Origin of the sequence: Oleiagrimonas sp. C23AA (assembly GCF_011759385.1) — a bacterium.
GTDB lineage: Bacteria > Pseudomonadota > Gammaproteobacteria > Xanthomonadales > Rhodanobacteraceae > Oleiagrimonas.
Window position 1 is genome coordinate 171,145 of sequence record NZ_JAARLY010000001.1, and the last position, 115,343, is coordinate 286,487.

The window sequence follows — 115,343 nt, forward strand, 5'->3', positions numbered from 1 at the left end:
CCTGCGACAGGGCCTTGCGGAAATCGATGTCGCGAGCCTCGTAGCCCGGGGTGTCGGCATTGGCCAGGTTGTCGGCAATGGCTTCCGCACGCCGCTGCCAAAGCTGCAGCGCCTGGGTATGAATGCCGAACAGGCCGTCGGCTGTGCCACTCATGGCGAAACTCCGCTGGTTGCGTTCGCCAAGGAGCGCAGCAAGAGCCGTGCCAGCGCGGAAATGCCGGTCAGGAAAGGAAAGTCAGGCCCGTCAAAGGGCGCAGCGGCAAGGCTTTGCCACCTTTTGCAGGGGGCTTGCCGGCCGCTTGACGGAAAACCGTCACTTGGGTCGGCATGGTGCCGGATTTACGACGTCGGTGGCAGCAGCTCGAGCACGGCGGCGGCCAGGATGTCCGGCTGGAACTTGGCGACAAAGCGGTTGGCGCCGACATTGGCCACCATCGATTCGTTGAAAACGCCGCTCAGCGAGCTGTGCAGCAGCACCTTGGTGCCCTTGAGCTTGGCATCCTCGCGGATGGCGCGAGTCAGCGCGTAGCCATCCATGCGCGGCATCTCGATGTCGGAGATCACCAGCGCCACGCCTTCGTCGCTGTCGTCATCGATCATCTGGTGCAGCTTGTTCAGGCCATCGGCGCCGTCGTTGGCCAGCACCACCTCGAACTGCATCTGCTTGAGCAGGCCTTCGATCTGCTTGCGCGCCACCACCGAGTCGTCCACCACCAGCACGCGGCGCGGTGAGATCGGGCGCGCCTCGGCCTGGTGCTGCAACTTCGGCGAAACCTCGATCGGGCGGTTGTCGACCTCGGCCAGAATCTGCTCGACGTCGACCACGGCCAGCAGCTTGCCTTCGAGCCGGGTGACGGCGTTGACGCGCGTGCCGTAGCCCAGGCCGCTGGACGGTGCGCTCATGTTGGCGCCTTCCACGTGAACGATGCGGTCGACATCGCTGACCAGGAAGGCCTGCGTGGAACGGCTGAATTCGGTGACGATGATGTGCGCGGTTTCGACCTCGGCCAGCGGCTCGTAGCCCATCGCCAGCGCCATGTCGATGACCGGGATGGTCTGTCCGCGGTAGTCGAAGCTGCCGCATACCAGCCGATGCATGCTGGGCATGTGCTCCATCGGTGGACGGCGCAGCACCTCACGCACCTTGAACACATTGATGCCGAACACCTGCGGACCGCTCAGGCGGAAAGTGAGCATGGCCAGCCGGTTGTGGCCGGCCAGCTGGGTGAACTGTTCGACATTGGTAAGGAGTGCGCTGGCCATAAGTGTGCTGCAGATGAGGGAAAGGCTGCCTTAAGGGTTGTCGGCGGCGCCGGCATATTCTTTAAGGATGAGCACTTGTGCTCGTCACGCCAGGCATGCCGGGGTATGGCATATGTCTTGCTTCCTCAAGTTTCGCGTTGAATGGCCGATGTTTCAGGCGTTCAGATCGTGCGGGCCGAAGCGGCCTGGCGCGTTCACCGTACAGGGTAGGGCGTCGCGATATTTCGCGATGCATCACGAATCATCAGGAGTGACTTAGCAGCCATGGCCTTCTTGCGAAGTGGACAAGTGGAACAACTGGCCCAGGCCATCGCGGCCGGTGACGAGTCGCGAGTGCGGGAGTTGTCCCGGCAGTATCCGGCCGCCGCGCGGGTGCTTTCGCCGCTGCTGCAAAAGCGCACGCGGGCACCGCGCACCGAGGTGCGTCAGGCGCTGGAGCAGCAGAGCCTGGTGCTGGATAACTCCCACGCGCTCGGCCATAGCCTGAGTGAACTGTCCTCGCAGGCTGAAAGCACCCGCCAGGCGGTGAGCCAGCTCACCGATGCCGGTGCCGGCATCGCCAGCTCGGTGCAACAGGCACTGGCTACTTTGTCCAGCGCCATCGATATGCATGGCAATGGCGGCGAGCGCGTGCGCGATGTTGATGGACAGCTGCGGCTGCTGCGCAGTGCGCTGGCCGGTATGACACGCACGCACGCACAGTTCTCCAGCTTCTTCAGTGAAATCGGCCGGCTCACCGCCGCGGTGCAGGAAATTGCCCATCAGACCAATCTGGTGGCGCTGAATGCGGCCATCGAGGCAGCGCGTGCCGGTGAAGCCGGTCGCGGCTTTGCCGTGGTCGCGGACGAAGTCAAGCAACTGGCCGAGAAGACCACCCAGACCACCTCGGAAATCGAAACCGTGACCCAGGCGGTGGGCGAATTCTCCGCGCACCTCGAGGAAGCGGTGAACAGTTCCATCAAGCGCCTGGATCAGGCCAGCAACAGCATGCAGTCGTGCCAGTCGGTGCTGGACCAGGCCGGCGGCGCACTACAGCAGGCATCAGGTCAGGTCGGTTCGGTGGGTCAGGTCGGTCAGGAGTTGGGCGGACGTATCGCCTCGGCGCAGTCGGGGCTGGGCACGCTCAGCCGGCTGGCCGGTGACAGCCTGCGACAGGTCGATGCATTGGCCCGAGCCGCGGTGATGTCGCACCAGCTCAGCCTGCAGGGCTTCCACGATGAAAAGGATGCCGATATGGGTACGCTAAGCCAGGCGCTGCGTGAGGCCAATGCCGGTCTGCGTCATGCCGTGGAGCTGGCCATGCGCGCGCCGGGAGGCGTGGATCGGCGCTGGTTCGATACCGCGCCACTGATGCGCTGGGTCGATCAGATCCGTCGCCGCGGCGGCGCTTCCGAGCCGGTGCAGGCACTGCATGAGTCGGTACAGCAGTTCGGTAGCTCCAGTTCGCAGTTCATTGGTCTGGTCAATGACGGCAAGTCCAGCGAGGCCGGTCAGCTGGTGCCGGCGCTCAACAGTGAGCTGGATCGTATGAACAGGAATCTGGCAGAGATCGTCGGCGAGGCGGCCTGATGCATCATCGGCTCCGCTCGCTGCCGGTCATCGGTGCGCTGGTGCTTTGCGCGCCAGCCTTCGGTGCCCAGGTGCAGTCGCTTGAGGCGATCACCCAGGCCGCCGTGGCCAAGGTGCGATCGGCGGCGCCGAAAGATGCCCGGGTACAGTTGAGCGTCAATCCGTTGGATTCACGCTTGCGTCTGGCGGCCTGCGCCTCGCCTTTGAAGACCTCGCTCCCGGGGCGGGGGCGCATTGGCAGCTACACCAGCGTGCAGGTGACCTGTGCCGGGCCGCGGCCATGGTCGATTCGCGTCACGGTGGCGGTAAAAATGTTTCGCAAGGTGCTGGTCACCACGCATCCTTTGGCGCGCGATGATCGCATCGGCGAGGGTGACGTGTCGTTGGCCGAAAAAGACGTGGCGCGCCTGGCGTATGGCTACGTCGGATCGCTGGATGACGTGAAAGGGCGCGCGCTGGTGCGCCCGCTGAGCGCCGGCACGGTACTGACGCCGAACATGCTGGCCCATCGCGAGTTGGTCAAGCGTGGAGACACTGTCATGCTGACCGTGCAGGCGGGCCCTGTGCAGGTGCGCGCCTCGGGTGTGGCCCTGGCCGGCGGTGACCGCGGTGACCGTGTGACCGTGCGCAATACCAGCTCCGGCAAGGCCATCCAGGCCATGGTGACCGGTGTGGGCACCGCGCAGGCCCTGCCGTGACAAATGAACCTATTCGAACTACGTCACTTTTTGCCCTAAAGTTTCCTCTGCCAGCGTCGATAAGCTAGACATCAGCCGCCCAACCAAGGCGAGGTCCATGTGTCATGAACAACACGATCAATTCAAATACGTATACGCCGTCTAGCCTGGTGCAGGGTCAGAAGAATCCTGCCGACAGCAGCGATGCGGCCGCCGGTGCGCAGGCGGCCGGCGCGGCGCAAAGTGCCGACAGCGTCAACCTTACCGCGTCCGCCAAGGCGCTGGGCGAAGCCTCCCGTGTAAGTGAAGCTTCGTCGGGTGTGGACAGCCAGCGCGTTGAGCATGTGCGCCAGGCACTGGCCAATGGCAGCTACAAGGTCGATGCCGGTCGGATTGCCGACAAGATGGTTTCCATCGAAGGCCAGATCGACGGTACCCGCTGACAGCACGGTGGTGAGTAGCATCATGGGGTCGCAGCACGAATGGCATGACAGCCTGCGCGGCGTGGTCGCCGAGATGCAGGCGGCGGTGGAGCTCCTGCGTGAGGCGCTGGATACCGAGCGCGCGGCGCTGGATGCCGCCGATCCGCAGGCTCTGGATAGTGCAAGTGCAGCCAAGGCCGAGCGTCTACAGGCCCTGGAGGCACTTGACGCTGAGCGTCGCACACTGGTTCGTTCGGCTGCCGCCGGCTGCAGTGATGTCGACATCATGGCCAACGTCGCCAGCTGGTCCCAGGTGCTGTCCGGTCTGGATGCATGCCGTCACAAGAACCAGGTGAACGGTGGTATCGTTTCACGACGTCTCGCGCAGGTGCGGGGGGCGCTGGCGGTGCTGACTGGCGCGGGGGAAGCCGCTCCGCTCTATGGTGCTTCGGGCGGTTCCGTGGTGCCACTCCACTCGTCGGTGTACTCGCGTGCCTGAGCGGTCTGACGACCGTCCTGTGCCGCTACCCGACAAAGACATGTCCACCAACGCAACCGAAGTCGTCGAATCCGCCGCCGATGGGGCCATCCCCGGCTTTGTGCGTGTGCCCATCCTCGATCGGCGTCGCACCCTGTTTGCCTATGAGCTGCAATCCCGCGATATCCATGGCGGAGAGGCCAGCCTGACTGCGCCGACTGCGGCGATTCTGGAAGTTTTCAGCAACGAGCAGTTCCTGCGGCTGGCCAACCATGCGCGCACGCTGGTGCGTTGCAATCGCGAAGTGCTGCTCGAGCATGCCGACAAACTGCCCGATGGCGGCGAGATGGGCATCATCGTTGGCCAGGACATCGGCTTCGATGAGGACACCCTGACGGCGCTTGAGGGGCTGGCCAACCGCGGTGTGTTGATCATGATGGATGGCCTGACGCGCCGCGCCGGCGTGTCGCCCGAGGTGGCCACGCGCATCGCGGCGCTGCTGCGCCATGTGCGCTATGTGGCGCTGGATTCGCGCAAGATCGACCGCGGCACAGTGTCTGATGCCCTCCATCGCCTGCACGCCCTGGGCATCCAGGTCATCGCTACCCATGTCGACGACCACCCGGTTTTTGGGGCCTGCGAACAGCTGGGCTTCGATGGCTATCAGGGCAATTATCTGTACAAGCCCGAAGGGCTGGACGTGGAGCAGCTCAAGGCCAACAAGCTCAATGTATTGCGCCTGCTGGCCGCCATCCAGGATCCGGCCAATGGTCCGGTCGAGCTGGAGACACTGATCCGCAACGATGCGGTGCTCAGCTACAAGCTGCTCAACTGCGTCAATTCGGCTTACTTCAACCTGCCGCGCAAGCTCAAGTCGCTGCAGCATGCGGCGATCTTCTTTGGTGTAGCGCGCATTCGCAACTGGGTCTACGCCATGAGCCTGGGCGGCCTGGACGACAGTCCTCCCGAGTTGCTGAAGTTGGCTTTGGTGCGGGCACGTATGTGCGAGTTGCTGGCCCAGGGGAGGCCGAACTCCGTGCAGGAGCAGGCTTTCATCACGGGCCTGTTCTCCCTGCTCGACACGCTGATGAATGCGCCGATGCACTATGTGTTGGAGCAGGTGCCCGTCGCCGACGAGATCCGCCAGGCATTGGTCGATGATGCCGGCCCGCTGGCTCCTTTGCTGGGGCAGGTGCGAGCCTGGGAAACCGGGTATGTGGTCAGCGTGAAGACCGATGCTGGCCGCACCATGGATCTGGCCGAGTTGTACCTGCAGGCGGCCGAGTGGGCCGACGAGGTCTACAGCTTCGCTGGCGGCCAGGCCGACTAAGCTTGCAACACGACTTTAACAATACTCGCTAAAGTGTGATGAGCATCACGTTTTAGCGAGTATTTGGACTGAACGTCGCCTAAAGCTGAGCTCCTTCATGCCGATATCTCGGGGGTACGCGCTTGTTGCGTCCACCCCCCAGAAGAGTCTCCAAAGGGATGTTGTCATGAAGAAACTGCTCGTCGTCGCCGCCTTGTTTGTTGCTGCCCCGGTGGCGGCTCATGCCGAGTGCACGGCCAAGGACTTCTCCGTCGTTGAGTTCAAGGTCATGGCCGGTCGTCCGCATCAGCCGATGCATATGCCGGGCAAGCTGCAGAACAATTGCGCTTCGGCATCGGCCGCGCAGGTGCAGATCCAGGCGCTGGCCGCTGATGGCTCTGTGATCGAAAGCAAGAAGGGCTGGCCGGCCGGTACGGCCAATATCGGCCCGGGTAAGTCGGTGAGCTTCGATCTGGGCCGCATGTTCCGTTTCGACCCGTCGATGGCCAACTACAAGCTCTCCATCGTCAACGTGCGCACCTGGTAAATCGGTGCGCCGCGAGGGTCGCGGCTCAGCTCTCGCAAACAGAGTCAGGCGCACGAAGGCCGGCCATCCTTGGATGGCCGGCCTTCGTGCGTGTGCGCTAAGTAACCTGAGTGCTTCGCTCAAGGGCCATGCGGGTGGCGTCGCTTCAGTTATCGGCCGCTTCGTAGATCAGGCCCAGTACGGCGGCAGCCGCGGCATACAGCGGTGTCGGGATGTCCTGGTTGAGGCGCACAGCCGTTAGCAGTGCTGCCAATTGCGGATCGGGATGAGGCGGCAGCCCCTGGCGGGCGGCAGCATCATGCATGGCCTGCAGCTGGGCGGCATCGGCGTCTGGTGTCAGCGCATGGTTGCCGTCCGCGTTGACATAGCGCAGCACCACACGTTTGTGCGGGGGGTGGCCTGAGGCAGGCGGTGACGCCGTCGCCGGAAGCTTATCGTTCATGCGCTGGCATCCAGGAGCGGAGGGCTCACGTTGTTGCTGCTGACGGGCATGCCGCGCTGGCATTGCATCTGTTGAAGGCTTAGGCCACTTTCAGCGAGCACTGCCGCCAGATGGCTCATGCCGGCGTCCAGTTGCTGTACGGTGCGCGCCTGTTCGGCCCAGAGGCGCACGTGCACCTGGGTACCATGCAGTCTGATCTCTGACTGCACCGGGCCCAGGGCTGGAAGGTCCAGCGAAAATCCTAGCGTCCAACGGCCTTCGGCGGCGGCGGATTCCTCGGCACCTTGCTGTGCGTCGTCGGTTTCACGTTCGACCCGTACCTGCATGATGTCGTAGCCATCGCGGCCGCGCAGGGGAATCTCCACCATCCATGCCGCGGGTGAGTGCGACGGGTGTGATGCCATCTGCGCAATTTCCAGGCGGGCCAGTGCCGAGTGTGCGTGATCACGCATGTTCGAAAGCAGGCGCAACGCATCTGTTTGCGGAGCCAGGGTGGCGCGGGCCTGGGCCTGAAGTGGACGCGACATCAGCGGCGGCGGCACGTCGGGCGCGGCATCCGTCTCGGCCCGAAGCTGGGCGGCCAGCTTGGCCGCGTCGGCCTGGATGAGTGCCGGAAGCTCGTCGGGCAGCTTGGAAAATACCTGGGCCACACGCATCAGTGCGCCCTTGAAGTCACCTTGAAGTGCCGGATTTGACGTATTCGAGCGGGCCGCCTGCAACAGGTGGTTTTCATAAAACAGTCCCGAGCGGGATACGGCCTGCTTGAAGCCTTCGGCGGTACGCAGCTCGGCAGGCTGGGGAACACTGTCTTCCAACTGGGCCAGGGCCATGCGCGCCGGCGCCGGCAGGGTGCGAGCCATGGGGCGCTTGGCCAGCGCGCTGAAATTGGCCAGCAGCGGAGCATAGCCGTTCTGACGCGGCAGCGTGGCGCGCAATGCCATGCCCAGCGGCGCCGCCTGCTTGGCGCTGATCACTTCCAGTACCGGCACCTGGCCGTTGCTAAGCACGCGGGCTTGAAACTGTTGAGGTACCGATTGTGCGTCCACGGCATCGGCTTCGACCGTGGTGCCGCCAATGCGCAAAACGGCCATGCCATCGCTCAGCTGCTGCAGCAGGCGGCCCTGGAGTACGCTGCCCACCCGCCAACTGTCCGAGAGCGTGCCAGCGGCAGCCCCCGCCCATGTAAGCGCAGCGAAATTGGTCGGTTGTACGATCACGGCGGACTCCGGTTGTCGATTACCTATCGGCGCCGTCACGCATAACTTTACGATTGGCTTACGCCAGGTTTGGAAACGGTTCATGCAGAGGGTTAAAGTTTCCGCGAAGTCGGCCGAATACAGTCAGCGAGAGTCATTCAAGCCGCCTGTGCGCGGCCCTGTCATCGGAATTTTGCTAACACCATGGCGACGTCGAAAAACGACAAGGCGGCAGCTCCGGCCCATCTGGCGCTGGGTGCCGAGGTACGCATGAGCGGCGTAGGGCCTCTGCAGGAGGCGCTCAAGAACGCGCGTGACAGCGCCGGTCCGGTCACCCTGGATGCGTCCGAGGTGGGGAGCGTGGATGCCGCTGCGTTACAGTTGATCTACGTGTTCGTCGAAGACTGCCGGCAGCGTGAGATCGCCTGTCAGTGGCAGGGCGTCTCGGACGCCTTTCGGCAAGGCGCAACTCTTCTTGGCCTGACCGACAAGCTGGATCTTCCGGCTGCTGCGGCCAGCGCCTGAACTTCATTGAGCAATTAGAGGTTTTACGATGGCTAAGATTCTCGCGGTGGACGATTCGGCATCAATGCGCAGCATGGTGGCCTTCACCCTGCGTGGTGCCGGGCATGACGTCGCCGAAGCCGAAAACGGGCAGCACGCGCTGGACACCGCCAAGGCCGGTGCGTTCCAGCTGGTGCTGGCCGACGTCAACATGCCGGTGATGGATGGCATCACCCTGGTGCGCGAACTGCGCGCGCTGCCGGCCTATGCCGGTGTGCCCATCCTGATCCTGACCACCGAATCGCATGCGGACAAGAAGATGGAAGGCAAGCAGGCCGGTGCCACCGGATGGCTGGTCAAGCCGTTCGACCCGGATCAGCTGCTGGCCACCGTCAATCGCGTGCTGGGCTGAGAAACGTTATGAGCGCGGTCGATCTTGCACAGTTCCATCAGGTCTTCTTCGAGGAGAGCCTGGAAGGTCTGCAGGCCATGGAGTCGGCATTGCTCGAGCTGGACTCGGGCTCGGACGACCCTGAGCTGGTCCATACGATCTTCCGCGCTGCCCATTCCATCAAGGGTGGCTCTTCGACGTTCGGGTTTTCCGACGTGGCCGCGTTCACGCATGTGGCCGAGTCGCTGCTGGAAGAAGTACGCAGCGGCCGCCGTGCGGTCGATGCGCAGATTACCGATCTGCTGTTGCGTTCGGTCGACTGTTTGCGACTGATGCTGGCCCGTTCGCGTGATGGCGAACCGGCGGCCGATGCCGAAAGCGAGGAAATCCGCCAGGCACTGGCCGTGCTGGTAGGCCAGGATACCGGTGGTGCCGCCAAGCCGGCCAAGGCCGCGGCGCCGGCGGTGCCAGCCATTGCCGGTTGGCATATCGATTTCAAGCCGTTGCCGCATCTGTTCAAGACCGGCAACGACCCGGTGCGCCTGTTCCGCGAGCTGGCCTCGTTGGGCGAGGCCTTCAAGGTTGAGCAGGTATTTCCCCTGGATGATGCGCTGCCCTCGCTGGACGCATGCGATCCGACCCAGTGCCATCTGGGCTGGAAGCTGCGTCTTGACGGCGATGTTGCGCGCAAGCAGATCGATGCCGTGTTCGACTGGCTCGATGGTGACGCGGAGATCACGCTGACCGAAATCAAGGCCGAGACGACGCCCGAATCGGCGTCTTCAGAGCCGGCCAAGCCGTCGGCCGACACGGCCCCGACTGCCAAGGATGCTGCTGGCGAGCAAGGTAGTGGTGCCGCTGCGCCACGCAGTGCCGGCGCTTCCAGTGGCGATGGTGGTTCGATCCGCGTATCGATCCCGAAGATCGACGCACTGATCAACATGGTGGGCGAGCTGGTCATCACCCAGTCGATGCTCAGCGAAATGGGCGAGCGCTTCGAGGATGCCGCATTCGAGAAGTTGCGTGATGGTCTTTCCCAGCTTGAGCGCAACACGCGCGAGCTGCAGGAAAGCGTGATGAGCATCCGCATGTTGCCCATCGGTGCCGCTTTCAACCGTTTTCCGCGTCTGGTGCGCGATCTGGAGCGCAAGCTCGGCAAGCGCGTGAATCTGGAGATGCACGGCGAGCACACCGAGCTGGACAAGACGGTCATGGAGAAGATTGGCGATCCGCTGGTGCACCTGGTGCGCAATGCGATCGACCATGGCCTGGAGTCGCCGGAGGAGCGCAAGGCGGCCGGCAAGCATGAAGTCGGCACCATCAGCCTGAATGCCTACCACGAAGGCGGCAACATCGTGGTCGAGGTGAAAGACGATGGCAAGGGCCTGAACCGTGATGCCATTGCATCCAAGGCGGTCGAGCGTGGCCTGATCCGTTCGGCCCAGGGACTGTCTGATGACGAAGTCGCCGAACTGATCTTCCAGCCGGGGTTCTCCACCGCCGCACAGACCACCGACCTCTCCGGTCGCGGTGTCGGCATGGACGTGGTACGCCGCAACGTCAACGACCTGGGAGGCAGTGTGAGGGTACGCAGCGTGCACGGTGAGGGTTCCACGTTCACCATCGTGCTGCCGTTGACGCTGGCCATCATCGATGGCCTGGCGACCGCAGTGGGTGGCGAGCGCTACATTGTGCCGTTGACCTCGATAGTCGAATCCATGCAGCTCAAGGCCACTGATGTGCGTCAGCTGGCCGGTGGCGGCGAGCTGTTCCGTTTCCGCGACAACTACATGCCGCTGGTGCGCCTGCACAAAGTCTTCGAATGCGAGCACGCGGTGACCGAGGTGGAAAAGGGCATCGTGGTCGTGGTGGAAGGCGAAGGCCGCCAAGTGGGTCTGTTCGCCGACGAATTGCTGGGTCAGCAACAGGCCGTGGTGAAGTCGCTCGAAGCGCACTATCGCCGTATCGAGGGTATTTCCGGCGCCACCATTCTGGGTGACGGTTCGGTAGCGTTGATTGTCGACATCACTGGGGTGGTGCGCGTCAGCCAGCAGGCACACAAGGCGGCCTGACAGGGCGGTATCACCGTCCGGTTTTCCCTTTGGAAACATAACCAGCGCCAGGCGAAGTGCCTGTCGCTCATTCTGTGACATCGATAACAATTTTTACTTCGACCTTCGTCGCACAGCCCTCTTGAGCGCTCAAGAACGGGTGGGGCGTGCCGATGATCCGTCCATGCACGTGCGGGTTTTCGCGTCGTGCAGGTTTCGGTAACGCGAGCCTCTCACAGGCCAGTTCAGAGCGTTCCCGACCGCTGGTTCCGCAAGGATACGGAGAGCGTGGTCATGTTCTATCCCCGCATGAAGGTCAAGTACAAGATCGGTCTGGCGATGGCGCTGTGTGCGGGCATCCTGATGATGGTGGGTGGTATCGGCTTGCGTGCGCTGCACCAGACCGATGCCGAAGTCGGCAGGATCTACCAGCGCAATGTCCTTTCCATGCAGCAGCTTGGCGAGGTGCGCCTGCACATGGCCGAGGCCCGGGATGCCTTGCTGCTGGCCGAAATCGACCACAAGACAGCCAATGTGCCGGCGCTGATGGCCGATGTCCGCAAGGCAGCGGCTCTCGCCGACAAGTCCTGGGCGGCTTACTACCCGGCCAACGTCAGTAGCCCGAATGAGCGTGAGGCAGCCGAAGCCTTTGTGAAGGCGCACGATGCCTACATCGCCTCGCGCGTCAAAGTGTTGAAAGCCTTTGATGCCGGCGACCAGGATACCGCGCTGGCATTGACGCGCACCGAGCTCAACCGGCTGTATCCGCGTGCGGTCAACCGCATCACGCAGCTGATCAGGATCAACACCGACCAGGCCGCGCACGAAAAGCAGCTGGCCGACGCCCTGTATAAGCGCACCTTCAATCTGCAGGTGGGGCTGCTGGCGCTGGCGTTGGTGCTGTTCGCCGCCACCGCGACCGGCCTGGTGCGCATCATCAACCGACCGTTGCAGCTGGCCTCGCAGCTGGCCAGCGCCATTACGCAGGGGCGCCTGAATAACCGCGTGGCCGATGTCAGCCGCGATGAATTTGGCGACCTGCTGCAGAACCTGCGCACCATGGATGCCAAGCTCACCTCCATTGTGCGAGACGTGCGTGAAAGCTCGTCCTCGGTGCACGAGGCGGCCACACAGATCGCCATCGGCAACGATGACCTGAGCAATCGCACGCAGGAGCAGGCGGCGAATCTGGAAGAAACCGCCTCCTCGATGGAAGAGATGACCGCCACGGTCAAGCTCAACTCGGAAAATGTGGGCATGGCAAGCCAGTTGGCCAGGGGCGCCCGCGAGCAGGCTCAGCACGGCGGTGAGGTGGTGTCGCGCGCCGTGCAGGCGATGGACGACATCGGTCGCTCCAGCACGCGCATCACCGACATCGTCGGCCTGATCGACGAAATTGCGTTCCAGACCAATCTGCTGGCGCTCAATGCGGCGGTCGAGGCAGCCCGTGCTGGTGAGCACGGGCGAGGATTCGCCGTGGTGGCCAGCGAAGTGAGGACTCTGGCCGGACGTGCCGGTAACGCGGCCAAGGAGATCAGGGGTCTTGTTGCCGATTCCATCGAATGCGTGCAACGGGGCACCGAGCTGGTGGGGCAGTCCGGACAGACCCTGGTGCAGATTGTGGATGGCGTGACGAAGGTGACTGACCTTGTCGCCGAAATCGCTGCCGCGAGCGCTGAGCAGTCGGTGGGGATCGACCAGGTCAATGGCGCGGTGATGCGCATGGACAACGTGACGCAGCAGAACGCCGCCCTGGTTGAGGAAGCGGCGGCCGCCAGCCAGGCCATGCGGGAACAGGCCGGTCGGCTGATGGAGCAGGTCGCGTTCTTCCGCGTGCAGTCACAGGCGCAGGACGAGAGCGCGGCGAGCATGGCGACCCAGGGCGAAGACGGTCGGGGTGGGGTCAATATGACGGTGGCGCCCGTGAACTCAGCTGCCTCGACGGCGCGCGGCAAGACGCGCGGCGAACCTGCAGGGGCGACGATAAAGCCCATGAAAAAAATGAAGCTGGCGGTGGCAGCGGGTGATTCGCGAGCCATTGACGCCAGTGCCTGGAAGGACTTCTAGCCGAGGCGCAGATCCCGTGCTCACGGGAAGCCAGGAAGGAGTGGATACGCAGACGGCCCGGCCGTCTGCGATGGATAAGGGGGGATGCACATGGTGGTGTGGACAGGGGCGTACCTCCTGCTGGCCTATGTATTCGGCGTGCTCGCCTCGCTGCATGTGTGGACGTTGCCGTTATCGCGCACGATTCACCCCGGGGCGCACAGATCACAGGTGCGTCGCGTACTGGGCACGCTGGCGATTGCCAATGCCATCTGGGGCGCGCATTTCTGTCTGGCGTTGAAGTTCTGGCCGGCCCACGGCATCTCGCAAGACTTCACGTTGCTGGCTCAGGCGTGGCTTGGTGCATTCTGCATGGCGTTGACGCTGGTTTGGGTGAGCGTGCAAGCGACTTGGGATGCCAAGCGCACGCTGATCGCCGTTCCCGTGCTGACCCTGGCGGCGCTGTGGACTCACCTGGGCACGGTGCGCGCTGCCGACGACGGCCGCTGGCCCGATCTGCATCAGACTGAGTCCTTGCTGCCCATGCTGGCCTGCTCCCTGCTGGTGGCCCTGTTCGGCATATGGTCGGCTCGCACCGAACGGGGGCCGCGACGCAGCCGCCATCTGTTCTCGACAATGCGGGTACTGGTGCTGATGGTACTGGGGCCGGTGTTGTTGGCTATTGGCGAGCTGTTCGTCATCCTGCCGCTGTCGGTGTCAGCACCGGTGGTACAGGGCGATGTCTGGTCGCCTTTTGAGCTGGGGGTGGTCATGGTCGAGGTGGTGGTCGCGACCAGTGCCACGGCCCTGGTCGCCACATGGTTCTCGTACGGCGTGGAGCAGCGGCTGCAGGGCTTTCATGAGCGGTTGGCCGGATCCTCTGCCGCATTGCGTCGGGCCGAGCGTCACGATGCGTTGACCGGGCTGCCGACCCGGGTGTCCTACTACAGCGCGGTATCGTCATTGATCGAGTCGGCACAGCAGCGCAAGCAGGGATTGGCGGTCTATGCGCTGGATGTCGACAGCTTCGGACTGCTCAACGAAGCGCATGGCTCGGCCGGAGGCGATGAGGTTTTGCGCGTGCTGGGCCAGCGGCTGCGCATGATCGTGCCCGGTGGCGCTGCCATGGCTCGCATTGGTGCCGACGCTTTCGGCGTGGCCGTGCCCGGCATTCGTGATGCGCAGGCGGCACGTGCCTGGGCCGATGCGCTGGTCGACTTCATCAGCTATCCGGTGACCTTCGGCGGTCATGAGCTGCCGGTTTCATTTGCTGTGGGCGCCTGCCTGTATCCTCAGGGAGGCGATCAGCCGGCCTACATGGCCGAGCGTGCGCTGGGTGCGGCGCGGCGTCGGCAGGCGGATCGATATGTCCTATATGAGATGCCGCGCGCACCCGCAGATATGCCGCGCCAGTTGCTCACCTTGCGCGAACAACTGGAAGCGGCCATGCGTGATGGGACGCTCGAGTTGTATCTGCAGCCCATCTGCGGCGCCATCAGTCGCGAAGTGATGGGTGCCGAGGCCTTGATGCGTTTCCATCAGCCCGACGGACGCATGCTGTCGCCGGATCACGTGCTGGATGTCGCCGCTCGCTTCGGTCTGCTGGGACGCCTGGGCTGGTACGTCATCGAACTGGCCTGCCAGCACCTGCACACGCTCAACGATCAGGGCATCGATTTGCCGCTGAGCGTGAACGTGGATCCGCGGCTATTCGTCGAGGACGGCTTTGTCGAGCGCCTGCTCGACACCATGCGGCGTTTTCGCATCGGTGAGGGGTGCCTGGTCATCGAGTTGACCGAGAATGCATTGCTGGATGACACGCCGCGAGTACGCGAGCTGTTCTCGCAGCTGCGCGAGGCGGGAATGTTACTGGCCATCGACGACTTCGGATCGGGATATTCCAACCTTCGCACGCTTACCGTGCTGCAGGTCGACGTGATCAAGGTGGATCGTTTCTTCGTCAGCCGGCTGCCTGAAGATGTGCGTTGCCGCGCCATGCTGTCGGCAGTGGTCGGGTTCTCCCGACTGACCGGAACGAAGGTCGTGGCCGAGGGTGTGGAAACCGAAGAGCAGGCCACCTGGGTGGCCTCCCTGGGCCTGCATCGTCTACAGGGATTCCTGGCACACGCGCCGATGCCAGTCGCCGACTTCATGCGCCTGCTCAGCTTGGACCATGGCTCTCAACGGGGGCTATCCACACCGCGCTGGGAGCCGTCTTCCGGATCGGGTCACGCGGCCTAAAGTTTGAGGCGGCCTCGCCGATATGAGGGCTGAACTGGGGGCAAACACGCCTCCGTAACCTGAGGAACTGGAGATGTCCGAGATCAACCACGGAACCGATCTGGGGTCGCAGCACCTGACCTTTTCCCTGGCTGGGGAAGAGTACGGCGTGGATATTCTTGCCGTGCGCGAGATCCGCGGCTGGTCGAAGGTGACGCGCATCCCGCAGACGCCTGCCTATGTACTGGGCGTGCTGAACCTGCGCGGCGCAATCGTCCCGGTGATGGACCTGCGCCTGCGTTTTGGCCTGGAGCGCGAGGAATACACCGACACCACCGTCACGATCGTGGTTGCCGTGGGCGAGCGCCTGTTCGGCATGGTGGTCGACGCCGTTTCCGATGTGCTGGACACCACCGCCGATGACATCAAGCCGGTGCCCGAGATGGGCAAGGCGGTGGACACCAAGTATCTGAAGGGGCTGGCCACGCGCGACGAGCGCATGGTGATGTTGCTGGACGTGGAAAAAATGATGCGCCCCGAAGATTTGGCGGCGGTGGAAGCAGCCCTGCCGGCTGCAGACAAGGTGGAAGTGGCCGCCTGAACGGAGTGAGCATGAAGATCAAGAAACCCAACCTTGCCCAACTGAAATGGCCGGCGCTGACGGTGCGCTCGCGTGTGTTGGGCGTGGTCGCGATGTTGTGCGTGATGCTGATCATCGGTGCCTGGATCGGCCTGAGCGGGATGCAGCATGCCAATGACGCAACTCGTCGCCTTTATGAGCAGAGACTCGTTCCTATGTCGATGACCGGCGAAGTGGCGCGTGATTCGCTGCGTGACTTCATTGCTTTGGATGAAGCTTCCGTTCATGTCAAGCAGCCATCCATCGTGCAGCAGAAACTCAGCCAGGTCGGCTCGCTACAGGCTGACAGCGACAAGTTGTTGGTCAAGCTCAAGGCGACGATTGTCGACGACAAGCTGACCAAGCAGTTCAATAACTTCAAGAGCGCCCGTGACGATGTCAACAGCTCCATGGCCGATGTCATCAGTGCACTGAAGCAGGGTCAGGCCGGGGTACGGGAGTCTTTGTACTCAGATGTGCTTCCGAACCTGATGATCATGCAGAGCGAGCTGAAGAAGCTGATCAGCATGCAGCTCAAGGACAGCGCCGATGCTTATGCCGCGGAGACCAAGCGCTTCGAAGTGGTACGCACCGTCACCGTGATTTCCCTGATCGTGGGCATGATCATCGCGCTGCTGGTGGCGGTATTGCTGGTGCGCTCGATCGGCAAGGCACTGGACAAGGCTGTCGAGATGGCCAACGCCATTTCCGAGGGCAAGCTGGGCCACAAGATCGAATCCGGTCGCAAGGATGAGCTGGGCAAGCTGCTGGATGCCTTCCGCGTGATGGATGGCCGTCTTAGCCACATTGTCACCGAGGTGCGTCAGGGTGCCGAGGCGGTCAGTTCGGCGGCGCAGCAGATCTCACGCGGCAACGATGATCTCTCGCAGCGTACGCAGGAACAGGCCTCAAGCCTGGAGGAAACCGCTTCGTCGATGGAGGAGATGACCTCCACCGTCAAGCAGAATGCCGAAAATGCCAGCCATGCGAACCAGCTGGCTCGGGGCGCGCGTGAGCAGGCCGAGCGCGGTGGCGAGGTTGCGGCGCAGTCGATTGCGGCAATGGGTGAAATCCATGATGCCAGCAAGAAGATCGTCGACATCGTCGGCCTGATCGACGAAATCGCCTTCCAGACCAATCTGCTGTCGCTGAATGCGGCGGTGGAAGCGGCGCGGGCCGGCGAGCAGGGTCGTGGCTTTGCCGTGGTCGCCTCGGAGGTGCGCAACCTGGCGCAGCGTAGCGCCGCCGCCGCCAAGGAAATCAAGGGCCTGATCAACGACAGCGTCGAGAAGGTCAAGGTCGGCAACGAACTGGCCGAGCAGTCCGGCAAGACGCTGGCCGAGATCGTCGACAGCGTGAAGAAGGTAACCGACATCGTCGCCGAGATCGCCGCCGCCAGCGCCGAGCAGTCTTCGGGCATCGACCAGGTCAACAATGCCGTCATGCAGATGGACGACATGACCCAGCAGAACGCCGCCTTGGTCGAGGAGGCCGCGGCCGCAGCCCGCGCCATGCAGGAGCAGGCCGGCGAGTTGACGCGTCAGATGGTGTTCTTCCGCATGACTGGGGAAGCTCGCGCCGCCAGTGCCGATGTCGTCGAGCATGTGCGTGCCCAGGTACAGAATATGGAGCCGGTGACGCCGCCAGGTCCGTCGGTGCCGGCGACGCGCCCGGCTGATCGGCCCAGTCCGGCGCCGCAGCGTCAGCAGGCCTCGCGTCCATCTGAAACCGCCACCGCCGATAGCGGAGTGTGGGAGGAGTTCTAAGTCATGAGCGCGGTTCGAGGTGACTTGTCCCAGTCGTCGGCTTCGGCCGCGCCAATACTGACCGATGCCGATTTCAAATTCATTCGTGAGTTTGTCTACGAATATTGCGGCATCGCTCTGTCCGAGCAGAAGCGCCAGCTGGTCCAGGGCCGGCTGGCGCGCCGCCTGCGCGAGCTTGGTCTTGCCGATTTCGCCGCTTACTGCAAGCTGCTACGCGAATCGCCCGCCAATGAGCTGGATGCGCTTTCCAGCGCCATCAGCACCAATGTCACGGCCTTCTTCCGGGAGTCGCACCACTTCGATTTCCTGGCCGAGGAGTATCTGCCGCCATTGCTGAAGGCCAATCAGCGTATTCGGATCTGGTCGGCGGGCTGTTCTTCCGGCGAAGAGCCCTACACCATCGCCATGGTGCTGGCCGAGGCCATGGAAAAGCACAACAAGCACGCCGATGCGCTGATTCTGGCGACAGACCTTTCGCCCAATGCGTTGTCGGCGGCGCGATCGGGGACCTATCGCCTGGATCGCATCGAGGGCATCAGCGAGGAACGCCGCCGGCGCTGGCTGTTGCGTGGTTCGGGGCAGAACGATGGCATGGTCAGCGTGCATCCTCGTTTGCGTGAGCTGGTACGCATCCAGCCGCTCAACTTGCTGCACGAGTGGCCGATGAAGGGGCCGTTCGACTGCATTTTCTGTCGCAACGTAGTGATCTATTTCGACAAGCCGACCAAGGAAAGACTGTTCTCGCGCTATGCAGGCATGTTGCGCGATGGCGGCTATCTGTTCCTGGGTCACTCCGAATCCATGTTCGGTCTGAGCAACGACTTCAAGCTCGTCGGCCGCACCATTTACAGGAAGGGCTCATGATGAGTGTGCTGCGAGCCAGCCATGGTGCCTCACCCCCGCTCCATACCGCCCCGACATATTCCGATGCCAAGGTGCTGCGTGGTTTTGAGCATGTCCGCCGTTATTGGGAGCCCTCACTTGGCTGCATGGCGGTCAAGCTGCTGCCGGGCGAGTACTACGCCACGGTGCAGGAGGAAATGGTCTCCACCGTGCTCGGTTCCTGTGTGGCAGCCTGCGTGCGCGACCGCAACAACGGTATCGGTGGCATGAACCACTTTCTGTTGCCCGAGCCGCTGGGTGAGCGTGGCAGTTGGGGGTCCGATGCCACGTCACGCGCCGCGCGCTATGGCGTTGATGCCATGGAGCAGCTGATCAACGCGGTGCTCAAGGCCGGTGCCGATCGCAGCTCGCTGGAGGTAAAGATCTTCGGTGGCGGTCAGGTGCTGGCCCAGGTCACCGATGTCGGCAAGCGTAATGTCGAGTTCGTTCGTCGCTACCTGCAGACCGAGGGCCTGAAGGTGATTGGCGAGGACGTACTGGATATCTATCCCCGTCATGTGCGCTATTTCCCCTGGACCGGCAAGGCTCAGGTCAAGCGCCTGCGTCCGCAGCAGGATCAGTCCCTGGCCGATCGTGAGCGCAGCTACCTCAAGCGATTGGTGAACGAGCCGATAACCGGTGAAGTCGAGTTGTTCTAAAAGGGCATAAAGGACATGAGCAAAACGCGCGTCCTCATCGTCGATGATTCCGCCCTGGTGCGGAAGATGTTGACGGCCATGCTCGAAGCCGATCCCGGCATCGAGGTGGTGGGCACAGCGGCCGATCCATATATCGCCCGCGACAAGATCAAAGAGCTGAACCCGGACGTGCTGACCCTGGACGTGGAAATGCCGCGCATGGATGGCCTCACGTTTCTGGAAAACCTGATGCGGCTGCGGCCGATGCCCGTGGTCATGGTGTCTTCGTTGACCGCTCGCGGCGCCGAGGTCACGCTACGCGCGCTGGAACTGGGCGCGGTCGATTTCGTAGCCAAACCCGGCAGCGATCTCACCGGTACGTTCGGCGATAGCTCGCAGGACATCTGTGCCAAGGTACGTGCGGCAGCGGGCATGCAGCCCAAGGGCCGCACCGAGGACGTCAAACGACTGCCGGACGTGGTGCCAAAGTACTCGGCCGACGCGGTGCTGCCGCGCGCGCAGCTGCAGACGCCCGGCTCCACCCGCATCATTGCCATCGGCGCCTCCACCGGCGGTACCGAGGCCATCCGCGTGGTGCTCGAGTCGATGCCGCCGGACGCGCCGGCCATTGTCATCACCCAGCACATCCCGGCGCAGTTCAGCGGTCCATTCGCACAGCGCATGGACCAGTGCTCGGCGATGCGCGTGTTCGAGGCCCGTGATGGCCAGCCCATCCAGGCCGGCCACGCGTATATCGCGCCCGGTGATCAGCACCTTCTGGTGATGCGTGATGGCGCGCGTTTTGTTTGCCGGCTGCACGATGGCCCGCAGGTGAACCGCCACAAGCCCAGCGTCGATGTGTTGTTCCGTTCCATGGCTGCCAGTGTGGGTGCGGCTGGCGTCGGTGCGCTGCTGACGGGCATGGGCGATGACGGCGCGCGTGGCCTGCTGGAAATGCGTGAATCGGGCGCGCCGACGCTGGTTCAGGACGAGGCCAGCTCGGTAGTCTGGGGTATGCCCGGTGCCGGCTGGAAGATGGGGGCAGCGCAGGAAATGCTTCCCCTGGACAAGATTGCAGCACGCCTGTTGGACATGGCCGCCCATGTCACCAAGCGTGCTACGGGTACTTAGAGATAGTTATGGAAACCATCATGCAAACATGGCGAAAGAGCGAACAGATCGCGGGCTTTGTCGGCAGTGCCCTGGCGCTGGTCGTCGTGCTGATCTGGGATAACGCCTGGGTGGCCCCGGTCGTGGTGGCCCTGCTGGCCGCGTTGTGGATCGTGCTGGCCCAGCGCCTGTTGCGCAGTCAGGTGGTGGAAGTGAGCGCGCCGGCGACCACGGCCGATGGCAACCTGGATCCGGCACGCAACGCGCTGGAGGAGATGCGTGGCGCCATCGTCGACGAGTTGGGCAGTTCCGCGCGCGAGTTGCATCAGGCCCTTGATGTGCTGCGTGATGCCGTCGCCGAGCTGGGCACGGGTTTCGACGGTCTGTCTCGCAAGACCGGGACCCAGCAGACGCTGCTCAAGCAGATCCTGGATTCGTCACGGACTGGCGACGGCATCTCGGTGCAGGACTTCACCGCCAAAACCGGTGATCTGCTGGAGCATTTCGTCAGCCTCATCGTGCATCTGTCGCGCGACAGCTTGCGCATCGTCTATCGCATCGACGAAATGTCGCGCGAGATGGATGCCGTGTTCGCGCTGCTCAAGAACGTCAACACCATTGCCGAAGAAACCAACCTGCTGGCGCTGAATGCGGCCATCGAGGCGGCGCGCGCGGGCGAGTCCGGTCGCGGTTTTGCGGTGGTTGCCGGTGAAATTCGCAACCTCGCCAGTCACTCCAACCAGTTCAACGAAAAGATTGGCACCCACGTCGAGCGCTCGCGCAAGGCGATGGAGCAGTTGCGTGATCTGGTTGGCGCCATGGCCGCGCAGGACATGAGCGTGGCGCTGGGCACCAAGGGTGACATCGACGCCATGATGAGCCATGTCAGCGAGTCTGATGCGCGCGTCAGCCGCGCGGCCGACGAGGTGGCGGTGATTGCGCAGGGTCTGGGCAAGGACGTGTCGACCACCGTGCGTTCGCTGCAGTTCGAGGACATTCTGCGTCAGCTGATCGAAACCACCCGTGCGCGTCTGGTCGAGTTGCAGGAAGTGACAGCCGACTGCAGCACCGATGTGGAGGCGATCATCCAGGCGCACAGTGTGGTCGACGAGGCGCGTGCCCGTGCCGACCAGATGCGCGACCGTCTGAACATGCAGCGCGAGCGCTCGCGCCTGCGTGACAAGGGCCCGGCCTTGCAGACCTCGATGAGCGCCGGCGAGATCGATCTGTTCTGATCGGTCGCCGGCACGCCAAGGACCCTCACCGTTTTTCAGGAAGCCGTACCATGAGCCTGACCGTAGAACACGACACCGAGCGCGATTGCCTGACCCTGCATCTGCAGGAGCGTTTCGATTTTTCCGTGCATCGCGCCTTTCACGATGCCTGCCTGGGGAGCAAGCAGGCGCGCAGCTACGTGATCGACCTGGAGGGTGTCACCGCCATGGACAGCGCGGCGCTGGGTATGCTGCTGCTGCTGCGCGAGAACGCCGGCGGTGACAACGCCGACATACGCATCGTCAACGCTGGCCCCGAGCTGCGCAACACCTTGCGCGTGGCCGGTTTCGAAAAGCTGTTCACGGTGCACTGAAGGGCATTTTCGCGCGCTACTCGGCGCGCGATGGATGGACAAAGAAAAGCCACGCTACCGAAAGGGCGCGTGGCTTTTTTGTGGCCGTTGCTTGTCGCCCGAAGGCAGCGCCCAGGCGGCGACCGCTCAGCCCTTCAGGGCGGCGATGCACTTGAATTCAATGGCGATCGGTGTGGGCAGGGCGCTGACGCCTACGGTGGTGCGGCAGGCGTCGATGCCCGCAAAAGCCTCCGCGTAGAGCCGGTTGAAAGTGGCGAAGTCGCCGGCCATGTCGGTCAGGAACACGGTGACGTCGACCAGTTGCTTCAGGCTGGCGCCGGATGCCTCCAGCACGGCACGCACGTTGGCAAATACCTGCTGGCACTGGGCCTCAAAATCGTAACCGACCACGGCGCCGTGGTCATCGAGGATATTGCCCGGTACCTGGCCATCGCCCGGGCGCCGAGGGCCGACACCGGACAGAAACAGCAGGGAGCCGACCCGCCGTGCATGCGGATAGGCTCCCACGGGCGCCGGCGCGGAGCTGGCGCGGATGCCGCTCACGCTTCGGGACGCTCGCCGGTCAAGCGTTCGATGGCGCCGACGTAGGCGTCGACCAGGGCGTCATTGCCCGGCACATCGATGCCCAGATCGGTGATGTGGCCGTCCTTGAGGCCGTAGATCCAGCCGTGCACGGTCAGTTTCTGGCCGCGTTCCCAGGCATCGCGGACGATGGTGGTCTGGCTGACGTGGCGCACCTGCTCGATGACATTTAGCTCGCAAAGGCGGTCATGCTTGGCCGGGAAGTCGGCCAACTTCGCCAGTGCGCTGCGGTGCTTTTGCTTGACGTCGCCGACATGGCGCAGCCAGTTGTCGATCAGCCCCAGGCGATCTTCGTTGAGGGCGGCGCCGACGCCACCGCAGCCGTAGTGGCCGACCACCAGAATATGCTCGACCTTCAGCACGTCGACCGAGAACTGGATGGTCGACAGCGCATTGAGATCGGTGTGCACAACCACGTTGGCGACGTTGCGGTGCACGAAGATTTCGCCCGGTGGCAGATCGACAATCTGCGTGGCCGGCACGCGCGAATCGGAGCAGCCGATCCACAGGTAACGCGGTGCCTGCTGCATGGAAAGCTGGCGGAAGAAATCCGGATCCTCCGCGGTGACCTGTTCGGCCCAGCGGCGGTTGTTGGCAATGAGATCTTTGAGACTGTTCAAGAGGCAGTGTCCTTCATCGGTTCGAGGCACGGGAACGGCGGCCCGCGGAGCGATGGCGCCGTGCATCGAGCGTGAAGATTAGCGCATCGTGTGTGAAAGGCTTAAATACGCCGGCGCATGGTGCGCCGCTTCAGGTGGCCACGCAGACGTTGCGCGAGCGCGTGAAGAAGTTGAGTGCATCCAGCCCGCCTTCGCGGCCCATGCCCGAGAGCCGGTTGCCGCCGAACGGCACGCGCAGGTCGCGGCGCATCCAGGTGTTGATCCAGACCATGCCCACATCCAGTGCGGCGGCCATGCGGTGCGCGCGGTCGATGTCCTGGGTAAACACCGACGCAGCCAGGCCGTATTCGCTGTCGTTGGCCAGTGCCAGCGCGTGGGCTTCATCATCAAAGCCCTGCAGGGTGACCACCGGGCCAAAGATCTCCTCGTGCAGAGTGCGCGCTTGGGCAGGCAGGCCCTCGATGACGGTAGGGGCGACGAACAGGCCATTGGCGCAGCGATCCGTCAGGGTGATGGCGTGGCCACCGCAGAGCAACTGTCCACCCTCGGCGCGTGCAAGGTCGATGGCGCCGGTGACCTTGTCCAAGTGTGCTCGCGAGACCAGCGCGCCCAGGTCGCTTTCGTCATGCATGGGGTCGCCCACACGCAGGGCCTTTACCGCCGACAGATAACGGTCGCGAAAGCGTGTGTAGATCCCCGACTGCACCAGCAGTCGCGAGCCGCACAGGCAGATCTCGCCCTGGTTGGCGAAGCCTGATTGCACCAGCGTCGGCAGATGGCGCTCGATATCCGCATCATCGAAGACCAGCACCGGATTCTTGCCGCCCAGTTCCAGCGATACCGGCTTCCAGCACCGGGCGCCAATCTCGGCCAGCTGACGGCCAACGCGGGACGAACCGGTAAATGACAACGCCCGCACGCCGGGATGTTCGGCCAGGGCTTGACCTGCCTTGGCGCCGCGGCCGTGCACGATGTTGAGTACGCCGCCGGGCAGCCCGGCCTCGGCCACCAGCTCACCCAGCATATGGGCGGTGAGCGGGGTGATCTCGGACGGCTTGGCGACCACTGCGTTGCCGCAAGCGAGCGCCGGCGCGATCTTCCAGGTCAGCAGATACAGCGGCAGGTTCCACGGGCTGATGCAGCCGACCACGCCGTGGGGCTGGCGCAGCGTGTAGTTGAGCATGCCGGCATCCATGTGCGCCTGGCTGCCGTGTGCGGTCACCGCCGCGGCGAAGAAGCGCAGGTTGGCGATGGCGCGCGGAATGTCGACCCGTCGCGCCAGGCTCAACGGTTTGCCGGTGTCGCGCGACTCGGCCTCGGCAAACGCTTCCAGTCGATCCTCGATGGCCTGCGCCAAGGCCTGCAGAGCGCTGGCGCGGGCGGCGATGGGCCGGGCGGCCCAGGCCGGTTGCGCCGCCTCGGCTGCGGCCACCGCCTGGGCGATGTCCTCGGCCTCGCTGTCGGGCACCTGAGCCAGAAGTGTGCCGGTAGCCGGCTCGATCACGTCCAGCCATGCAGGGTTGCGCGCTGCACGTGACTGTCCGGCGATCAGGTTGGGGAGTGGCTGCGCCATGGCCGCCAGCTTACTGCGCCGGTTACGGCCAGAACAGCGCCTTAGGAAAGGCTGCGCGTGCGTCCGCCATCCACGGCCAGACTGGTGCCGTTGACGTAACCGGCGGCCGGCGTGCATAGAAACGCCGCCACCGAGGCCACTTCCTCGGGCTCGGCAAAACGCGCGGCGGGAACTTGCGCCAGCATGCCGGCCTCGACCTGCTCGCGGCTTTTGCCGCCAGATTCGCTACGTGCCTTGATCAAGCCTTCCAGGCGAGCGGTGCGAGTGTAGCCGGGCAGCACGTTGTTGACGGTGATGCCGTCGGCGGCCAGTTCGCCGGCCAGGGTCTTGGCCCAGCTGGCCACGGCGGCGCGCACGGTATTGGACACGCCCAGCCCGGCGATGGGTTCTTTCACCGAGGTCGAGATGATGTTGACGATGCGCCCGTAGCGGGCCGCGCGCATGCCTGGAACCAGCGCCTGCTGCATCACCTGGGCGGCGATCAGGTGCTGGCGAAAGGCGGCCTCGAAGGCCTCCGGGTCGGCGCTGTGCACGGCACCCGCCGGCGGGCCGCCGGAGTTGCCGACGAGAATCTGCACCGGGTGGTGCCCGGCCAGGTCGTCGACGCGCTCGGCCAGCACATCGGTATCGAGCATGTCCGCCACCAGGGCGCGATGGGTTTGTGTCTGGTGCGTGCGTGGCAACACCTGTACCAGCGCGTTCAGGGCATCATGCGAGCGTGCCAGCACGGTGACATCGGCCCCCAGCGCAGCCAGTTCCATGGCGGTGGCGCGGCCAATACCCTGCGAAGCACCGCAGACCAGTGCGTGTTTATGGCTCAGGTCCAGTTGCATGCGGTACTCCTTGGTTCGGGGTTTCGAAAGGGACAGGTCAGCGATGCATCGCGACCTGCAGCGCCAGCGCGCCAATCCAGCATGGCCAGGCCAGTAGCGGCGCGAAGCGCCACATGCGATGCCAGCGGGTGAGCTCGGCATCTTCGAACATCATCGGTGCCTCCGAGCGCAATACGTGCTGCAGGCGCGCCCAGGTGCGCATGCCACTGGGCTTGCCGCGTTCGGGTTTGGCCACGATGTTCCATTGCTTGGGATAACGCGTGCGCATCAGCCGGGCAAAGCGGTACTGGGCGTACAGGTGCAGGCCGAAACCGATGGCGCCGGCCAGCAGCAGCACGATGTAGAGCACGTTCAGCACGTTCTGTCTTCCACTAGCGATCTAGCCGTCCAGTGTATCCGATGGCAGGCCATGCTCACGAGCCATGGCGGCTGCGTGGCATCACCACCGAACGTAACGTGGAGAACACGCCCTTGCCGGTCGGCTTGGGCTTACCGCAGATGGCGTTCTCCAGCACGCTGCGATAGCGGTCGGTCAGCTGGCCTATGTAAATGACGCCATTGGGGCCATGCGGGATCTGGAAGCTGCCCTTGGCCGTCATCTGTACCGAATTTTCGGCTGAATACGAGGTTGGCGACTGTTCCCAGTACGTACTGCCGTTCTGCTGCTGGCCAGAGCTGTAGACCACCAGGTAGCGAGCCATCGGGTCCTGCACGGTAAAGCTGCCGAAAGCGCCGGAGGTAGCGTCGGTCCAGCCCATGTACTCGCACAGCTGCACATCCTCGGTGCGGATCGGACGGAAGCGCGCATCAAGCGTGACCACGGTGGGTGCAAACAGATAGCTGGCCTGCAACCAGCGTCCACCTGTCAGCTTGGACTTGAAAACCACCTTGTAGGGCGTCTTCTTGTCGGTCGGCAGTTTCAAGGGCAGGAAATAGCTGCGGCTGCCGTTGAAGTCGGCCACCGGGTCACCCGGACCGATGCGAAAGCGCTTGAGCTTGGGTGGCAGCGCCTTCTGGAAATCGAAATCGGCGAAGCTGCCGCAACAGGTGGGTGTCTTGGCCAGCTTCTTCAACACCGCCTGGCGACTCATGTTCGAGTTGCCGTCTTGCTTGGGCGGGGCGAGAGGACTGCTGGCGCATGCACTCAAGGCTAGCGCCAGCGCCACGGTGATCAGGCGTTTGGATCGATGCAAAGGCATGGTGGCCGGAACGTGGGGATTTAGAACTCGGCGCTGCCCGCGGCTCGGGGATACGGGATAGCGTCACGGATATTGGCAAGCCCGCACACATAGCACAGTAGGCGCTCAAAGCCCAGACCAAAGCCGGCGTGCGGCACGCTGCCGTAGCGGCGCAGGTCGCGATACCAGCCATAGGTGGCCGGATCCAGGCCAAACTGGCGCATGCGCCGGTCCAGCACGTCCAGTCGGTCCTCGCGTTGGGCGCCGCCGATGATTTCACCGATGCCCGGCGCCAGCACGTCCATCGCGGCCACGGTGCGGCCATCGTCGTTCAGGCGCATGTAGAAGGCCTTGATCGCCTCGGGGTAGTTCATGACCACCACCGGTCGGCCGAAATGCTGCTCAACCAGATAACGCTCGTGCTCGGTCTGCAGGTCCACGCCCCAATCGACGGCGTATTCGAACTTCTTGTCGGCGTTCTTGAGGATCTCGATGGCGTCGGTGTATTCCACGCGCTCAAACGGCGCGTCGACGAATGCCTCCAGACGGGTGATGGCGTCCGGTTGCACGCGCTGGGCGAAAAACGCCATATCGTCGGCACGCTCTTCCAGCACGGTCCTGAAGATGTGTTTCAGGAAACGCTCGGCCAGGTCGGCGTTGTCATTGAGGTCGGCGAAGGCGATTTCCGGCTCCACCATCCAGAACTCGGCCAGGTGACGAGGAGTGTTGGAGTTTTCCGCGCGGAAGGTCGGGCCGAAGGTGTAGACCTTGCTCATGGCCAGGCAGTAGGCTTCGACATTGAGCTGGCCGGACACGGTAAGAAACGCCTCGCGGCCGAAGAAGTCCTTGCTGAAGTCGACGGCGCCCTTGTCATCACGCGGCAGGTTGGCCAGGTCCAGCGTGGACAGGCGGAACATGTCGCCGGCGCCTTCGGCGTCGGAGGTAGTGATGATCGGCGTGTTGATCCAGCTGAAGCCTTCGGCGGTAAGAAAACCATGAATGGCCATCATGATGGTATGGCGCATGCGCGTGACCGCACCGAACAGGTTGGTGCGCGGGCGCAGATGGGCCACTTCGCGCAGAAACTCCATCGAGTGCGCCTTGGGCTGGATGGGGTAGGTTTCCGGGTCGTCGACCAGGCCCACCACCTCGATGTCCGTGGCCTGGATCTCGAATCCCTGGCCCTTGCCCTGCGAGGGCACCAGCGTGCCGGTGGCGATCAGCGAGGCGCCGGCGGTGAGTTTTTTCACCCCATCCTCGTAGTTGGACAGCGTATTGGCTGCCACCACCTGAATCGGGTCGAAGCAGGAGCCATCGCTCAGATTGACGAACGAGAGGCCGGCCTTGGAATCGCGCCGCGTACGCACCCAGCCGCGTACCGTGACTTCACTTCCCTCGGGCAAGGAACCACCCAGTGCCTGCTTGACGCTGACCACCGCCATGAATTGAAACTCCGTAAGAGGCGCCGCATATCGACGCGTAGAACCAAACGCTCATGATAATGTACGAGCGCATCTTCCCGCACCCGAGCATGCCGAAAGATTATGTCGATCCAGATCACTGAAACCGCCCGCCAGCGTATGCGCGACTTCCTGACCCGGGATGCCGGGGCTGCCGGGGTGCGTTTTGGCGTCAGGCCGACCGGCTGTTCAGGCTTCGAGTACGTCGTTGAGCTGGCTCGAAGCGTGGACGAGGCCGATCAGGTCATGGAAGTGGACGGTGTACGCCTGATTGTCGACGCCAAGAGCCTGCCGCTGGTCGACGGCACTGTCATCGATTTCCAGCGCAAGGGGCTCAACACCACCTTCGTGTTCGAAAACCCCAATGCCACCGGCGAGTGTGGCTGCGGCGAGAGCTTCACCACGCACTAGATAACGGCGCTGGACCGACCTCAGTTGGCCTTGAACAACGGCCGGCCGGCGGCATAGCTTGCCTTTAGCAGCGGCCCGCCGATCCAGTAGCACAGCTCAGCCGGCGCGCTCGCCTGCCAGATCGCAAGGTCGGCGCGCTGGCCCACGGCGAGTGTGCCGCGGTCCTTGAGACCCAGTGCCCTGGCGCCGTGCACGGTAACGCCGCGCAGCGCTTCTTCCGGTGTCAGTCGAAACAGCGTGCAGGCCATATTGGCGCTCAGGCGCAGCGACAGCAGCGGCGAGGTGCCGGGGTTGAGATCGGTCGCCACCGCCATCGCCACGCCGTGCTCGCGCAGCGCCTGGATGGGTGGCAATTTGGTGTCGCGCAGTGCATAAAAGGCGCCAGGCAGCAGCACGGCGACGGTGCCGGCCTCGGCCATGGCGCGGATGCCCGAGGCCGACAGATGTTCGAGGTGATCGGCGGACAAGCCGCCAAACTCGGCCACCAGCGCCGCGCCGTCCAGATCGGACAGCTGCTCGGCGTGCAGCTTTACCGGCAACTCCAGGCGGTGGGCCACCTCGAATACGTGCCGGGTTTCCTCGCGCGTGAAGCCGATGCCTTCGCAGAACGCATCCACGGCGTCGATCAGGCCTTCCTCGGCCAGTGTCGGCAGCATTTGCCCGCAGACGGCGTCGACGTAACCGGTGCGGTCGTCGGAAAATTCCGGGGGCAGTGCGTGCAGCCCCAGGAAACTGGTGCGCACATCAATGCCCAGTATCTGCCCGATACGGCGCGCCGTGCGCAGCATGCGGCGCTCGCTGGCAAGATCAAGCCCGTAACCGGACTTGATTTCCAGCGTGGTCACGCCATCGGCGACAAGCGCGCGGGCGCGCGGCAGCGACTGCGCCAGCAGGGCGTCTTCGTCGGCGGCGCGGGTGTCGCGGACGGTGGAAACAATGCCGCCACCGGCGCGGGCAATGTCCTGATAGCTGACCCCTTCCAGCCGCATTTCGAATTCGCGGTCACGCCGGCCGCCGAACACCAGATGCGTATGGCAGTCGACCAGGCCGGGGGTGACCAGCGCGCCATCGAGCGCGCGCACGTTTTCGGCTAGCGCCTCGGCCGGGCCGGGCAGGTCGGTCATGGCGCCGACCCAGGCAATCGCGCCATCCTTGCAGGCCAGCGCCGCGTGCTCGCGCAGGCCGTAGCCGTGGCTTGTGTCAAAGCAGGCCAGCGTGGCGTCGGTCAGCAGCAGATCCCATTGCGGTGCAGTCATGGTGTCCCCGGGCGGCAGGTGGTGGCCGGCCATGGTAGGCGCCTGCGTGCCCCGGGCGCCAGTTGGCGGCAGTCCAAAAAAGCGAACGCCCCGGCGGGCGGGGCGTTCGCGATGGATCGGAATTAGTGCTCGCGCGGCGGTGGTGCCGGCGGTTGCTCATCGCCCGGAGTGGGTGGCTCGGGCGTCGGCGGCGCCGGTTCGGCCGACGGATTTTCACCTTCCGCCTGCTGCTTGCGCACACCATCTTCAGCGGCATCGTCGGCGGCCTCCTGTTCGCTGGGCGCGGACGGCTCGTCGAAGGCGCTGGTATCGCGGGCATTCTTCAGTGCCTCGGCCTCGGCCTTGGCCTTTTCGGCGGCTTCGGCTTGCGCGGCCTGCTGGCGTTCGAAGTCCTGCACCATGCGCTCGGCAAAGTCCTTGTATACCGGCGTCGGGCTGAACAGCGAGGCGGCGGCGCGGGCAATCAGGCAGGCGGCCATGATCGGGATCACCATGTCCTGATTGTCGGTCAGCTCCATGGCAATCACCGCCGAAGTCAGCGGCGCGCCGGTCACGCCGGAAAGGTACGCGCTCATGCCCAGCAGCACGATGGCCGCTTCTGGGGTGCCCGGCAGGAAGTGGGCGATGTTGTGGCCCAGGCCGGCGCCCACGGCCAGTGCCGGAGAGAAGATGCCGCCCGGAATGCCGGCCCAGTACGAGACCACGTTGGCGAACAGCTTGATGATGCCAAAGCTTTGTCCCGGAGTGACAGCCGCCTCCTGTACGAAGGCGCGGGCCTGATCGTAACCGGTGCCGTAGATGCTGTTGTGCGAGATCACGCCCAGCACGGCCAGGGTCAGGCCGCAGAAGGCCGCAAAAAGTACCGGTGCACGGGCACGGATACGGCCGATATAAGCCAGTGGACCGCGTCGGCTGAGCAAAATGAGGCGCGCGAAGATGCCGCCCAGCAGGCCGCCAACGAGACCGGTGGCCAGCACCGCGACCCATGCCTGCTGCAGAGGCAGGCTGGCCTGCACTTCGCCGAAGTAGGAGTAGTTGCCCATGATGCCCAGCGACACCACACCGCCGACGATCACGGCGGTCAGCAGCAGACCGGAGAAGCGGTGTTCGAAGGCGCCGGCCAGCTCCTCAATGGCGAACACCACGCCGGCCAGCGGGGTGTTGAAGGCGGCGGCGATGCCGGCCGCGCCTCCGGCCAGAATGAAGCGCGAGGCGGCCTTGGGATCGGTAAAGCCAAAACGCCGGCCCAGGCTGTAGAACAGGCCCGCGCCCACGTGCACGGTCGGGCCTTCGCGGCCGATCGAAGCACCCACCGCCAGCGCGATCAGCGTCAGCAGCATCTTGCAGGCGGCAATCGGCAGCGCCAGCATGCGCTGACGGAAACCTTCATTGGCGATGTGCAGGGTGCCGATGACCTGCGGAATACCTGAACCACGCGTGGCGCGCAGGCGGCCCTCGGTGACCCATGCCAGCAGACCGAAAACCACCGGGGTGAGGATCAACGGAATCCAGATGCCATAGCCCAGAATGATCTGGAACAGGTGAAACGACCAGTCACTGGCCTTGGCAAAAACGATGGCCGCCAGCGCCACCAGCACCGCGCCTGTCCATAGTGCAATCCGTCGTCGCCAGTGATGCGGGGCGAAGAACTCATGGCCCAGCAGTGCCTGCAGACGTGGATTGGTGGACTTTTGCGATGAAGGTGAAGAGGGCTCTGACATCCCCCCATTATGGCAGATTCAGCTGAATGATGCCGGGCTGAACGCTCAGCCCGGCCGGCGACGCCAGCGCATCTCGTACAGATCGAAGCGTCGGTCCTTGAGGTTCTGCACGGTGCCGTTGTTGCGCGAACGGGCCAGGCTTTCCAGACTGAGATCGGCAAACAGCACCGTTTCGATGTTCGGCGTGGAATCGGCGGCGATGCCGTCACGCGCGAACGGGAAGTCGCACGGTGTCAGGATGCAGCTCTGACCGTACTGGATGTCGAAATTGTTTACCCCGGGGAGGTTGCCGACGTTGCCCGACATGACCACGTAGCACTGGTTTTCGATGGCCCGTGCCTGACAGCTGTAGCGCACGCGCAGATAACCTTCGCGCACGTCGGTACAGAATGGCGTGAACAGGATCAGCGCGCCCTGGTCGGTGAGGTGGCGGGCTACTTCGGGAAATTCCGAGTCGTAGCAGATCATCACGCCGATGGGGCCGCAATCGGTCTGGATCATGGTGGCGCTGTCGCCGCCAGTAATGTTCCAGACATTGCGTTCGCTGGGCGTGGGGTGCAGCTTTTCCTGCTCGTGGATGGCGCCATCTCGCAGACAGACGTAGCACACATTGTGAATGTCGCCATCGTCCATCAGCGTCGGGTGCGAGCCGCCGATGATGTTGATGTTGTAGCGCACGGCCAGACGGCTGAACAGCTCCTTGACCTGCGGCGTCCATTCGCTGAGCTTGCGGATGGTCTGCACCGGTGGCAGTTCCTCGTTCTCGATCGACAGCAGCTGCAGCGTGATCAGTTCGGGGAAGGTGACAAAGTCCGCGTTGTAGTCGGCGGCAATGTCGGTGAAGTATTCCACCTGACGGGCAAACTCATCGAACGAGGTGATACGTCGTTGCTGATATTGCACCGAGGCCAGGCGCACGTTGTTCGGCAGCGGCGGGCCACCGGAGACGTGCGGCACGTCCGGATGGTCGTGCAGTGAGGGATTGCGCCATACCAGGTGCGTGGCAAAGCCCAGCGACTCATGGTCGGAGGGGACGTATTCGGGCAGCAGGCCGATCACCTCAAAGCCATTGCGCAGCTGGAAGCTCAGGGTCTGATCGCGCAGTTTGCCTTCGACCACGGCCTGCACGTAATCCTGCGCGTTCTTGTACTTGGCGCGGCGCTTGGCCAGGCCCGGCAGACGTCCGCCGAACACGATGCCGCGCAGCTTCAGCTCCGTGCACAGGCGCTTGCGCGCCGAATACAGCCGCTGGCCGATGCGCATGCCGCGGTAGGCCGGATCGACCACCACTTCCATGCCGTACAGCCAGTCGCCCTGTGGGTCATGACGCGAGCCAAAGCCGCCGCCGGTGATCTGCGTCCAGGTGTGCGGCGACAGTGCGGCCGATTCGTCGATGCGGAAGGTGGCGCAGTAGCCGACGATCCTGCCTTCGTACTCGGCGACGAACTGGCCCTGCGCGAAGTGCGCCTGCTGGCCGCGCAGCATTTCGGCCGAGTGGCCCCATTCCTTGCTGTAGACGCCGGCGGTCAGCTCGACCAGTTGCGGGACATCGGTGAGTTGCGCCTGGCGCACCACCAGCTTTGCGGGATGACTGCTTTTGCTATTGGCCATGCACCCAAGTATGCCCGGCCCGCGTGGATTTCCGGTGCACTGTGCGGGCGCTTGTTCAGCTTCCGGTTGCCCAGTGCCGGGGCCGTGGGCATGCTTGGCGGTCATGACTACGCGCAATCAAACCCGTCATTTAAATCCGACGCTGTGCATGGCCGGCGGCTTGCTGCATGCGGCCGACCAGGCGCCCGCGGATGCCGTCGCTTGGCCACCGCCGGGGCGACACATCCTGCCGGGCATGGCGAACCTGCACTCGCATGCCTTTCAGCGTGCCATGGCCGGCCTGGCTGAGCGTCGGGGCGAGGGCGATGACAGCTTCTGGACCTGGCGCCAGACCATGTACGGCTTTGCCGCACGGCTGTCGCCGGACGACCTGAAGGCCATTGCCGCGCAGCTGTATGTGGAAATGCTGCGCGCCGGCTACACGCAGGTCTGTGAATTTCATTACCTGCATCATCAACCCGACGGCTCGGCTTACGCCACGCCCGAGGCGATGTCGCTGGCGCTGGTCGAGGCGGCCGAGGAAGCCGGCATCGGCCTGACGCTGTTGCCGGTGCTGTACATGACCGGTGGCTTTGACGAGCGTCCGCTGGCCGAACACCAGCGCCGCTTCGGGCACAGCGTGGAGGCTTACGCGCGTCTGCATCAGCGTCTGCGCGCCCTGAATGCCTCGCAGCTTACCGTCGGCATGGCGATCCATTCCCTGCGCGCCGTGCCGCAGGCGCCGCTGGCCGAGGTGCTGGCCGATGCCGAGCTCTCGTCCGGGCCCATCCATATCCACATTGCCGAACAGGCCGCCGAGGTGGATGACTGCATCGCACAGCGCGGCGCGCGGCCGGTGCGCTGGTTGCTGGACCACGCGCCGGTGGATGCGCGCTGGTGTCTGGTGCATGCCACGCACATGGATGCAGGCGAGACGCGCGATCTGGCGCACAGCGGCGCCGTCGCGGGCCTTTGTCCGAGCACCGAGGCCAATCTGGGCGATGGCTTGTTCCCGCTGGCCGATTATCTGGATGCCGGCGGTCGCTTCGGTATCGGCTCCGATTCCAACAGCTCTATTTCGCTGGTCGAGGAACTGCGCTGGCTGGAATACGGGCAGCGGCTACGGGCGCGTCAGCGCAACGTGGCCGCGCGCAAGGCCTACGCGCATGTGGGGGCGGAGTTGTTCGCGCATGCCTTGCAGGGTGGGGCGCAGGCGGCCGGTATCGATATGGGGCGCCTGGCTCCGGGCGCGCGCGCCGACGCGCTGGTGCTGGACGAAGATTCGCCCTGGCTGGCCGCGCGCGAGGGGCGTGTGTTGCTGGACAGCCTGGTGTTTGCCGGCAACGATCCGCTGGTGCGCGATGTGATGGTGGCCGGGCGCTGGCAGGTGCGCGATTTCCAGCACCGCGACCAGGCCCGGATTGCCGCGCGCTACCGCCAGACCGTGCAGCGTCTGGCGCGCAGCTAGACGCGCCTCAGTCGGCCGATGGCTTCAGGTGCAGGCCGTGCAGCGCCTGCTCCAACTTGGCGAACGCCTGCTCGTGCGAGAACGGCGGCTTGGCCGGCGGGTTGTAGACCTTCGGGTTGGTGCCGCTGACGATCAAGTCCACCGCGTAGCATCGCCCGTTCTGTACCACGCGATAGCTGCGCGTGGTCACGTAGTGGCTCATGCCGGCATCGCCAGCGCGAAAGCTGTAGAACGGCGTGCCGTTGATGTTGACGTAGCCCTGAGGGTCCTTGCTGGCCGCCGACGGTGGCGTCAGACACTGCTTGAGTGCGGTGGCATCGGTGCTGGTGCCGATGCGCAGCTGCGCGGCGGTGATCTTGTTGGAGCCATCGAGCACCAGCGCCAGTTGTGGCGTGCCGTGGCTTTGCTTGTCGGCGTAGACCTTCCAGTCGGTACCCAGCAGGTACTGGTGAGAGAAGCCGTGTTTCAGGGTAAATCCGGCCGGGTAGTCCAGGCTGAGCGCCAGCTTGGCATCTTCAAAATGCTGTAGGTGCGATGACGGGCCGGACGTATCCTCGCCGGCGTCACCGTTACTTGATGGGTTGGTATTGGAGCTGGCCTTGCAGCCCTTGCGGCTATACAGGCCGCGGGCCAGCAGCTGTGTGCCCTGGCCCTTGGCGTCGGGGCCGAGTAGGGTCAGCTCGGCGTCGCAGCCATTGGGCTTGGGCTGCAGGCGGATCACGTTGAAGCGGCTTTGGTTCTGATCGCCCAGCGAACACATGCCGGCCAGGCGCAGCGTGGCGCCCTGCGAGGAACTGGCCGCGACCTTGAACGTGCGCGTGCCACAGGGCTTCCATTGCAATGTGCCGGCGCCAATGCGCAGTTCCCCCGCGCTCATGTAGGCGTGGCTGACCGGCTGCCAGGTGCCGGCAAGATTCAGTGACAACGAGCGCGATGCGGTGGCCTGCGCGCCGTCCGCTGCGGTGTGCTGGCTGGGCGCATCGGTGGTCGTGCTCGACGCGGCGCCTGGCGTGGTGGAGTTCGCGTCAGCGCCGTGCCGGGAGCACGCGCTCAGCGCCAGCATCAGCGCGGCGCCGGTCAGCAAGGGTCGGGTCAGGGTCATCGTGGGCTCCTTGCGGGGATGGGTGGATGTGCTCGCTGAGATAGTCACGCACAAAATCGATGAACACGCGCAATTTCGGTGGCACATGAAAGCGCGAGGGGTAGTACAGATACAGCCCATCGTACGGCGGCAGCCAGTCATCGAGCACGCTGACCAGATGCCCGGCGTTCAGGTCGTCCAGCAAGATGGGCTCGGGCAGGTGCACCAGGCCCAGTCCGGCACGCGCCGCGGCGATGCTGAGCTGGCTTTCGTTGGCGATCAGGTTGCCCTCGGTGTCGATTTCGAACCAGCGTCCGCGTTCGGCAAACTCCCAGCGGTAGGTGGCGCCGTTGCTGGCAAAGCGCTGGCGGATGCAGTTGTGCTGCTGCAGATCGTGCGGGTGTTGCGGCGTGCCGTGACGGGCCAGATAGGAAGGGCTGGCGGCCACGCGCGAGCGCATCGGCCCGGTCAACGGCATGGCCACCATGTCGCGCTCCAGCCGCTCGCCAATGCGAATGCCGGCATCAAAGCCGCCGGCGATCAGGTCGGTCAGGGCGTTGTCCACGTGCACATCGAGGGTGATCTCGGGATAGACCTCGAGAAAGGCCGGAATCACCGCTTCGATCATGGCCGCCTTGGCCGTGGTCAGGCGCAAGGTGCCGGACGGTCGGGCCGCGTATTGCTGGGCGCTTTCCATGGCGTCGTCAATTGCCGTCAGCGCCGGATTGATGCGCGCCAGAAAGTCGCGCCCGGCCTCGGTCAGTCCGACCCGGCGCGTGGTGCGATGGAGCAGGCGCACGCCCAGGCGCGCTTCCAGTTGACGCAGCGTCTGGCTGAGCGCCGAGGCGGTGACTTCCAGTTCGTGCGCGGCCCGCGTGAAGCTGCCGCATTCGGCAATGCGCTGGAATGCACGCAGTACCGCAGTGGGATGATCACGCATTGATTAGTTTGTCTTCATGGCCAATCAAGATTTTTGGTCTTTCTGCGTGCAATGGCAAGGCGCACACTGCACATCCCCCGCAAGCCGCTGCGCTGAGGGTGGTGCCCGGCGCAGCGGTCCTTCTTAAACAGGAGTGATGCATGAAGATGCGACGCCTGGGCCCGAATGGCCCCGAAGTTTCCGCGCTTGGCCTAGGTTGTATGGGCATGAGCGAGTTCTATGGCCAGGGCGATGACGCCGAGTCGATCCGGGTGATTCATCATGCGCTCGATGCCGGCCTCAATTTTCTGGATACCGCCGATATCTACGGCCCGCATACCAATGAGCGGCTGGTCGGCAAGGCCATCGCCGATCGTCGCGATGCGGTGTTTCTGGCCACCAAGTTTGGCATTGTGCGCGATCCGGCAGATCCCACACGCCGCGGCATCAATGGCCGTCCCGAGTACGTGCGCGCCTGCTGCGATGCCAGCCTGGAGCGCCTGGGCGTGGAGCATATCGATCTTTACTACCAGCACCGCATCGATCCGGACACGCCGATCGAAGACACCATGGGCGCGCTGGCCGATTTGGTGAAGGCCGGCAAGATTGGGCACATCGGCTTGTCCGAAGCCTCGCCGGCGACCATTGAACGCGCTCATGCGGTGCATCCGGTAACGGCGATCCAGACCGAGTACTCGCTGTGGACGCGCGACCCCGAGCGCGAGGTGCTCGATACCTGTCAGCGCCTGGGCATCGGCTTTGTCGCCTACAGTCCGCTGGGGCGTGGCTTTCTCACCGGCGCCATCAAGAGCCCGGATGATTTTGCCGACGATGATTTCCGGCGCATCAACCCGCGTTTCCAGGGCGAGAACTTCCAGCGCAACCTCAAGCTGGCCGATACCGTGCGCGAGATGGCGCAGGCCAGGGGCTGCACGCCGGCACAGCTGGCGCTGGCCTGGGTGCTGGCGCGCGACACGCATGTGGTACCCATTCCCGGTACCAAGCGCATGGCGTATCTGGATGACAACCTGGGCGCGCTTGAGGTATCGCTCAGCGCCGATGAGCGTCAGGCGCTGGATCGTGCCTTTCCGCTGGACGCGGCCGTTGGCGACCGCTATCAGTCGGTGATGATGAAAACGCTCAACGTGTAGTGCAACGCGTCGGGCGGCTTTGTCACAACGTGCCGCCCGACCGTCATTGATCGGCAAACATGAGGCGCTGAAATGGTGGGGCCGTCCCCATGGTAGATGCTTCATGTTTGCAAATTTTCTGCAGCGTGCGCGGGCACGCCTACGCCGTCCCGGCCTTCGTGACAGCTACCTGCTGCGCATCGCCGTGATCCTGGTCGCCGGAGTGGTGGCCGCCACGCTGGGCTTTGCCGCCATGGTCAAGGCGCGCGGGGCGTTGCATGACATGTACAGCCGCGAGTTGGCCACCGCCAGCGTGGTCGGACGCCTGGCCAGCAATTACCAGAGCGCCATCGCCGATGTCGACAAGGCCTTGCAGCTCAAGCTCGACTCGCAGCGCGATACCGCCGTCAGCAACCTGGCCACCGACCGCGAGCTGATGGCGCGCATGTGGTCCAACTACGAGAAAGTGGCACCGGAAGCGGCCAAGTCCAAGAACATGGCTCAGTTGGTGCACCTGAAACAGGCGCTGGACAAGGCGCTGGCCGACACCGCCAAGGCGCTCAAGGCCAACGACTACAACCAGGTGCAGCAGAACGACGATTACCTGCTGCAACCGACGTTTGCTTCGCTGCAGACCGAAATCAGCAACGTGCTGGCGCAGGCCTCGGCCAGTGGCCAGGCCCGTTATGTCAGTGAGGACCGGCTGCTGGATCGTGCCGGCCTGCTGATGGTCGGTGTGTTCGTGGTGGGTCTGGCCATAGCGCTGGTGATGGACCTTTGGATGCTGCGCCGCCTGCTGCGCGGCCTGGGTTCGGCCCGTTCACTGGCACGCGGTATTGCCGGTGGACAGCTGGGGCACCAGGTGGATCGTCGCGGCAACGACGAGCTTTCTCAGGTGATGATGGCGCTGGGCGACATGGACCGCGCACTGGCCGGCATGGTCACCGACGTGCGCGACAGCGCCGGCTCGGTGCACAGCGCGTCCATGCATGTGGAGCGCGGCAGTGGCGAACTGGCCTCGCGCACACAGCGTCAGGCCGCGGCGCTGGAGCAGGCCACCGCGCAGCTGCGTCAGCTGGCCGAGTCGTCGACCGATACCGCCTCGCGTGCCGCCAGCGCCGAGCGCATGGCGCTGGATGTACGCGAGCATGCGCAGGCCGGTAGCGAAGTGGTGGCCCGCGCGATGCAGGCGATGGGTGCGATCGATGCCAGCAACCAGCGCATCGCCGCCGTGACTGGCCTGATCGACGAAATTGCTTTCCAGACCAACCTGCTGGCCCTGAACGCGGCGGTGGAAGCGGCGCGCGCCGGCGAGCACGGGCGCGGCTTTGCCGTGGTCGCCTCCGAGGTGCGCAATCTGGCCCAGCGCTGTGCCAGCTCGGCCAAGGAGATCAAGGGACTGGTCGAGGAGGCCGTGGACAACGCCCGTCGCGGCAGTGAACTGGCCGGACAGTCCGATCAGCGCCTGAAGGACATTGTGGAAGGCGTGCGTCGGGTCTGCGAGGACACCCAGGCGATGAGCGAAGCCAGCCGCGAGCAGTCGGCCTCGGTGGCGCAGATCGATGCCGCCGTGCAGGACATCAGCGATGTGGTGCAGTCCGATGCCGGTCTGGTCGACGACATGGCTGGCGCCAACCGCACCCTGCGTGAACAAGCCGATGCCATGGCCGAGCGCATGCGTATTTTCCAGCTGGGGGATGCTGCGCCTGACGCCGTGCCCACGGTGCGTGCCCAGCCACGGGAGCCGACGCGCGGGCATCTGGTGCCTAGTGCGGCCTGACGCAAATTCATTTGTTTTAGATATCAAAGATGACGAATGAGGTTATGGATCGTCTTGGTGTGGGCTTCTAAAGTAATCGGGCGTCGATATCAGTCGGCGCCTTTTTCTTTGGCAGCGAGCACCTTCAAACGATGGACGGCAGCAGCGCAGCAGGTAGCGCTTCCACACATATCGAGCACGGCACGCGTCTGTTCTGGCGAGCGAATCTGGCCTTGTTCCTGGCCGGGTTCTGCAACTTCGGCCTGATGTACGACGTGCAGCCGCTGCTGCCGGAGTTCTCGCGCGATTTTCACTTGAGCCCGACAGCTGCCAGCTTGTCGCTGTCGCTGACCACCGGCGTGCTGGCCTTTGCCATGCTGATTGGCGGCGCGGTGTCCGATGCCTTTGGCCGCAAGCGCGTGATGCTGGTGTCGCTGCTGGTCTCGGCCGCGCTGACGCTGGTGTTGTCGGCCATGCCCAGCTGGCACGGCATGCTGGTGCTGCGCGCGTTGATGGGCCTTAGCCTGTGCGGCGTGCCGGCGGTGGCCATGGCTTACGTCAGCGAGGAGATGCATGTGCGCTCGGTGGGCCTGGCGATGGGGCTTTACATCGGCGGCACGGCTGTCGGCGGCATGGGCGGGCGCTTGATTACCGGTGTGCTGACGGACCTCGTAGGCTGGCGACTGGCGCTGGCGGCGATGGGTGTGGTTGGCGTGCTGGCGGCGCTGGCGTTCTGGCGCATTTTGCCGGCCTCGCGTCACTTCACGGCGCGGCGCCTGCGACCGGCTGCGCTGGGGCGTGCCTTTGTCGGCTTGCTGGGTGATCGCGGCCTGCCGTGGCTGTTTGCCGAGGGCTTCGTGTTGATGGGCGCGTTCGTCACCGTCTACAACTACATCGGTTACCGCCTGTTGGCGCCGCCCTACGGCCTGAGTCAAAGCGCGGTGGGCATGATTTTCGCGGTGTACCTGGTGGGCATTTTCAGTTCCACCTGGATGGGACACCTGGCCAACCGGTTGGGACGCCGGCGCGTGCTGTGGAGCGCTTTTGCGATCAGCCTGGCCGGCATCGGCCTGACCGCGTGTGTCTCATTGTGGGCGATCGTGCTGGGCATGGCGGTGCTGACCTTCGGCTTTTTTGCCGGGCACTCCATTGTCGCCAGCTGGGTAGGGCGCCGCGCCACGCATTCCAAGGCGCAGGCCTCCTCGCTGTACCTGTTTGCCTACTACATGGGTTCGAGTGTGGCCGGTTCGCTGGGTGGCCAGTTCTGGGCCACGCGCGGCTGGCATGGCGTGGCGGTGTTCACGGCCTGCCTGTCGCTGGCCGGCTTGCTGATGGCGCTGCGTCTGACGCGACTGGCGCCGTTGCCGGGCAATGCGCCGGCGGCCGCTTAAATCGTCATCGCCGGCAGCAAATCCAGAAACGCGCGCACCGGCGCCGAGCGTTCGTCGGCGCGGACCACCGCCTGCACCACGGATGCGGCACCGGCGTCGGTGAGCGGCACATAGACCACCTTGTCGATGCGCAGGTGACGATACGAGGCTGGCAGCAGTGCCACGCCCAGTCCAGCCGAGACCAGGCCGATCAAGGTGGCCGCCTCACGCGCCTCCTGGGCGATGCGTGGGCTGAAACCGGCCTCGCGGCACAGCGCGATGATCTGATCGTGGATGCCGGTGCCGGCGCTGCGCGAAAAGGTCACGAATGGCGAATCGGCCAGCTCGGTCAGTGCCAGCTCACGCCGTCCCGGCTGGAGCAGCGGATGATCTTCGCGCATTACCGCCAACAGCGGATCGCGGAAAAGCGGCCGTGCGGTCAGCGTATCCGGCAATGGCGTGCCGCGGCTGATACCGATCTGCAAGGCGCCCTCGTGCAGGGCGGTCAGCTGCTGCAGGGTGTTCATCTCGGTCAGCGTGAGATGTACCTGTGGGTAGGCCTGCCGAAAGGCGAAGATGGTGCGCGGCAGCGTTTCGGTGAGCGGCGTGGAGGCGGTAAAGCCGATGCGCAGTTCGCCCGCTTCGCCACGCTGCACGCGCTGGGCCAGGTCCACCGCGTCATCCATCTGCGCCAGGATGCGCTGCGCCGAGGTGCGGAAGGCCGTCCCGGCATCGGTCAACGCCACGCGCCGGTTGGTGCGCTCGAACAGTTTCACGCCGATGCGGCGTTCCAGCTCGCGAATCTGCTGGCTGAGCGGTGGCTGCGACATGCCCAGACGTTCGGCGGCGCGGCCAAAGTGCAGCTCGTCGGCCACGGCCAGGAAGTAGCGCAGGTGCCTGAGTTCCGGGGTCATGGGGCCTTCTGGACCGAGGGTGGCGGAGGACTAGCAGGGTGACGAGCTTTGTGTTGCCGTGCAACAATGCGCGCTCCAGCGACGCGCACAGCGTCGGTCTGTCGAGCCTGCGGCGCGCTTTTCGGCGCCGACGCAACGAGCATAGTCCAGTGTAAGTGTTTGCCCAGCCAACGACGAGGCGCCGCCGCTGCGCCTCACCGCCTGGAACGCTCCGCCTAGCACGGGGCGTATTGCTTCGTGATCCAATTTATTGATTTATCGCGCCACCGGCTTGTGCGGCCGGCGAGAGCGCGTCTTTCTCTGGGGAAACTCGTGTCCTTATCGATTGCCGAAACCAAGAACAACGTCCTCTCGGGCCTGACTGTGGCGCTGGCATTGGTGCCCGAAGCCATCGCCTTTGCGCTGGTGGCCCACGTCAATCCGCTGACCGGCCTGTATGCGGCCTTCATGATGTGCCTGATCACCGCCATCTTCGGCGGCCGTCCCGGCATGATCTCGGGCGCGACCGGCTCCATGGCGGTGGTGATGGTGGCGCTGGTGGTGCAGCACGGCGTGGAGTACCTGTTCGCCACCGTGGTGCTGCTGGGCTTGTTCCAGTTGCTGTTCGGCGCGCTGAAATTCGGCAAGTTCATTCGCATGGTGCCGCATCCGGTGATGCTGGGCTTCGTCAACGGCCTGGCCATCGTCATCTTCATGGCGCAGTTGCATCACTTCAAGGAAACGGGCCCGGACGGTGCGCTGCACTGGCTGCATGCAGGGCCGATGCTGGTGATGCTGGGGCTGGTGGCCTTGAGTATGGCGATTATCTACATTCTGCCCAAGCTGACCCGCGCGGTGCCCTCGGCGCTGGCGGCGATCATCATCATTGCGATCGTGGCGCAGGTGTTTGGCATCCACACGCGCACCGTGGGCGACCTGGCCTCGATCAAGGGCGGCCTGCCGCCATTCCATATTCCGTCGGTGCCGTGGAACTGGCATACGCTGACGATCGTGTTTCCGTATGCGCTGATCCTGTCGATCATCGGCCTGACCGAGTCGCTGCTGACGCTCAACCTGATTGACGAGATGACCGAAACCCGCGGTCAGCCCAACCGTGAATGCATGGCGCAGGGCGCGGCCAATGTGGTCAGCGGGCTGTTCTCCAGCATGGGCGGCTGCGCCATGATCGGGCAGAGCATGATCAACGTGAACGCCGGTGCCACGCGGCGCCTGTCCGGCATCGTCGCCGGTATCGCGCTGTTGTGCTTCATCCTGTTCGCTTCCAGCCTGATCGAAGCCATTCCGCTGGCGGCGCTGGTCGGCGTGATGTTCGTGGTCTCGGAGAAAACCTTCGAGTGGGGCAGTGTGCGCGTGTTCGGCAAGGTGCCGCGTGCCGATGCGCTGGTGGTGGTGGCAGTCACCGTGGTGACCGTATTCACCGATCTTGCCATCGCGGTGGTGATCGGTGTGGTGATCTCGGCGCTGGTGTTCGCCTGGCAGCACGCCAAGCGCATGGATGCCCGTGCCAAGCTCGATGAGCACGGTCGCAAGGTCTATCAGCTGGAAGGCACGCTGTTCTTCGCCTCCACCGCCAGCTTCGCCGACCTGTTCACGCCGCGTGAGGACCCGGACGATGTGATCGTCGAGTTCCGTGAGGCGCGCGTGGTCGACCACTCGGCCATCGAGGCCATCGATGCATTGGCCGATCGCTATCAGAAGCTGGGCAAGCGCCTGCATCTTCGCCACCTGAGCCCCGATTGCATCGAGCTGCTCAACAAGGCCAAGGGCATGATCGAGGTGAACATGGCCGAAGATCCGCACTACCATCTGGCCGACGACAAGCTTGGCTGAGCGCTAATCGGGTCCAACAAAAAACCCCGCGTCGTCACCGGCGCGGGGTTTTTTGTTGGCCAGCCAAAGGCGGTGCCAGGTCCGTGATCAGTGCTGGCTGGCCTTGAGGGCATCCTTGATCTGGCTGAAGTGGCCATCGTTGGTCTGCGCCGGAAGACCCAGCAGATGCGTCATCAGCGGGTACACGTCGACATTGGGAAATTCGCCGATCACGGCGCCCTGGCGGAAGGCCGGGCCGTGCGCGATGAACAGGGCACGCATCTGCGGTGCGGCGTTGTCGTAGCCGTGATCGCCGAGCATGGTCTTGCCCTTGTACTTGGTGACGTTGGCCTGGCTCATGATCTGCCAGTGCAGGTCGGCCGCGCAGGTGATCGCCGGTACGCGCGGGTTGCCGCCGTAGTGGTAGCGCGCCGGAATGTTCTGCTTGCGCCAGCAGGTCATGTGGTCGTGATGGCCGAGCAACGCTTTTTCCACCTCCTGCGTGTAACCGCTCTTGGGAATGAACCCGGCGACCACGCCCAGCGACACCACTCGCACGTGCTTCAAGTTGATCAGCTTGTCGATCACGGTGATGTTCTTGCGCGGCGTGGAGGCCATGCCGTGATCGGATACCACGATGATGTTCATGTGCTGGTAGAGACCGCGCGCCTTCAGGCCGGCCACCAGGCGGGCGATGCCGTCATCGACGTATTTCAGCGCGTGGTTCACCTGCGGCGAATCGGGCCCGTAGGTATGCCCGGCGTGATCGACGCGGTCGAAATACAGCGTCAGGAAGTCAGGACGCTTGGCCGCCGGCAGCGACAGCCATTTCAGCACCTGGTCCACGCGCTGGTCGGGCGTCCACTTTCCGTCGTAGGCGCGAAAGTGGTCGGGCCGATAGCCATGAATTACGGTGCCCGAGCCGGGCCAGAACATGGTGGCCGTCTGCAGGCCGTGCTTGTCGGCGGTGACCCAGATCGGCTCGCCGCCGGCCCACCACTGGCCGTTGCCCACGGCCTTGCGGTTGCCCAGCGAAAACTTGCCCAGCGCCGGATCGTACATGTTGTTGTTGACGATGCCGTGGTGGTCAGGGTACAGACCGGTAACCAGCGTATAGTGATTGGGGAAGGTCAGCGACGGGAACGAAGGCTGCATGGCCTTGGCGCGCACACCGCTGGCCGCCATCGCATTGAGCGTTGGTGTCTTGCCGCGGTCGAGGTAATCAGGCCGAAAGGCATCGATGGAAATCAGCAGCAGCGGTGCATGGGCGCCGTGGGCCGCACTGGAAACGGGACGCTGCGGCGTGCCGGCGCAGGCGGCCAGCAACAGCGCGAGCGCCGGGCTTATGAGTCGGGCGAATCGTCGCATGATGAGGAGTGGTCTGGATGAGCAGTGAGACAAGCGCCGTATCATCGCCGATTCATATGACATGCGCATGCCCCGCCAAGTTGCGTCCTTGGATCGGCCGGGCTTGCCTTGGCATCGTATTGCTGGCCGCAATGCCGTTGGCGGCCTTGGCGCAGCCGAGCCAGGACACATTGAGCCAGCGTCTGCAGGCGCAGCAGCAGCGTGATGCGCGTCAGCGCCAGAGCTCGATTCAGGAGCGCCAGCGCCAGTCCAGCTATCAAATGCGGCAGAAATCGACCAGCAGTGCGGTCGTGCAGCAGCAGCTGCAGGACAACGACACCCAGCAACAGCGCCAGCATCGTGAGCATCAGCGCGCCATCGATCGCGATTATCCGCAGCTGCCTCCCTCACGGCGCACTGCGGAACCGGCCCGCATGGCGCCACCGCAGCAGGGCAGTGACACCGATCAGCCCAAGCAGCAAAAGCCGCCGATATTGACGCCCCCGGCCAGCGCCAGCAGCAGCGGCGGCGACGATGATGGCGGCGCCCAGGGCTGAATCAGCCGGCGTGTTCCATGGGTGAATCCAGTGTGCACGGCTCGGCTTCCAGGCCACACAGCATGCGCCGCAGCGAGGTGCGGTAGAAACCGCGAAAGCCCGCTTCGTCGTAGGTGAAGCGCTCGGCGCGATACAGCGTGATCAGGCCAATGGCGTGCGCCCACAGCGTCATCGCCACTTCCCACGGGTCATCGTCGGCCAGTCGGCCCTGTTCCATGCCATCGGCGATGGTGTCGGCCATGACGTTGAACAGGCCCGAGCGGCGGGCCTTCACATCATCGGGGAAACGGTTGGGATCAGAGCCGCTGCGCAACAGGCCAGGCTCGAACAGCTGCGGGTGCTTCAGCGCGTAATCGAGATAGACCTCCTGCAGCTCCAGCAGGCGCTCGATAGGGTCGGGGGTGTCTGGCGGCGTGCTGAGGCGATCGGTCAGTTCCCGCGTGCCATCTTCCCCAAGGCGCTGCAGCAAGGCGGCGCGATTGGGAAAGTGGCGGTAGATGGTCATCGGTGCAATGCCGGCGCGGGCGGCGATACGCCGCATGCTGACCGCGGCCTCGCCACCGTCTTCGAACAGGGCGCGGGCGGCGCCAAGAATGCGGTCGGCGGTGGAGGAAGTATGCATGGCGCGTAGCGTAGCCGTGCTGGCGTGATTCGAACATAGCGACCGATGTTAAATCACGCCCTCACGTTCAGTTTGAGGCCGATGTTTTCCGGCGCACGCCGATCATGCTGGCCAGCACGCCATCGCGCCGGATCAGGCCGTGGTACAGCGCCGCGCCCATATGCGCCAAGAAGGTCAGTGCCAGGGCGTAGGCCAGCACCGAATGCGCCGCGCGCAGCACCGCGAACAGCGTGGTATTGGTCGGCGCGATGGCCGGCAGCTGCAGCCCGGCGCCGAGTGTGACCGGATAGCCGCCGGCCGAAAGCATGGCCCAGCCGATCAGCGGCATGGCCAGCATCAGCGCGTACAGCAACCAGTGCGAGGCGTGCGCGGCCCATGCCTGCAGCCGGGGAAGGTCGGCAGGCAACGGCGGTGGCGGATGCCGCCTGCGCACCACCAGGCGCGTGATCGCCAGTAGCAAAATGGCGATGCCCAGCGGCTTGTGAATGGCCAGCAGCCAGTCGTGCCGCGCCGATACGCTGGCCACCATGCCCAGCCCAATCAGCAACATGGCGATGATCGCCGCGGCCATCAGCCAGTGCAGCAGGCGCGCCAGCGGGTGGAAGGTCGAGCGGTCGGAATGGCGCATCAGTGAGTCTCCTTGGCCGCCGGATAGCCAGGCAGGTGGGCTTCTTCGGCGGTGCGGCGGCGGAACGAATCGGCATAGGCGGCCGAGCGTGCCGGCGGCAGCGGATCGTCGGTCAGCGACATGCCGTCGGGCAGGATGGTCGGGTCGTAGTTGATGTCGCGGCAGGGGCCTTCGGCCTGGCCGCTGGCGCGTGTCAGCACCAGGGTGCCGGCGGTGATCTGCTTCCGGTCGGCCGGCCATGCGGTGGCGGCTTGTGCCGTGGGGTCGCCGGCTTGGGCCACGGTAAATACCAGTTGCCAGCGCAGCGGGCCGTTGGCCAGCCGTTGCATCAGGTCGGCATCCAGCGCATTGGCGTCGGGTTTACCGGTCGGATCAGTTGCCTTGGCCTGCGGTACGAAGCGCCAGCGCACGGCGTGGCGTTGTCCCCGGGCGTTGGTCACGTAGAAGGCGTCCAGGCCGCCGTAGTTCTGCGTGGCAAAGCTTGCCGATGGCACCGTGGCCTTGGCCCAGGCCATGAACGGCGCCATTTCCGGATGCGCGGCGTTGAATGCGGCGATCTTTGCCTTGTCCGGCTTGCCGGTGTGCGCGTCGGGCGCGTGCGCGACCAGGTTCTGATAGAAGGCCTGCGGTGTGTTCACCGAAAACACCGGCGCATTCAGCATGGCGGTACGCCACTGTTGCCCATTGGCCAGTGCAAAGCGCAGCGCCATGGCGCGCACCGGCGTGCTGCCGTCAGGTGTTAACGGGTTGGGGCCGGGCAGCGAGAAACGGCCGACCACAGGCGTGCGCACATCGGCAAACAGGGCCGCACGCGACAGCACGCTGGCCTGGTCGTTGCCCTGAAAATAACCCGCGACGCATACGCCCTTGGCGTGGTTGCGGCGCAGGCCCGGATGCACCCCGCCGTTGGTCTGGAACTGATTGATGAAGCGATCGGGCGTCAGCCGGTGCGGGCTCAGCCAGCCGGCAACGTAGGCGATGATCAGCAGCACCAGCAGCACGGGTGCGATCACCAGCGCCCAGCGCCAGAGGCCGGGGCGGGAAGAGGAAGGGGAAGTCATGGTCGGCACGCGGTTCGTGAGTGGAGATCGTCAAGGGGACGCACGGCGCGGGCATTTATTCCATGTCGATGCAAAATGGACGACCCGGTCAAGGCGCAGTTGCACGCCGAGTGCCTGGCAATGGAATAATCACGGCCGCCAGGCGTCCTTGCTGTTGTATCTGCCTTTGACGAGCGAACCATGGCTTCCGAGCACGCTGACGACATCGATGCCGCCTTGCGCGAATGGCTGCCGCACCTGCGGCGCTTTGCGCAGTGGCTGACGCGCGATGCCAGCGCCGCGGATGATCTGGTGCAGTCGACGCTGGAACGCGCCATTTCGCGCTGGTCGCAGCATCGTCAGGCCAGCTCGCTGCGGGCCTGGCTGTTCGCCATCGCGCACCGCCAGTTCATCGATCAGCGCCGGCGCGCCAGCCGCTATGCCTGGATGCTCGACCGTCTGCGCAGCGCCCCCGAGCCGGTCGAGCCGTCGCTGGAGCAGAGCGTGCAAGCGCAGCTCAGCCTGGCGGCCCTGCAACGCCTGCCCGAAGCGCAGCGTCATTTGCTGCTGTGGGTGGCGGTGGAAGGCCTTAGCTATCGTGAGGTGGCCGACATTCTCGAGGTACCCATTGGCACCGTGATGTCGCGCCTTTCGCGCGCCCGCGCGGCCTTTCGCGAGGCCAGCGAAGGCCATCCCTCCCGTCCTGCCTTGCGCCTGCTTTCGTCATGAATCAATCGACTGAAAATGATATTCACGCCTATATCGATGGCCAGATGAATGCCACCGAGCGTGTGCGGTTCGAGCAGGCCATGCGCCGCGACCCCGAACTGGCCGCGCGCGTGAGCGCCTGGCAACGCGATGCGCAGCAATTGCGCGCCGCTTTTGCCGGCACGCCGGATGATGTAGTGCCGGCGAAGCTGGACCCTTCAAGCATCCGCCGGGCACAACGCAGCCGCCACCGCGCGCGTCTGGCCGTTGCGGCTTCGCTGGTATTGAGTCTGCTGGTGGGCGGTTCGCTGGGCTGGCAGATGCGCGCCATGCAGGGGCCAGCCGAAGCGCCGATGGCTGACGCGCTGCAGGCCTATCGCATGTTTGCCACCGCCACGCCGATGCGGGCCGATGTGGAGACGGCGCAATCGGGCCAGATGCAACATTGGCTCGGCCAGCAGTTTGGTCATCAGGTACAGCTACCCTCGCTCAAGAAGGCCGGCTTCACGCCGGTCAGTGGGCGGCTGATGGCCACGGCGGTGGGGCCGGCGGCGCTGGTGGTGTACCGCAATGCGCAGGGCGATGCGATCAGCTTTTATGTGCGCCCGCCCAATGGCGAGCGCGGACCGCTGCCGCGTGGCGAGCATCGCGAAGGCAACCTGCTGGCGCAGTACTGGTCGGGTGGTGGCTACAACTACGCCATGGTCAGTCGGGCCGACTCGCGCGATGTGGCGGTGGCGCGTCAGGCCGTACCTTCGGCCTGACGCGTGTTCCCGGCCATCATCAGACGAACCCGCCGTTGGCGCGCAGCACCTGGCCGTTGACCCAGCCGCCCTCGATGCCAGCCAGGAAGCTGACCACGTTGGCGATATCGGTTGGCTCGCCCAGGCGCTCCAGGGGTGCCGCCTTGGCCAGCTGCGCGACCTGTTCGTCGCTCTTGCCTTCCAGAAACAGCTCGGTGCCGGTGGGGCCGGGCGCGACCGCGTTGACGGTGATGTCTCGGCCGCGAAGCTCATTGGCCAGCACGCGCACCAGGCCTTCCACACCGGCCTTGCTGGCGATGTAGGCGCCGTAGCCGGGGAAAGCCTTGGCGATCACGCTGGTCGACAGCGCAATGATGCGCCCGCCCTGACTCAGCCGCTGCGCCGCTTCGCCCAGCACCAGGAACGCGCCGCGAAGATTGGTGCGCATGGTGCGGTCGAACGCCTCCACATCCAGCGCGTCGATGCGCTGATTGCTCATGATGCCGGCGTTGTGTACCACGGTGTCGACGCGACCGAACGCCTCAATGGCCACATTGAACAGACGTTGCACGTGGTCGGGCTCGGCCACATCGGCCTGCACGGCCTGGGCGTGACCACCGCCGCGTTCGATCATCTTCACCGTTTCGGCGGCGGCCTGTGCGCTGCCGGCATAGTTGACGATGACATGGTGGCCGTCGCTGGCCAGGCGTTCGGCGATGGCGCGGCCGATGCCGCGCGAGGCGCCGGTGACGATGGCAACACGTTGATCTTGACTCATGTCGGACCTCCTCACGTGTGATGTTGATGGACCATCATGCGCGCTTGATTGTCCTGGATAAATGAATCAGCGCTGGCAATACAATTCGGGCTGGTGAAACAATGGCGCATGGACCGACTCGATGCCATGCAACTTTTCGCCCGGATCGTGGAATTGGGCAGCTTCAGCCGTGCCGCCGAGGCGATGGACCTGCCGCGGGCCACTGCCACCCACGCCATCAAGGCGCTGGAGGCCAGGCTGGGCGTGCGTCTGCTGGAGCGCACCACGCGTTCGGTACGTTCCACACCGGAGGGCGATACCTACTATCGCCAATGCATACGCCTGCTGGCCGAGCTGGAAGCGACCGAACACGGCCTGCGTGGCGCCGATGCCGAACCCTCCGGCACGCTGCGCGTGGCCATGCAGGGGACGCAGGCCACGCACATCGTATTGCCCCACATCGACGACTTTCGCTCGCGCTACCCTCGGCTTGATGTGGTGTTGCATTGCGGCGATCGCAAGGTGCAATTGCTGGAAGAAGGCTTTGACTGCGCCATTCGCGCCGGTCGCCCGGCCGACTCCAGCCTCAAGGCGCGGGCGCTGGCGAAGGTGCCCGAGGTGGTCTGCGCCAGCCCTGCCTATCTGCGCGAGCATGGCACGCCGCGCGATCTGGATTCGCTGCAAGGCCATCGCTGTGTGGGCTTTTTCAACGCCGGTGGTCAGGACATGTGCGCGCTGGAATTTACCGTCGATGGCCAACTGCAGGCGCTGCGCCTGCCGCACTGGATCGCGGTCAACGAGGCCGAAGCCTACGTCACCTGCGCGCTGCGTGGTGCCGGGTTGATCCAGCTGCCGCGCTACCACGTGGCCGAGCATCTGGCCGCCGGCACCCTGGTGGAAGTGCTGGCTGATGTGCCGCGCCCAGGCGTGCCGGTATACGGCCTGTACCCGCAGCATCGCGAGCAGGCGCCGCGGGTGCGCGCGTTCCTGGACTGGGTGGCCGGTCTCTACGGCGAACGTTTCGGCGCCGGCTGAAAGCCACGGCGCGGGCCGGCTACACTGGTCGGCCGTGTTTGATGCCAAGGAGCGTTTCGATGAGCCAGCCCAGCGATGTGTCCGGCGCCGGTGCCGATGGCGTCATCGTGCGCGGTGCGCGCGAGCACAATCTTAAAAACGTCGATCTGGACCTGCCGCGTGATGCACTGGTGGTGTTCACCGGCGTGTCCGGCTCGGGCAAGTCCTCGCTGGCCTTTGGCACCTTGTACGCCGAGGCGCAGCGACGCTATTTCGAGTCGGTGACGCCGTACGCCCGGCGTCTGATCGATCAGGCCGGCGTGCCCGATGTCGACCTGATCGAGGGCCTGCCGCCGGCGGTGGCGCTGCAGCAACAGCGCGGCGGTGCCAGCACGCGCTCCAGCGTCGGCAGCCTGACCACGCTGTCCAACGCGCTGCGCATGCTCTACTCGCGTGCCGGCGACTACCCACCGGGCCAGGCGCTGCTGGAGTCCGATGCGTTCTCGCCCAACACGCCGGCTGGCGCATGCCCGCAGTGCCACGGTCTGGGGCAGGTGTTTGATGTGACCGAAGACTCGATGGTGCCCGATCCGTCGCTGTCCATCCGCGAGCGCGCCATCGCCGCCTGGCCGCAGGGCTGGCAGGGCAAGAATTATCGCGAAATCCTGATGACGCTTGGGTACGACGTTGATGTGCCCTGGCGCGAGCTGCCCGCCGAGCAGCGTGAGTGGATTCTGTTCACCGACGAGCAGCCGACGGTGCCGGTATTCCGTGACGTCACGGCGGCCGAAGCCCGCGCGGCTTTCGCGCGTGGTGATGCCGGCAACTACAAGGGCACCTACATCAGCGCGCGGGCCTATGTGATGCATACCTTCGCCAACACGCCCAGCGAATCGATCAAGAAGCGCATTGCCCGCTACATGGTGGCGCACGCTTGCCCGGCCTGCGGCGGACGGCGGCTGCGCGCCGAAGCGCTGGCGGTGCGCTTTGCCGGGCGGGATATCGCCGCGGCGGCGGCCTTGCCGTTGCGGCAACTGGCGCGCGCGCTGCGTGAGGCGGGCGCGCCGGACGATGCCGGGCAGCATCCCGAGCGCGCCATGGTCGCCCGGCGTATTGTCGATGACCTGCTGGCACGCATCGATACGCTTTCGGCGCTGGGGCTGGATTACCTGTCGCTGGACCGCACCACGCCGACGCTGTCACCAGGCGAGTTGCAGCGCTTGCGCCTGGCCACGCAGCTGCGCTCGAAGCTGTTTGGTGTGGCCTATGTGCTGGATGAGCCCAGCGCGGGCCTGCATCCGGCCGACACCGAGGCCTTGCTGAAGGCCTTGTCGGCGCTCAAGGCGGGCGGCAACTCGCTGTTCGTGGTCGAGCACGATCTGGACGTGATCGGCGCCGCCGATTGGCTGGTCGACATCGGTCCGGCCGCTGGGGAAGGCGGTGGTCAGGTGCTGTATTCGGGGCCGCCGTCCGGGCTGGCACAGTGTGACGCCTCGCAGACGCGGCGCTTTCTCGATGCCGGTGCACCGTCCTTGCCGGAACCGCGCGAACCGACGGCCTGGCTGGCGCTGGAGCAGGTCACACGCAACAACGTCGGCCCGCTCGACGTGCGGTTGCCGCTGGGTGTGATGTGCGGTGTCAGTGGCGTGTCGGGCGCTGGCAAGTCGAGCCTGGTCAGCCAGGCGCTGGTCGATCTGCTGGGTGCGCATCTGGGGCAGGCTAGCGACACCGAATCCGACAGTGACGACACGCTGCCAGGCGGGCAGGGGCCGAGCACCGCCGGGCGCATTGCCAGCAAGGTGCCGGTCACGCGTCTGGTCACCGTCGACCAGAAGCCGATCGGCCGCACGCCGCGCTCGAATCTGGCCACCTACACCGGGCTTTTCGATCATGTGCGCAAGCTCTTTGCCGCCACACCCGAGGCACGCCGGCGCAAGTTCGACATGGGCCGTTTTTCGTTCAATGTCGCCAAGGGTCGCTGCGCCACCTGCGAGGGCGAAGGGTTCGTCTCGGTGGGGTTGCTGTTCCTGCCCTCGGTGTATGCGCCGTGCCCGGATTGCCATGGCGCGCGCTACAACGCCGCCACGCTGGAGGTTACGTGGAAGGGGCGCCACATTGCCGATGTGCTGGCGCTGACCGTGGATGCGGCGGCGGATTTCTTCGCCGATGAAGTGCCAGGCCTGGCGCGCGCCCTGGCCACGCTCAAACACGTCGGCCTGGGCTATCTGCGGCTGGGGCAGCCGGCCACCGAGCTTTCCGGCGGCGAGGCACAGCGCATCAAGCTGGCCACCGAGCTGCAGCGTCAGGCGCGCGGCCACACGCTGTACGTGCTGGACGAGCCGACCGCCGGCCTGCATCCGGCCGACATCGAGCGTCTGATGGCGCAGTTGCGTGCCCTGGTCGAAGCCCGCCACAGCGTGTTGCTGGTCGAGCACGACATGCACGTGCTGGCCGCATGCGACTGGCTGATCGACATGGGACCGGGCGCCGGTGACGAAGGCGGTCGCATCATCGCCCAGGGGCCGCCATCACAGCTGGCAAGCACCACGCAAAGCCCCACCGCGCGTTACCTTGCGCGCCTGCTGGCCTAAATGGCGGCAGCGTCGCCCCTGTGCGCGCCGGCCCGGCTGGTGCAGACTGGGAGCCCCTTCGCCCAAGCTTCGGTACCTGCATGAACGATGAAACCGTCCAGCGCCATCTGCTCGACCTCTTCGCCCAGTACGACGTGGAACTGGAGCCGGACGAAGACGGCTGGCTGCTGACCGAGGGCGAATATCCGGCCATTCGCGGACACTGGCACGAGACGGCCGGCGCCGAGCTGGGGCGACTGGATATCGACGTGGTGCTCGATGAAGACCGCAGCATCGAGGAAAGCTTCGCCGGCGCCGGTGCGGGTGAAGCCGGCCTCAACGATGCGTTGGCGCATTTCGCCCACGGCGCGTTGCCGGTGCTGCTTTCGGCGTGCTGGTACGTGACTGACGAGCGCACCTTCAGCCTGGCCAGCTGGGAGCTGGGCGTGCGCACCTGGGATGTGTTCATCAGTCGCTGGATGCTGCGCGGCGAGGCGCCGGTTTCGGCCTCGCCCGATGCCGTGCGCGAGGCGCTGGCGCATGAATCGCTGGCGCCCGGACTGCATGCCATTCGCCTGTTCGTGCGTCGCGACGACAGTGGCAAGCTGGCCGCCGAAGCGCTGCTCGATAACGCGCCATGGGCCGCCGGCACCGAGGCCCTGGCCGCTGACGGCTGGGAGGGCGAAGCGCCGTTCAGTGCTCACGCTCTGATGCTGCTGGACGTGCGCGACTACTGAGCGCTGGCGTGGTGTGCCAGGCGCGCCCGTTTTGGTGCAGCGCGTCTGGCCGCATGCAGGTAGCGGACGTGATAATGGCGGTCTGATTTTTCCTGATGGGAGCCGCCATGACCGCACCGACGCGCATCGACGCCAGCCGACAGATCCAGCCGCCGACCGGCCCGGAACTTTCCTGCAAGAACTGGCAGATCGAAGCCGCCTACCGGATGATCCAGCACAATCTGGCACCGGACGTGGCCGAGAATCCGGCCGAGCTGGTGGTCTATGGCGGCATCGGGCGCGCGGCGCGCAACTGGGAATGCTTCGATGCCATCCTCAAGAGCTTGCGCGAGCTGGAAGAAGACGAAACCCTGCTGGTGCAGTCGGGCAAGCCGGTCGGCGTGTTTCGCACCCATGTCGATGCGCCGCGCGTGCTGATTGCCAATTCCAACCTGGTGCCGGCCTGGGCCAATTGGGAGCATTTCCACGAGCTCGATAAGAAGGGCCTGATGATGTACGGCCAGATGACGGCCGGCTCGTGGATCTACATCGGCAGCCAGGGCATCGTGCAGGGCACCTACGAAACCTTTGTCGAGATGGGTCGCCAGAGCTATGGCGGCAATCTGAAAGGCAAGTGGATTCTCACCGCGGGGCTGGGTGGCATGGGCGGTGCGCAGCCGCTGGCCGCGTCGCTGGCCGGTGCTTGCTCGTTGAATATCGAGTGCCAGCAGAGCCGCATCGATTTTCGTCTGCGCACGCGCTATGTGGACGAACAGGCCACGGATCTGGATGACGCGCTGGCGCGCATCGAAAAGTACACCAAGGCCGGCCAGGCCAAATCCATTGCGCTGCTCGGCAATGCGGCCGAGATTTTGCCGCAGATGGTCGAGCGTGGCGTCAAGCCGGATGCGGTCACCGATCAGACCAGTGCGCACGATCCGGTCAACGGCTATCTGCCGCTGGGCTGGACGGTGGAACAGTGGTTCGAGCGCCGCAAGACCGATCCGGAAGGCACCCGCGATGCCGCCAAGCGTTCGATGAAGCAGCACGTCGAGGCCATGCTGGCCTTCCATGCGCAGGGCATCCCGACCTTCGACTACGGCAACAATATCCGGCAGATGGCCAAGGACGAAGGCTGCGAGAACGCGTTTGATTTTCCGGGCTTCGTGCCGGCCTACGTGCGTCCGCTGTTCTGCCGCGGTATCGGCCCGTTTCGCTGGGTGGCGCTGTCGGGTGACCCCGAAGACATCATCAAGACCGACGCCAAGGTCAAGGAGCTGGTCGCCGATGATCCGCACCTGCATCGCTGGCTGGACATGGCCGAGCAGCGCATCAGCGTGCAGGGTTTGCCGTCGCGCATCTGCTGGGTAGGCCTGGGCGTGCGCCACAAGCTGGGCCTGGCCTTCAACCAGATGGTGCGCAACGGCGAGCTGTCCGGCCCCATCGCCATTGGCCGCGACCACCTGGACTCCGGTTCGGTGGCCAGCCCGAACCGCGAAACCGAAGCCATGCGCGACGGCTCCGATGCCGTCTCCGACTGGCCGCTGTTGAACGCGCTGCTCAACACCGCCAGCGGTGCGACCTGGGTCAGCTTCCACCACGGTGGTGGCGTCGGCATGGGCTACAGCCAGCATGCCGGCCTGGTGATCGTCTGCGACGGCAGCGAAGCGGCCGACAAGCGCCTGGCACGCGTGTTGTGGAACGACCCGGGCACGGGGGTGATGCGCCACGCCGACGCCGGTTACCCCGAGGCCATTGCCTGCGCCAAGGAGCAGGGCCTGAAGCTGCCCATGGTGTAAGGCGAGCATGTTCCGGCCTGCACTGATGCGCGTGATCGTATTGGGGGCAGGTCGGGGCGATTTGCGTATGGTTTGATAGTCGCCGCCCAACGTTGTTGATGGATGTCCACATGCCTGAGTTGCCCTGGTTCAACCCGCGTCCGCAGGTAGAAAAGATCGACCTGGAGGCGGGTGCCTGCTGCTATGTGGTCGACGATGTGCTGGCGCAGCCCGAGCGCGTGCGCGAATGGGCCATTACCCAGCGTGCACAGTGGCAGCCGGTGGATTTCAATGCGTATCCGGGCACCTATCTGATGGGTCCGGACGGCTTGCAGCAGGCGATGCAATCGTTCTATCTGCAACACATCAAGCGCCACTTCGACGCGCGGCGGCTGCAGCACGCGCACAGCCGCTACGCCATGGTCACGCTGGCGCCCGAACAGCTGCGGCCGTTCCAGTGGTTGTGCCATAGCGATGATTTTGAGCTGGGCCCCGGGCTGAGCGTGCAGGCTTCGGTGTTGTATCTGTTTGATGATGCATCGCTGGGCGGCACCAGTTTCTACCAGCCGCTCAAGCCCATGCGCGAGATTCGCCAGCTGTTCGATGATTCGGTGCGCCTGAAAGGCCCGGATTTCAGTGAGCGCTATGGTATCGAGCCGGGCTTCATGACCGATTCGAACGCCTACTTTCAGCGCGTGGGGACCGTCGCCGCACGCTTCAATCGCCTGGTGTTCTATGACGGCGGCATGCTGCATTCGGGGCAGATCGACCATCCCGAGCGCCTGAGCGCCGATCCGGCCCAAGGGCGGCTGACCTACAACGGCTTTTTCACCTGCCGTCGCAACGCGGTCTGACCCGCGCCCCAACCAATGTCACGGACGCGCGTTGGGATCCTGTGTTTATGATAGGACCAATAATCAACGCCGGGGGCGGACGATGACGCATCGCAAGGGGAAGAGCTGGATATCGGGCGGCGTGGCCGTGTTGCTGGGGCTGGGCCTTGCCGCGGGCGCCTCTGCCGCTTCGCATGATTGGGAAAATCTGCAGGTGTTCGGTCGCCATCGCCTGCCAGGGCACGCGCAGCTGGTGCCGTTCAAGAGCACCAAGCAGGCGCTGGCAGCCGACCCTGTCGATCCGTTTCCGGCATCGCCCTGGTATCGTTCCCTCAATGGGCAGTGGCAATTCCAGTGGTCGCCGCAGCCTTCGGCCGTGCCGGCCGGTTTCCAGGCGATTGGCTTCGATGCCCAGGGCTGGAAAGCCATCCATGTGCCCGGCAACTGGCAGACACAGGGTTTCGGCACGCCGCTTTATACCAACATCACCTTCCCGTTCAAGGCCGATCCGCCGAAGGTGATGGATACCCCGCCCAAGCGCTACACCAACTTCACCGCGCGCAATCCGACAGGTGCCTATCGGCGCTGGTTCACCGTGCCGGCGGCCTGGCACGGGCGTCATGTGCTGATCAATTTCGATGGCGTGGATTCGGCCTTCCAGTTGTGGGTCAACGGCCACAAGGTCGGCTACAGCCAGGGCAGCCGCACGCCGGCCGAGTTCGACATCACCTCGGACCTGAAACCCGGGCGCAACCTGCTGGCGGTGAAGGTGTATCGCTACAGCGATGGCAGCTACATGGAAGATCAGGACATGTGGCGCCTGAGCGGTATTTTCCGCCGCGTGTACCTGTGGTCACATGGCGATCTGCATGTGCGCGACCAGGTGGTGAGCACGCCGCTGGGCGCGGATTTTGCCCATCCGCGGCTCGATCTGGACATGGATCTGGCCAACAGCGGCACGCATGCCGCAGCCGCCTCGTTACAGGTGCAATTGCTCGACGCAGCAGGCAAGTCCGTCGCGCAGTGGACCACACCGGACGCGAAGGTTGCCGCGGGCGAAGATAGGCACGTGCATCTGGACAAGGCGGTGCCGGACGCGAAGCTGTGGAGTGCCGAGGCGCCTCATCTTTACACCTTGCTGGTCAGCACCCGCGATGCGCGAGGCCATGTGCTGGAAGTGGAACGCCAGCGCATCGGCTTTCGCGATGTGCGCATTGCCGACGGTCTGCTCAAGGTCAACGGCAAGCCGATTTTGATCAAGGGCGTGGACCGCCACGAAATCGATCCGACCACTGGCCACCACGTCTCACGCCAGCGCATGCTGCAAGACGTGGTGATGATGAAGCGCAACAACATCAATGCGGTGCGCACAAGTCATTATCCGAACGACCCGATGTGGTACCGCCTGGCCGATCAGTACGGGCTGTATCTGTTCGATGAGGCCAATGTCGAGTCGCACGGGCTGTACGACACCTGGGGTGGCAACTCGACGCCGACGGCATCCGATCCGACTTGGTTGTCGGCACTGATGGATCGCGAGAAGCGCATGGTCGAGCGCGACCGCAACCAAGCCAGCGTGATCGTGTGGTCGATGGGCAATGAATCGGAAAACGGGCCGAATTTCCACGCTGTCTACCAGTGGCTGCACAAGGTCGATCCGACCCGTCCGGTGCACTGGAATCCGGCCGGTACCGACAGCGATACCGACATTCTGGCGCCGATGTATCCCACCTTCGCGCAGATGAAAAAGCTGGTTGCCGATGACCGCACGCGGCCGCTGATCCTGTGCGAATACGCGCACGCCATGGGCGATGTCAGCGGAAATCTTTCCGACTACTGGCGGCTGATGCGCAAGCACCCACACATGCAGGGTGGTTTTATCTGGGAGTGGGTCGATCAGGGGCTGTGGAAGAAGGGGCCGGACGGCAAGCGCTTCTTTGCCTATGGCGGCGACTTCGGCGATCAGCCCAACGATGCCAATTTCAACATCAACGGCATCATCAACCCCGATCGCACACCGCACCCGATGCTGGCGCAGGTGCGCAAGACCTATCAGTCGCTGCATGTGAAAGCAGACGACCTGGCCGCCGGACGCTTCACTGTCAGCAATGAATACAGCTTCACCAACGCCGACCAGTACACCGCCAGCTGGACGCTGCGCCGCGATGGCCACGCGGTGGCGCACGGATCGCTGGGCGCGATCCATGTGGCGCCCGGCGCCAGCGCGCCGTTGACCATTCCTGCGCTGGCCAAGCGCCACCTGGGGGGCGCGCATGAGGACGATGTCACCATCGCCTTTCATCTGGCGCATGCCACGCCGTGGGCCAAGGCCGGTTACACCGTGGCCTGGGATCAGTTTGTGGCGCCGGCCAAACAGGCGCCGTGGTGGAGTGCGGCCACGCCGGGCAGTGTGTCGGTGCAGCACGTCGGCCACGATTACACGGTCGGCAATACGCAATTTGCCGTGCAGATCGACGATCGCAGCGGTGACATCACGCAGTACCGGGTCAACGGCCATGCGTTGCTTCACGGCCCTCTGCACGCCAACTTCTGGCGTGTGCCCAACGACAATCAGTACCGCAATCACTTTGAGCAGCGTCTGGGCGCGTGGAAGGATGCCGCTGCCAAGATGACGCTGACCTCACTGCATGTGACGCCATCGCCTGAGGGTGGCGCCGATGTGGATGCGAACTGGCAGCTGCCAGTCGGGCAAAGCACCTATGCCGAGCATCTGCATATCGACGCTACGGGTGCGCTGACCTTGCATGTGACGTTCAACCCGAAGGGTGCGCAGGTGCCCGACTTGCCGCGCCTGGGCGTGGCGATGAGCGTGCCGGGTGATCGCGATCAGGTCACCTGGTACGGGCGTGGGCCGCAGGAGAACTACATCGACCGCGCCAGTGGCTATGCGCTGGGCATCTATCATGCCGATGTCGATCACCTAGTGTTCTCGTACATCCGCCCGCAGCAGAACGGCAACCGCAGCGGGGTGCGCTGGTTCGCCATCACCGACAAGGCCGGCTACGGGCTGCGCTTTGAAACGCAAGCCGGATCGCCGCTGCAGTTCACCGCGCGACCGTATCGCATGGCCGATCTGGCCGCGGCGCATCATCCTTACGATCTGCCGCATCGGCATAGCGTGCAGCTGTTGGTCGACGACAAGCAGATGGGCCTGGGCGCGTATGACACCTGGGGCGCCAAGGTACTGCCGGGTTACACGATTCCAGCCAAGCCGTATACCTATACGTGGCGCATCGTGCCGATGACACCGGCCTCGCCGCACGTCAAGGCGGAGGCTTCGCATGCAGCTGACTGATCGCCACGTTCGGTACGTTGGATCGCGGCGCAAGCTGTCGGGTCTTCGTGCGTGGCTTGCGCTGCTGGCGGTAGTCGTCGTACATGCCGGCGTATGCGCGCAGGCGCAGACACCCGCGAGCGGTGCGGCGACCTATACCAATCCCGTCAGCGCCGGTGTGATCGATACCTTTCCCGATCCATCGATGATCCGTGGCCACGACGGGCAGTGGTACGCCTATGGCACCACCAATCCCATCTTCAACAGCCGCGGTGAGAAGAGCGAGCATATCCTGCCGATTCTGCGCTCGCCGGACATGGTGCATTGGACCTACGCAGGCGATGTCTATCCGCACAAAAAAGTGCCTGCCTACTGGCCGGCCAAGGCACGCGCCTGGGCGCCGGATATCCGCTATGTGGATGGCCGTTACGACCTGACCTACGCGCTATCCAGCGGCGGCATCGCGCTGCTGAGTGCGCCGACGCCGACCGGGCCGTGGACCGATCACGGTCTGCTGGTGAAGCCCGACAGTGATGGTTGTCCCAGCGGCGCCATCGACCAGGCCATGTTCACCGATACCGGCGGTGCCCATTACCTCTACTGGGGCAGTTACGACGCCATCTGCGTGTCGCGCATGAATGCCGATGCCACCGCCTTGACTGGCCCGGTGAAGGTGATCGCCCGCGGGCGTCGCGCCGAAGGCGGCTACGTGGTGCATCACGGCGATTTCTATTACCTGTTCTATTCGCAGTCCAGCTGCTGCGATGGGTTATACAGTGGCTACACCGTCAAGGTGGGGCGTGCCCGCCGGCCGATGGGTCCGTTCCGCGCGCCGAGCGGGCAGCTGCTGACCAGTTGGAAGAGCAAGGACGGCGTGGTGGCTGCGGCCAACGGCAACCGCTGGGTTGGACCTGGTCACAATGCCATCCAGACGGATTTGTCCGGTCAGGACTGGCTGGTCTATCACGCCATCCCCGACAACGATCCGGATTTTCCGCCGGTGACCGGCGCCCGTGGCGGCACGCTGCCGGCGTTGGCCAAGCGCCCCTTGTTGATCGATCGACTGGACTGGGTAAATGGCTGGCCGGTGCTGCGTGCCGGGCGTGGCCCATCCGGCACCCCGCAGCGTGCGCCGGTCACCCGGCCCCTGCTGGGTAGTGACTTCAATCACGGTGTGCCACGTGGCTGGATGCCCCACGGTGCCGATGCTGCGTGGCAGGTCCGGCATCGGCATGATGCCGGCGGTGTGCTCGCTCAGACTCATGCGCGCGCGCCCTCGACGCAGTTTCGGGCCAGCAAGGCGCTGTCCGGATCATTGTGGGTGCAAGTGGACCTGCAGGTGCTGAAAGGTGGCGGCCGTGCCGGTCTGGTAGTGCAGGGAAGGGACGCATCGTTGGGCTTGTGGATCGATGTGGCTCACCATCAACTGGTGCTTGATACCGGAAGTGAAAGCGGCAGCCGGCATGCTGTTGCCCTGCCAACGCGCTTCAACGCTGCGCACTGGCACCTGTTGCGCCTGCGCATTCAAGGGATGCGGGCACAGGCTTCCCTGGCTTCGGATGGCCTTGGTGAGCCTTTGGCAAACGTTCGGGCCGTGCTTGACGGACCGCTTGAGCGCGCGCACCTGGCGGTGGCTACACGGCAAACCGCGGCTGACTTCGACAATGTGAGTGTGGCGCCGCTATTCAGACCGGCGGCACATCGTGTGGCCACGCCGGTGGCTGGCGCCGCGCTGCCGGCATTCTCCGACTTGTTTACCGGCGATAGCCTGCCGGGCGGTGCGGGCTCCGCCTGGCACTGGGCGCATGGCAAGAAGGGGGCGGTGCAACGACGCGATGGCGGGCTCTATTGGCCGACGCAGCCAGGCGATATCGGCGCCAACGGGCCGTCACCGGCGGTGCTGCTGCGGGCGGCACCCGAGGGCGATTTCATGGTGCAGACAAAGCTTACGTTTCATGGCCAACGGCCACGCCAGCAGGCGGGGTTGATTCTGTATCAGAGCGATGCGCGCTATCTGAGCCTCGTCCACGCTGTGCGTGGCGTGGCGCATATCAAGGGCAAAGTGTTTCAGGTGACCGAATTCGACAAGGTTGGGCCACGCACGCACACGCAGCCAGCGCGCGCTCGCTTCATGGGGCCGATGTTCGGCGCGGCGCCGGCACGCACCACCTGGCTGCGACTGGCTTGCTGGCATGGCCGCGGCCAGCTGCACGCGCGCATGGCCAGCAGTAGCGATGGCAAGCACTGGCATTGGGGTGGCACGTGGTCGCAGCCCGTGGACAAGCCCTTGCAGATCGGGCTTGTGTCCATGCATGGCGCGGCCGCCAAGGCCACTTTCCATGACTTCCGCGTGATGGCCTATCAGCCGCATCTGCGCGCAGCGGCTGACATGGCTTCGCCCTGACCCTTCAGAGGGCTTCAGAGTGTCTGGCTGGGATCTAATCGGTGGCGTTCAGGCAGGCGCAGCCCAAGGTATGCGTAAATGGACGTGGTATGACGTTTGGCGAATGTCGCCGGCGCCGCCGCGAGAACTTTTAGACGGGATCTGTACGTGGTTGCAGTTCATGTGCAGAGCACGATGATAATTGTATGATGTTTCGGAAAGGCCTTGATCAGAAAGCGTAATCTCTGCATCACGGCGATCATTGGTGCTGGCCTGAAGCGTGTCAGGGGATCTGTGTGACGTTTGAACTGGAAGAGCGCCGCGTCGATGTCGGCGAGCTCCAGCTGGGCATGTTCGTATGCCGCCTGGACCGGCCGTGGGAAGACACCTCCTTCCCTCTGCAGGGCGTGGAGCTGAAAAGCGATGAGGAAATCGCGCAGCTGCGTGACCTGTGCGAGTATGTTTTCATTGATGCACACCGTCTGGTGCCGGACGACCGTTACACCCGCACCCTTCGCAACGGCAACAGTGCCGAGACGCGTTTTGACCGCGTCGTCGATTACGGCGCTGGCGTGGCGCTGGAAGAAGAGGTTGGCCGTGCCGAAGAAGCCTTCCGCAATGCCACCAGTATCGTCGAGGATATTGTCCAGGACATCAGTGCCGGACGTGGGCTCTCCGTGGCCACGGTTGATCGGGCCGTGCGTCCGGTGGTCGAGAGTGTGCTGCGCAGCGCCGATGCCTTCTTCTGGATCGAGTCGCAACGCTCGCGCAACGTCTATCTGTACAAGCACTCGATCAGCTGCAGCGCGTTGGCGGCCGCATTCGGTCGCCATATGGGGTTCGCCGAAGACACCATCATCAGCCTGGCCGCTGGAGGGCTGCTGCTGGATGTGGGCAAGTCACGCGTCAACCAGGACCTGCTCGAACGTCCCGGTCCGGTGACCGAAGACGAAATGGCCGAGTTGCGTCGCCATGTCGATTTCGGCGTCAGTCTGCTGGAAGAGTCGGACATCGGCGATCGCGATGTGCTGGACATGGTGCAGTCCCATCACGAGCGCTACGATGGCACCGGCTATCCCAATGGGCTGCTTGGTAATGGCATCCCACTGCTGGCGCGCATGGCGGCGATCATCGACAGCTACGACGCCATGATCTCGCAGGTGCCTTACCGTAAGGCACTGTCCAAGGCCGGTGCACTGTCACGTATCTACGCCGGTCGCGACGCGGCCTATCAGGGTGAGCTGGTGGAGCAGTTCCAGGCCTGTCTGGGGGTGTACCCGACAGGCTCGCTGGTGGAACTCTCCAGCGGCGAGGTGGCGGTGGTGATGGCGCAGAACCAAGTGCGACGGTTGCGTCCCAAGGTGGCCGTCATTACCAATCGCGACAAGCAGCCCATCGACGACATGTGGACGATGGACCTGATGCAGCAAGTCGAGGACGACGAAGACGCCGTCTCGGTGGTGCGTAGCCTGAAGGTGGGCGACCACGGCCTGGATCCGGCCGAGTTCTTCCTCTGATGATGCCGCCTCGGCTCCCGCACTGGTCTGGCGCATGCTGAATCGCGAGCATGTCTTCACCGCGATAGCCGAGGCTGTGCGCGAGGCGCAGGCAGAAGGCTCGCATGTGGCGGTGATGCTGCTTCGTCTGCATGGACTGCGCGAGATCTGTCTGCAGTCAGGTTACGCCGCCGGCGATGCCGCAGTGGAGGTGTCGCGCGAGCGTCTGACCGCCTGCCTGCGTCCGCGTGACGTGGTGATCCAGGGCGGCGAGGACATGTTCATCGCTGTGCTGGGCGGATTGAGGAACGCCACCCATGCGCAACTGGCCGCGGTGCGTGCGGCAGCGGCATTCGACATGTCGCAGCGTCCTACCTCGACTCCCTGGAACGGGCGCGTGGCCATCGGTCTGGCGCTTTATCCCGACCACGCTGACGACCCCGAGCGGTTGTGTCGTCTTGCCGAGCGCGCACATGACGAGGCCTTGCGTTCCGGGCAGGCGTTCGCGGTCCATGGCCCCTATCGCTCACCGGCCAACATTCGCTATGAGGAGTTGCGTGACGCCATTCAGGCCAGCCGTCTGGACGTGTACTTCCAACCCTGGTGGGACGTCGAGAGCGGGCATATGGTGGGCGTTGAGTCGCTGGCACGCTGGTTCCCGCCAGGCCGCGATCCGGTGCCGCCGTCGGACTTCGTCAGCTTCGCCGAGGACCACGACCTGATCGAGCCGCTGTCGCACTGGAGTCTGCAGGCGAGTCTTCGCTTCATGGCGCAGTTGCCGAAGGGTCACGGCCTGGAGCTGGCAGTGAATCTCTCATCACAACTGTTTGCCACCGCAGGGCTGGTCGAACGCGTGCTTGGTGCCTTGGAGATTTGGTCAATTCCTCCGACCAGCCTTTGTGTGGAAGTCACTGAAACGGCGGCCATCCACAACATCGATACCAGTGTGCAGTTGCTGGGCCGGTTGCGGGACAAGGGTGTACGGGTGGCCATCGACGATTTCGGCACCGGCTTCGCCTCATTTGCCTACCTGCGTCGGCTGCCGGCCACGGAGCTTAAGATCGACATGTCGCTGATCCGTGCCATGGCCAACGAGCCGCGTACGGCCAGCCTGGTGCAGGCCATGATCGATACCGGTCGCCATCTGGACATGAAGACGGTGGCTGAGGGCATCGAGGATGCCGAGACCCTGGCGAGCCTGCGTGAGATGGGATGCGACATGGTGCAGGGCTATTACCTGGCCCGACCGGAGCCGGCACGCCAGTTCGTCGAGCGTTACCGTCAAGACGCCGAGCAGGCCGCCGCCCAGTCGCACTGATACACGCATGACTCATCGACGCTGTGAAAGCATGCGGCTTTGCGGCAAGGAAATGGGAGGACTTGCATGATGACGATGGCACCGGAGCTTTACTGGTTGGCCTGGGCGGTGGCGCTCGGGCTGGGTTATATCCTGCTGGCGGCGGGTCTGATGACGTGGCAGCGCGGGTTGAAGTGGAATGTCGGCAATCGCGATGGCGAGGCGCCGGCGCTAAGTGGTGCCGCCGCGCGGGCCGATCGGGCACGCGCCAATTTCCTGGAAACCTTTCCCTTGTTTGCCGTGCTGGCCGTGGCCGTCGTGCTGGCTCAGCGCAACGATGCCCACACTGCGTTGGGCGCCATGGTTTACGTGTGGGCGCGTGTGGCTTACTGGCCGGTCTATGTGATCGGCATTCCCTATCTGCGCACCGCGATCTGGATCGTCTCGCTATGGGGTTTGCTGCAGTTGCTGGAAGCGCTGCTTTAGAAGACCGGCCACCGCAAGGTGCGGCGACCGGTCCCTGTCGATCAGCGCCCGCCGGCGCTGTCGGCTGGCGGGTAGGAGGGCGGCGCGTCACTGGCCGCCGCGGCCCACTGCTTGTTGGGCGTGCCGCGCATGTCGAAGTCCAGCGTGTCCTGGCCGCTGGGTTGCTGGCCACCGGTCAGCAGCGAAGCGGGCAGCCAGGCCTTGTGCCAGGGCTTGCCGTTGACCTTGAGCGCGTTGACGTAGGTTTTCATCGACGCCTTGGGCGCGTGGATGGTCACGGTGTGGCCGTTGCCCATGTGCAGCGTGATGCGCGGGAACACGGGGGCGCCCAGCGTCAGCACGGGGGCACCCGGTGAGTCGGGATACATGCCCAAGTACGACCACACCAGCCACGAACTCATCGCGCCCAGATCGTCATTGCCCGGTTCACCGCCGGGTTTGTCCGAGTAGACCTGCTCAAGCAGTCGATGCACGACCTGCTGCGTCTTGTATGGCGCGCCGGCATAGTCGTACGCCCACGGCATGTTCAGCCCGGGCTCGTTGCCAGCCCAGTAGTAGGGCTTGTTGGGGCCAACGTTGAGCTGCTGGAACAACGTGTCCAGGCGCTTTTGCGCGGTAGCGTTGCCGCCCATGGCGCCGATCAGACCATGCATGTCCTGCGGCACCATCCATGTGTATTGCAGGGTGTTGCCTTCCTCGAAGCCACTTTGCCCGTAGGCGCCATTATGCACACCAAAGCCGGCGTCGGCCGGATAGCTGCCGTCGACATTGCGTGGCTCGGAATAGCCGGCAAAGCCGCGGAACTTGGCCTGCTTGTCGAAGGTGTTGCGCCAGTTGCCGGCACGCTTCAAGAATTTATCGGTGGTCTGGGTATCGCCCAGTGCCTTGGCAAACGCGGCGATGGAAAAATCCGCGGTGGCGTATTCGAGCGTTTCCGACGCATTGCCCGGCACGTAGCCCAGACGCTCGTAGTCGTGCAGATTCGGGCGCTCCACATAGCCACCGGACCACGAGGACGGATCAGGTGTATGCGTGGCGCCATGCAGCATGGCCTTGAGCGCCTTGCTGTGGTCGAAATCACGCGCGCCGAAGGCGTAGGCATCGGCAATCACCGGGTCGGCGGCATCGCCATTCATGACGCCGGTATAGACGTTGTCGTAGCCCCACTTGGGCAGCCAGCCGCCTTGCGCCTGATCGTTCAGCAGTGAGCGCACCATGTCGCTGCTGCGCTTGGGCGCCAACAGCGCCAGCAGCGGCATTTCCGAGCGATAGATATCCCAGCCGGAGAAATTGGCGTACTGGGTATGCTGGCCCTTGGGCAGCTGGTGGATCTTGCGGTCATAGCCGATGTACTGGCCATTGGCATCGGAAAAGACATTGGGATCGACCAGCACGTGATACAGGCCGGTGTAGAACTGCACCTTCTGATCGTGCGTGCCGCCGTGCACGTCGATGCGCGAGAGCAGTTTGTTCCAGGCGTGCTGCGCCTTGTCGGCGACCGCCTGCGTGCTCCAGCCGTCGTCTTCGGCCTTCAAGTTGGCCCAGGCATTGGCGGTCGATACATAGGAAATGGCCACCTTCATCTGAACATCGCGATTGTGGCGGGTATCAAAGCTGACCCAGGCGCCGGCCGAGCCGGCACCCGCCGCGCTGCGCGAATCTTTTGAGCTAACGTTACCTTCCCAGGTACCAAAAGAACGGAACGGGCGCTTGAATTGCACCACGAAGTAGGTGGTGTCGCTGGTCTGCGTGCCGCAGAAGTAGCCCGAGGTCACGCTGCCGGCCAGGGCATGATCGCCGATCACATGGATGGAGCCGGCACCGGTGCGCGAAGCAGCATCGGCGGCCTTGAACAGCACATTGGCCTGCGCGTCGGCCGGGAAGTGGAACGTACTGATGCCGGTGCGCGTGGTGGCGGCCAGGGTGGCCTCGATGGCGTGATCGGAGCCTGGCGCCAGCGTGACCTGGTAGCGACCGGGATGGGCGCTTTCGTGCTGATGGGAAAACGGTTCGCTGGCTTTTTGCGGCTGGCTTGGCACCTTGCCGCTGGTGGGCAGGATCGGCACCACACCGCCGGCCCAGCAGCCCGGTCCTGACAGGTGCGTCAGGCTGAAGCCTTCGATGCGGTGGTCCTTGTAGGCGTAGTCGCTGCCGGGCGGACGCGATGGCGTGGTCGGGCTGAAGGTGAGCATGCCAAACGGCATGGTGGCCCCGGGAAAGGTGTTGACGTTGCCAGTGACCGCTCCGCCGTTGCCCGTACCCAAAAATGTATCGACCAGACTGGCCGGTCCGCTGGAAGTGTTGGCGGCAACGGCCGGCGTTGGCGCAATGGCGGCGGCCAGCAGGCACAGCGAGGTGGCCGCAGCCAGCTTGCGCATGCTCGGCAACCGCGAGCGGGAAGTGGCGTTTTGGTGACCCATGGATGGCCCTCCTTCAGTTGTAAACCTTGTGAGTACAGCATACGCCTACCGACGTGGGCGGGGTGCTGTGCCACAGGTCATTGATCAACAGGGGCGGAACGTTCGCTGCGTGGATACCGGCTGTTTCAGTGCGGCATGTCTTGCGCAGATGGTCCGCGTGCGCTGACTGGGGCCGCATCCATCGTGAGGTGGCGGGCAGGGCGCAGGAACTCCCCTCCATGAGGGCACGAGCGCTTGCTTCAGCGCGACAGCGCGTTTATCCACTTGGCTGTCACCACGCGGTGGCCGGCGCCGGCTGATTCGCCGCTGCGAAAAGCGGGCCGGGTGCAGGTGGTTGCTTTATGCCGTGCTGAGCACACATGGCGCGGCGCCGCCTTATCACTGCGGCGCCACCGTCCGATCATGACCTCATCGCGCTCAGGGCTGATCGGTTGTTTTCGCCGGTGCCGGTGGCAGGTCTGCGATGCGTTTGGTCAGCGGCGGCAGCTGCGCGTCGAAGGCGGCGCCTGGGCGATCCAGATAGTAGTACACCGTCGCCGTGACATCGTCGCTGCGATAGAAGTTGGTCCAGCCCTTGGCCGGCAGCGCGGCATCATCCAGCGCGCGTTTGCGCCCGGTGAGCAGTTGCACGAAGTGCTGGCGACCGCCCGGGTCGATGGTGATGGGTTCGAGCGGCGCGCCCTTGGCCTGCATGGCCTGGACCGTGGCCTTGGGTGCGCCCCCGATCTGTTGCAGGCGCGCGGAGAAGTCGTGCGCGAAAAAGATCGGGTCCGGCAGGTGATAGCGGTAGAACAGCCACACGCCATGCTTGCTGTCGGCAATCGGTGTGCCGGTATCGCGCTGCGCGTAATGTCCCAGGCCGTAGCCGGAACCGACGTAGTCTTCCGTGCCGGTGCCGGCCAGGGTGGGGTGGCGGCGGTCGCCATCCAGGTACATCTTCACCTCGCCCTCGCCCCACCAGCTGTCGCCATAGGCCGGGTTGGTGACCACCGCCATGCTGGCGCCCAGGAAGCGGCCGCGGCCGTGCACCTTCGGCAGTAGAGTGAAGGCCCGTCCCGGCGTGGTGCGATGCACGTGGTGCCAGTTGGCGTGGAAATACAGCGCGTCGGTGGCCACGGGCTGGCGCGTGAAGTCGATGTCGTAGAACACCTGCTTGAGCGGGGTGTCGGCATCGTTGTGCAGCACGAAGCGTGCGCCGTGCCGGAACGGCATCGGCACGGTGGCCACGAAAGAGCGGCCTTCCGGGCTGGCAAAAAGCGCGTTCTGGAAGGCGAACATGTGGCCGGTATCAAAGCCGAAAAAATCGCCCAGAGGCACGGATATCGCCGGTGTCTTGGCGCCATCCCAGTACACCTCCAGCCGCAGCGCGCGCAGGCGTTTTGCCGAGCGGTCGCTCAAGGTCATCCATATGCGATGCACCACGCCACTACCCTTGATGGTGCCCAGCGTGATCGAGCCATGCGCCGGAATGGAATCATAGGGATGGCCCTTGGCACCCTGGTTTTCCTTGGCGCCCTGGCCAGGCGAGCCGTTACGGTTTTCCGGGCTCAGCCAGCCCGGTTGGCTGGACTGATACTGATACATCGGCGGCTGACCGGCGGCCAGAGCGCCCAGAAGCAGGGCGGAGAGCATGGGCATGGGTAGACGCAGGGTAGTGGTGAGGGGCGTACTACGTTAGCGGCAGCGACGGGTCGGCGAAAAGGGCTTCGTTGGCACCGGCAATGGCAGTACATTGATCCGGTGGTGAACAGGGGCTCCACGCACATGGAACGGTGCGACGCAGCCAGCTGCCTGAGGTAGGGTGGGGCGCTGCGCTGGCACCGACTCAACGACACGAGATGAGTGAATAGTGAGGTTTCGATGAACATGCCGTTCGAGCGATCCGGGCCGCTGATGGAGTTGGCCAGCTATCCCCATTGGGCACAGGACATGGTGGCCGAGTGCGACCCGGTGAAACAGACCGTGGTCGACCACGAGCTTTGGGGAATCATGAAAGCGGCCCGCCAGAACAAGACTTCCACGCGCAACTTCATGGTCGGGATCTGGCCGGTGATCGAGCGCTTTCCCAGTTACATGGCGATGAGTCTGCTAAAGACCCAGTATGGCCGCAGCGTCGGTGACGACATGGCGCGACGCTGGCTGGTGCGCAATATCCGCGTCGAGCAGAACCATGCCGAATACTGGCTGCACTGGGCCGAGGGTGCCGGCGTGGAGCGCGACGATGTGTTGCATGGCGAGGCGCCGGCGGGTACTGATGCGCTGGCCAAGTGGTGCGAAGAGGTGTGTGCCAACGACAGCCTGGTGGCCGGTATGGCGGCCACCAACTACGCGGTGGAAGGAGCCACCGGTGAGTGGTCGCAAATTCTCTATTCCAGCCGCAGCTATGCACGGACGATGCCCGAGGAGGGACGCACGCGCTCGCTGCGTTGGTTGCAGCTTCATGCCGCCTATGACGACACGCATCCCTGGGAAGCGCTGGAGATCGTGTGCACCTTGATGGGCACCAATCCAGCCGCCGACGAGGTGGCGCACGTCACCGAGTGCGTCAAGCGCAGTTACACTTGCATGCGTCTGCTGGCCGATCGTTGTGTGGATCCTGTGCGCAAGATCACGCCTTCCTACGTACAGGTGGCCTAGGGCGACGGCTTTTGCGGTTCGGCACTCAACCTTACACGCCCGTTTATGGTAGACCACTGGCAGGGGGCCAAGTCATCGGCCAGTGGTCTATCCAGATGACAAGGAACACGGTTGATGTCCACTTCGACGGTTGAGCCGCAGCGCCCGCTTTCAAAGCGGCTGATGCCGCTGGCCTATGCCCTTGTCATGCTGGTGGGCATCCTGCTGTTGTTGACCTGGGGCGCGTTGAAGATCCAGGTCGCGCTGGCCGGCTTTCTCAACGGCGAGAGTGTGTGGTCCAAGGCGCAGAAGCAGGCCGTTATCGCGCTGGACAGCTATGCCGGATCCGGGAGCCAGGCCGCCTATGCCGACTTTCGCCACAACTATGCACTGCTTGGATATGACCGCTACGTTCGCGACGCACTGACCGCGGGACGCGCGCCAGCGGACAAGGTGATGCGTGCACTCAGCCACGGTAACGCCATGCCCGAGGCGGTGCCCGGCGTGGTGTTCATGCTCAGGTACCTGCAGCAGGGGCCCTACATGAGGCAGGCCCTGACGGCCTGGCGCCATACCGATCACGCCATCGCCGAGTTGGGTGCCATCGCCGACCAAATGCATGAGGACTACGCCGGCGGCAATGTCACCCCCGAGGAGATCAGTTCCCAGCGCTCGCGCATTCACAGGCTCAACGATCAGATCGCACCCTACGCCAGTGATTTTTCCGAACAGATTGCGCGAGGCGCGGGCTGGATCGGGCATGTGCTGTTCGGTACGGTGCTGGTCGCGGCCTGCCTGGCCTCGCTGTTCTGGCTGGCCATGGCGCGACGCATTCTCAACGGCATCCGAGGCACCGAGGAGCGTTACCGTTTGCTGTTCGATCACGCCGCCGATGCCATCGTCATGGTCGATGACAGTGACGGTAGCGTGCTGGATGTGAATCGTACCGCCTCGTTGTGGACGGGGCGTAGCGAGCACGTGCTGATCGGCGGCAACTTTGCCGATCTATTCGTTGGCGGACGCACGCCATGGAGCGACAGCCGGCCAGTGAGCCAGCTGTTGCGGCGCGAGGGCACGCCGCGTTTTGTCGAGGCACAGAGCAGCTTGGTCACCTGGGGCGACCGGCCAGTGCGCCAGGCGATCCTGCGCGATGTCTCGGACCGGGTCAGCATGGAGCAGGAGCGACGCATCGCCGCCGAGGCATTGGCCTCGATTGCCGAGGGGGTGATCATTGCCGATGCGCAGTATCGCGTGCTCAGCGTCAATCGCGCACACGAGGAGCTCACCGGCTTCAGCGCGCAGTCGCTGCGCGGGCAGCGCTTCGACCGGGCTCGGCACATGCCTGATGGCTCGCCGCTGCCCGAGTCGATGTGGCAGGCCCTGATCGCGCAGGGGCACTGGTCGGGCGAGGTCATCAGCGAGCGCGCCGATGGCCAGACCTATCCCGAGTATCTCTCGGTGAGCGTGATTCGAGACGGCGGCGGCCAGGTCCAGTACTACGTCGCCGTGATCACCAACATCGCCACGCTGAAGGCGCACCGCCAGCGCCTTGAGCATCTGGCCACGCATGATGCATTGACGGGCATGGCCAACCGTGGCGAGTTCGAGCGCTACTGCACGCAGGCGATCACCGAGGCCGAGCAACACCACGCGCTGGCGGCGGTGCTGTTTGTCGACCTGGACAATTTCAAGATCGTCAACGACAGCTTCAGTCATGCCATCGGCGACAAGTTGCTGATGCGTGTCGCCGACCGCATTCGTGCACAGTTGCCCGAGGGTGCCGTGGCCGGGCGCATCGGGGGCGACGAATTCACGGTGCTGCTGCCCAGGATCGACGGGCTGGAGCAGGCCAGCGCCCTTGCCGAACGCCTGATCGACACCTTGTCGCAGCCGTTTGTGCTGGAGGACATGGACATCGTGCTGGGGGCGAGTATCGGCATCGCCGGCTATCCGCTGGATGGCAACGATACCGTCACGCTGATAGGTAACGCCGATGCAGCCATGTACGCGGCCAAGGTGGAGGAGCGCAACGCTTATCGTTTCTACTCGCCACGCATGCACGCCGATGCACGTCGGCGTCTGGTGCTGTCGGCTGATCTGCGTCAAGCGCTGGCACACGAAGAGTTCGCGGTGGTCTACCAGCCCATCGTCGACATGCAAAGCGGTACGCCGGTGGCGGTGGAAGCACTGTTGCGCTGGGAGCACCCTGTGCGCGGACAGATTTCACCGGCCGAGTTCATTCCCATGGCAGAACGCTTGGGTATGATCCGGCATATTGATGAATGGGTCATGCAGACCGTGTGCGATCAGATGGACGTGTGGGATGCAATGGGGCTGTCTGGTTTGCGGGTGGAACTGAACGTGTCGGCTGCGTGGTTCGGCCACCCGGGGTTTCTGGAAACGCTTGGACGGACACTGGCCAACCGGCACCTGGGCGATGGCCGCCTGGTGCTTGAAATCACCGAAAGCGCCATGCTGGCACTGGGTGACCAGGTCGAGCGCACCATGCGTGCACTGCATCGCCTGGGCGTGGGCGTGGCCATCGATGATTTCGGCACCGGTTACTCATCGCTGACCTATCTCAAACTGCCGGCGGTCGATTGCCTGAAAATAGACCGTTCCTTCGTCGATGGCCTGCCTGAAAGCGCCAACGATGTAGTGATCATCGAGACCGTGCTCGACATCTGTCAGCGGATGGGCTTGCGGGCCGTGGCAGAAGGCGTGGAAACCCAGCCCCAGCACGACTTTTTGCGCAGGGCGGGGTGCCAGGAAGGGCAGGGCTACCTGTATTCGCGTCCGGTCCCACCCGATCAGCTGGAATCGCTGCTGCGCGATCACGCAGCCCGTCAGCGTCAGGCGGGGTGGGCTTGAGGTCTCGTCAGCAGGTTCAGCTCGGCGTGTACACGCGGATGCTTACGCCACGCGCTTCAACGGTCTGCCCATCACGGATTTTGGCCGTCTTGCGATGTTCGACCTGACCGTCGACAGTCACTTCACCGGCGGCCACCAGGGCCTTGCCGGCCGCACCGCTTTCGCACAGCCCGACCAGTTTCAGTAGTTGGTTGAGCTCGATGAACTCGCCGCGCAATGGAAAGACCTCCTCGGATGCCTCCGCGGCCACCTCGCCAGTCTCGGCGATGGTGGCGGCATCGGTGTGCTCGAACGTCTCGGCAGGTAAGCCAAAGGCGGCAAACAACCCAATGTGTGCCTGCGCCCAGGCCGCGGCCGCCTGATCAAGGGCATCGAGCAGGGCGTCGAAGCCACCTGGATCGTTCGCCTGCAACGCCGCGGCTCCCGGAAAGCACCACGCGTAAGCCTGCGCGGGCAGCCAGGCCAGATCACACCAGGCTGCGGCCAGTGCGTCGTGCTCGGGAGCAGTATGTGCCGGCAGCAGGCCGGCCGCGATCAGCGTCGACACGGTGGCAGCCAGCGAACCACAGTGTGAGAGATCGACGCAGGCCTGATGCATGCCATCGGCCCCTTGCTCGGCCAGGGCTCGCACATCGGCGTCGGTGAGCAGGTAGACGCCGCTGGCGTCCAGGTCGTGAAGATCGATAGGCATGGTGTTCAAACTAGTGTGGGGGTTAGACGGCGCCCTTGCCGCGCGCTTTCGCGCGCCGCTTCCAGTACCGCGATGACGTTGCGTGCCTGTACAGCACTGACCGGCACCGGCGCACCCTGGCGAATGGCTCCGGCCAGTGCCCGGTAATATCCACGATAGTCGCCAGGTTGCGTGGTTATTGAGGTGACCTGTCCTTCGCCATCGTGCAGTTGGCCATAAGCCTCGGGCGATTCTTCACCCCAGTGTGGATCCTGCTGCGGCCGGCTGCCGGCGCGTAATGCAGCCTCTTGGGGGTCCATGCCGAACTTTACATAGCTGGCAGCATCGCCGTGCACGAGAAAGCGCGGACCAGGCCGGGCCGCTAGCGTGCTGGCGTGCAACACCACACGGCGCTTGCCGTAGCCCAGCACCATGTGCAGATAGTCGCAGACCCTGGCCTTTTCGCGCTGTACGGTGATGTCGGCAATGAGCGTATCCGGCGCGCCGAAAAGCACCAGCGCCTGATCGACCAGATGCGCGCCGAGATCAAAAAGGACGCCTTCGCTGGCGTCGGGTCGCTCACGCCAACCGTTTTTCGGGGTGGGACGGAAGCGGTCGAAATGCGACTCGAAGTAGCTGACCTGGCCCATCCGTCCGCTCTTGATCAGCGACTGCACGGTGCGAAAGTCGCCGTCCCAGCGCCGGTTCTGATAAATGCTCAGCACACGCTGCTTTCTCGTCGCCAGCTCGATCAGGGCATCGGCATCGGTGCTACTCAGGCAGAACGGCTTGTCCACCACCACATGCTTGCCCGCCTCCAGTGCGGCCTGCGCCAGCGGGGCATGGGTGCGATCGGGCGTGGCGATGATCACAAGCTCAATGCGTGTGTCGTTCAGCAGCATGTCGACCTGAGGTACGATGGCTGCCTGGGGTAGCTGGGTAGCGATTGCTTCGTGGCGCGAACTGACCACGGCGTCCACCCGGAATTCGGACAGTGCGTCGAGGATGGGCGCATGGAAGGCGGATCCGGCCAGACCGAATCCGATCAGGCCAGTGGAGACAGGAGACATGGATGCACTCCGTGAAATCGAGCGGGAAACAGGGCTGCGCACGGCGCGCTGGACTGTCGCGCGCATGCGGCGCGCGAAAGTGCTCCCCATCATGCCTGAAACTGGCTTATGCTGGGCGCTGGGGCGAGTGGAAGGGGAATGATCCATGGTGGGTCTGATCGTCTTGTCGGTGCTGGCCGTGTTGCTGGCGGGGGGCTGGATCTGGGCGAGGCGTCGTCAGCTCGAGGCCGAGTCCACGTTTCCTTATGCCCGGCGTGGACGTCTGCTGAGTCCGGCCGCGCGTCATTTCCTTAGTGTGCTGGAAGCCATCACCGGGGCCGAATACAGCATCTTCGTCAAGGTACGCGCCGTAGATGTGGTGCGGGTCACGCATCGTCCCGGTAGCGCGCGTTATCGACGCGCCCACCGGCGCGCTGCCCTTCGCCGCTTTGACTTCGTGCTGTGTACTGCTGACGCGCTGGATATCCTATGCGTGATCAATCTCGACGAACGCTCACATCAGCAAAGTGAGACCGAGGGAGAGGATAATTTTCCCGAGGAACTGTGCCGCGCCGCCGGGCTGCCGCTGCTGCGCGTGATTGCACGTCGCGATTACGATCTGACCGACATGCGCCAGCGTGTCAACGACGCCATGGGCCATGGACGCATCAGCCTGCCTTCCGCCGATACCGAGGTGACCCTGGAGGCGCACGAAGTCATCGAGCAGACGGCGCCTGCGGCGTGGCTGGCGCCGCCGTCAGACCAGACCGGGTCGGCACGGAACGAACTTGAAGGCCATGAAGACGCCTCGACGCTGGAAGATCCTTCCGCGCCGACATGCCCGCGTTGCGGTGGTCCTATGATGCGCCGGCACATCCATATTGGCCGACATCCGGGTGGTGAATTCTGGAGCTGTCGCCAGTTTCCCGAGTGTCGTGGCATTGTGCCGGTGGTGCGAGACACCCATTCCCAAGACCTGGCCTGAGTTGGCCTGAACGTTGGCTCGCGCCGGGCTGGGCGTCGACTATGGGCCTGCGCCACAATCGATCACTCACTGTCAGCTGAAGGATCGATGCCATGGTCAAGCCCGTTGCCGCGCCGCCGGTGCGCGCGTTTCCCTCTGAAGAACTGGCCCAGCGCGTGGTCATGGTGACCGGCGGTGCGCAGGGCGTGGGGCGCGGCATCGTGCATGCCGTCTTGGCCGCCGGTGGCTCGGTGGCGGTGGGTGACATCGATGCCGAGGCCGGCAAGGCCTGCGTGGCCGAACTGGGGCAGCCTGATCGGGTGATGTTCAAGCGCCTGGATGTGTCGCGCGAGACCAGTGTGAAAGCGTTTGTGGCAGCCGTGCTGGAACGCTTTGGACGGCTCGATGGCCTGGTCAACAACGCCGGCATCGCCGGCCCGGACAATGGACCACTCGACACTTTGGAACTTGCCGAATGGCGGCGTCGCCTGGGCACCAATCTGGATGGCGCTTTCCTTTGCGCCAAGCATACTTTGCCGGCCCTTCGTGAAGCGCGTGGCGCCATCGTCAACATTGCCTCGTCGCGGGCCATGCAGTCAGAGCCGCACACGGAGGCTTATGCGGCCAGCAAGGGCGCGCTGGTGGCGTTCACCCATGCGCTGGCCGTCAGCGAGGGGCCCGTGGTGCGCGTCAACTGCATCAGCCCCGGTTGGATTGAGGTCTCAGCGTGGAAAAAGCCGGGTCAGCGCAAGCATCCACGCCTGAGCGAGCGCGATCACGCCCAGCACCCGGTAGGCCGGGTGGGTGTGCCCGAGGATATTGGCACCCTTGCCAGTTTCCTGCTCTCCTCGCGCGCCGGCTTTATGACAGGTGAGAATATTCGTGCCGATGGCGGCATCGCCAAGCGCATGTATTACGAAGAATAATTTCCGCTTTGTCCGCCCCTGTATGACTTTAGGCCCGACCGCCGCGCAGCGTTCTGTGATACCAAGACGGTCTTGTCTTCAGGGGCTTTTCAATGATGCGCAAAGCATGGGCCACACTGGCTCTCGGCACCGCCATGGCGGTCACCTCGGCAGCAGGCGCGCACGATGCGCCGCATGCCTTCTTCCATGTATCGCTGGACAACACGGCCAGCGCACAGCCACTGGCCGGTCGTTTGCTGGTGTTTGCCATCCCGAAGGCCGAGGCCGAGAAGGCGGCCAAGGGCAAGCCGGTCACCAAGGTCGACGCCAACGAATTTGATCCCAGCCAGGTGGCAGTGGCCGCGCGCGAGGTATCGCGCCTGGTGCCGGGGCAGGGCGTGGACATCGATACCGACCGTCTGGCTTTCCCGGAGATTTTCTCCAAACTCAAGCCCGGTCAGTACGACGTGCAGGCGGTGCTGGACGTCAATCACAACTACAACTATGCCGGCCGCAGTGGCGGCGATTACGTCAGCCAGGTGGCCACGGTCACCCTGGGGGACGGCTCGGTGCCCGACCTGACCCTGGTCAAGAAGCTCAAGAGCCGTCCGCAGTGGCTGACCCCGCGCAGCAAAGCGATGGTCGCCGCCTCCAAGCAGGCGCACGAGCACGCCACGCGCATTGATTTCAAGAGCCCGGCGCTGACCAAGTTCTGGGGCCGCCCGATCCATATGCGTGCCTGGGTGCTGACCCCGCCCGGCTACGATGCCAAGGCGTCCAAGACCTATCCCACGGTGTATTTCACCCACGGCTTCACCGGCAACATGGCCTATCTGTCGCTGAAAGCGGCCGAGGTGTGGAAGGGCATGAAAGATGGCCAGATGCCGCCGATGATCTGGGTGTTCCTGGATGAGTCGTGCCCCACCGGCACGCATGAGTTTGCCAATTCGGTAAACAACGGTCCGTGGGGCCATGCACTGATCGACGAGCTGATTCCGAACCTGGAATCGCGCTTTCACATGGATGCGCGGGCCCGCGGTCGTTTCCTCAATGGCCACTCCTCCGGTGGCTGGGCCACGCTGTGGCTGCAGACGCGCTATCCGGCCGAGTTCGGAGGCACGTGGTCGACCTCGCCGGATCCGTCGGACTTCCATGACTTCACCGGCGTGAACCTGTACGCGCCGCATGCCAACGTCTATCACCGCCCCGATGGCAGCGCCTATCCGTTGATGCGCGCTGGTGGCAAGGTGCGCGCCACCTTCGAGCAGTTTGCCAAGCTCGAGCGCGTGCTGGGGCCCTACGGTGGCCAGATTGCCTCGTTCGAATGGGTGTTCTCGCCGCGCGGCAAGGACGGGCGTCCCGAGCCGATGTTCAATCGCGACACCGGTGATGTGAATCCGAAGGTGGTGGCGTACTGGCGCGATCATTACGACATCGCGCACCGCTTGGCCACGCACTGGGATCAGCTCAAGCCTGAGTTGAACGGCAAGATCCATCTGTATGTGGGCACCGCCGATACGTTCTATCTCAACGGCGCCGCGCGCAAGCTCGATGCGGTGCTGAAGAAACTGCACGCCAAGGCGGACATCCACTTCCTGCCCGGGCGCACGCATTTTGATCTTTACAATATCGGCGACGATCGCGATGGCCTGCTCAAGCGCTTCACCTGGCAGATGTACGCCATTGCCCGCCCGCACAGCATGCTGACGCCGCCGCCCGGCGCCCACGTCAAGCACCCGTAACCGGCGAAGGGCGCGCCGGCCCCGCGGTGCGCCCCTCGCTTCATATCGACATTTCCGCAAGGATTTTTCATGAACCGTCCCTCCCGCCACGCGCTGGCTGCGGCCGCCCTTATGCTGGGCGCCGGCACCGCCGCGCATGCTGCCGACCATTCGGTCTACAACCCGCTGCAGACCTTCGCGCCGTACCGCTTCCAGCACGCCGTGAACCGCTACCGTTCGGCCGATGGCCTGCCAGGCCCGGACTATTGGCAGAATAAGGTCGACTACCAGATCAAGGCGCGTCTGGACCCGGCCAGCAAGACGCTGACGGCCTCCGAAACCATCCACTACGCCAACCACAGCCCCGACACGCTGCACATGCTGTGGCTGCAGCTGGATCAGAACCGCTACACCAAGACCGCGCGCGGCAATTTCTCCGCCGATCGCATGCCCGGCCCGGACCAGCACACCAGCGGCTACCAGTTCGCCAAGGTCACCGTCGAGGTGGATGGCAAGCAGGTGCCGGTCCACTACGTGATTTCCGACACGCGCATGCGCATCGATCTGCCCAAGGCGCTGGCGCCCAAGAGCGGCAAGGCCGTGGTGCACATCCAGTATCACTACACGGTGCCGGGCAAGTTCGGTGGTCGCACACAGTGGATGGCGAGCAAGAATGGCAACGTGTTCGACATCGCCCAGTGGTATCCGCGCCTTTGCGTGTATGACGACCTGCGCGGCTGGGACACGCTGCCGTATCTGAACAACGAGTTCTACCTGGAATACGGCAACTTCGACTACAGCGTGACCGTGCCCGCCGACATGGTGGTGGCCGGTTCCGGCCAGTTGCTCAATCCCAAGGACGTGCTCACCGCCACCGAGCGTCAGCGTCTGGCCAAGGCGGCCGACAGCGACAAGACGGTGATGATCATCAAGCCCGGCGAAGTGGGGTCGGCCGACTCACGTCCGAGCGGCCGCAAGGAGCTGACCTGGCACTTCCGTATGCAGCATACGCGTGATGTGTCGTTTGCCGCCTCGCGCGCATTCGTCTGGGACGCCGCGCGCATTAACCTGCCCAAGGGCAAGCACGCGCTGGCACAGTCGGTGTATCCGGTGGAAAGCATCGATCGCGACGGCTGGAGCCGTTCCACCGAATATCTGAAGGACTCGGTCGAGCATTTCTCCAAGCGTTGGTATCCGTATCCCTACACCAACGCCATCGCCGTCGGCGGACCGGTGGGCGGCATGGAATACCCGGGCATCGTGTTCGATTACTACAAGGGCCACGGCAAGGACTTTTTTGGCCTCACCGCGCACGAGATCGGTCACACCTGGTTTCCGATGATCGTGGGCTTCGACGAGCGCCGTAACGCCTGGATGGATGAAGGCTTCAACACGTTTATCGATGTCTATGAGTCTGACGACTTCAACCACGGCGAGTTCGCGCCCAAGCGCGATGGCGAATACGCCCCGGGCGGCGGCAATCCGGTGCAGGAAATCCTCAAGACCATCGACGACCCGCAAGCGCCGCCGATCCTGACCCGCGCCGATGCCATCAAGGAGAAATACCGTCACCCGGTGACCTACTTCAAATCCGCGTTGGGTCTGGTGCTTCTGCGTGAGCAGATTCTTGGCCCCAAGCGTTTTGACCCGGCCTTCCGCCAGTTCATCGCCGCCTGGGCCTTCAAGCATCCGTCGCCGTCGGACTTCTTCCGCGCCATGGACAGTGCCGCCGGTGAGGATCTGTCCTGGTTCTGGCACAGCTGGTACCAGCACAACTGGAAGCTGGACCTGGCGGTGACCGGTGTCACGCCCAGCAAGGGAGGCTGGAGCCACGGCGCCGAAGTCACGGTGGCCAACCTGGACCGCATGGTGATGCCGGCCACACTCGAAGTGACCTACGCCGATGGCAGCCACCAGCGCCTTCGCCTGCCGGTGGAAACCTGGTTGCAGCACACCTCCTTCGACGTGCATGTAGATGGCAGCAAGGCGGTGGTGTCGGCCACGGTGGACCCGGACCAGGTGATCCCGGACAACGACCGCGCCAACAACACCTACAAGGTGAAGTAAGCGCTTCCGGGCCGCCGAAGAAGGGCCGTTTTCAGCCCTTCTTCGGCGGTGCCTCCCACGGCGCATTGGCCGCCGGCGTGGCGCGTTGGCTGGTGGCGCGGGTGGCGCTGCCTTCGCGGCTGATTTCGGCGATCAGCGAACCCCAGGCCGGCACGCGCACGGCGTGCTCGCCAATCTGCTCGTATTCAAAGCCCAGGCCCTCGATCAGACGCAGGTGCTCGAGCTGTTCGCACAGGTCGATCTCGGCTGCTTCCTCACTCAGATTGAAAAGGCATAGCAGCGACTGCTCGGCGTAGGAGCGCACGATAGCCAGCCAGGGCTCGGGCACGTCCATCAGGTCCGAACGACCTGCGCGCATGGCCGGTTGTGCCACACGCCAGTGCAGCAGCGTGCGCCAGCCGTTGAGCATAGAGTCGGGCTTGACCTGCTGACGCGAGACCGACAGTTCGCGATGCGACTCGGGCACCGGTAGCCATGACTCGGGTGCGCTGGTGAATCCGCAATGTGGCTTTTCGTGATTCCACGGCATCGGCGTGCGCGAGCCATCACGCACGTTGCCGAACTTGGCGTGGATGGCCGGATCGATGACCCGGTCGTAGGGAATGTCTTCGGGGATGCGCGCCTGCGGCAGACCCAGCTCGTCGCCCTGCCACAGACAGCTGGCGCCCGGCAGGGACAGCAGCAGCGCGGCCACAGTGCGATGAAAGCGCTTGGGGTAGGGCTTTTCGTCGCCACCCCAGCGCGAGGCCAGGCGGCCAAAGTCGTGATTGCCGACAATCCAGCAGCTGCCGCATTCGCCAAACAGCTCAAGCGTGCGCGAGACCACCTTGCAGATGCGCTGGGCGGTCATGCGCTCATCGAACAGCAGGCCATCGTGGTAGGCCAGATGCAGGCGGTGCTCGCCGTGGGTGAACTTGGCCGCCGTGGCGATGGAGTCCTCGCACAGGGTGATTTCACCGAGCAGGGCCACGGCCGGATATTCATTGGCCAACTCACGGATCGGGCGCAGGTATTCCAATGTTTCGGGGCGGTTGAAGCTGTGCGTGAGCTTTTGCTGCGCGGCCGGATGACGCGGATTGATGCCATCGGGCGGCGGATCGTCCTGGCCACGTGGCGGGTTGTCGCGCAGCTCGGGGTCGTGCGCGTAGAAGTTGACCGCGTCCAGACGCAGGCCATCGACGCCACGATCCAGCCAGAAGCGCGCCTGTTTCAGGATCTCGGCGCGCACATCCTCGTTGTGCCAGTTCAGATCCGGCTGGCTGGCGAAAAAGTTGGCCCAGTAGTACTGGCCACGTTCCTCGCACCAGCGCCAGCCCGAGGCGCCATCGAACACCGACAGCCAATTGTTGGGCGGGCCGCCGTATTCGGCCGGATCGGCCCAGACGTACCAGTCGGCCTTGGGATTGTTGCGGCTGGCGCGGCTTTCCAGAAACCACGGATGCTGGTCGGAGGTGTGATTCCAGACCATGTCCAGCATCACCCGCAAGCCGCGCTGATGGGCCATGTGGATGAGGATTTCCAGGTCGTCCAGGGTGCCGACATCGGGCGAGACATCGCACATGTCGATGACGTCATACCCCAGGTCATGGCCGCCGGAGGGATAGATCGGTGTCAGCCAGATGGCGTCGATGCCGATCGAGCCCAGGTAGTCCAGCCGGTGGATCAGGCCGCGCAGGTCGCCGCGCCCGTCGCCGTCGCTGTCCAGATAACTTCGCACCATCAGCTGGTAGATGGCCGCACCGTGCCACCACTCGCCCAGCGCATCGCATTGTTGTTGCTGCTCCCAGGCAAAGGCGCGTCGGTTGACCGGGGCCTGCCGCCACCAGGGAAGGGATTCTGGCTTCATGCGTGATCAGGTTCCTTGTCGTTTGCGGATCATTGAAGGCCGCGCGGTGTGGCGCCGGCCTGGTCAGCGCACAGTGTACGCGCGCGCCGTGTGGCCGCCGTGTAGGTACGCCGATGCGTGACTGGTGGAAGATGACGCTGATGCGGCGCACGGGCCATACTCGGTGCGTTTTCACACACGTTTTCAACAAGGGGAACCCTTCATGGCATCGACTTCCCGACCCGGCCGCCTGTTGCTGGCTACCGCGCTGGCGCTGGCCACCAGCGGCGCAGGCGCCACCGCGCTGGCCGCACCCACCGCGCAGACCGGCAACGTCACGCCGCCGGCCGCGGCGCCGGTCAACGCCCAGGACTTCAGCGCCTTCGTCAATCGCGTGCGCAAGACCTTCGATGTGCCCGGTATCGCGGTGGGCATCGTCAAGGACGGCAAGGTGGTGATGGCGCAAGGTTTCGGCCTGCGTGAAATGAACAAGAGCGCCAGGGTCGACGGGCACACGTTGTTCGCCATTGCCTCCAACACCAAGGCCTTCACCGCCGCGGCGCTGAACATGCTGGCCGACGAGGGCAAGCTGGACATGAACGAGCGCGTCATCGACGTGCTGCCGTGGTTTCGCATGTCCGATCCCAACGTCACCTACGAGATGCGCATCCGCGACCTGCTGGCCCATCACAGCGGCCTGAGCCTGGGCGCGGGCGATCTGCTGTACTGGCCAACCACCGACTACACCATGAAGCAGGTGGTGCAGCACCTGGCACGCGTGCCGCTCAAGCACGGTTTCCGCAGCCACTATGCCTACGACAACATCCTGTTCGGCGTCGCTGCCGAGGTCATCGAGAAGGTCTCGGGCCAAAGCTACGGCGATTTTCTGCGCCAGCACATCTTCAAGCCGGTGGGCATGACCGGCACGCGCGTGAACTACCTCAACTTCAAGCCCGGCGATACCAATATCGCCACCGGTCAGGCCAAGTACAACTACACCACGCTCAAGCCCGTGGCGCCGCTGTCGTGGTCGAACAACATGGGTGCCGGCGGCCTGTATTCCAGCGCCGCCGATCTGGACAAGTGGATGATCACCCAGCTCAACGGCGGCAAGCTGACACCGGCCATCAACGGCCAGGGTGGTCGCCTGTTCAGCAAAAAGGCCCACCAGCAGATGTGGTCGATGATCACGCCGATTCCGGTGCATGCGCCCTCGGTGCCGGCGCTCAAGGCCGCCGAGCCGCAGTTCTACGGCTACGGCGAGGGCTGGTTCCTGTCCGATTACCGTGGTCACAAGATGGTCTGGCACACCGGCGGCTGGCCGGGCTTCGTCTCGCGCGTGACCATGGTGCCTGGCATGAACCTGGGCGTGGTGGTGCTGACCAATCAGCAGTCCGGCGCCGCCTTCCAGGCCATCACCATGCATGTGCTCGATGCCTACATGCATGCGCCCAGGACCGACTGGATCGCCGGCTACAAGGCGGCGGTGGACAAGAGCCATCAGAAGGCCGATGCGCAGTGGGACAAGCACAAGGCCGAGCGCGACAAGAGCGCCGGTCCGTCGCTGCCGTTGAAGGGCTACGCAGGCACCTACGAGGACCCGTGGTACGGCAAGGTCTACATCAAGGATGAGGGCGGCAAGCTGATGATGCGTTTCGCGCACACCAAGCAGCTGGTCGGCATCCTGCAGCCGTGGCAGCACGACACCTTCATCGTGCACTGGAACGATCGCTCGCTCAACGCCGATGCCTTCGTCAACTTCGCGCTGGATCCGGACGGCCACGTGCGACAGGTGCGCATGCAGGCAGTGTCCTCGCGGACCGATTTCAGCTTCGACTTCCAGGATCTGCGCTTAAAGCCGGTCAAGCAGGACGATCACAACTGAACCATCACGGCAATGCGACCCAAGTGTGACTTGATGTGCACTTGGGCCATCGTCGATAGTGGGGAGCGGCCTGTCGTGGGCTGCTTCCTTTTTCATCCATCACTGCAAGGCAGGCTGCTATGTCCTCATCCGCGCGTATCCTGATGTGTCCGCCCGACTTTTTCGAAGTCAGCTACGTCATCAACCCGTGGATGGAGAACCAGGTCAGCCAGGCCAGTGCGCACGTGGCGCACACGCAGTGGAAGGCGCTGCGGAACATTCTGGCCGAGCATGCGCACATCGATCAGATCGCGCCTGCCGAGGGTCTGCCGGACATGGTCTTCACCGCCAATGCCGGTGTGGTGCTGGGCAATGTGTTCGTGCCCAGCCGTTTTCGCCATGCCGAGCGCCAGGGCGAAGAGGCGCTGTTTGCCAAGTGGTTTGCCGAGCACGGCTACGAAGTGCGCGAAATCGATCCGGAGATTGCCTTCGAAGGCGCGGGTGACGCCTTGCTCGATCGTGGCCAGCCACGGCTGTGGATGGGCTATGGCCACCGTTCGGACGAGGCCTCGGTGAAGGCGGTCGGTAATCTGCTGAATATCGAGACGGTGGGACTGAAGCTGGCCGATCCGCGCTTCTACCATCTGGATACCTGTTTCTGTCCGCTGGCCAATGGCCACATCATGTATGTGCCCAGCGCATTTGACGAAGCATCGCGTCAGCGCATTCGCGATCTGGCACGGCCGGGTTCGTTGATCGAGGTCGAGCCGCATGACGCCGAGCGCTTTGCCTGCAATGCGGTCAGCATTGGCGAGGTGGTGGTGCTCAATGCTGCCAGCGAGGAACTGCAAAGTGCACTGGAAAACGCCGGCCTCAGCGTGAAAACCACGCCGATGGACGAGTTCATGAAATCCGGCGGCGCCGCCAAGTGCCTGACATTGCGCCTGGACGAGCCGGTGGTCGCGCCGCGGCCGTGATCCGCCCAGGGCCACCTGCGTGCCACTGCCTGCAGGGGCGCAGGGACGGGTGATTACATAAAGGAATCTCGCACACAGCCGATACGCACAGGATGCAGGCGCGTATAATGCGCAGGCTTCGCAGCGGCGAAGTCCACGGAGGATCCCATGCAGTCAACCCATAGCGGGAATCGCTGAGCGTGGCGCGTGAGCGCATTCTGGCGTGCGTCGGCGTCAACAACATCGAGCTGGCGCGGTTGCGCCTGTTGTTGCGTCTGGCCGCGCCGCGTCTGGATGACCATTGGCAGTTCGGTGAGGTCGAGCGCGCTGACGTGCTGATAGTCCAGCCTGGTTCCCACGAGGCTGATGCCGCCGCGCTGAGGGCTCGTGGACGAGGCGTCCGCTGCGTCGCCTTCGGCGGCGAGGGCAAGAGCCGTGAAGTGCTGCCGGCCAACTTCGAAACCGAGGATGTGGCGCGCGTACTCAATGCCGAGGCCGGCCAGTCGCGTGGCAGCCGTCTGCAGCTGTTGGATCCGGACTCGCCGGATTTCTTTGGCGATGATGACGGCGTTCCCTTGGGTGTGGGCGAGGGGCGTCTGCAGCCCACCCAGCTGGATGAGCTGTTTCGTACCACCCGGGATGCGCCGCCGATGAGTAGTCTGGTGCCGGGCACTGTGAGTGGGGCTACGCTGGAGGATATTCGTGCCAGTAGCGGCCGAGTGCATCGGCGCGAACGCGACGACAATCCATTCTTCATGAACGAGCCCGAGCCCGATCAGCCGACAGAAGATAATTTCCGTCTGTCGCCGGGTGATGTGGCCTCGCGACTGGGGCCGGGGGCGCATCGCCGGCCTATCGACAGCCGCGGCAAGGCCAGGCCATTGATTGAGTATCTGGAAGAAGGCGCGCTGGCCGGTCCCAATCGCATCGAGCGTGAAGGCCATCCACCGCTGATTCTTGATCCGAAGTGGAAGTGCTATCACATTGAGGGCGATCTGGCCGCGGTAGATATCTACGTCAACGAGCCGCTGCCGGTGGCGGCGTGGATACCGGTAACCAGCAGCCAGCTGGAACAGGCACGCAAGGTGTCGCCAGGCCGAGCCTATTTGCGGTTGCGCTGGCTTTACGCGCTGCGCCACGCCGGTGGCTGGTTGCCGCGCCAGCTGGATCCGGGCGGCAGCTACTGGTTGCGCCGGGTACTGGATCTGGACGACCACTTTGCCGCGCAGCGCCGCATCGGCGAGGCGCTGGTGGACGAGCATCGTCTGCACGAGGTGGTCAGCATGGCCGAGGTCAGCATGGCCGAGGTGTTCGACACGGTGGCCGCCTACGATGCCATCGGCCTGTTGCAATGGAAGCCGCGCGAGCGCTTCCGCTGATTTTTTCGGAGTAGCCTGTGTTCGACTGCGATGCCGTCGTCATTGGCGGCGGAGCCGCCGGACTGATGTATGCCCGTGAGGCGGGCTTGCGCGGCAAGCGCGTGATCGTGCTCGAGCACGCCAACCGTGTCGGCAAGAAAATCCTGATGTCCGGTGGTGGGCGCTGCAATTTCACCAATCTGGGCACGACGCCGGACAATTACCTCTCAGCCAATCCCCATTTCTGCAAGTCGGCCCTGGCGCGCTATACGCCCTGGGATTTCCTGGCGCTGGTGGAAAGGCACGGTATCGCCTGGCACGAGAAGGAGCTGGGTCAGCTGTTCTGCGATGATTCGTCCAAGCAGATTGTGCGCATGCTGCTGGACGAATGCGCCGATGTGGGTGCGCGCATCGAGACACGCTGTACCGTCAACGTCGTGGCCCAGCACGAGCACGCCGGTTTCGTCATCGACAGCACGCTGGGGCGCCTGCGTGCACCAGCGCTGGTGGTGGCCAGCGGTGGACTGTCCATTCCCAGCATGGGCGCCAGCGGCTTTGGCTACGATCTGGCACGCCAGTTTGGGCATTCGGTGCTGACCACGCGCGCAGGACTGGTGCCGCTCACCCTTTCGGGCAAGCACCAGCAGCGCTATGCCGATCTCTCAGGGGTTTCACTTGCCGTGCAGGCCACGTGCAACGGGCAGAGCTTTGCCAATGCGATGCTTATCACACACCGTGGTATCAGCGGCCCGGCGATCCTGCAGATTTCATCCTACTGGCAGCCAGGTGACGACCTGCGACTGGACCTTGTGCCCGGCGCCGACGCCAGCCAATGGCTGGCCGAGCAGCGCGAAGCGCGGCCGGACGCCGAGCTTCGCACGGTGCTTGCCGACATGCTGCCTCGTCGTCTGGCGCAGCGTCTGTGCGAAGTATGGTGGCCCAGTCGGCCGATGAAGCAGTTCAACCCACGCGAGCTGGCCGACATGGGCCGCGCGCTCAACGACTGGGCACTGGTGGCCAGCGGCACCGAGGGCTATCGCACCGCCGAGGTCACGCTGGGAGGCGTGGACGTCAATGAGCTGTCCTCCTCGACCATGGCCTCGCGGCGCGTGCCGGGACTGTATTTCATCGGTGAGGTGATGGACGTCACTGGCCATCTGGGTGGGTACAACTTCCAGTGGGCATGGGCGTCGGCACATGCGGCCGCGCAGGCGCTGGGTTCAGATTGAACGGAAGCTGAATGTGTTTGCTGCGAGCGCAAATGCAAGCGCCCCTGACTCAGCGCACACTCGATGGCACATGAACTTTGGGGAGGTGTCATGTCTGTCGCGTACTTGGTTCGATGTGCAACAGTGGGGGCGGCGGTGCTGATGTTGGGGGCATGCACTTCGTCCACCGGTTCGGGCACGCATAAATCCGGCGCCGCAGCGGCACAGGCCTCTGCCGTCGCCGCGCCCACCGATTGGGCCTTCAATGCCAGTTCGGCCTATCCCAACCGGGTTGCCTACCGTTGCTCGGATGGCACCCGCTTCGATGCCGACGTCAACAACAACCGAGCCGTCATTCATGTGGCAGGCAAGCAGTTGATGTTGCTGCACACACCGGCAGCTTCGGGCGCGCGCTTCGAGCTGGGCGATACGGTCTACTGGAGCAGGGGTGCCAAGGCCAGCTTGAAGGTCGATGGCGTGGCCCATCAGTGCCAAGCCAGCTCAGCGTTGACGGCCTGATTCTCCGTCAAACAAGCCCCGCCGATGATCTGGCGGGGCTTGTTTGCGCGTGAACGCCTGCTAGCTTTCGGACTCCGCGGCGGAGGTTCTTTCGTTGCCTTCCTGGCCGTCGGCGCTGTCGTCATCCTGGCTGGATGGTTTTTCCAGGCGCGTGTTGACGGCGCCGGAGACGTACAGCGTGCGGCTCGGGAAGGCGAACTCCACGCCCAGCTCGTCGAAACGATCGACCATGGCCAGGTTGATGGCCTGCTGGGTGTCCATGAACAGCGTGTAGTCCGGGTCGAGCATGGTGTAGACCACCTCGAAGTCCAGCGAGCTGTCGCCAAAGCTCTTGAAGTGAGCGCGATCAAACCGGACCTTGTCGTTTTCCTCGACGATTTTCTGCACCTCGCCGGTCAAAAGGCGCAGCTTGTCGCGTGGCGTGTCGTAGGTGACGCCGAAGCTGAAAACGATGCGGCGTGTGTCCATGCGGCCATAGTTGTGCACGATGTTCTTGAGCATGTCGGCATTGCCCAGGATCACCTGCTCGCCGCTCAGTGCACGGATGCGCGTGGTCTTGACGCCGACATGTTCCACGGTGCCGGCGATATCACCAAAGACCACGAAATTGCCGATCTCAAAGGGCTTGTCCAGGCCGATGCTGAGCGAGGCGAACAGGTCGCTCAGCACATTCTGCAAGGCCAGGGCGACGGCGACACCGCCAACGCCCAGGCTGGCGACGAAGGCGGTGATGTTGACGCCCATGTTGCCCAGAATGGCCAGCAGAATGGTCGCCCAGACCACGATGCGGGCAAACCAGCCCAGCATTTCCATCACCACCGGATTGGCGCTGGGCTTGCTGGCATCATCACGTGTGGAGCTGAGCCGGTGATGGGTCCATACGCGGATAGCCTGGTTCATCCACAGACCCACCTGCAGGCCCAGAACCAGGAATGCCAGACGTCCCAGCCAGAGGTCAGTTTTGCTGCCAAAATCCAGCCATTTGCCGGCCAGCAGCAGGAACAGAATCAGGATCAGGAAGTTGCTGGAGCGCTCGAAGGCCGCCGCGGTGGCGCGTAGCCAAACGGTAGGTCGGTGCTTGTCCAGCTTGCGCAGGCGCGAAGCCAGCACGCCCAGAATGCTGCGCACGATGATGTAGCCCAGTACCGAGAACAACAGTGCGTAAAGCCAGCGATCAAGCGGGATGTGGAACAGGAAATGATGCGTGAGCCATGCATACATGGGGCAAAGTCACCTCGTAGATGTCAGGGGTGATATGACGGCGCGCTGAGTGTTGGTGGCGCCTTAATCGATGCTTCGATTGGGATCGCCGAAGCCAGCGGGGTCGGAGGCCGGGAACGTATCGCGCAGCGCCTTCTCAGCGTCACGCGGCGCACCGTGTTGTCCCGCGTGCAGCGGCAGAGGACGCGCGTCAAGATCCAGCAGGGGACCCAAGGGCACCACGCCGGACGGATTGATCCAGTCGTGGCTTTGGTAGTAGTGGCGCTTGATGTGGTCAAAGTCCACGGTCTCGGCCACGCCCGGCGTCTGGTACAGCGCGCGGGTGTAGGAATACAGGTTCGGGTAATCGACCAGTCGGCGCAGGTTGCACTTGAAGTGGCCGAAGTAGACCGGATCGAAACGCAGCAGGGTGGTGAATAGGCGCCAGTCCGCTTCGGTTTCGGTGTCACCGCACAGGCGTCGGCGCGTGGACAGGCGTTGTTCGAGCCTATCCAGTGTCTCAAACAGCGGAAGCACGGCCTCTTCGTAGGCATCCTGCGAGCTGGCAAAGCCGGCCTTGTAGACGCCATTGTTGACGGTGTCGTAGATGCGCGCATTGAGCGCGTCGATCTCATCATGCAGCGCTTTCGGGTAATAGTCGCCCTCACGCGCGCCCACGCCGTCGAACGCGCTGTTCAACATGCGCATGATGTCGGCCGACTCGTTGCTGACGATGGTGTCGCGCTCCAGGTCCCAAAGCACGGGTACCGTCGCCCGGCCGTTGCAGTGCGGGTCGGCACGCGTGTAGAGCGCATGGATGGATGGTGCGTGGTAGTGCGGGTCGGGAATCACCCCTGGCGCCATCTGGAAGGTCCAGCCTTCATCGGCCATCAGCCAGTGCGTGACCGAATAGCTGATGATGTCCTCCAGCCCCTTGAGCGCGCGCATGATCATGGTGCGATGCGCCCATGGGCAGGCGCGAGCAATGTACAGGTGATAGCGCCCGCGCTCGGCCTTGAAGCCACCTTCGCCGGTGGGGCCTGGAGCGCCATCGGGTGTTATCCAGTGGCGAAAGCGACTTTCCTCGCGCACGAAGCGGCCGTCATGCTTGTCGGTGTCATACCCGTGCTGGGTCCAGCGTCCGTCGATCAATAAACCCATGCTGTGCTCCTTTTCGGCAGGCGTCAGAAGCGGTCGACAAATTCCACCGCGGCGCCCAGGTCGTGTGCGCACGCCTCGGTCAGTTCCTGCGCGCGCTCCCGGGCCGCTTCGTCGCTGGTATCGACCTCAATGGCGTGAAAGCCCGGGCCTTCGTCATCGGGCAGGCCCGCCGAACTGGAGTCGTCGGTGAGCATGTGCGGCATCAGGTCATCCACCTCGCGCACCGCCTCCACGCCATCCAGGGCTTCCAGGCGGTTGATCAGCTGACGGGTATCATCGTTGCTGGCTGTCACTCGCATGCGCTGCATGGGCATGGCGTACTCCTTCTGGCTGGGCGGGACATGACGTCCCGCGGGTGGTTCGAAACATTAACCCTAACGCGCCGCAGCGTAATCGCCGCCAAATGCGTACAGCGTTCGCGCCGATGCGGCTTCAGTGATGTCCATCTGATGTGGATGCATGGGTCGGCTCGGTCTTGCCCGCCGGCGGTGCCTTGGCCGGTTGTTTCATGCGCGACAGCAGGCGCCGGCAGGGGTTGGTGTTGGCATCCTGGCTGGGTGCGATCAACGGCAGCAGCGCCGCGGCAGGTGTGGCGAACACGCCCAGTGCCAGCGCACCGCCGCCACGCAACAGCAGCTTGCCGGCGTGCACACCGACATCCGGATCGGCGAAGGTGCCTTTCACGTACAGTGGCGAGCGCAGCGAGAAGACGCGCAAGCCCTTGGTATGCGGGGTGATATCCAGGTCCATGTGTTCATTGGCAAAATTGACCTTGCCCTTGATATTGACCAGCGCGTTGTCGGTATCGAACAGTGCCAGGCGCGTGCGCATCACGCCGTCGCGGTCGACCAGGTTGGTGGCGGCGCAATCGATGGGCACCGGCTCATCGCCAAACAGTTTCACCACCACGTAGCTGCCAACGTTGAGACCGGCCAGCTCCATCAGCTCGCGGCTGACCACGCCATCGTTCATCAGCAGCTTGATCTGGCCGTTGGAGTGGCCCAGCAAGGCCGCCACGCTGTTGCCGGTGGCCGACAGCGCGATGTTGCCGTTGATCTCGCCCAGCGCCTTGCGCATGGTCTTTATCTGCGGTGCAAGCTGGCGCAGCTTGATGTGTTTGACGTCCAGGCGCAGCCGCGCCTTCATCGGCTGGGCACGGCCGTCGAGATCGATGCGCGATTCCAGGGTGCCGCCGGCGGCGGCGAAGTTAAGGGGATTCAAGGTCAGGCGACCATTGTCCAGCACCAAATGCGCTTTCAGATGGCTGATGGGAAGATTCTTGCCGTGCTCGATGTGCTCACCGGTGAGCCTTATATCGGCATCCATCGCCTTCCAGCGCTCGGTACGGAATTTGGTGGTGGGAAGCACCTGGCCCTTGGGCGGGGTGGCCATGGCCTGACCGACAACGGCCTTGGCCTTGAGCGCGTGCGCATGGCTGCCGGTATCGGCACCAATCAACGGGCCCAGATCGGCGAATGACAAGTGGTCAGAGTGCAGCATGCCGCTGAGCTTGGGCCGGGGCGCGGCCATGGTGAAGCTCAAATCGCCATGCAGGTCGCTGGCACCGACGCGGCCGTTGAAGTGGCGGTAGTTGAAGCGCTCATCGCCTGGCTTGAAGCTCGCGGTGAGATCGCCGTCGGTTTCAAACGGTGGCGTGTCGGGCAGAGTGATGCCGGTCAGCGGATAAAGATGTGCCATCGAGTTGCCCGACACCTTCAGGCGCATGGCCAAGCCACCAAAAGACAGCGGGTTTTGCAGATGGCCGGTGAGGTCGATCACCACGTCGCCGACCTGGGCGTGGGCGGTCAGCGGAAACGCCTGCTCGCCATCACGCAGGGCCAGCACGCCGCCGGTGCGACCGTGCGCCGACACCATCGCACCGTGATAGTGGCCATCGGCATCGAAGGCGAAGGCATACGGGCGCACGGCTGTATCGCTGGCTCCAACCTTGGCTCCGTGGGCGGACTGGCTCGGTGACTTGTAGGCCACACCATGGTCGAGTGGCTTGATATGCACCGTCACCTGCGCGCTGTCGACCGGATCGTGCAGGCTCAGCGTGCCCTGGTCGAAGACAATACGGTTCAGCCGCACGTGCCAGGCCGAGGGCTTGCCGGACTTGTTCTGCAACGCCTTGAAGGTCCAGTTGTTGCGTGACTTTTCGCGTGCCAGATGCACGCTGGGTTGCGACAGAATCAGCGTCGGCACGTCGATGGTGTGCGACAGCAGCGGCCACAGCGAGAGGCGAAAGCGCAACGCATCCAGGTGTGCAAAATTCTGCTGGCCCGCCCAGGCCGGGTTGCCCACGCGAATATCGTGAGCGGTAAATTGCGGGCCGGGCAGCCAGCTGTGGTCATAGCGGTCGCGCGTCCAGTGCACGCGCAGGTGACCGCGAATCTCGAATGGCCGCCCAATCGCCGCGCTGACCCTGGCATCAATCCAGGGCCGCAAGCGGTCGTAGTTGAAAGTGAGGATGAAGATGACCGCTGCGGCAATCAGCGCCAGCAGCAGACCACCGGTCCACAGCAGCGCGCGGCGAGGGCGGGTCATGGCGACTCCGGGCTATCAACAGGGCGTGCTCAGTGATAGCGCCGCGCGGGTGAACCTGGTTTAGCCGGCCGCCTTCAAAGGTTGCGGGCGATTCAGTCTTCGATATCGCCCAGCGCCTGCATCACGCGTTGCTGCGTAGTGTCAGCGTCGTCGTTGGCATCGATGATGCTGATCGGCTCACGCGGTCCGGGTCGCTCAAGCGTCGCCAGCTGGCTGTCCAGCAGCGAGGCGGGCATGTAGTGATCCTTGCGCGCGGCCAGGCGTCGCTCAAGTTCCTCGCGGCGCACATCCATCAGCATGAAGTGCAGCGGCGGGCAGGCTGCACGCAGCGTGTCGCGGTAGCTCTGCTTGAGCGCCGAGCAGGTGATGATGCCGCCGTCCTGGGCGTGCGCCTCCAGCCACTGGCCGACCGCGCGCAGCCATGGCGCGCGGTCGGCATCGGTGAGCGGCTGGCCATCGCGCATTTTCTGCACGTTGGCAGGCGGATGCAGTTCGTCACCTTCCTGAAACGGACGGCCAAGCGTCTTTGCCAGGCGCGACGCCGCGGTGCTTTTGCCGCAGCCGGACACGCCCATGAACACCAGCGGGGTCTTCATGCCTTGTCGCTGGATTTACCCGAGGAGGCCGGTTTCTTGCTGGTGGCCTTTTTTGTGCTGGCCCGTTTGGCGGTGCTTGTAGCTTTGCCTTTGCTGGCCTTCGAGGTCGCCTTGGGAGCAGATCGCGACGGCGTACGCTTGCTGCTGGCCGGGCGCGAGGCCTTGGTGCTGCCGGCTTTGCCCATCGTCGCTGCGGCTGCACGTTTGCGCGTCGCCATTTTCTTGGCGGTGCTCTTTTTGGCCGGACTTTTCTTGGTGGCCCGGCGTGGGCGACGCGGCGGCGGCTCCAGACTGGCCGTCAGCGGCCGCCAGCTACGCCCGCCATCCATCGCCAGCAGGGTATCGGCCGAAGCCGGCCCGGCGCTGCCCGAGGCGTAGTTGGGAAAGCCATCGGTCGGCTGCTCGCTCCAGGCATCCAGCACTGGCTGGACGGCACGCCAGCCGGCTTCGACCATGGCCGCATCCTGGAATAGCGCAGCATCGCCGGTCATGCAGTCGTACAGCAGCGTCTCGTAGCCCACGCCATGCTCGGGCCGGAACCAGTCGCGATAGCGAAAATCCATGCGCACGGGCGACAGGTTCACTTCGGTGCCCGGACGTTTCACGTCAAAGTGCAGCGAAATGCCTTCGTTGGGCTGGATATGCAGCACCAGCCAGTTAGGACCGAAGGTATCCACCGCCGTGCTGCGGAACGGTGCCAGCGGCGCCGATTTGAAGCGGATGGCAATTTCCGTGGTGCGCGCGCCCAGATGCTTGCCGGTGCGCAGATAGAACGGCACGCCGGCCCAGCGCCAGGTATCGACGGCCAATTTAAGGGCGACGAAGGTTTCGGTATCCGAATCCGGCGCCACATTGGGTTCGTCGCGGTAGGCGTTGACCAGCTCGCCCTTGACCGCGCCGTCGCGGTATTGGCCACGCACCGCATCGTGCGGCTTGGGCGGCCGGATCGCGGCGATGGTTTCGGCCTTGCGCTGGCGCAGTGCCTCGGGGCTGAACGAGGTCGGCGGCTCCATCGCCACCAGCGCCAGCAGCTGGAACAGATGATTGGGCACCATGTCGCGCAGCGCGCCGGTGTGCTCGTAGAACCGTCCGCGATCTTCCACGCCGACGGTTTCGGCGGCGGTAATCTGCACATGGTCGATGCGGTCACGGTTCCAGATCGGCTCGAACAGGCCGTTGGCAAAGCGGAACGAGAGGATGTTCTGCACCGTTTCCTTGCCCAGGAAATGGTCGATGCGGAAGATCTGGTCCTCGCGCAGCACGCGGCCGATCGATTCGTTCAGTGCCTTGGCCGAGGCCAGGTCATGGCCAAAGGGCTTTTCCACGACCACGCGGCGCCAGCCGGTCTTGTCCGACTCCTGCGCCATCCTGGCCTTGCCCAGCTGACGGATCACCGGCTCGAAGAAACCCGGCGCCGTGGCCAGGTAATACAGCACGTTGTCGCCGGCCTCGTGGTGCTCATCGAGCTTGGTCAGCAGCTCGCGCAGGCGCTTGTAGGTGGCCGGCTCGCTGAAATCGCCCTTCAGGTAGTGCGTGCGCGAGGTCAGCCAGTCGACCGCATCGGCGTCCAGCGGGTCGATTTCCATCTCGGTGTGCACCGCCTCGGTGAAGCGGTGCACGGCCTGTTTCATCATCCGACGCCAGCCGTTGTCGTCCATCTCCTTGATGTCGACGCCGACCACGGCAAAGCTTTCCGGTAGCAGGCCGCGCCGCACCAGGTTGTACAGCGCAGGCGTGATCAGACGATGGGTCAGATCGCCCGCCGCGCCGAAAATCACCATCAGGCACGGGCCGGAGGCTTTCGACTTGGACGGGCGCTCGCGTGTATCGGGTGCGGCGCGTTGGCTCATTTGCCCTTGCCCTCGACGTGACCGCCGAAGCCAAAGCGCATGGCCGAAAGCACGCGTTCGGCAAAGGTGTGCTCCTGACGCGAACGGAAGCGGGTGTAAAGCGCCGAGGTCAGCACGTTGGCCGGCACGGCCTCTTCAATGGCCGCCTCGATGGTCCAGCGACCTTCACCCGAATCGTTGACGTAGCCGGAGAAGTCTTCCAGCGTCGGCGCCTTGGCCAGGGCCGAGGCGGTCAGGTCCAGCAGCCACGAGCTGACCACGCTGCCGCGACGCCACACTTCGGCCACGTCGGCCAGGTCCAGGCTGAAACGCTGATCCTCGGGCAGGGCTTCGGACTGCTTGTTGCGCAGGATGTCGAAGCCTTCGGCAAAGGCCTGCATCAGGCCGTATTCGATGCCGTTGTGGACCATCTTCACGAAGTGACCCGCGCCCGGGGGGCCGGCGTGCATGTAGCCCTGTTCGACGCGCGGATCGCGGTCTTCGCGGCCCGGGGTGCGCTCGATGTCGCCGATGCCCGGCGCCAGCGTGGCAAAAATCGGATCCAGGTGCTTCACCACCGATTCCTTGCCGCCGATCATCATGCAGTAGCCGCGCTCCAGGCCCCACACGCCGCCGGAGGTGCCGACGTCGACGTATTGCACGCCTTTTTCGGCCAGCTTCTTGGCGCGGCGGATGTCGTCCTTGTAGTAGGTATTGCCGCCATCGATGACGATGTCGTCCTTGTCCAGCAGCTCGCCCAGCTCGCCGATGGTGTTTTCGGTAATCTCACCGGCTGGCAGCATCACCCAGATGCCACGCGGCGATTCCAGCTTGGACACCATGTCCTTGAGCGAGTCGGCCGCGACAGCGCCCTCTTTGGCCAGCGTGGCGCGGGCCTCCTCGTTGGTGTCGAACACCACGCATTCGTGGTCGTTTCGCATCAGGCGGCGAGCAATGTTGCCACCCATGCGGCCCAGTCCAATCAGTCCGATTCGCATCCTTAATTTCGCTCCCTTTTAAGCAAGATTCGATAAGGTCGGGACGCGTCGCCACGCGGCGCGATAGGCCCAACAATACGCCGATTGGCTTTAACCGTGGGTGATCCGACGGTGATTCAAGGCCTTGCGTGCGTATGGCGGCGTGTGATTTGTCTGACAAGAGGTGCGCGGCCATGTTCCAGCTGGACATCGATGAAGCCAGTTTTGCCTGGCACGGCGATGCCGCCGAGGCGCGGCAACGCCAGAAAGCACTGGCCGAGCGCGTGCGCCTTGGCGATGACTTTGGCCCGGTTAACTGCGTGGCCGGTGTCGACGTCGGTTTCGAGGAGGGCGGTGCGGTGACACGCGCGGCGGCGGTGCTGCTCAAGGCGGACACGAGGCAATTGATCGGCCAGGCCTTGGTGCGCCAGCCGACGGTAATGCCCTACGTGCCGGGCCTGCTGTCTTTCCGTGAGCTGCCGGCGCTGATTGCGGCGTTGCAGCAGCTGGATCAGCGGCCGGATCTGGTGTTCGTCGACGGTCACGGCATCGCCCATCCACGGCGTCTGGGGATTGCCGCGCATCTGGGCGTAGCCACCGACCTTGCCACCATTGGCGTGGCCAAGAAGGTGCTGTGTGGCAGGCACGAAGCATTGGCCGAGATGCGTGGCGCGCAGGTACCGTTGCTCCACCGCGGCGAGCGCATCGGTACGGTGTTACGCAGCAAACACCGGGTGCGGCCGCTGATCGTGTCGCCCGGGCATCGGCTCAGTCATGACACTGCGGTGGCCCAGGTGCTGGCCTTCGACGGCGGCTATCGGTTACCGGAGCCGACGCGCTTGGCCGACCGCTTGGCCTCGCGGCGTGGCCCGTTGCCGGACAGCGGCTCCAGCCGATAGCCCAGCCGAGCGGCGAGGACTTGCAGCGCGCTCACGGCGCCAGCCAGATCCGCGTGCGGCGGCGTACCGGTTTGATCGGCCAGACGCCACTGGCAGCGGCCGTGGGGCGAACGCTACACCATGGCCAGTTGGTGCTGTTCCAGCAGGCGCAGAAAGCGATAGGTGCTGCCCAGGCTGGTCGCCGGGTGATGCCGGCGCGCGGCCTGCATCAGCGTCACTGCATCGCAGGCATGTGCCTGCTCGACCAGGCCGCGTATCAGCGCCCGCCGCGAGCGGGTCAGAGAAACGGCCAGAGCCTGCAGGGCATCGAGCAGGCTCTGTTGCTTGTCGGCGTACGCCTGGTCAGTCACGATCACCCAGAATTTCCTGCGTGGCGCGTTCCAGAATGGCGCAGATGCGTTCGGCTTCCTCGCTGCTGCCGCGCGCGCCGTGCAGGATCACCGCGTGCTTGAGGTCGTGCATGGCCCGGCGCAGCGCCTGCGGGGTGGCTTCACGCTTCATGTGACGCGCGGCCATTTCCAGGCGCGACATCACCGCTTCCACGGCCTCGCGGTTTTCTTCCAGGAAATCGCGCCCGGCGTCGGTGATGGCGTAGCACTTGCGGCCGCCTTCGCCGGCCTCGACGCTGGCCTGGCCCATTTCCTCGAGCAGGGTCAGGGTGGGGTAGACCGCGCCGGGGCTGGGCGCGTAGCGGCCTTCGAACATGTCTTCGATGATGCGGATCAGTTCGTAACCGTGGCGCGGCTTTTGCGCAATCAGGCTGAGCAGCACCAGTTTCAGGTCGCCGTGGCCGAAGATGCGGCCACCGCCAAAACGGCCGCCGCCGCGACGCCCGCCCTGGCCCTCGAAGTCGTTGTCCATGCCGCCGAAGCGTCCAAAGCCGCCGCGGCGGCCGTGACGCATAGCTTCGCGCATCTCGTGCATGCGCTCATGCATGTGGGCGTGCAGGCGGCGATGGTGGTGGGAAAAGTGCTCGTTGTCGGAAAAAAAGTCACGGAATCGCATGGCAGGTCCTTTTAAAGATATATCGTAAGAAGCGATCTAAAGATATATCGCAAGATATGTCGTGACAAGCCCTGTCTGCACTCCGGTGCGTCTTTGCGCTTACTCGCTGAGGTTCTTGGCTTCGGCGGTGGCCAGCATCTCCGGCGCCGGCTTCTTCACCCGCACCAGATAGGGATGGGCGAATACGGCGGCCAGCACGATCACCACGCCGAGGTAGAACTGCATATCCAACTGACGCTGTTCGCCCAGAAGCGGCATGGCCAGCACGATGGCGTAGACCGGCTCCAGGTTGGTGGTCATCTGCACCACGAAGGCGCTCAGGTGCCTGAGCGCGTCCAGTGCCAGCGCAAATGGCAGCAGCGTGCACAGCAGCGACAGGATCAGCAGCAGCACGGTGTCGTGCAGGTCGGGCAGGGGAAACAGCGCGCCGGCGTGCGGCATGAAGGGCGCCAGCAGGGTGAGAAAGGCAGTGCCGGCCCCCAGCTCGATGCAGGTCACGGTCAGCGCATCGCCGCGCCCGACCATGCGTTTGTTGAGCGCGCCGAACAAGGCCACGAACAGCGCAGAGACCACGCCGACCAGCAGGCCCAGATGCATGTCATCGGGCACGCCGCCAACGATCAGCGCGACACCGGGAACCACGCCGACGCCGATCAGCAGTTCGCGACGGTTGAAACGGCTACCGGTGAACAGTGGTTCGACAAAGGCCAAAAATACCGGCGCGATGGCGATGCAGATGGCGCCGACCGAGGCGTTGGCCAGCTTGATGGCGCCGTAAAAACTCAGCCAGTGCAGCGACACCAGCACCCCGATGCCGGCATAGGCGCCGATGGTGCGCCAGGACATGGCCCCAAGACCGCGCCACACGCGCGGGAAGCCCAGTAGCGCCACGGTGACGATCAGCATGCGCCACCACACCAGATCCAGCGCGTGCAGCGTGATGGCCTTGCCGAGGATGGCGGTCACGCCCCACAGCAACACACAGAAATGGATCTGGAATTGGGCCTTGCCCTGGGTCGAGAGAGGCACCTGCACACGCCTTTGAGCTGGGGAATGGGTGTGCAGCATGCCGCCTTTGGCACGGGCAGGAAAGACCCGCCCGTGACACAGTCTGGAGCGGTGTCGGTGACGCCCTAGCCGAAGGTGAAGGTGAACGCCTTGAAGCCCGAGCCGACCACACGGATGGTGACCACGTGGTCCTCGTAGCTGTTGCTGTCAAACAAGGTGTACAGCTGGCTGTCACGCACGGTGACATTGGGCTGCGGCTTGCCGTCGACGGTGATTTTCAGCGTGACCGGATGCTCGGCGCTGGCCACCATGTGCAGCTTGCCGGACTTGAAGTGCAGGTGGATCTGGCCCTTGTCGCCCACCAATTGCGCGTATTGGCCGGTCATCTTCCAGCGTCCGGTCAGCGCAAACTGGTTCAGGCCGATGGTGTCGGGCGTGGTGTACATGCGCGCACCGGCCGAAGGGCGCTGCGGCGGCGCCATGTATTCCTCGCGGTCCAGGCCAAAGTACATCTCCGGTGAGCCAATGCCGGACAAATCGGCCGCGTGCTCGTCCATCTGCGCGCTACCCATGCCCAGTGCCTTGCGGATAGCGTTTTCGGTCTGCTCGTAGTTGCCTTCGCCAAAGTGCGATTCGATGACCTTGCCCTGTTTGTCGATCAGGTACTCGGCTGGCCAGTAATGGTTGTTCCAGGCGCGCCAGGTGCGCATGTCACTGTCCATCGCCACCGGCCAGGTGATGCCGTATTTGTTCACCGCGCGCTTGACGTTGGCGTAGTTTTTCTCGAAATCGAACTCCGGCGAATGCACGCCGACAATCTCCAGCCCCTTGTCGTGATACTTGGCGTACCAGGACTTCAGGTGCGGCAGCGTACGCAGGCAGTTGATGCACGAGTAGGTCCAGAAATCGACCAGCACCACCTTGCCGCGCAGCTGTTTCATGGTCAGCGGCGGGCTGTTGATCCAGTGGCTGATGCCGGCAAACTCCGGCGCCTGGCTTGGCGTGGCGCCGGCACAGGCGGTGACGACAAGCGCCAGCGTGGCCAGCAGAATGCGCAGTTGACGGGGCATGGGCTTCTCCTACGGATGAGGGCCGAAACACGGCGTTCAATCGGTAAGACCGGCACCGCGCGTGTTTCATTACAACCGGTGACCGAGGTGGCACCGCGGTCACCGGCCAAGGATCACGCCGACCGGGTGTCAGGTGTGCGAGTGGGATTTGCTTGGAGCGGCGCGCACGGGAATATCCATGTCGCACACACCGACGGTACCCGAGGACACCGTATAGAACGCATCATGGCGATGGCGCTTGGCATTGAGCAGCCGCTGGAAGGTGGCGCTGTCGGTCTTGAGCACTTCCAGCGGCGTGCGCTGGCTGGCCGGCAGGTTGGCCGCCAGCACCATGCGCTTGATCGGTGTGCGCTTGGCGGTGTCGGTGTAGAAACCCATCGACCCCGGTCCGCGCGGCAACGAGGACAGGTACTGCATGCCCTGGACCACGCGTCCGACCACGGCCAGGTTGCGATCGATGCGCCGTGCTGCGCCGATCACTGCATACAGCGTGTTGGCGTTGCCGCTGTCACGCGCCACATCGCGTGCCACGCCGACGGTGCCGTAGCAATGCGCAATCCACGCGGTGTGCTTGGCCGGATCACGGCCGATGGGAAAATCACCGGAGAAGCCGGCTTCCGGCGCATATACATCACGCTTGAGTTTGACGAAGGGCAGTGAGGCGTCGACATGGCGCACAAATTCCGGCGGCAGGGTTTTCTTCGCTGTACCCATGGACTTGGCCTTGGCCGGCGTGTCGCTGTCCGGATCACCCCACTGGCTAACGAAATTGTCCTGCACGCGATACACGCTGGTGCCGTCGAAATAGTGCTGGGCCATCAGCGTTTTCAGGTTGGCCACGTGCGCTGGCGACCAGGTGGGCGCCAGCTCGATCACCACGCGACCGGCCGGCAGGTCCAGGTAGGCTGTGCGTTCGGGCGAAAGGCGGTGCCATTCCGAGGGCTTGGAGGCCTTGAGAATCTGTTCGCTGCTGGGCGTGTCCTTGGCCAGCGCCGGCGCCGCGGCCAGCAGGGCGAGGGTCAGACCAAAGACGGTGCGTGGTGCGCGCATGGAGGGTCGCTCGTGATGGAAAGTCCCGACGTTAGCAAATCTTCGCCACAGGCGGCGCCGCGCACAAAAAAAGGGCGCCCCCGAAACCTAGCAGGCGCCCAAAAAGGAAAGTGGCCGGACCGGTCATGGCCGGTCCGGCATCTGGGGATCAGAAGTTGTAGTTCACACCCAGCTGCACGTAGCGCGGGGTCTCGTAGCTGACCGGGATCATGTAGGTCGGCGCCGCCGGGCCACCGACACCAGCACCGTTGGAGTAGCCGTTGAGGTACTGCGTCGGGCGCTGCTGATTGAACAGGTTGAAGATCTGCGCCGTGAACTGCAGCTTGCCGTCGCCCCACTTGGGCGTATAAGTGCCGTCGACACTGACGATCTCCTGCCACGGCGTGCGACCGACCGCACCCGGCGGGCTCGGCTGACCATTGCACCAGTGGTAGGCATCGTTCGGCGGGTTGTTGTTGTAGCCGTACGGATCGGTTCCCGTCGGGCCGTAGTAACCCAGGCAGGTCTTGGGCGTGCCCGATTCGACCAGCAGATTGGCACCGAGCAGGAATTGCGGCGTCAGCTGGTAGTAGCCATAGGCCTTGAGCACATGGGTGCGGTCGTTGGACTGCGGGCCATTGGCATAGCTCATCACCGCCTTGTTGTCCCAGTCCTCGGTCTGGCTGACGTCGGTCTGGCCGATATCAGAGCGCACCGAACCTTCGGTGTTGCCGTAGCTGCGCGAGAACACGTAATCGACCTTGCCGTACCAGGTGCCGTCAAACGGGTGCTCCAGGTACATTTCCAGGCTGTAGTACTTGCGCTTGAGTTTGGGCATGCCCCAGGCCGACCACGGGATATTGAGGACCTGGTAACCGCCGTTGCCGTTGGACACGTTGATCTTGGCATCACGGCCCGGGTTCATGATGTAGCAACCGGTGCTACCCAGCGCGGCCTGCGGATCGATGCCCTGGGCCGAGGCGGCATCCTCGATCACGGTGTCGTCGCAGACGTCATCCAGGTCGTTGCGCAGGTTGCGGTACATGGCCTTGGCGCCATACACCCAGGCGTGGCCCAGGGTCTTGTCGAAGCCCAGGATGTACTCATCCTGGTATTCGGCCTTGGCGTTCTTGCTGGTCACCGTCTTCGGGTCAGGCGGCACGCCGTACTCGTTGTTGGCCGACACGCCCGGGTAGTGGCCCTGTGGAATCTGCGTCAGTCCGGTCGGTACGCCGGTGGTTGGGTCGATGCCCGTGTAGGTGAAGTACTGGTTGGTATAAGTGCTGGCCGCGGCGCCGCGGATGGCCACATTGGCCGGCTCATCGATGTAGTAACGGCCAGCGCTACCGTAGATCTTGAAGCTGGAATCGCCATTGACGTCCCAGGTGGCGGCAACGCGCGGCGACCACTGTGGCTTGGTCAGGCGCAAGTAGGGCACACCATCGGGGTTGTAGTTGGTGAACTGGTCATCGCGAAGGCCGAGCGACAGCAGGACGCGGTCGCTCACCTGCCACTGGTCCTCGATGTACTGTGCACGCTGTGCGACACGGGCCGAGGCCGCGTTGGTGTAGATCACCTTGGACACGTAATATCCTTCGCCACCCGGCGCGCCCACCTCCGAGCCACGAAGCGTGCTGATTGGGGCACTCGGGTCGGTCGACTGGCCGTAGTTCCAGATGTATTGGCCGGGGCCGGAATAGTTCTGGCCGATGTCGTAGGCGTGGGTATTGAGGTTGTCGATACCGGCCGTGATCGAGTGATTGCCGATCTTGTAGTTGATGTCCAGACGGTAGTTCTGGGTGGTGTCGTGCTCGTTGGGATTTTGCAGCGAGGCAATGGTCTGGTTGCCGACGATGGTGCGGCCGCCGGTATAGGCCGGGTTTTCCGCACCGGCGTTGGCGATGTACACCGCGTCCGGATTGTAGCCAGGGGTGACCTGGTAATTGCGCTGGGTCATTTCGCCGTACAGCGCCTCGACAGTCAGGCTGTCGGTGATGTAGCCGGTGTAATGCGCCGACCACATGTCGGTGCTCTGCTTGACGTGCGTGTCACCGCCCAGGTAGGCACCGGCAACGCCCTTGTCGCTGCCAGGCTGGTAGGTGTAGGCGTAGTTGTTGCCCGAGTATTCGTGCTTGTTGGACACCCCTGTCAACTCAAGGATGTTGTTGTCATTGATATTCCAGTCGATCTTGCCGTACCACTTCGGGTTGGTGTAGTGCGAGCGAGTCTGGGTCTGGGCGATGGTGCCGGTCTGATTGTCGACCGCGCCGTTGTAGGTGTTGCTGAAGCGGCGTTCGGCCTCGACGGCACCAAAGATGAACAGCTTGTCCTTGATCAGGGGGCCGCCGAAATAGGCATCGGCGGTGCCGGTGGTGCCCTTGTTGTTGTCCTTGCGGTACTGGTAAATCTGACCCTGGCGCGAATTGGCGCCGGTACCGTATTCGGGGCCGGTCGGGTAGTAGGTATTGCGCTCATCGGCACGGGCAAAATCCGGCTGCCACAAGAGCTGGCCACCGAAGTGCCAGGTGTTGGTGCCGCGCTTGCCGACCATGTTAAGCACGCCGCCGTCGGAGCGGCCGTATTTGGCGCCGTAGCCACCGGTCAGCACCTGCTCCTGGTCGATGGCACCGTAGGGCAGGGTCAGTCCACCAAAGTTGTGCAACGGGTCGGTGGTGTTGAAGCCGTTGATGTAATAGGCATTCTCGGCAATCGACGAGCCGCCGAAGGAGACCAGTGGGCTGCCGGTGGGGCCGGTGAAGTAGCCGCTGCCGGCGTTGACGCCCGGGGCCAGCTGCGCCACCGCCTCGGCCGAACGCTGCAGCGGTAGTTTGGCCAGCTGCTGCGAGGTGACCACGGTGCGCGAGTCAAAGCCGCTGACGTCGATCGGCGGCATGGCGCTGGCCGACACGGTGACCTGCGACAGGCCCTGCGCATTGGCGCTGGACGGACCGGTGAACGACACATTGCTGCCCGCGCCGACGGTCAGCTGGATGTTCTTCTGCGTCTGCACGGTGGTGCCGTTCTGCATCAGCGTCACGGTGTAGCTCCCCAGCGGCAGTGAGCTGGCCGAGTAGCGTCCGTCCTTGCCTACCGACACCGTGCGGGTGACGCCGGTGCTGGCGTTGGAAATGACCACCGATTCACCGGACGCAACCGGTGCGGTACCAAAGATGGTGCCTGTGGTGGACTGGGCGTGGGCCAATGGCGCGCCAGCCAGGCTGGCAAGGCCGATGGCGCCGGCGATGGCCAGCGTCAGGGCCGAATGCGGCAGCGCACGCCGCAGGCGGCGTGTGGAAACCTTCACTAGAGTCATCAGGTGCTACTCCCCAGCATGTGGTGAATGCGGCCACGAATGAGGCGTGGCCAAGCAAAGCGAATGCCGAAAATGGCGGGAAGGCCGCATGGCGCCACGCAGGCTAAAAAAGGGGAACCTGCGTCACGACCGGCGGTCGTAACCTGAGGGCAATGCATGGGGAAGCTCAGTCGCCGCCTCCAACGGTGACTGGCGGACCGGCGGTGCATCGTGTGTCACAGGCCGCGGCGCGGATGGCGAAGCGGACGACTTGGACGTATGGACGTCTGCAAGGCGATACCTGTGGCATCGATGATTGGCCGACCCATCCTCCTGTCATGACATCGTGACCTCGGCATCGAAAGTACGCCTGTCGATGACAGAATGTCAACAAGATGTTTACACTTTTCTACGCCGCACCGCTGGGGTTGCTTTTGGCGAGATATCAGGCGCTGCGGCACCTGGCGGAGGCCGGAAACAGCCGGGTCGGCATTGTCCGCAGGGGTAAAACGCAGCCGTCGAAGATCGGTTGACAGTGGCCTGCAAGGGCCGCGAAAAAGCAGGGGCGCGTCGGGCCGCCGGTCTCGTTTGGGTTAGGCTAGGCGGCCCATCCATGGCAGCCCCGGCACATGAGCGGCAAGATTTACGACCAGGCTTACTTCGACAAGTGGTATCGCGACCCGGCCCACGCGGTGGCCTCGCCGGCCGAGCTCAAGCGCAAGGTGGCGATGGTGCTGGCTCAGGCCGAGTTCTACCTCGGGCGTTCGGTACGCACCGTGCTGGATGTGGGCTGCGGGGAAGGGCGCTGGCGCGCACCACTGCGCAAGCTGCGCCCGAATATCGACTATCGCGGACTCGACGCCAGCCAGTACGTGGCCATGCGCTATGCGCGCAGCCGGAATATTGGCCTGGCGCGATTCGGCCAGCTTGGGCAGCTACGCTTTGAGCACGCTTTCGACCTGATCATCTGTACCGACGTGTTGCACTATCTGGCGCCCTCGGAAATTCGCGAAGGGCTCGCCGGTTTCGATGAGTTGCTGGAAGGCCTGGCGTTTCTTGAGGTCTACACCATGCGTGATGATGTCGCCGGCGACCGGCAGGGCTTCAAGGCGCGCTCGCCACGCTGGTATCTGCAGGCCTTTGCCGAGGTGGGCCTGATGCCGGTGGGATCGCATTGCTATTTGAGTCCGCGCCTGATGCGCAAGGTGGCGGCATTGGAATGCCCGGCACTGGTGCCGCCGGCGCGGGGACGCCGGCGCTAGCGTGGCGGTCTAGATGGCGGCCTGCGGCGGATAGGTCAGGCGTTCGATGCCGGCGGTGAGATAACGCCGTGCGAATACCGGGTGGAAGCGCTCCACTGCCTTGTGCACACGCTCGATGCGTTCGTCATCGGGCGTATAGACGAAAACAAAAGCGCCGCCGTTACGGGCGTGCTTGATGTCGTCCTCGATGTAGCCGGCTTCGGTGCCGACGACTCGGGCGATTTTTTCCTGCATGTGGTCGAGCCAGTTGGCATCGTCCTGAGACTCGACCTCCTCGACCACGAAGCGCCCCGAGGCGGCGGCCACGTCTTCATCGGGAAAGCCCGCCTCGCCAATCAGCATGTGCTCCACTTCCTTGGCGCGCTCGAAGTCCTCGAACGCCATCATGGTGTAGTGGATCGGGTAGAACAGACCGAACGAGGAATCGTGTTCCTTGAAGAAGTCCCAGCGATGTTCCATGGCGTGCTCCTTGTGATGGCAGCGTACGTCGAATGAGGACATGCTAGGTCAGCGCAAATGAACGTGCACTGCCTCAGCTGCCGTGCAGCATGTGCACCACCACGCCGATCATGGCCACGGCGTTGAAGGTCATGTGCGCGGCCATGCCCGGATACAGCGACTGGTGACGCAGGCGCAGCCAGATGGCCGCACTGCCGAGTAAGGTAACGCCTACCAGCACGGAAACATGCCCGCCCACGCCGAGCAGATGCGCGGCGGCAAAGACAAGCGTCACCGTCACCGCAGCCGGCAGTGCGCGCATGCGCCGGCCCAGCCCTGACATCAATACGCCGCGAAACACCACTTCCTCGGTGAACGGTACCAGCAACACCAGCAGCGCCAGAATGGCCGGCCCGGCAATCCAGGCCGTGGCGGTCGGCAGGTTGTACAGCGCCTGCATGATGTCCTGGCGTGGCGGATGCATGCCGTTGATCAGTACCGTCGCACCTATACCGATGATCTGCGCAGCCAAGCCCATCCCCATCCCCTGCACGAGGGCACCACGGGTGCTGCGTACCATGCCGATTCCGGGCAAGGTGCCGAGCGACCACAGCGTCGGCCAGCGCCGGCGTACGTAGATCAATGAGAACACACAGGCCGCAAGAATCGAGGTCAGGCCAAAAGCAGCTTTGATGCCGGGAACGTCCATGCCGTGTTGGGGATCATGGGCATGCGCGACTGCCCAGGCGAACCCCAGCACGGCGCCGACCACCAGCGGCACCAGGAACAGGTACATCAGCACCACGAACAGGGCGCGACCTGGCCCCGGCGGTGGTGTGGCGCTGGTTTGCTTAAGTTGCGGCGGGGCGCCACTGTCCGGCAGTGCAGGGTGGGTATCGATGCTTGGTGCCTGCTCGCTCATGCCTGTCCTTGCCCTGTTGTCCTTGAGTTTTGGACTATACGGAGCGCACGCGACGGGCGGCAACCGCGGCGAGCTTGCCTGTATAGTGGCGGCCTGACTTTAAGGAGGATGCTGGCGCGCAGCGCGTCGACCCATGTTTGCTTTCGACTGGCTTGCCGACCCGACCGCCTGGGCCGGTCTCTTCACCCTGGTGGTGCTGGAGATCGTGCTGGGCATCGACAATCTCGTATTCATTGCCATCCTGGCCGACAAGCTGCCGGCGCGCGAACGTGACCGTGCGCGGCTGAGCGGCCTGGGCCTGGCCCTCTTGATGCGCCTGGTGATGCTGGCCGCGATGTCGTGGCTGGTGCGCCTGACCGATCCCATCGTGCAATGGCGCCAATTCTCGCTGTCCTGGCGCGACATCATCCTGGTGGCGGGCGGCCTGTTCCTGTTGTTCAAGGCCACGCTGGAACTGCACGATCGCCTGGAAGGTGGCGATGAGCACAGTGGTCGAAACCGCGTCAGTGCCGGCTTCTGGGTGGTGGTTACGCAGATCGTGATCCTGGATGCGGTGTTTTCGCTCGATTCGGTGATCACCGCCGTGGGCATGGTCGATCACTTGAGCATCATGATGATCGCCGTGGTCATCGCCATGGCATTGATGATCCTGGCCAGCAAGCCGCTGACGGCCTTCGTCAATGCGCGTCCCACCGTTATCATACTTTGCCTCAGCTTCCTGCTGATGATCGGCTTCAGTCTGGTGGCCGAGGGCTTCGGTTTCCATATCCCGAAGGGCTACCTGTATGCGGCAATCGGTTTCTCAATCCTGATCGAGGTGTTCAATCAGGTGGCGCGGCGCAACCACGACCGCAGTCTGTTTGCCGGTGCGCTGACGCTGCGTGACCGTACCTCCGAGGCGGTGCTGCGCATGCTCGGTGCCGGTCGCGACAAGCCGCCGCCGGACGATCGCGAGCCCCATCCGGAGGGTGGCGAGGATGCGCCGATGTTCGGTGTCGAGGAGCGCGCCATGGTGCAGGGCGTGCTGGATCTGGCGCAGCGTCCGGTGCGCACCATCATGACGCCGCGTCACGAGATGGACTGGCTGGATATCGAGGACGATGCCGACGTGCTGCGGGAGGCCGCTGCCAGCACCCATCACTGGCTGCCGGTGGCACGTGGTGATCTGGACCAGTTGCTGGGTGTGACACGCGCCCGCGACGTGGTCGCCGATGTGTTGCAGCACGGTCGCATCGACGAGAACGCCAGTGTGCGCAAGCCGCTGACGGTGCTCGAGTCGCTCAGCGTTTTGCGTCTGATCGAAGAATTCCGCAAGTCGCCCCTGCAGGTGGCGCTGGTGGTGGATGAATACGGCAGCATCGAGGGCATCGTCACTCCGACTGACGTGCTTGAAGTGATCGCCGGTGAGTTCCCCCAGGCCGAGGGCGAGGAGCCTTCGGCGGTGGCCGAAGCCGAGGGCAGCTGGCTATTCGATGGCGGTATCGACCTGCGTCGCGTCGAGCACCTGATCGAGCGCCGGCTGCCGGCCGAGGACGGCTTCGGCTCGCTGGCCGGCTTCGTGCTTGACCGGATGGCGCGCCTGCCCTCGCCGGGTGATCGTTTGCTGCACGAGGACATGATGCTGGAGGTGGTGGATATGGACGGCGCGCGCATCCAGCGTGTGCGGGTCAGCCTGATGGACGCCCCCGAGGCTGACGGCGACTGAGTCTTTGGCCCCGCAAGGCATAAAAAAAGGGCGCCCCACGGGGCGCCCTTTTTCGTCAACAGTGATGCGCGATTCATGGAGCAATCATCAGCGCGCGGATCACGCCGACCAACGCCATGACCAGCAGCACCACCCAGAGCAGGCTGGCGACCACGAAGGGTGCCTCGCGGCTGGCCGGACGCCGCGCGTAGGCCACCGCATACCAGGCGCGGGCCAGCACCCACAACAGGCCCAGGGCACCGGCCAGGGTCGGGTTGGAGTAACGCGCCGCCAGCCACAGCGTGGGCAGGAACATCACCACCGACTCGACGGTATTGGCCTGTACGCGGAAGATGGCCTCGAACGCCGGGTGACCGGTGATAGCTGGCGCCTTGATGCCGTAACGCCCGCGTGCGCGCGCCACGGCGTACATCACTGCGGCCAGAAGAAGGACCACCGCCAGCACGGCCAGTGCCGGCAGCTGGGTCATCGAAAGTGCATGCATGCAAGGAGTCCCCTGAAAATGGCAGATCGCATCATGCCGTGATGGTGCGCGGGCCGCCAGCGGCGGCCCGCGCGTACATTCAGCCTTCCTGCTGAATCGGTGGTTTGGCCGATGACTCCGGACCCAGCGGTTCGGCCAGGTGCGCTTCCACACGTTCGGTGGGCAGACGGAATTTCAGTGCCATCCACATCACGAAGGCCGAGAACAGGCCGATCACGATCACCGCCTCGCCAAAGTCGAACAGCATCAGGTTACCGGCATGTTCGGAGGCTTCCGGATATGAGCCCAGGTAGCTGATCACCATCAGCCCGGCCAGCCATACCACCACCCAGGCGCCGGCCTTGAGCTCGAGCTTCGGGGTCTGGCCACGATAGCGTGCCTCATGGATGACCAGCACCACGTAGCCGATCAGCACCGCGATACCAAGCTTCCAGTCGGTGGACCAGCCCGACCAGTACACGATCAGGTTGGAGGAAAGGAACGCCAGGTAGGCAATCACGTGTACCCATGGCAGCGTGAACGGTCGTTGCTGCCGTGGCAGCTGGCGGCGCATGGCCAGCAGTGCCAGCGGTCCCGAGCCAAACGAAAGCACCGTGGCCGAGGTCACGAAGCCGACCAGCTTCTGCCAGCCGGGGAAGGGCAGGAAGAAGATCAGCCCGACGATGAAAGTCAGGATCACGCTGACCCACGGCACGCCGCGCTCGGACACCTTGGCCAGCGATTTGGGCGCGTTGCCGTTGCGGCCCATGGCGTAGGCAATGCGTGCAGTCACCGTGGTGTAGATCAGGCCGGTGTCGGCGGGCGAGATGAACGCATCGACGTATAGCAGGACCGCCAGCCAGGTCAGGCCCATCACTTCGGCCAGCGCCGCCAGCGGACCGTAGGTGGCGGCAATGTTGTCCAGACCACCGGAGAAACTGGTGCCGATGTGCGCCCAACCGTTGACCAGTGCCTTCTCCGGCAGCGCGCCGATGAAGGCCACCTGCAGGGCAACGTAGATCACGGCCGTGATCAGTACCGAGCCGATCACCGCGATCGGCACGTTGCGCTTGGGGTTGCTGGTCTCGCCGGCCAACTCCACACCCTGGCGAAAGCCCAGGTAGGAGAACACGATACCCGCCGTGGCGATGGAGGCGAATACGCCGCTCCAGCCGAACGGCATGAAGCCGCCGCCGTGGGCCGAGTCCATATTGCCGCTGTGGAAGTTGGCGCCATGGAAGGCGGTAAACAGGAACACCACCACCACCAGCGTGATGATGATCAGCTTCCACCACACCAGCGCATTATTAAGCCGCGCGAACCAGCGGATGCCGACCACATTGATCAGGCTGAAAAGACCCAGCAGGCCAGCGGCGACGAAAAAGCCGGCGGTGGTCAGCACCGGCACGCCATCCTGCAGATGCTGCAGCCAGGGCAGGTAATTGGTCGAATACTGCAGGGCAGCCTCCACCTCGATGGAGGTGGTCGAGGCCACCGCCAGCCAGGTAATCCAGCCCAGCGTGTAACTGGCGAACGAGCCGAAAGCGTAGTGCGGGAAGCGCACCACGCCGCCGGAAACCGGGAACATGGTGCCCAGCTCGGCGTAGCACAGGCCGATGAGGATGATCATTACGCCGCCGATGGCCCAGGCCAGGATCGACGCCGGGCCGGCAATCTGCGCCGCGCTCAGGGCACCGAACAGCCAGCCTGAGCCAATGATGGAACCGACTGCGGTGAACAGCAGGCCGACGATGCCCACATCGCGTTTCAGGCGGCTGTCGTCAGCGGCCTTGCGGTGGACGGTTTGACCGGAATCTTGCATGGGCTCCTCCCCGGGAAGGTAGTGCGGCGCGTACCGGAAGAGCCAGCCGCGGCCCTTGCCTGCACGCGATGAGGCAGCCACCCGACTATGGACGGCCACCGCCGTCGATACAAGCGCGTTGCGCGTGAAGGCCGCGCATGCGGCGGGCGGCCGCTTGCTTCGAGGCGAGGGGCTTTACAAGCGCGCTGGCAGGCATAGAATGCGCTCGCTCCGCGCCGAGGGGTGCGGTCTAATTCCCATCGATGAGCCATCCGTGCCTGCGCTGCGGCGCCTGTTGTGCCCACTTTCGAGTGGCTTTCCATTGGTCCGAGGCCGACCCGTTCCTGGGCGGCACCGTGCCCGCCGAGCTGACCGAAAAGCTTGACCCGCACCGCGTGGTGATGCGCGGTACGCAGTCGCGCTCGTCGCATTGCGTGGCCCTGGAAGGCACCATCGGCAAGGCCGCCGGCTGCTCCATTCACGCCATCAAACCGTCGGTATGCCGGCAGGTGGAGCCGGCCTGGGAGTTTGGCCGTCCCAGCGCGCAGTGCGAGAAGGCGCGGCATGCTCACGGCCTGGTGCCGTTGACGCCGGAAGACTGGCAACGTCCGCCGGGGGATGATTTCCGCCCGCTGCCACGCAGTGCCTGAAACGGGCTGCGGCGGTGCCTCAGGCAGCCGCGTCGAAGCGGTAGATATCCATGGCGAGGGCTCCCAGGTCGACACCGGCGTGCAGGCGTGTGCTGTGACAACCGGCACCGGCCGCGCCAAGGGCCACGAACAGTGGCAGCAGATGTTCGTCGCTGGGGTGCGCGCGCACCGCATGCGGCGCGCGCTGACGGTAATCGAGCAAGGCGGGTATGTCGCTGTCGGCCAGCGCGTCGTCGATCCAGTCGGTGAAGTCGCGTACGTAGGCCGCCGGTAGCGCGCCTGGGCGCAGATCGCCAAGGTTGTGCGTAACGCTGCCCGAGCCGATCACCAGCACGCGGTCGCGGTTCAAGCCCGCCAGTGCGCGTCCCAGCGCCAGATGATGTGCCGGGCTGCGTGCCGGTTGCAGCGAGAGCGTGCACACCGGAATATCCGCCTGTGGGTACATCAACTGCAGCGGAATCCAGGCGCCATGGTCAAAGCCGCGGTGCTCGTCGAGAGTCGCCTCTAGGCCGACATCGGCCAGGCGGCCCACCACCTCGGCCGCCAGCGCCGGATCACCCGGGGCCGGGTAATGCTGGTGATAAAGCGTATCCGGGAAGCCGGCAAAGTCGTGCAGCGTCTGCGGCGCGGTGGCCGAGCCCAGCGTCGGCGCCGGTGTCAGCCAGTGCGCCGAGGCGATCAGCACCGCGCGCGGTCGCGGCAGGCGCCGGGCCAACGAACCCAGGTGCTGGCCGGTGCGACCGGGCGACAGCGCCAGCATGGGTGAACCGTGGGAAATGAACAGCGTGGGTAGAACGGGCATGACAAAAGAACAATCGCGCCCCAAGTGGCGCAAAAACCCAAGTGTGCATGGCGCCGCGTGGCAATGTAAGCCACGCTGTGGCGCCACTGTGTTTCAGATGGCGAACACTTGGCCGCTCAGGAAGAGCGGTTCTTGCCGCCCTTGAAGCCGCTCTTGGAACCGCGCGGCGGCCCCTTGCGCGACGGGCCACCAAAGCCGCCGGGCTTCTTGCCGTGACGGCGCGGGCCGCCGGGGCCACGTGTCGGCGGCACGAAACCGCCCCCGTCATCCTTGCCGTCCCATTCGCTAAGACGCAGCGGCTGACCGGCCACCCGCACCTTCTTCAAATGCGCCACCAGATTGGCCGGCATGCCTTCGGGCAGGTCCAGCAGGCTGTAGTCGCCGCGAATGGACAGGCGGCCGATGAACTGGCTGTCCAATCCTGCTTCGTTGGCCACCGCGCCAATGATGTTGCCCGGCTTCACGCCATGGCCGTGGCCCACTTCCAGACGGTAGGTGACCTTGCCCGGCTCGGTGCTGTGCGGGCGCACCGGGCGCGGCGCGCGTTCCCCACGTTCGCCACGTTCGGCGCGCTCACGCGGGGCGCGGTCTTCGCGCACGCGCTTTTCGCGCGGCGGGGGAGGATCCAGCAGCAGCGGCTTGCCGCCCTGGGCCAGCTTGGCCAACGCCGCGGCAATGTCCACCGCCGGTACGTTCTGCTCCTGTTCGACCTGCTCGACCAGGTTGCGGAACAGTTCCAGCTCGCCACCAGTCAGGGTGTCGGTGATGGCATCCTTGAAGCGCTGGATGCGTCGGTCGTTGACGTCATCCACGGTCGGCAGGTGCATCTCCTCGATACTCTGGCGCGTGGCACGCTCGATGGCACGCAGCATGCCTTTCTCGCGCGGGGTGACGAACAGGATCGCCTCGCCGCTGCGACCGGCGCGGCCGGTGCGGCCAATGCGATGCACATACGACTCGGTGTCGTAGGGGATATCGTAGTTCAGCACGTGGCTGATGCGCTCCACGTCCAGGCCACGTGCGGCCACGTCGGTGGCCACCAGGATGTCCAGCTGGCCGTCCTTGAGCTGGCCGATGACGCGCTCGCGCTGCGGCTGGGCAATGTCGCCGTTGATGGCGGCCGCGGCCAGACCGCGCGCCTGCAGCTTCTGCGCCAGCTCTTCGGTGGCCTGTTTGGTGCGCGCGAAGATGATCATGGCGTCGAACGACTCGACTTCCAGAATGCGCGTCAGCGCGTCCAGCTTGTGCAGGCCGCTGACCCACCAGTAGCGCTGGCGGATGTTCTTGGCCGTGGTGGTCTTGGCGGCGATGGCCACTTCCACCGGGTTTTTCAGGTGCGTCTGTGCAATGCGCTTGATTGGCGCCGGCATGGTTGCCGAGAACAGCGCCACCTGGCGCGATTCCGGGCAGGCCGAGAGCACCGTGTCCACGTCCTCGGCAAAACCCATGCGCAGCATTTCGTCGGCTTCGTCCAGCACCAGGAAGCGCAGCTCGGACAGGTCCAGTGAACCCTTCTTGATATGGTCGACGATACGTCCCGGCGTACCCACCACCACATGCACGCCGCGACGCAGGCCGCCCAGCTGCGGGCCGTAGCCCTGGCCACCATAGATTGGCAGCACGTGGAAGCCGGGGATGTGCGAAGCGTAGCGCTGGAAGGCTTCGGCCACCTGGATGGCCAGCTCGCGCGTGGGCGCCAGTACCAGGGCCTGCGGCCTGCCGGCCTTGGGTTCCAGGCGTGACAGCACGGGCAGCGCGAAGGCGGCCGTCTTGCCGGTGCCGGTCTGGGCCTGGCCGAGCACGTCGCGGCCCTCCAGCAGCGGCGGGATGGTCGCGGCCTGGATCGGCGAAGGCGACTCGTAGCCGACATCGGCCAGGGCCTTCTGCACAGATTCGGGCAGGGCCAGGTCGGAAAAGTGCAGGGCGGCCGCAGGCGCGGCGGAATCGGAAGCCATGGGAAATCTCGAGGCGGGGACAGCAGCGGATGCACCGCGGAAGGCGGTGATCGGTCG

At 64.4% G+C, this 115,343-nt stretch carries 97 protein-coding genes and 2 pseudogenes (1 of these 99 running past the window's edge); 52 read left to right on the top strand and 47 right to left on the bottom strand.

Annotated elements, in window-relative coordinates; genetic code table 11:
• Positions 1-154, bottom strand: the 5' portion of a protein-coding gene (gene flgB, locus HBF24_RS00780) for a flagellar basal body rod protein FlgB (protein WP_167167480.1). 260 nt of this gene lie to the left of the window's left edge; only the first 154 of its 414 coding nucleotides appear in the window; its start codon is at positions 152-154; its stop codon lies beyond the left edge, outside the window.
• 185 nt (positions 155-339) lie between these two features.
• On the bottom strand, positions 340-1,263 hold the full coding sequence (locus HBF24_RS00785) for a chemotaxis protein (RefSeq protein WP_167167483.1): 924 nt from the start codon (positions 1,261-1,263) through the stop codon (positions 340-342).
• 264 nt (positions 1,264-1,527) lie between these two features.
• Here HBF24_RS00785 and HBF24_RS00790 point away from each other — a divergent pair, with 264 nt between their 5' ends.
• The 6 genes from HBF24_RS00790 (at position 1,528) to HBF24_RS00815 (ending at position 6,265) form a co-directional block, all read left to right on the top strand.
• Positions 1,528-2,832 carry a methyl-accepting chemotaxis protein gene (locus tag HBF24_RS00790; RefSeq protein WP_206064109.1) on the top strand — a complete coding sequence of 435 codons (1,305 nt, stop codon included), beginning with the start codon at positions 1,528-1,530 and terminating at the stop codon, positions 2,830-2,832.
• Positions 2,832-3,530 (top strand): flagellar basal body P-ring formation chaperone FlgA, encoded by a 699-nt coding sequence (flgA, locus tag HBF24_RS00795; RefSeq protein ID WP_167167486.1) that lies wholly within the window; start codon positions 2,832-2,834, stop codon positions 3,528-3,530. The genes HBF24_RS00790 and flgA overlap by 1 nt, the downstream gene beginning before the upstream one ends.
• A gap of 104 nt (positions 3,531-3,634) precedes the next feature.
• Positions 3,635-3,952 carry a flagellar biosynthesis anti-sigma factor FlgM gene (gene flgM / locus HBF24_RS00800; RefSeq protein WP_167167489.1) on the top strand — a complete coding sequence of 106 codons (318 nt, stop codon included), beginning with the start codon at positions 3,635-3,637 and terminating at the stop codon, positions 3,950-3,952.
• Between the two features lie 22 nt (positions 3,953-3,974).
• Entirely contained in the window at positions 3,975-4,430 is a 456-nt protein-coding gene (locus tag HBF24_RS00805) for a flagellar protein FlgN (RefSeq protein ID WP_167167492.1), read from the top strand.
• Between the two features lie 40 nt (positions 4,431-4,470).
• Positions 4,471-5,739 (top strand): HDOD domain-containing protein, encoded by a 1,269-nt coding sequence (locus HBF24_RS00810; protein WP_167167495.1) that lies wholly within the window; start codon positions 4,471-4,473, stop codon positions 5,737-5,739.
• Positions 5,740-5,905: 166 nt separating this feature from the next.
• Entirely contained in the window at positions 5,906-6,265 is a 360-nt protein-coding gene (locus HBF24_RS00815) for a hypothetical protein (protein ID WP_167167498.1), read from the top strand.
• A 145-nt stretch (positions 6,266-6,410) separates the two neighbouring features.
• Here the strand turns inward: HBF24_RS00815 and HBF24_RS00820 are convergent, their stop codons facing one another.
• The gene (locus tag HBF24_RS00820; protein ID WP_167167501.1) at positions 6,411-6,707 is read right to left on the bottom strand and encodes a flagellar biosynthesis protein; all 297 of its coding nucleotides are present in this window, start codon (positions 6,705-6,707) and stop codon (positions 6,411-6,413) included.
• Positions 6,704-7,924: a flagellar hook-length control protein FliK gene (locus HBF24_RS17440; protein WP_167167504.1), complete on the bottom strand. Its 1,221-nt coding sequence runs from the start codon at positions 7,922-7,924 to the stop codon at positions 6,704-6,706. The genes HBF24_RS00820 and HBF24_RS17440 overlap by 4 nt, the downstream gene beginning before the upstream one ends.
• A gap of 183 nt (positions 7,925-8,107) precedes the next feature.
• Here HBF24_RS17440 and HBF24_RS00830 point away from each other — a divergent pair, with 183 nt between their 5' ends.
• The 12 genes from HBF24_RS00830 to HBF24_RS00885 all read left to right on the top strand — a co-directional run bounded on the left by HBF24_RS00830 (position 8,108) and on the right by HBF24_RS00885 (position 21,718).
• The gene (locus tag HBF24_RS00830; protein ID WP_167167507.1) at positions 8,108-8,428 is read left to right on the top strand and encodes an STAS domain-containing protein; all 321 of its coding nucleotides are present in this window, start codon (positions 8,108-8,110) and stop codon (positions 8,426-8,428) included.
• A 28-nt stretch (positions 8,429-8,456) separates the two neighbouring features.
• Complete coding sequence (locus tag HBF24_RS00835) at positions 8,457-8,819, top strand: response regulator (protein WP_167167511.1); 363 nt, start codon at positions 8,457-8,459, stop codon at positions 8,817-8,819.
• Positions 8,820-8,827: 8 nt separating this feature from the next.
• The gene (locus HBF24_RS00840) at positions 8,828-10,870 is read left to right on the top strand and encodes a chemotaxis protein CheA (protein WP_167167513.1); all 2,043 of its coding nucleotides are present in this window, start codon (positions 8,828-8,830) and stop codon (positions 10,868-10,870) included.
• 273 nt (positions 10,871-11,143) lie between these two features.
• Positions 11,144-12,916 (top strand): methyl-accepting chemotaxis protein, encoded by a 1,773-nt coding sequence (locus HBF24_RS00845; protein ID WP_206064110.1) that lies wholly within the window; start codon positions 11,144-11,146, stop codon positions 12,914-12,916.
• Between the two features lie 84 nt (positions 12,917-13,000).
• Positions 13,001-15,136: a bifunctional diguanylate cyclase/phosphodiesterase gene (locus tag HBF24_RS00850; protein WP_167167516.1), complete on the top strand. Its 2,136-nt coding sequence runs from the start codon at positions 13,001-13,003 to the stop codon at positions 15,134-15,136.
• A gap of 73 nt (positions 15,137-15,209) precedes the next feature.
• The gene (locus HBF24_RS00855; protein WP_167167519.1) at positions 15,210-15,716 is read left to right on the top strand and encodes a chemotaxis protein CheW; all 507 of its coding nucleotides are present in this window, start codon (positions 15,210-15,212) and stop codon (positions 15,714-15,716) included.
• An 11-nt stretch (positions 15,717-15,727) separates the two neighbouring features.
• A complete protein-coding gene (locus HBF24_RS00860) occupies positions 15,728-17,500 on the top strand; it encodes a methyl-accepting chemotaxis protein (protein ID WP_167167522.1) in 1,773 nt (590 codons plus the stop codon).
• Between the two features lie 3 nt (positions 17,501-17,503).
• Positions 17,504-18,364: a protein-glutamate O-methyltransferase CheR gene (locus HBF24_RS00865; RefSeq protein ID WP_167167525.1), complete on the top strand. Its 861-nt coding sequence runs from the start codon at positions 17,504-17,506 to the stop codon at positions 18,362-18,364.
• Positions 18,361-19,041: a chemoreceptor glutamine deamidase CheD gene (gene cheD / locus HBF24_RS00870; RefSeq protein WP_240922030.1), complete on the top strand. Its 681-nt coding sequence runs from the start codon at positions 18,361-18,363 to the stop codon at positions 19,039-19,041. Before HBF24_RS00865 ends, cheD begins: the two co-directional genes overlap by 4 nt.
• Before the next feature lie 15 nt (positions 19,042-19,056).
• Complete coding sequence (locus tag HBF24_RS00875) at positions 19,057-20,151, top strand: chemotaxis response regulator protein-glutamate methylesterase (protein WP_167167528.1); 1,095 nt, start codon at positions 19,057-19,059, stop codon at positions 20,149-20,151.
• Between the two features lie 20 nt (positions 20,152-20,171).
• Positions 20,172-21,365: a methyl-accepting chemotaxis protein gene (locus HBF24_RS00880; protein WP_167167531.1), complete on the top strand. Its 1,194-nt coding sequence runs from the start codon at positions 20,172-20,174 to the stop codon at positions 21,363-21,365.
• 50 nt (positions 21,366-21,415) lie between these two features.
• Positions 21,416-21,718, top strand: coding sequence for an STAS domain-containing protein (locus HBF24_RS00885; protein WP_240922032.1), 303 nt, complete (start codon positions 21,416-21,418; stop codon positions 21,716-21,718).
• Between the two features lie 126 nt (positions 21,719-21,844).
• On the opposite strand, the gene HBF24_RS00890 is transcribed toward HBF24_RS00885, so the two are convergent.
• From HBF24_RS00890 to asnS, 7 genes are all read right to left on the bottom strand, one after another.
• The gene (locus HBF24_RS00890; RefSeq protein ID WP_167167534.1) at positions 21,845-22,261 is read right to left on the bottom strand and encodes a RidA family protein; all 417 of its coding nucleotides are present in this window, start codon (positions 22,259-22,261) and stop codon (positions 21,845-21,847) included.
• A complete protein-coding gene (gene can, locus HBF24_RS00895; RefSeq protein ID WP_167167537.1) occupies positions 22,258-22,920 on the bottom strand; it encodes a carbonate dehydratase in 663 nt (220 codons plus the stop codon). The genes HBF24_RS00890 and can overlap by 4 nt, the downstream gene beginning before the upstream one ends.
• A gap of 130 nt (positions 22,921-23,050) precedes the next feature.
• Entirely contained in the window at positions 23,051-24,493 is a 1,443-nt protein-coding gene (locus HBF24_RS00900; protein WP_167167540.1) for an aldehyde dehydrogenase, read from the bottom strand.
• A 41-nt stretch (positions 24,494-24,534) separates the two neighbouring features.
• Positions 24,535-25,326, bottom strand: coding sequence for an SDR family oxidoreductase (locus tag HBF24_RS00905; protein WP_167167543.1), 792 nt, complete (start codon positions 25,324-25,326; stop codon positions 24,535-24,537).
• A 37-nt stretch (positions 25,327-25,363) separates the two neighbouring features.
• Positions 25,364-25,684 carry a hypothetical protein gene (locus HBF24_RS00910; RefSeq protein WP_343162678.1) on the bottom strand — a complete coding sequence of 107 codons (321 nt, stop codon included), beginning with the start codon at positions 25,682-25,684 and terminating at the stop codon, positions 25,364-25,366.
• 55 nt (positions 25,685-25,739) lie between these two features.
• Positions 25,740-26,525, bottom strand: coding sequence for a MalM family protein (locus HBF24_RS00915; RefSeq protein WP_167167546.1), 786 nt, complete (start codon positions 26,523-26,525; stop codon positions 25,740-25,742).
• Between the two features lie 20 nt (positions 26,526-26,545).
• Positions 26,546-27,946 carry an asparagine--tRNA ligase gene (asnS, locus tag HBF24_RS00920; protein WP_167167549.1) on the bottom strand — a complete coding sequence of 467 codons (1,401 nt, stop codon included), beginning with the start codon at positions 27,944-27,946 and terminating at the stop codon, positions 26,546-26,548.
• Between the two features lie 102 nt (positions 27,947-28,048).
• Between asnS and HBF24_RS00925 the strand changes: the two genes are divergently transcribed.
• Entirely contained in the window at positions 28,049-28,375 is a 327-nt protein-coding gene (locus tag HBF24_RS00925; protein ID WP_167167552.1) for an iron-sulfur cluster assembly accessory protein, read from the top strand.
• Between the two features lie 20 nt (positions 28,376-28,395).
• Here the strand turns inward: HBF24_RS00925 and hutI are convergent, their stop codons facing one another.
• From hutI to HBF24_RS00940, 3 genes are all read right to left on the bottom strand, one after another.
• Positions 28,396-29,631, bottom strand: coding sequence for an imidazolonepropionase (hutI, locus tag HBF24_RS00930; protein ID WP_167167555.1), 1,236 nt, complete (start codon positions 29,629-29,631; stop codon positions 28,396-28,398).
• 122 nt (positions 29,632-29,753) lie between these two features.
• Positions 29,754-31,352: a chloride channel protein gene (locus HBF24_RS00935; RefSeq protein ID WP_167167558.1), complete on the bottom strand. Its 1,599-nt coding sequence runs from the start codon at positions 31,350-31,352 to the stop codon at positions 29,754-29,756.
• Between the two features lie 45 nt (positions 31,353-31,397).
• Entirely contained in the window at positions 31,398-32,963 is a 1,566-nt protein-coding gene (locus HBF24_RS00940; RefSeq protein WP_167167561.1) for a bifunctional GNAT family N-acetyltransferase/carbon-nitrogen hydrolase family protein, read from the bottom strand.
• A gap of 103 nt (positions 32,964-33,066) precedes the next feature.
• On the opposite strand from HBF24_RS00940, the gene HBF24_RS00945 reads away from it, so the two are divergent.
• A complete protein-coding gene (locus tag HBF24_RS00945; protein ID WP_167167563.1) occupies positions 33,067-34,410 on the top strand; it encodes a formimidoylglutamate deiminase in 1,344 nt (447 codons plus the stop codon).
• A gap of 7 nt (positions 34,411-34,417) precedes the next feature.
• Here the strand turns inward: HBF24_RS00945 and HBF24_RS00950 are convergent, their stop codons facing one another.
• Positions 34,418-35,512, bottom strand: a complete 1,095-nt coding sequence (locus tag HBF24_RS00950; RefSeq protein WP_167167566.1) for a hypothetical protein — start codon at positions 35,510-35,512, stop codon at positions 34,418-34,420.
• Positions 35,436-36,431 carry a LysR family transcriptional regulator gene (locus HBF24_RS00955; protein ID WP_167167569.1) on the bottom strand — a complete coding sequence of 332 codons (996 nt, stop codon included), beginning with the start codon at positions 36,429-36,431 and terminating at the stop codon, positions 35,436-35,438. Before HBF24_RS00955 ends, HBF24_RS00950 begins: the two co-directional genes overlap by 77 nt.
• 140 nt (positions 36,432-36,571) lie before the next feature.
• On the opposite strand from HBF24_RS00955, the gene HBF24_RS00960 reads away from it, so the two are divergent.
• The 3 genes from HBF24_RS00960 to HBF24_RS00970 all read left to right on the top strand — a co-directional run bounded on the left by HBF24_RS00960 (position 36,572) and on the right by HBF24_RS00970 (position 40,690).
• Positions 36,572-37,561, top strand: coding sequence for an aldo/keto reductase (locus HBF24_RS00960; RefSeq protein WP_167167572.1), 990 nt, complete (start codon positions 36,572-36,574; stop codon positions 37,559-37,561).
• 103 nt (positions 37,562-37,664) lie between these two features.
• Positions 37,665-39,320 carry a methyl-accepting chemotaxis protein gene (locus HBF24_RS00965; RefSeq protein WP_167167575.1) on the top strand — a complete coding sequence of 552 codons (1,656 nt, stop codon included), beginning with the start codon at positions 37,665-37,667 and terminating at the stop codon, positions 39,318-39,320.
• A 131-nt stretch (positions 39,321-39,451) separates the two neighbouring features.
• Complete coding sequence (locus HBF24_RS00970; RefSeq protein ID WP_167167578.1) at positions 39,452-40,690, top strand: MFS transporter; 1,239 nt, start codon at positions 39,452-39,454, stop codon at positions 40,688-40,690.
• Here HBF24_RS00970 and HBF24_RS00975 read toward each other — a convergent pair.
• A complete protein-coding gene (locus HBF24_RS00975; RefSeq protein WP_167167580.1) occupies positions 40,687-41,583 on the bottom strand; it encodes a LysR substrate-binding domain-containing protein in 897 nt (298 codons plus the stop codon). The genes HBF24_RS00970 and HBF24_RS00975 overlap by 4 nt on opposite strands.
• A gap of 312 nt (positions 41,584-41,895) precedes the next feature.
• Here HBF24_RS00975 and HBF24_RS00980 point away from each other — a divergent pair, with 312 nt between their 5' ends.
• Complete coding sequence (locus HBF24_RS00980; protein WP_167167583.1) at positions 41,896-43,413, top strand: SulP family inorganic anion transporter; 1,518 nt, start codon at positions 41,896-41,898, stop codon at positions 43,411-43,413.
• 87 nt (positions 43,414-43,500) lie between these two features.
• On the opposite strand, the gene HBF24_RS00985 is transcribed toward HBF24_RS00980, so the two are convergent.
• A complete protein-coding gene (locus tag HBF24_RS00985; protein WP_167167586.1) occupies positions 43,501-44,760 on the bottom strand; it encodes an ectonucleotide pyrophosphatase/phosphodiesterase in 1,260 nt (419 codons plus the stop codon).
• A gap of 170 nt (positions 44,761-44,930) precedes the next feature.
• Between HBF24_RS00985 and HBF24_RS00990 the strand changes: the two genes are divergently transcribed.
• On the top strand, positions 44,931-45,296 hold the full coding sequence (locus HBF24_RS00990; RefSeq protein WP_167167589.1) for a hypothetical protein: 366 nt from the start codon (positions 44,931-44,933) through the stop codon (positions 45,294-45,296).
• A gap of 1 nt (position 45,297) precedes the next feature.
• Here HBF24_RS00990 and HBF24_RS00995 read toward each other — a convergent pair whose 3' ends face one another.
• From HBF24_RS00995 to HBF24_RS01005, 3 genes are all read right to left on the bottom strand, one after another.
• A complete protein-coding gene (locus tag HBF24_RS00995) occupies positions 45,298-45,918 on the bottom strand; it encodes a TetR/AcrR family transcriptional regulator (protein ID WP_167167592.1) in 621 nt (206 codons plus the stop codon).
• Positions 45,919-45,985: 67 nt separating this feature from the next.
• Entirely contained in the window at positions 45,986-46,546 is a 561-nt protein-coding gene (locus tag HBF24_RS01000) for a cytochrome b (protein ID WP_167167595.1), read from the bottom strand.
• A complete protein-coding gene (locus HBF24_RS01005) occupies positions 46,546-47,607 on the bottom strand; it encodes a catalase family peroxidase (protein WP_206064111.1) in 1,062 nt (353 codons plus the stop codon). The genes HBF24_RS01000 and HBF24_RS01005 overlap by 1 nt, the downstream gene beginning before the upstream one ends.
• Positions 47,608-47,787: 180 nt before the next feature.
• On the opposite strand from HBF24_RS01005, the gene HBF24_RS01010 reads away from it, so the two are divergent.
• Complete coding sequence (locus tag HBF24_RS01010; protein ID WP_167167601.1) at positions 47,788-48,315, top strand: sigma-70 family RNA polymerase sigma factor; 528 nt, start codon at positions 47,788-47,790, stop codon at positions 48,313-48,315.
• Positions 48,312-49,058 carry an anti-sigma factor gene (locus HBF24_RS01015; protein ID WP_167167604.1) on the top strand — a complete coding sequence of 249 codons (747 nt, stop codon included), beginning with the start codon at positions 48,312-48,314 and terminating at the stop codon, positions 49,056-49,058. Before HBF24_RS01010 ends, HBF24_RS01015 begins: the two co-directional genes overlap by 4 nt.
• 19 nt (positions 49,059-49,077) lie before the next feature.
• On the opposite strand, the gene HBF24_RS01020 is transcribed toward HBF24_RS01015, so the two are convergent.
• Positions 49,078-49,815: an SDR family oxidoreductase gene (locus HBF24_RS01020; RefSeq protein ID WP_167167607.1), complete on the bottom strand. Its 738-nt coding sequence runs from the start codon at positions 49,813-49,815 to the stop codon at positions 49,078-49,080.
• Positions 49,816-49,923: 108 nt separating this feature from the next.
• Between HBF24_RS01020 and HBF24_RS01025 the strand changes: the two genes are divergently transcribed.
• The 10 genes from HBF24_RS01025 to HBF24_RS01070 all read left to right on the top strand — a co-directional run bounded on the left by HBF24_RS01025 (position 49,924) and on the right by HBF24_RS01070 (position 65,662).
• Complete coding sequence (locus tag HBF24_RS01025; protein ID WP_167167610.1) at positions 49,924-50,829, top strand: LysR family transcriptional regulator; 906 nt, start codon at positions 49,924-49,926, stop codon at positions 50,827-50,829.
• Positions 50,830-50,888: 59 nt separating this feature from the next.
• Positions 50,889-53,399, top strand: a complete 2,511-nt coding sequence (locus HBF24_RS01030; protein ID WP_206064112.1) for an excinuclease ABC subunit UvrA — start codon at positions 50,889-50,891, stop codon at positions 53,397-53,399.
• Between the two features lie 80 nt (positions 53,400-53,479).
• Positions 53,480-54,115 carry a DUF6348 family protein gene (locus HBF24_RS01035; protein WP_167167615.1) on the top strand — a complete coding sequence of 212 codons (636 nt, stop codon included), beginning with the start codon at positions 53,480-53,482 and terminating at the stop codon, positions 54,113-54,115.
• 107 nt (positions 54,116-54,222) lie between these two features.
• Positions 54,223-55,893: a urocanate hydratase gene (gene hutU / locus HBF24_RS01040; RefSeq protein WP_167167618.1), complete on the top strand. Its 1,671-nt coding sequence runs from the start codon at positions 54,223-54,225 to the stop codon at positions 55,891-55,893.
• A gap of 110 nt (positions 55,894-56,003) precedes the next feature.
• The gene (locus HBF24_RS01045; RefSeq protein ID WP_167167621.1) at positions 56,004-56,726 is read left to right on the top strand and encodes a DUF6445 family protein; all 723 of its coding nucleotides are present in this window, start codon (positions 56,004-56,006) and stop codon (positions 56,724-56,726) included.
• Between the two features lie 82 nt (positions 56,727-56,808).
• Positions 56,809-60,021 carry a glycoside hydrolase family 2 TIM barrel-domain containing protein gene (locus HBF24_RS01050; RefSeq protein WP_167167624.1) on the top strand — a complete coding sequence of 1,071 codons (3,213 nt, stop codon included), beginning with the start codon at positions 56,809-56,811 and terminating at the stop codon, positions 60,019-60,021.
• Positions 60,008-62,404: a family 43 glycosylhydrolase gene (locus tag HBF24_RS01055; protein ID WP_167167627.1), complete on the top strand. Its 2,397-nt coding sequence runs from the start codon at positions 60,008-60,010 to the stop codon at positions 62,402-62,404. Before HBF24_RS01050 ends, HBF24_RS01055 begins: the two co-directional genes overlap by 14 nt.
• Before the next feature lie 275 nt (positions 62,405-62,679).
• Entirely contained in the window at positions 62,680-63,900 is a 1,221-nt protein-coding gene (locus HBF24_RS01060; RefSeq protein WP_167167630.1) for an HD-GYP domain-containing protein, read from the top strand.
• Positions 63,901-63,934: 34 nt separating this feature from the next.
• Positions 63,935-65,197 (top strand): GGDEF domain-containing phosphodiesterase, encoded by a 1,263-nt coding sequence (locus HBF24_RS01065; protein WP_167167632.1) that lies wholly within the window; start codon positions 63,935-63,937, stop codon positions 65,195-65,197.
• A gap of 69 nt (positions 65,198-65,266) precedes the next feature.
• Complete coding sequence (locus HBF24_RS01070) at positions 65,267-65,662, top strand: MAPEG family protein (protein WP_167168699.1); 396 nt, start codon at positions 65,267-65,269, stop codon at positions 65,660-65,662.
• A 41-nt stretch (positions 65,663-65,703) separates the two neighbouring features.
• Here the strand turns inward: HBF24_RS01070 and HBF24_RS01075 are convergent, their stop codons facing one another.
• Together HBF24_RS01075 and HBF24_RS01080 are read right to left on the bottom strand one after the other, a co-directional pair.
• Positions 65,704-68,082 (bottom strand): GH92 family glycosyl hydrolase, encoded by a 2,379-nt coding sequence (locus tag HBF24_RS01075; protein ID WP_167167636.1) that lies wholly within the window; start codon positions 68,080-68,082, stop codon positions 65,704-65,706.
• Between the two features lie 417 nt (positions 68,083-68,499).
• A complete protein-coding gene (locus HBF24_RS01080) occupies positions 68,500-69,720 on the bottom strand; it encodes a glycoside hydrolase family 172 protein (protein WP_167167638.1) in 1,221 nt (406 codons plus the stop codon).
• Positions 69,721-69,942: 222 nt separating this feature from the next.
• On the opposite strand from HBF24_RS01080, the gene HBF24_RS01085 reads away from it, so the two are divergent.
• Entirely contained in the window at positions 69,943-70,719 is a 777-nt protein-coding gene (locus tag HBF24_RS01085) for an iron-containing redox enzyme family protein (protein ID WP_167167641.1), read from the top strand.
• A 114-nt stretch (positions 70,720-70,833) separates the two neighbouring features.
• Positions 70,834-73,569, top strand: coding sequence for an EAL domain-containing protein (locus HBF24_RS01090; protein ID WP_240922034.1), 2,736 nt, complete (start codon positions 70,834-70,836; stop codon positions 73,567-73,569).
• A 16-nt stretch (positions 73,570-73,585) separates the two neighbouring features.
• On the opposite strand, the gene HBF24_RS17250 is transcribed toward HBF24_RS01090, so the two are convergent.
• From HBF24_RS17250 to HBF24_RS01100, 3 genes and pseudogenes are all read right to left on the bottom strand, one after another.
• The gene (locus tag HBF24_RS17250) at positions 73,586-73,819 is read right to left on the bottom strand and encodes an RNA-binding S4 domain-containing protein (RefSeq protein WP_343162701.1); all 234 of its coding nucleotides are present in this window, start codon (positions 73,817-73,819) and stop codon (positions 73,586-73,588) included.
• Positions 73,820-73,918: 99 nt separating this feature from the next.
• Positions 73,919-74,260 (bottom strand): annotated as a pseudogene (locus tag HBF24_RS17445) (hypothetical protein); the annotation flags it as partial.
• 5 nt (positions 74,261-74,265) lie between these two features.
• Positions 74,266-75,309, bottom strand: a complete 1,044-nt coding sequence (locus HBF24_RS01100; RefSeq protein WP_167167644.1) for an oxidoreductase — start codon at positions 75,307-75,309, stop codon at positions 74,266-74,268.
• A gap of 145 nt (positions 75,310-75,454) precedes the next feature.
• On the opposite strand from HBF24_RS01100, the gene HBF24_RS01105 reads away from it, so the two are divergent.
• The 4 genes from HBF24_RS01105 to HBF24_RS01120 all read left to right on the top strand — a co-directional run bounded on the left by HBF24_RS01105 (position 75,455) and on the right by HBF24_RS01120 (position 80,945).
• On the top strand, positions 75,455-76,273 hold the full coding sequence (locus HBF24_RS01105; protein ID WP_167167647.1) for a DUF2726 domain-containing protein: 819 nt from the start codon (positions 75,455-75,457) through the stop codon (positions 76,271-76,273).
• Positions 76,274-76,365: 92 nt separating this feature from the next.
• Positions 76,366-77,178, top strand: a complete 813-nt coding sequence (locus tag HBF24_RS01110) for an SDR family oxidoreductase (RefSeq protein ID WP_167167650.1) — start codon at positions 76,366-76,368, stop codon at positions 77,176-77,178.
• Positions 77,179-77,312: 134 nt separating this feature from the next.
• On the top strand, positions 77,313-78,899 hold the full coding sequence (locus tag HBF24_RS01115) for an alpha/beta hydrolase-fold protein (RefSeq protein WP_240922105.1): 1,587 nt from the start codon (positions 77,313-77,315) through the stop codon (positions 78,897-78,899).
• Between the two features lie 69 nt (positions 78,900-78,968).
• A complete protein-coding gene (locus HBF24_RS01120) occupies positions 78,969-80,945 on the top strand; it encodes a M1 family metallopeptidase (protein WP_167167656.1) in 1,977 nt (658 codons plus the stop codon).
• A 31-nt stretch (positions 80,946-80,976) separates the two neighbouring features.
• Here the strand turns inward: HBF24_RS01120 and HBF24_RS01125 are convergent, their stop codons facing one another.
• Positions 80,977-82,791 carry an alpha-amylase family glycosyl hydrolase gene (locus tag HBF24_RS01125; RefSeq protein ID WP_167167659.1) on the bottom strand — a complete coding sequence of 605 codons (1,815 nt, stop codon included), beginning with the start codon at positions 82,789-82,791 and terminating at the stop codon, positions 80,977-80,979.
• Between the two features lie 202 nt (positions 82,792-82,993).
• On the opposite strand from HBF24_RS01125, the gene HBF24_RS01130 reads away from it, so the two are divergent.
• The 5 genes from HBF24_RS01130 (at position 82,994) to HBF24_RS01150 (ending at position 88,675) form a co-directional block, all read left to right on the top strand.
• Positions 82,994-84,655 (top strand): serine hydrolase, encoded by a 1,662-nt coding sequence (locus tag HBF24_RS01130; RefSeq protein WP_167167663.1) that lies wholly within the window; start codon positions 82,994-82,996, stop codon positions 84,653-84,655.
• Between the two features lie 119 nt (positions 84,656-84,774).
• Positions 84,775-85,611, top strand: a complete 837-nt coding sequence (locus tag HBF24_RS01135; protein WP_167167689.1) for an arginine deiminase-related protein — start codon at positions 84,775-84,777, stop codon at positions 85,609-85,611.
• 179 nt (positions 85,612-85,790) lie between these two features.
• Positions 85,791-86,969: a hypothetical protein gene (locus HBF24_RS01140; RefSeq protein ID WP_167167691.1), complete on the top strand. Its 1,179-nt coding sequence runs from the start codon at positions 85,791-85,793 to the stop codon at positions 86,967-86,969.
• A gap of 17 nt (positions 86,970-86,986) precedes the next feature.
• Entirely contained in the window at positions 86,987-88,177 is a 1,191-nt protein-coding gene (locus HBF24_RS01145; RefSeq protein ID WP_343162679.1) for an NAD(P)/FAD-dependent oxidoreductase, read from the top strand.
• Positions 88,178-88,318: 141 nt separating this feature from the next.
• Positions 88,319-88,675 (top strand): MliC family protein, encoded by a 357-nt coding sequence (locus HBF24_RS01150; protein WP_167167693.1) that lies wholly within the window; start codon positions 88,319-88,321, stop codon positions 88,673-88,675.
• Between the two features lie 60 nt (positions 88,676-88,735).
• On the opposite strand, the gene HBF24_RS01155 is transcribed toward HBF24_RS01150, so the two are convergent.
• From HBF24_RS01155 to gnd, 7 genes and pseudogenes are all read right to left on the bottom strand, one after another.
• Positions 88,736-89,896, bottom strand: a complete 1,161-nt coding sequence (locus HBF24_RS01155) for a mechanosensitive ion channel family protein (RefSeq protein ID WP_167167694.1) — start codon at positions 89,894-89,896, stop codon at positions 88,736-88,738.
• 186 nt (positions 89,897-90,082) lie between these two features.
• Positions 90,083-91,036 (bottom strand): annotated as a pseudogene (locus HBF24_RS01160) (glutathione S-transferase family protein); the annotation flags it as partial.
• Between the two features lie 23 nt (positions 91,037-91,059).
• On the bottom strand, positions 91,060-91,350 hold the full coding sequence (locus tag HBF24_RS01165; RefSeq protein ID WP_167167698.1) for a hypothetical protein: 291 nt from the start codon (positions 91,348-91,350) through the stop codon (positions 91,060-91,062).
• A gap of 118 nt (positions 91,351-91,468) precedes the next feature.
• Positions 91,469-93,583 carry an AsmA family protein gene (locus HBF24_RS01170; RefSeq protein ID WP_167167700.1) on the bottom strand — a complete coding sequence of 705 codons (2,115 nt, stop codon included), beginning with the start codon at positions 93,581-93,583 and terminating at the stop codon, positions 91,469-91,471.
• A 92-nt stretch (positions 93,584-93,675) separates the two neighbouring features.
• The gene (locus HBF24_RS01175; protein ID WP_167167702.1) at positions 93,676-94,179 is read right to left on the bottom strand and encodes a gluconokinase; all 504 of its coding nucleotides are present in this window, start codon (positions 94,177-94,179) and stop codon (positions 93,676-93,678) included.
• Positions 94,176-96,029, bottom strand: a complete 1,854-nt coding sequence (zwf, locus tag HBF24_RS01180; protein WP_167167704.1) for a glucose-6-phosphate dehydrogenase — start codon at positions 96,027-96,029, stop codon at positions 94,176-94,178. Before zwf ends, HBF24_RS01175 begins: the two co-directional genes overlap by 4 nt.
• Positions 96,026-97,006 carry a phosphogluconate dehydrogenase (NAD(+)-dependent, decarboxylating) gene (gnd, locus tag HBF24_RS01185; protein ID WP_167167707.1) on the bottom strand — a complete coding sequence of 327 codons (981 nt, stop codon included), beginning with the start codon at positions 97,004-97,006 and terminating at the stop codon, positions 96,026-96,028. The genes zwf and gnd overlap by 4 nt, the downstream gene beginning before the upstream one ends.
• Positions 97,007-97,179: 173 nt before the next feature.
• Between gnd and nfi the strand changes: the two genes are divergently transcribed.
• Positions 97,180-97,884: a deoxyribonuclease V gene (gene nfi, locus HBF24_RS01190; protein ID WP_167167710.1), complete on the top strand. Its 705-nt coding sequence runs from the start codon at positions 97,180-97,182 to the stop codon at positions 97,882-97,884.
• A gap of 113 nt (positions 97,885-97,997) precedes the next feature.
• Here the strand turns inward: nfi and HBF24_RS01195 are convergent, their stop codons facing one another.
• The 6 genes from HBF24_RS01195 to HBF24_RS01220 form a co-directional block, all read right to left on the bottom strand.
• On the bottom strand, positions 97,998-98,234 hold the full coding sequence (locus tag HBF24_RS01195; RefSeq protein ID WP_167167713.1) for a hypothetical protein: 237 nt from the start codon (positions 98,232-98,234) through the stop codon (positions 97,998-98,000).
• Positions 98,227-98,889, bottom strand: coding sequence for a PadR family transcriptional regulator (locus tag HBF24_RS01200; RefSeq protein ID WP_240922035.1), 663 nt, complete (start codon positions 98,887-98,889; stop codon positions 98,227-98,229). Before HBF24_RS01200 ends, HBF24_RS01195 begins: the two co-directional genes overlap by 8 nt.
• A 99-nt stretch (positions 98,890-98,988) precedes the next feature.
• Complete coding sequence (locus HBF24_RS01205) at positions 98,989-99,918, bottom strand: DMT family transporter (RefSeq protein WP_343162680.1); 930 nt, start codon at positions 99,916-99,918, stop codon at positions 98,989-98,991.
• Positions 99,919-100,022: 104 nt separating this feature from the next.
• Complete coding sequence (locus HBF24_RS01210) at positions 100,023-100,967, bottom strand: thioredoxin family protein (protein ID WP_167167719.1); 945 nt, start codon at positions 100,965-100,967, stop codon at positions 100,023-100,025.
• A 129-nt stretch (positions 100,968-101,096) separates the two neighbouring features.
• Positions 101,097-102,017, bottom strand: coding sequence for a peptidylprolyl isomerase (locus HBF24_RS01215; RefSeq protein WP_167167722.1), 921 nt, complete (start codon positions 102,015-102,017; stop codon positions 101,097-101,099).
• A gap of 148 nt (positions 102,018-102,165) precedes the next feature.
• Positions 102,166-105,309, bottom strand: a complete 3,144-nt coding sequence (locus HBF24_RS01220; RefSeq protein ID WP_167167725.1) for a TonB-dependent receptor — start codon at positions 105,307-105,309, stop codon at positions 102,166-102,168.
• Between the two features lie 608 nt (positions 105,310-105,917).
• Between HBF24_RS01220 and HBF24_RS01225 the strand changes: the two genes are divergently transcribed.
• Complete coding sequence (locus tag HBF24_RS01225; RefSeq protein WP_167167728.1) at positions 105,918-106,550, top strand: class I SAM-dependent methyltransferase; 633 nt, start codon at positions 105,918-105,920, stop codon at positions 106,548-106,550.
• A 9-nt stretch (positions 106,551-106,559) separates the two neighbouring features.
• Here the strand turns inward: HBF24_RS01225 and HBF24_RS01230 are convergent, their stop codons facing one another.
• Positions 106,560-107,009, bottom strand: a complete 450-nt coding sequence (locus HBF24_RS01230) for a hypothetical protein (RefSeq protein ID WP_167167730.1) — start codon at positions 107,007-107,009, stop codon at positions 106,560-106,562.
• Positions 107,010-107,082: 73 nt separating this feature from the next.
• Positions 107,083-107,910 carry a type II CAAX endopeptidase family protein gene (locus tag HBF24_RS01235; protein ID WP_167167733.1) on the bottom strand — a complete coding sequence of 276 codons (828 nt, stop codon included), beginning with the start codon at positions 107,908-107,910 and terminating at the stop codon, positions 107,083-107,085.
• Positions 107,911-108,043: 133 nt separating this feature from the next.
• On the opposite strand from HBF24_RS01235, the gene HBF24_RS01240 reads away from it, so the two are divergent.
• Complete coding sequence (locus tag HBF24_RS01240; protein WP_167167736.1) at positions 108,044-109,615, top strand: TerC family protein; 1,572 nt, start codon at positions 108,044-108,046, stop codon at positions 109,613-109,615.
• Positions 109,616-109,688: 73 nt separating this feature from the next.
• Here the strand turns inward: HBF24_RS01240 and HBF24_RS01245 are convergent, their stop codons facing one another.
• Both HBF24_RS01245 and HBF24_RS01250 read right to left on the bottom strand, forming a co-directional pair.
• Entirely contained in the window at positions 109,689-110,099 is a 411-nt protein-coding gene (locus tag HBF24_RS01245) for an MAPEG family protein (protein WP_240922037.1), read from the bottom strand.
• A 79-nt stretch (positions 110,100-110,178) separates the two neighbouring features.
• Positions 110,179-111,900: an APC family permease gene (locus HBF24_RS01250; protein ID WP_167167739.1), complete on the bottom strand. Its 1,722-nt coding sequence runs from the start codon at positions 111,898-111,900 to the stop codon at positions 110,179-110,181.
• A 242-nt stretch (positions 111,901-112,142) separates the two neighbouring features.
• On the opposite strand from HBF24_RS01250, the gene HBF24_RS01255 reads away from it, so the two are divergent.
• Positions 112,143-112,529 (top strand): YkgJ family cysteine cluster protein, encoded by a 387-nt coding sequence (locus tag HBF24_RS01255; RefSeq protein ID WP_167167742.1) that lies wholly within the window; start codon positions 112,143-112,145, stop codon positions 112,527-112,529.
• A 19-nt stretch (positions 112,530-112,548) separates the two neighbouring features.
• On the opposite strand, the gene HBF24_RS01260 is transcribed toward HBF24_RS01255, so the two are convergent.
• Positions 112,549-113,331 carry a class III extradiol ring-cleavage dioxygenase gene (locus tag HBF24_RS01260; protein ID WP_167167745.1) on the bottom strand — a complete coding sequence of 261 codons (783 nt, stop codon included), beginning with the start codon at positions 113,329-113,331 and terminating at the stop codon, positions 112,549-112,551.
• Positions 113,332-113,447: 116 nt separating this feature from the next.
• Positions 113,448-115,286, bottom strand: coding sequence for a DEAD/DEAH box helicase (locus HBF24_RS01265; protein WP_167167748.1), 1,839 nt, complete (start codon positions 115,284-115,286; stop codon positions 113,448-113,450).
• Positions 115,287-115,343 lie beyond the last annotated feature (57 nt).

Bases quoted from the DNA above. Each gene is read 5' to 3' on its own strand.
- HBF24_RS00785 (WP_167167483.1), bottom strand. From the start codon at position 1,263: ATGGCCAGCGCACTCCTTACCAATGTCGAACAGTTCACCCAGCTGGCC.
- HBF24_RS00790 (WP_206064109.1), top strand. From the start codon at position 1,528: ATGGCCTTCTTGCGAAGTGGACAAGTGGAACAACTGGCCCAGGCCATC.
- flgA (WP_167167486.1), top strand. From the start codon at position 2,832: ATGCATCATCGGCTCCGCTCGCTGCCGGTCATCGGTGCGCTGGTGCTT.
- flgM (WP_167167489.1), top strand. From the start codon at position 3,635: ATGAACAACACGATCAATTCAAATACGTATACGCCGTCTAGCCTGGTG.
- HBF24_RS00805 (WP_167167492.1), top strand. From the start codon at position 3,975: ATGGGGTCGCAGCACGAATGGCATGACAGCCTGCGCGGCGTGGTCGCC.
- HBF24_RS00810 (WP_167167495.1), top strand. From the start codon at position 4,471: ATGTCCACCAACGCAACCGAAGTCGTCGAATCCGCCGCCGATGGGGCC.
- HBF24_RS00815 (WP_167167498.1), top strand. From the start codon at position 5,906: ATGAAGAAACTGCTCGTCGTCGCCGCCTTGTTTGTTGCTGCCCCGGTG.
- HBF24_RS00820 (WP_167167501.1), bottom strand. From the start codon at position 6,707: ATGAACGATAAGCTTCCGGCGACGGCGTCACCGCCTGCCTCAGGCCAC.
- HBF24_RS00830 (WP_167167507.1), top strand. From the start codon at position 8,108: ATGGCGACGTCGAAAAACGACAAGGCGGCAGCTCCGGCCCATCTGGCG.
- HBF24_RS00835 (WP_167167511.1), top strand. From the start codon at position 8,457: ATGGCTAAGATTCTCGCGGTGGACGATTCGGCATCAATGCGCAGCATG.
- HBF24_RS00840 (WP_167167513.1), top strand. From the start codon at position 8,828: ATGAGCGCGGTCGATCTTGCACAGTTCCATCAGGTCTTCTTCGAGGAG.
- HBF24_RS00845 (WP_206064110.1), top strand. From the start codon at position 11,144: ATGTTCTATCCCCGCATGAAGGTCAAGTACAAGATCGGTCTGGCGATG.
- HBF24_RS00850 (WP_167167516.1), top strand. From the start codon at position 13,001: ATGCACATGGTGGTGTGGACAGGGGCGTACCTCCTGCTGGCCTATGTA.
- HBF24_RS00855 (WP_167167519.1), top strand. From the start codon at position 15,210: ATGTCCGAGATCAACCACGGAACCGATCTGGGGTCGCAGCACCTGACC.
- HBF24_RS00860 (WP_167167522.1), top strand. From the start codon at position 15,728: ATGAAGATCAAGAAACCCAACCTTGCCCAACTGAAATGGCCGGCGCTG.
- HBF24_RS00865 (WP_167167525.1), top strand. From the start codon at position 17,504: ATGAGCGCGGTTCGAGGTGACTTGTCCCAGTCGTCGGCTTCGGCCGCG.
- cheD (WP_240922030.1), top strand. From the start codon at position 18,361: ATGATGAGTGTGCTGCGAGCCAGCCATGGTGCCTCACCCCCGCTCCAT.
- HBF24_RS00875 (WP_167167528.1), top strand. From the start codon at position 19,057: ATGAGCAAAACGCGCGTCCTCATCGTCGATGATTCCGCCCTGGTGCGG.
- HBF24_RS00880 (WP_167167531.1), top strand. From the start codon at position 20,172: ATGCAAACATGGCGAAAGAGCGAACAGATCGCGGGCTTTGTCGGCAGT.
- HBF24_RS00885 (WP_240922032.1), top strand. From the start codon at position 21,416: ATGAGCCTGACCGTAGAACACGACACCGAGCGCGATTGCCTGACCCTG.
- HBF24_RS00900 (WP_167167540.1), bottom strand. From the start codon at position 24,493: ATGGCGCAGCCACTCCCCAACCTGATCGCCGGACAGTCACGTGCAGCG.
- HBF24_RS00905 (WP_167167543.1), bottom strand. From the start codon at position 25,326: ATGCAACTGGACCTGAGCCATAAACACGCACTGGTCTGCGGTGCTTCG.
- HBF24_RS00915 (WP_167167546.1), bottom strand. From the start codon at position 26,525: ATGCCTTTGCATCGATCCAAACGCCTGATCACCGTGGCGCTGGCGCTA.
- asnS (WP_167167549.1), bottom strand. From the start codon at position 27,946: ATGGCGGTGGTCAGCGTCAAGCAGGCACTGGGTGGTTCCTTGCCCGAG.
- HBF24_RS00925 (WP_167167552.1), top strand. From the start codon at position 28,049: ATGTCGATCCAGATCACTGAAACCGCCCGCCAGCGTATGCGCGACTTC.
- hutI (WP_167167555.1), bottom strand. From the start codon at position 29,631: ATGACTGCACCGCAATGGGATCTGCTGCTGACCGACGCCACGCTGGCC.
- HBF24_RS00935 (WP_167167558.1), bottom strand. From the start codon at position 31,352: ATGTCAGAGCCCTCTTCACCTTCATCGCAAAAGTCCACCAATCCACGT.
- HBF24_RS00940 (WP_167167561.1), bottom strand. From the start codon at position 32,963: ATGGCCAATAGCAAAAGCAGTCATCCCGCAAAGCTGGTGGTGCGCCAG.
- HBF24_RS00945 (WP_167167563.1), top strand. From the start codon at position 33,067: ATGACTACGCGCAATCAAACCCGTCATTTAAATCCGACGCTGTGCATG.
- HBF24_RS00950 (WP_167167566.1), bottom strand. From the start codon at position 35,512: ATGACCCTGACCCGACCCTTGCTGACCGGCGCCGCGCTGATGCTGGCG.
- HBF24_RS00955 (WP_167167569.1), bottom strand. From the start codon at position 36,431: ATGCGTGATCATCCCACTGCGGTACTGCGTGCATTCCAGCGCATTGCC.
- HBF24_RS00960 (WP_167167572.1), top strand. From the start codon at position 36,572: ATGAAGATGCGACGCCTGGGCCCGAATGGCCCCGAAGTTTCCGCGCTT.
- HBF24_RS00965 (WP_167167575.1), top strand. From the start codon at position 37,665: ATGTTTGCAAATTTTCTGCAGCGTGCGCGGGCACGCCTACGCCGTCCC.
- HBF24_RS00970 (WP_167167578.1), top strand. From the start codon at position 39,452: ATGGACGGCAGCAGCGCAGCAGGTAGCGCTTCCACACATATCGAGCAC.
- HBF24_RS00975 (WP_167167580.1), bottom strand. From the start codon at position 41,583: ATGACCCCGGAACTCAGGCACCTGCGCTACTTCCTGGCCGTGGCCGAC.
- HBF24_RS00985 (WP_167167586.1), bottom strand. From the start codon at position 44,760: ATGCGACGATTCGCCCGACTCATAAGCCCGGCGCTCGCGCTGTTGCTG.
- HBF24_RS00995 (WP_167167592.1), bottom strand. From the start codon at position 45,918: ATGCATACTTCCTCCACCGCCGACCGCATTCTTGGCGCCGCCCGCGCC.
- HBF24_RS01000 (WP_167167595.1), bottom strand. From the start codon at position 46,546: ATGCGCCATTCCGACCGCTCGACCTTCCACCCGCTGGCGCGCCTGCTG.
- HBF24_RS01005 (WP_206064111.1), bottom strand. From the start codon at position 47,607: ATGACTTCCCCTTCCTCTTCCCGCCCCGGCCTCTGGCGCTGGGCGCTG.
- HBF24_RS01010 (WP_167167601.1), top strand. From the start codon at position 47,788: ATGGCTTCCGAGCACGCTGACGACATCGATGCCGCCTTGCGCGAATGG.
- HBF24_RS01015 (WP_167167604.1), top strand. From the start codon at position 48,312: ATGAATCAATCGACTGAAAATGATATTCACGCCTATATCGATGGCCAG.
- HBF24_RS01020 (WP_167167607.1), bottom strand. From the start codon at position 49,815: ATGAGTCAAGATCAACGTGTTGCCATCGTCACCGGCGCCTCGCGCGGC.
- HBF24_RS01025 (WP_167167610.1), top strand. From the start codon at position 49,924: ATGGACCGACTCGATGCCATGCAACTTTTCGCCCGGATCGTGGAATTG.
- HBF24_RS01030 (WP_206064112.1), top strand. From the start codon at position 50,889: ATGAGCCAGCCCAGCGATGTGTCCGGCGCCGGTGCCGATGGCGTCATC.
- HBF24_RS01035 (WP_167167615.1), top strand. From the start codon at position 53,480: ATGAACGATGAAACCGTCCAGCGCCATCTGCTCGACCTCTTCGCCCAG.
- hutU (WP_167167618.1), top strand. From the start codon at position 54,223: ATGACCGCACCGACGCGCATCGACGCCAGCCGACAGATCCAGCCGCCG.
- HBF24_RS01045 (WP_167167621.1), top strand. From the start codon at position 56,004: ATGCCTGAGTTGCCCTGGTTCAACCCGCGTCCGCAGGTAGAAAAGATC.
- HBF24_RS01050 (WP_167167624.1), top strand. From the start codon at position 56,809: ATGACGCATCGCAAGGGGAAGAGCTGGATATCGGGCGGCGTGGCCGTG.
- HBF24_RS01055 (WP_167167627.1), top strand. From the start codon at position 60,008: ATGCAGCTGACTGATCGCCACGTTCGGTACGTTGGATCGCGGCGCAAG.
- HBF24_RS01065 (WP_167167632.1), top strand. From the start codon at position 63,935: ATGCTGAATCGCGAGCATGTCTTCACCGCGATAGCCGAGGCTGTGCGC.
- HBF24_RS01070 (WP_167168699.1), top strand. From the start codon at position 65,267: ATGACGATGGCACCGGAGCTTTACTGGTTGGCCTGGGCGGTGGCGCTC.
- HBF24_RS01075 (WP_167167636.1), bottom strand. From the start codon at position 68,082: ATGGGTCACCAAAACGCCACTTCCCGCTCGCGGTTGCCGAGCATGCGC.
- HBF24_RS01080 (WP_167167638.1), bottom strand. From the start codon at position 69,720: ATGCCCATGCTCTCCGCCCTGCTTCTGGGCGCTCTGGCCGCCGGTCAG.
- HBF24_RS01085 (WP_167167641.1), top strand. From the start codon at position 69,943: ATGAACATGCCGTTCGAGCGATCCGGGCCGCTGATGGAGTTGGCCAGC.
- HBF24_RS01090 (WP_240922034.1), top strand. From the start codon at position 70,834: ATGTCCACTTCGACGGTTGAGCCGCAGCGCCCGCTTTCAAAGCGGCTG.
- HBF24_RS01100 (WP_167167644.1), bottom strand. From the start codon at position 75,309: ATGTCTCCTGTCTCCACTGGCCTGATCGGATTCGGTCTGGCCGGATCC.
- HBF24_RS01105 (WP_167167647.1), top strand. From the start codon at position 75,455: ATGGTGGGTCTGATCGTCTTGTCGGTGCTGGCCGTGTTGCTGGCGGGG.
- HBF24_RS01110 (WP_167167650.1), top strand. From the start codon at position 76,366: ATGGTCAAGCCCGTTGCCGCGCCGCCGGTGCGCGCGTTTCCCTCTGAA.
- HBF24_RS01115 (WP_240922105.1), top strand. From the start codon at position 77,313: ATGGCGGTCACCTCGGCAGCAGGCGCGCACGATGCGCCGCATGCCTTC.
- HBF24_RS01120 (WP_167167656.1), top strand. From the start codon at position 78,969: ATGAACCGTCCCTCCCGCCACGCGCTGGCTGCGGCCGCCCTTATGCTG.
- HBF24_RS01125 (WP_167167659.1), bottom strand. From the start codon at position 82,791: ATGAAGCCAGAATCCCTTCCCTGGTGGCGGCAGGCCCCGGTCAACCGA.
- HBF24_RS01130 (WP_167167663.1), top strand. From the start codon at position 82,994: ATGGCATCGACTTCCCGACCCGGCCGCCTGTTGCTGGCTACCGCGCTG.
- HBF24_RS01135 (WP_167167689.1), top strand. From the start codon at position 84,775: ATGTCCTCATCCGCGCGTATCCTGATGTGTCCGCCCGACTTTTTCGAA.
- HBF24_RS01150 (WP_167167693.1), top strand. From the start codon at position 88,319: ATGTTGGGGGCATGCACTTCGTCCACCGGTTCGGGCACGCATAAATCC.
- HBF24_RS01155 (WP_167167694.1), bottom strand. From the start codon at position 89,896: ATGTATGCATGGCTCACGCATCATTTCCTGTTCCACATCCCGCTTGAT.
- HBF24_RS01165 (WP_167167698.1), bottom strand. From the start codon at position 91,350: ATGCCCATGCAGCGCATGCGAGTGACAGCCAGCAACGATGATACCCGT.
- HBF24_RS01170 (WP_167167700.1), bottom strand. From the start codon at position 93,583: ATGACCCGCCCTCGCCGCGCGCTGCTGTGGACCGGTGGTCTGCTGCTG.
- HBF24_RS01175 (WP_167167702.1), bottom strand. From the start codon at position 94,179: ATGAAGACCCCGCTGGTGTTCATGGGCGTGTCCGGCTGCGGCAAAAGC.
- zwf (WP_167167704.1), bottom strand. From the start codon at position 96,029: ATGAGCCAACGCGCCGCACCCGATACACGCGAGCGCCCGTCCAAGTCG.
- gnd (WP_167167707.1), bottom strand. From the start codon at position 97,006: ATGCGAATCGGACTGATTGGACTGGGCCGCATGGGTGGCAACATTGCT.
- nfi (WP_167167710.1), top strand. From the start codon at position 97,180: ATGTTCCAGCTGGACATCGATGAAGCCAGTTTTGCCTGGCACGGCGAT.
- HBF24_RS01200 (WP_240922035.1), bottom strand. From the start codon at position 98,889: ATGCGATTCCGTGACTTTTTTTCCGACAACGAGCACTTTTCCCACCAC.
- HBF24_RS01210 (WP_167167719.1), bottom strand. From the start codon at position 100,967: ATGCCCCGTCAACTGCGCATTCTGCTGGCCACGCTGGCGCTTGTCGTC.
- HBF24_RS01215 (WP_167167722.1), bottom strand. From the start codon at position 102,017: ATGCGCGCACCACGCACCGTCTTTGGTCTGACCCTCGCCCTGCTGGCC.
- HBF24_RS01220 (WP_167167725.1), bottom strand. From the start codon at position 105,309: ATGACTCTAGTGAAGGTTTCCACACGCCGCCTGCGGCGTGCGCTGCCG.
- HBF24_RS01225 (WP_167167728.1), top strand. From the start codon at position 105,918: ATGAGCGGCAAGATTTACGACCAGGCTTACTTCGACAAGTGGTATCGC.
- HBF24_RS01230 (WP_167167730.1), bottom strand. From the start codon at position 107,009: ATGGAACATCGCTGGGACTTCTTCAAGGAACACGATTCCTCGTTCGGT.
- HBF24_RS01235 (WP_167167733.1), bottom strand. From the start codon at position 107,910: ATGAGCGAGCAGGCACCAAGCATCGATACCCACCCTGCACTGCCGGAC.
- HBF24_RS01240 (WP_167167736.1), top strand. From the start codon at position 108,044: ATGTTTGCTTTCGACTGGCTTGCCGACCCGACCGCCTGGGCCGGTCTC.
- HBF24_RS01245 (WP_240922037.1), bottom strand. From the start codon at position 110,099: ATGCATGCACTTTCGATGACCCAGCTGCCGGCACTGGCCGTGCTGGCG.
- HBF24_RS01250 (WP_167167739.1), bottom strand. From the start codon at position 111,900: ATGCAAGATTCCGGTCAAACCGTCCACCGCAAGGCCGCTGACGACAGC.
- HBF24_RS01255 (WP_167167742.1), top strand. From the start codon at position 112,143: ATGAGCCATCCGTGCCTGCGCTGCGGCGCCTGTTGTGCCCACTTTCGA.
- HBF24_RS01260 (WP_167167745.1), bottom strand. From the start codon at position 113,331: ATGCCCGTTCTACCCACGCTGTTCATTTCCCACGGTTCACCCATGCTG.
- HBF24_RS01265 (WP_167167748.1), bottom strand. From the start codon at position 115,286: ATGGCTTCCGATTCCGCCGCGCCTGCGGCCGCCCTGCACTTTTCCGAC.